Here is a 104,344-nt window from a genome sequence, read left to right on the forward strand (position 1 = left end):
CTTCTGTTCTGCCTCCTTAGAGTTGTGACCATCCTTGATCCTGACAACAACTGAATCCAGATAATTCCGGTTTAACAGGCGACTGGTCATGGTGCTATAAGGTAACCAGACATGTAATGAACTATCACTGCCTAATGCCGATTTTCTTTCAGCTATCACCCCGACAATAGTGGCAGGCATATTACCCATCAGAATGACTTCACCAATCACATTTTTTTGGTGAGGAAATAATTTACGCTGGGTATTTCTATCAATAACCACAACTTGCCCCTGACGGCGTACCATATCCGATGTAAAACTCATTCCCTGAGCAAAGCGCAAAGCATAAACCTGAAAATATTCATCACCAATGCCGGAGACTCTCGCAGCAACATCAATGTTTCCTTTACGAAGGCGCGTCCCTCCCTCAATATTCGGTGAAACCGCCAGAATATAAGATTGTGCTCTGATAGCGTCTACATCCGCGATTTTCAGCGCTTGCTTACTGACCGGATCGTCGCTACCAAAATCTTCTCCCGGATAAACACTAATGGTATTCGTTGCAATCTCTTTAATATCGGATAACACCAATGCCTTGGCGGCATCTCCAATAACCAAAATAGTCACTACAGACGCGATACCAATAATAATCCCTAACATCGTCAACAAAGTCCGCATCTTGTTGACGACCATCGCCCGCCATGCCATCAACAAAGCTTCATTAAATCGGCCAAAAATCTGACGTATTGATGATATTTTTGATGTTATCGGTGGGGCTTCCGTCACGGTTTTACTCAGTTTCGAGCCTGAGTCACTCATAATGCGGCCATCTTTGATCTCAATAATCCGCTGTGCCTGAGCCGCGATTTTCGGATCATGCGTGACAATAATAACGGTATGCCCCTGTTCACACAGCTGTTTGAGGATAGCCATCACCTCTTCACCAGAATGGCTATCCAACGCCCCCGTTGGCTCATCAGCCAAAATAACCTGACCACCATTCATCAACGCCCTGGCGATACTGACCCTCTGCTGCTGTCCACCAGAAAGCTGCCCTGGCCGATAGTTGACTCTCTCGTCAAGCCCCAAACGGTCAAGCAACTCTACTGCTCTCTGTCTGCGTACAGTTTTAGCCGCCCCGGCGTAAATCGCAGGAATTTCTACATTCTGTTCAGCGGTCAAATGGGTCAGCAAATGATAACGCTGAAAAATAAACCCAAAATGCTCCCGTCTCAACGCCGCCAGTTCATCATTATTCAGTTCAGCAACATTCTGTCCCGCGACCCGGTATTCACCACGACTGGGTTTATCAAGACAACCAAGGATATTCATCAGTGTCGATTTACCAGACCCAGAAGCGCCGATAATCGCAACCATCTCTCCGGAGTGAATAGACAAGGTAACATCATCAAGTACTTTTATCTGTTGCTCGCCAGCAGGATAGCTGCGCTCTATGCCTCTCAGCTCAAGTAACGCATTCATTACTCATCCCCTGCTTCACCACGACCGGTAATCACCTGCTCATGTTCTTTCAGGCCGGACAAAATCTGTACATTCACATCATTGCGTACACCGATAGCCACTTCCTGTTTCTCTTCTTTACCCCCTTTTAGGATATCCACCTCATAGCGGGTTGGAGTAATCTGTTTACCCAGGGCAAAAAGCGGGATCATTAACACGCCAGGATGGGAATCGAGCTGGATTTTTACTTGAGCCGTCATTTGTAAACGCAAAAGTTGCTTAGGGTTAGGCACCTCAAAGCGGGCATAAAAGAAAATTGCATCATTAATCTTTTCTGGCGTCGGCAAGATATCTTTCAACACACCAGTGAAATTCTTGTCAGGTGCGCCTAATACGGTAAAAGAAGCTTTCTGACCGGGTTTCAGGTCAATAACATCCGCCTCTGAAACTTCCGCTTTTACCAGCATCGTGCCAAGATCAGCCAATGTCAGAATAGTCGGGGCTTCCTGTGCCGCGATAACCGTTTGCCCTTGAAGTGTTTTGATATTGACAACAATGCCATCCATCGGCGCAGTAATACGGGTGTATTGCAAATTAGCCCTGGCAGTATCAAGGCTAGCCTGATTTTTACTGATTTGCGCCAGCAAAGTTTCTACCCTCGCTCTTTTCACTTCAACATCCGTTTTAACCTGATCTAATTCCTGGCGAGAGACTGCCTGCACTTCTGCCAGATTATTCTGACGTTGTAATGTCAGCTGTGCCAGCTTCAATTGTGCCCTGGCCTCCATCAGATTAGCGCTCAATTCTTTAATCGTCGCTTCAACTTCTTTTACTTGGTTTTGAGCAGGTTTAGGATCGATCAATGCCAATAACTGGCCCTTTGTCACCTTATCACCCACTTCAACATACAAGTTCTGCAACTGACCACTAACCTGCGCCCCTACATCTACTTTTCTGACAGCATCCAACTTCCCTGTAGCCAGGACATTTTTCTCCAAATCGCCTTTAATGACGGGTATAGTCTGATATTTAATCGTTTCTGGTCCACGCAGAAAATAGGCCAGAGCCAACGCAATAACTGCCACAATAGTTAACAACACAATCCATCGACGCTTCGAACTAATAAAATTCATTTAAATATCATCACCTTAAATATGGGAGCAACGGAGTGGGCAAAAAGCAATGTTTCTTGCAATGCCACAAAAACCGGAAGTTTCCACTCATCCTAAATAGATACAACCCTCTTTGAGTCTTATATCTACTGAAAGTTCTTAATAACACACCCACCTTAAGAATAAAAAATTCTTTGAGCAACAACATACTTCACCTTATCCTGGCTATTCTCTTAATGTAAAAAAATTGTTATCTTTAATTTCCGTAGTCTTTCAGTCTAATTTTTAGACTAAACTTGGATAAAAAGACGTTAATCGTTTTAAAGGATATTAATTATGTATTCTGGGCTGCTGATCATTCTTTTGCCGTTAGCACTAGGCTATCTTACCCATTTGAATAACAAAGCACTGCTAAACGCTGTTCATCATCTTCTTAATGCAATGGTCTATGTCATTCTGTTTTTAATGGGAATCAGCCTTGCTTTATTGGAAAATTTAAGCAGCAATCTATTTTATATTTTTCAGTATGCTTCTGTATTTTTCTTGTGTATTTTTGCCTCCAATATGCTGGCATTATTCCTGTTTGAAAAACATAATCCCTGGATTGTTAGCCCGCATAAACAGGAAAAGCCTCCTTCCCGTTTACATATGATTTTTGAATCACTGAAATTATGTGGTGTTCTGATTTTAGGTTTTCTACTTGGGTTAACCGACTGGTCATGGCTGCATTTCGCCAATCGTGCCAGTGAAATTGCGCTGGTTATTTTACTGTTGCTGGTAGGTATTCAATTACGTAACAGCGGCATGAACCTCAAACAGATATTGCTAAACCGCCGTGGTACGGTTATTGCGATTATCGTCGCTGTCAGTGCACTTGCTGGCGGTGCAATTGCTGCACTTATCCTTGGACTGCCGATCAAAACAGGTTTAGCATTTGCTTCCGGTTATGGCTGGTATTCCCTTTCCGGCATCTTGCTTTCTGACGCTTACGGGCCGATCATCGGCAGTGCCGCATTCTTTAATGATCTGGTGCGTGAACTTGCAGCAATTATGCTTATTCCGGTTCTGGTCAATCGGTATCGTTCAAGCGCAATAGGGTTAAGCGGTGCGACTTCTATGGATTTCACTCTGCCGATATTACAACGATGTGGTGGAGTCAGTATTATTCCAGCCGCTATTGTTCACGGTTTTTTGTTGAGCTTACTGGCCCCTTTACTGATCGCATTCTTTACTTAATTAGTATTTCAGCCACAATGATATTCGATGTCATCAATAACAATCTGAGGACTTACTTACTGAGAAATAAGCAATAATTATTCATTTCCGCCGTATAAAAACAGAATAAGCAAGCTTTTGTTAATGAATTATACAAAGCACAGTAGAACAGGTTAATCAGACATATTATTGAAATATCGATTAATAATATTCTATGCATAAAATATTGCATAATTATGCTAATGGGTTTAGCATCGGGATAAATCACTGACTATTCAGAATTAAAGCATGAGTATTCAATTAAAAAGCATTGATTGCTATTACGGTGCCCATCAGGCACTGTTTGATATTAATCTTAAGTGTTGTTCAGGGGAAACGATGGTTTTGCTAGGGCCAAGTGGCGCAGGTAAAAGCACGTTGTTGCGGGTACTAAACCTGCTGGAAATACCGCGATCCGGCCAGTTGGCGGTTGCTAATCATCAATTCGATTTTGAACAAACGCCAGGAATAAAGGAGATTCGTTCTCTACGTCAGAATGTCGGTATGGTTTTTCAGCAATATAACTTGTGGCCACACCTCACTGTCATGGATAACCTGATCGAGGCACCTTGTCGTGTGCTCGGTTTATCCAAACAGCAGGCTAAGGAAAAAGCAGATAAGCTACTTTCCCGTTTGCGCCTGGAGGATTTTGCCGGTCGCTTTCCACAACATTTATCCGGTGGACAACAGCAGCGGGTCGCTATTGCACGGGCATTGATGATGGAACCACAGGTTTTATTATTTGATGAACCAACGGCGGCACTGGACCCGGAAATCACCGCACAAGTAGTGAATATTATCCATGAATTGTCTGCAACAGGTATTACACAGATTATCGTGACCCATGAAGTGGAAATCGCCCGTAAAGCCGCTAGCCGTGTCGTCTATATGGAAAACGGCCGCATTATAGAACAAGGTGATATCAGCCATTTTACTCAACCACAAACCAAAGCCTTTGCTAATTATCTGTCACACTAACTACTACAGGATATAGCGATGAAAAAATTACTCCTTGCCGCCCTCTTGGGTACCGTTACGTTATCTGCAACCGCCACGGAAAAACAGACCCTTCGTTTTGCCACGGAAGCCACTTATCCGCCGTTTGAATTTATTGATGCAAATAATAAAATTCAGGGTTTTGATATCGATCTGGCCAATGCTATCTGTGAGCAAATTAATGTAACATGTACTTTCACTAACCAATCATTTGACAGCCTGATCCCAAGTCTGAAATTCCGTCGCTTCGACGCTTTAGTGGCAGGTATAGATATCACCCCTGAACGTCAGAAACAGGTTGATTTTACTGATACTTATTACGATAACTCAGCGATATTTATCACAGTTAAAAGCAAAATCTCCAGCATCGCAGACCTGAAAAGCAAACAAGTGGGTATCCAGAATGGTACAACTCACCAGAAGTACCTGATGGAACAACGAAAAGAGATTAAAACCGTTCCCTATGACAGCTATCAGAATGCCATTCTGGATCTGAAAAATGGCCGTCTGGACGCCGTCTTCGGTGACACTGCCGTTGTCAACGAATGGCTGAAAAAAAATGAAAACTTAAGTACCGTGGGTAACAAAGTCACTGACAAGAATTACTTTGGTATCGGTTTAGGGATTGCGGTGCGTAAAGGCAACAAAGAGCTACAGGATAAACTGAACAAAGCACTGGCTGATATCAAACGAGATGGCACTTATGACATCATCTATAAAAAATGGTTTGAATAATAACTGAACATCAATGAATGAATTTCAATCTCTAGCAAGCGCCGCCGGCATCACCGTCGGCCTTGCCGTTTCTGCATTAGTGCTTGGTCTTATTTTAGCAATGCTATTTGCTGCCTGGGAATCAGCGCGCTGGAAACCCGTTGCCCTGCTTGGCACCTGCTGGGTCACCCTGTTCCGGGGATTGCCGGAAATTTTAGTCGTACTTTTCGTCTACTTTGGCGCATCACAACTGCTGATGACACTGGCGGATGGCTTTGAGGTTTATCTTATCTTCTGGCATCCCAGAATTCAGATAGATATTCAGGATTTTTATGTCAGCCCATTCCTTTGTGGTGTCATTGCACTTTCCCTGCTCTACTCTGCCTATGCATCCCAGACACTTCGTGGCGCGATAAAAGCCATTCCTGCCGGCCAATGGGAAGCCGGTCAAGCATTAGGTCTCGGCCGCACTGAAATATTTTTCCGCCTGATAATGCCTCAAATGTGGCGACATGCTCTGCCAGGGCTCGGTAACCAATGGCTGGTTTTACTCAAAGACACCGCATTGGTATCGCTTATCAGTGTTAATGATTTAATGCTGCAAACCAAAAGTATTGCGATACGGACTCAGGAACCCTTTACCTGGTATATGATTGTGGCGCTTATCTATCTGGCTATCACCCTGATCAGTCAGTTTATTCTGAAGAAAATTGAGATGCATACCACCCGCTTTGATCGGAGTGCTTCCTGATGCTCGAATATATTCAACAAATTCTGTCAGGGCTGCAAACCAGTCTGAGCCTGACCGCTGCGGCTCTTTTTACCGCTTTCATGATGTCCGTGCTGTTCACTATGGTTCTGACCATCAAATTGCCAGTACTGACACAGCTGGTAAAAACCTACATTACGCTGTTCACCGGTACCCCTTTGCTGGTGCAGTTCTTTCTGGTTTATTACGGGCCTGGGCAGTTTCCATCTTTAAAAGAGTTTCCGTGGCTTTGGCATTTACTGTCTCAACCCTGGCTGTGTGCAATGGTAACACTGGCGCTTAACAGCGCGGCATATTCTACCCTGCTATTCTATGGCGCAGTAAAGGCCATTCCCGTGGGCCAGTGGCAATCCTGCCAGGCGTTGGGAATGTCCAAAGCACAATCCATGCGGATCCTGCTGCCATATGCCTTCAAACGGGCATTATCTTCCTATTCCAACGAAGTTATATTGATTTTCAAGAGTACTTCTCTTGCAAGTACGATAACTTTGCTGGAGGTGATGGGATACAGTCAGCTTCTGTTTGGCCGTCATTATGATGTGATGGCTTTTGTTGCCGCAGGTATAATTTACCTGTGTGTTAACGGTATCCTGACTTTGCTGATGCGGATGATTGAACGACGTGCGCTGGCTTTTGAGCACCGTAATTAAACAGGATGGGCGTTCCCGCCGGAACCCCATCCCAGTCACGCCTATCATTCAGTTTTGATTTAACACCAATAACGTCAAAACTTCGTAATGCTCAGTATGAGGGAACATATCGAACAACTGTGTTTTTTCCACACGGTACTTGACCAACACAGTGATATCCTTCGCCATCGTCGGAGCATTGCAGCTTGAATAAAGAATATAATCGGGCGCCATTCTACCGAGATAATCACACAACTCTTTACCCATTCCGCGACGAGGTGGATTAACCAGAACCAATTGAGGAATGTGATCCTTTGCTACAGCAAAGTGCGTTGAATCCAAAGCCTTGAACTCAATGTTTTCCAAACCCAATGTTTTGGCCGAATCAACGGCACAATCAATCGCTTCAGGGCTGATTTCAATGCCAGTTAAACGGGTATTTTTATCCGCACAATGAAGGCCAAAACCACCAACGCCACAGAACAGATCCCACATACTGCTGATTTTCAGTTCACGAACCCAGCGCCCTGCTGTCGCATACAACTCAGAAGCAATTTCCGGGTTAGTCTGGAAAAAACTGCGTGGACGAATATAAAGAGGAACGCCATTAAATTCTTCTTTTAGTGCTTTTTGTTCAGTAAACAGGATCTCCTTTTCGCCTTCCAGGATCGCCATATGGATTGGCTGAATATTGGCAGAGATAACCGTAAGCTGTGGCAATTGCTCCCGCAACCGGGGTAAAGCACGCTCCAGTTGAGCAATTTTCGTTTCAGAGCGCAGGACAAAACGCAGCATCATTTCACCGTTATGACGACTTTCTGTCAGTAACAGGTATTTCAGCTCACCCCGTTTACGGGCAACGTTATATGGCGTCAAGCCAGCGCAAGCAATGAAAGATTTAACGACATCAAATACACGCTGAAAATGCGCCGGATAGAGAGGACAATTACACAGATCAACGGCAACCCCATCGCGATGCAACATGCCCAGCAATGGACGCTCTACACTGCCACTGACGACCATTTTAGCTTTATTACGAAAGGCGTTTTGTTGACTGGCAATCGGAAGCAACCATTGATTCACGATGGTTTGGCATAATAACTGTTTTAAATTCTGCTGCTTATCTTCTAACTGCTGAAAATAGGGTTTCTCGAGCCACTGACAGGAGTGACAATGCCCCGCGGAATATTGCGTACATTGCATTGTTGAACGACCGTGTTGGAAATATTAGTGCAAAGTAAAAGTCGGTGCTTTAACGGAAGCCTGTGACTCTTCTTCCTCTTCAATATCACCCTCGATTTCGATATCACGGTTAATATATAACAAGTTATTACTGTGAATTTCAAAAATCACACTCCCAATCTGTTCTTCGCCCTGCTGCAAAAAATGAGAAAATTGGGTAAAAGTCAGCCCGGCTGAAACAAGGAAAGATTGACATACCACTAACTTCGGTAAGTTTTCATCCTGAATATCAAGAAAAGCCTTAATCATCAGCGAACTGGAGTTAATCTGGCTTAAATTAGCCATCAGAGGAATAATGGCTGTTGGCTTCACCTCAGCCAAAGCAGAGAACAAAATTACATTGTCCAACAGATCAATTTTAGCATCGAATAAACCATCAATATTCTGCATATGAGGTAGATGCAATGCCTGGCACGAATCGCACTCAAAGTAGGAAATTTTGAGCTGATCCAACCACTCACGCAATACTGATAAGTCAGGAATGACAAGTGAACCCATCTAACAACCCCATACAACGGAAAATGAAAAAGCGCTATAGCTTACGAAATAATTCTTTATCGCGCTATCACCAATAGCTGATAAATTATTTTTCTTTACCGTTATCGCTCGCTTTTGCCTTATTTTTACTCTCTTTTTTATCATCGATTCCCAGAAAAGAGAGGCCGTATACTGCACGCCAGACAATGTTGACCGCAGCAGGAACCAAACAACCAATACCAGCGAAAATCATAACAATATGCGCTTCTGACGTCATTAGCCGATCCGTTAAGATGACAATATCATTAATAGTCAAATATGCCAGTATCAGCCACCCGATGCCAATAATTTCCAGCAAGATAACCTGCTTTGGCATATCTGCCAATGAACTCATACTGTCTTTATGACTCTGCATTTGCAGCCTCACTGATAACATGGTTTGCATTATACTACCGCAAGCCCGCTGCCAAAATCGATATGATTAATTAAAACAAAAGGCAATTCCTGCTTTTTTTTGCCGATCGATACAGGCATAGTAGCGATAAATGAACATGAGCAATATAGCAAACAGTACTATTTTAAGATAACCAAGAGGAGTTTATATGTTTACTGTGATTTTCGGCCGTCCTGGCTGCCCGTACTGTGTCCGCGCAAAAGAGTTGGCTGAACGACTGAAAGAACAACGTGATGACTTTGACTTCCGTTATGTTGATATTCACGCAGAAGGCATCACGAAAGCTGATCTGGAAAAAACGGTTGGCAAGCCTGTAGAAACGGTTCCACAGATTTTCGTTGATGAAAAACATATCGGTGGCTGCACAGATTTCGAAGCGTATGTAAAAGAACACCAACTGTTGCCATAAACAAACCTCACGTTCTACTTTGTTGCTGTAAAAATAGCGGGTGATTATTATAACTGTTGACCAGATTGGTTTGTGCAAAAAATGTTATTTTCATCAAACTGAAAAAAATTTGTATTTTTTTCTTAATCACAAAGAACTTTCTTGCCAAATCGTAGTCTGACTTAATGCCACTGCTTTTCTTTGATATCCCCATATTGAGGAACCCGATAGTTCATCCATTTTGGTTCAAGACTATCGGGTTTTTTTATGGCCTGAAAAAATTGCCTAAAAGATATGACTTTCAACAACACATCACCGATTCTACTGACGCTCAAACTATCAAGCATGGGTACTACTACAAGGCCAAATTAGAGGGTAATATTATATATATCAATAGGTTGTTAATTTTTCATCATTATGACAACCCGATATTTTCTTGATGGAAATATAAACGAAAAATAAATAACACACATAATTAAGACAATTATTCTTTACTCACAAACCAAGCAATTTTACTCTCTTGCGTCCAACTATCGTGATGTACATAAATAAATGACTATATGTGAGGCCCGATTTGTTAGAACAAATGAACCATAATCTGTTTACTTTTTTCAATGCTACGCCTGAATCATCACCTATCATGATTGTAATGGCTATTTTCATTGCGAAATACCTGGTTCTTATTTTCCCTCTGACATTGGCTAGTCTCTGGTTTTGGGGTTCAGAGCGTGCTCTTTCCCGTCATCGGATTATCGTCAGTAAAACCGCTATGGCTTGCTGTTTTGCTATGCTAGCCTCATTCTGTATCGGTTTACTCTGTCCTCACGACCGCCCTTTTGCCGAAGGTTTTGGTTACAATTTTCTTCCCCACGCGCCAACAACCTCATTCCCAAGTGATCACGGGACAATAGTCTTTACTTTCGCTTTATCCTTTCTGTTCTGGTACAGAATGTTACCTGGCTTATGTCTGATGGCAACCGCATTGGCTATCGCATGGTCCAGAGTCTATTTAGGCGTTCATTGGCCAATGGATATGGTTGGGGCCTTTCTCGTCAGCTTGATGGGATGTGCTTTTACACAAATGGTATGGACTCTGTTCGGCGAAAATTTGCAAAAAAGATTACACAACCTGTATCAGCGCTGCTGCTCTTTTCCTATCCGGAAAGGTTGGATAAAAAGCTAGCAACACACTGCCAATAATCCAGACTCACAAAAGTATGGGTATTTATGCCAGCACAGTGTTTTTAACAGACAATATACATGCAACTTAATCATCCCAGATAAGCAAACTCCGTCTTAATCAAGATCTTCTTATTAGAAATTGCTGGCTAATTTCACACGCAAAGATGAACATTAGTTAAACAACAGGATAATATCCCACATCCTATTTAACATTTATTTGCCTTTAAATTCAGCTCAACTCTTTTCATAAATCAAGAAAACCTGTACAAATTACTATGCAAATAGATATATAACGAAAGAGATTATTAAAATTTGATCAAAGAATGGTTAGTACATATTTCATGCATATTATTGATGCTATCAATCTGTTATTCTGGTTTTATATATATCTTTCACAAAGATACAAGCATGGTACAGGATATACATATTTTCATATCTGGTAACAAATTGATATTTATCAATTTATTAACTCTTACTTCTATTTGTCGTTTCCATTCATTAATATGTAAACAAAAGAAAGGAAATAGCGAAAACATAAGAGAATAATGAGAGTTGAGTAATAGAGAAATTAAGGTTATAATTTGACCTTATTAAAATTGGTAATACTCAGGTAACAATTACACTAAATCTCGTAACATGATGACTTTTCGGGATATATTATACATTTGGGATGATGATCACGGTACTATTCACTAAAAATCGCTATCTTGCCGCTATCAAAAGTCTGGCTTTAAAATTTCCAGACTTTCTTTCAAAAGAGAAAGTAAAGCGAAAATTTTGGCTTACTCATTTAAAGTCTGATTTTCGACCAAGGCGATAATAAAAACGTTTAAATAGAAACCAGAGATATTTAAAGAATTTATATTTATAAAGAAAGAGTTAGGCCACATGCATTTGCATGCATGTGGCGTTGTAATTTTATTTTTTAATTTACCGCGTTATTCTCGGAGATACCTATGGATATGACTCAAACAGGTACGATCGCTTCCCCGGCTACCAGCCCAAGCGATTATAAAACCTGGCGTAAATCAGATACAGTATGGATGCTTGGCTTATATGGTACCGCGATTGGTGCTGGTGTGCTGTTTCTACCTATCAACGCAGGTATTGGTGGTCTACTGCCACTGCTGGTAATGACACTGCTGGCTTTCCCAATGACATTCTTTGCTCACCGCGGAATGTGCCGTTTCGTTCTGTCCGGTAAGAATCCAGGTGAAGATATTACCGAAGTGGTAGAAGAGCACTTTGGCAACCTGGCAGGTAAACTGATCACCCTGCTCTACTTCTTCGCTATCTATCCGATTCTGCTAGTTTACAGTGTTGCTATTACCAACACCGTAGACAGCTTTATTGTTCATCAATTGCATCTGCCCTCTCCACCTCGTGCCCTTTTGGCTCTGATCTTGATTGTTGGCATAATGAGCATCGTTCGTTTCGGTGAACAAGCTATCGTTAAGGCAATGAGCGTACTGGTATTCCCATTTGTTGCAGTTTTGATGCTACTGGCGTTTTACCTGATCCCTAACTGGAACACCGCCATCTTCGAAAACATCACCATTTCTGCTGCGGGTGCAAGCCATGGACTGCTGGTTACTCTGTGGCTGGCGATCCCAGTCATGGTGTTCTCCTTTAACCACTCACCAATCATCTCTGCGTTCGCGGTAGCAAAACGTGAAGAGTATGGTGAGAACGCTGAGAAAAAATGCTCACGCATTCTGTCATACGCTCACATCATGATGGTTATAACCGTCATGTTCTTCGTATTCAGTTGTGTATTGAGTTTGTCTTCAGAGAACCTGGCAGAAGCCAAAGCACAAAATATTTCTATTCTGTCTTATCTGGCTAACCACTTTAATACACCAGTGATTGCCTACATTGCTCCGTTTATTGCATTTATCGCAATTACCAAGTCTTTCCTTGGTCATTATCTGGGAGCTCGTGAAGGTTTTAACGGTATGGTTGTTAAGACACTGCGCGACCAGGGCAAAACCATTGAGCCTAAAAAGCTGAATCGTATCACGTCCATTTTCATGTTAGTGACCACATGGATAGTCGCTACCCTGAACCCGAGTATCCTGGAAATGATCGAAAGATTGGGTGGTCCGGTTATCGCAATGTTGCTGTTCATTATGCCAATGTATGCAATCCGTAAAGTCCCTGCCATGCGCAAATATAGTGGCAAACTGAGTAACGTATTTGTCGGCTTCATGGGGCTAATTGCTATCTCCGCCGTCCTTTACTCGCTATTTGCATAATCAACGCCCGGTTGCTGCCTTCTTCTGCGGGCAGCAACCGAATAACGATATCAGCCTGCTGATTCTCAATATCAAAACACCTGAGTCAGTAAGCAGAAAAATTTAAACTATACTGCCCACTTCACCCAATCCTCTTGCTGCTCGTCATATTGCCACAGGTCGTCTTCGTCGAAATGTCCACGCTCCTCTATCGGTACCCCCTGCTGTTCCTCCTCTTCCCATTGTTGCCGCAACTTATCTGTTAAGATATAAGGCGTCTTGGTGGCGACTTCTCCAGTAAAAGGAAATCTATTCCCGGCGTCCTCCAAGCGGATAAACTTGGCATCAGTGGGAATATTCGAGATAACCACGGCCTCAGTCGCTGACGGAAAGAGAATATAACCATTAATCAAAGGGAAATATCGTGGTAAACCCGGTTTATGCGGTGGTGGAATGATGTCAACCGCATTCCATGAAAGAAGATAATCCAACCCCTCATCTTTATTGGGCCCCATTGGATAACCTTGGTAAAAATAACGATTTTGAACTGAATAACTCCCCGTCAATACATAGGCTATATAAAAATAGTAACTAACCAGATCTATTTCTTCTGTTCTGAACGTACCGAATATTGAATGCAAAGGAAACGTTCCCATGCCACCAAGGAGACCAAGAACCTCATACTGTTCATCGTGACCATACTGATCAATATATTTTCCCGTCTTGATTTTCGACACCTGCATATCCGTCAAAATATTATCGTGTCCATTACTTGAGTTGAATCTATATCGACCGTAAAGAAAGTGCAGACTATCCTCATAAATGTAAGTAAATTGCTCTTGATTAAGAGTACGGAGAGGATCGGGTTTATCTGTCCATCGCTTATCAGCGCCTAAATTATTGCGATTTCCGAAACGGATGGAAAGCTCCATCGGATCAAGATATGACATATAACCACCTTTTCATCACAAAATAGTGGGCACATACGCCCATTAAAAAACGATAATTATTTCCTTTTTACGCATATTAATTATTTGATAAATATAAAAATCACCCCGACATCATTTAACCTTAATATTGAAATAGTTAATCATATCTCTATCTTATACGTTAATGATTTTTTTAAAGAATAGACGAACAATTCACAAAGGAAAAGATTTTTTGTAAAAAATATATAAAACACCTCATTTACATTGATATTCATATAAATTTCAAACAAATAAAATAACCATATTTATTTACAATAATTAAAAATATAACCTAGTTTTTTAATTATAAAATCAATCATTTTAAAAAAATACATTACCAATAATATTTTAATTTCACCCAATTATATACACTCTACAAAGTTACAATTATTTTATATTTATCACATTAACAATATACTTTACATTCTTTTAACAAGATAATTCTATATATCAGATGATTACATTATTTTTCAAAAATTATTTGACAACATCTAAATGGCACCTATAGTTATATGTGTTAGACAAAATGTTATATGCCAATTAAAACCATTAACTGCCCTATATTTTTAGTACTAAAAAAATTTCTTATGTAGATTGCTTTTATAGTAGAAGTACCAACCACCTTATATTTCTCAAGAGAATGCTTTTACATTCTTTACCTTGGGAAAATATAAGTTAATTTATTAATTAGATTATATTTTGGAGTTTACATTATGATTAACGACATGCATCCTTCTTTAATGAAAGATAAAGACCTGGTAGACGATGTACTCTTACGTAGCTGTAAAATCATTGGCATGAAGGTTATGCCTGATAAAGCTATGCAAGTTATGGTGACTGTATTACTCCTTGATGGCGTATCTGAAGAAATGCTGTTGAAGTGGAATCTTATGGATAATAGAGGCATGGCTATTTATAAGGTTCTTATGGAAGCTCTTTGCGCCAAGAAAGATGTGAAGATAGGAACAGTAGGAAAAGTCGGACCTCTCGGCTGCGATTATATTAATTGCGTAGAAATCTCTATGTAAAATAATTGCTTGTTGTTAAATGTTTGGGCTAAATAATAATTCCTAATATAAAATCGATCTGATTAAAGCGATTTAATGAATTGCAAAATACAATACTGCTGCAATAGGATATTTGGCACAACATTTTTCAGGTAGAATGATACCGATTTTACAAAGACGCATTCTATCAAACTTAAGGCAGAACGTAATATTAATGTTCTGCCTGCCATTATTATATTTAACACCATCTAATAGAGGAATATAAATTTATAAAAAATAAATTTATCAAAAGATTAAAATCAATTTACCTGACTATATACTCCCCGAAGAAAATATTAGAAATAATGATTACCCAAGCTTAAGTCTACTTTACTCCCCCAACAAAATAATATCCTTTTAAAATAATCTATAAAAGAACACATATCATCAACGCAAGCTTTGAACAAACGCATAACAACATTTACCTTGTTATTCACCATTAACATTTCATAACTAAATATAATTATTTAAATAATATGTTTTCATTGTAATTATTAACACAAAATCATATATGTTAATACTATTAAAACTAAAATATATTTTATCGAATTAATTTCAAAGTTTACAATTATATATTCATATGAAAATTATAGAACACAAATAATCACCTAATATTTAAATAGAATGTCCGTTGAAAAGTACAAACCAGAAAAGATGAGATAAATCATTCATCACACACTATACCTATTCGCCAATTTAAGCTTGCTTTCCATACAAATGATTTATTAATAGTAATACCCAGCATCAATAACGCCTCTGAAAATAGATTATTAATTTCGCCTATTCAAAGAGATAGAGACAAACACTAATATTATTTTTTGATTATCGTTATACCTTTGATTATTATGATTCTAACCCTTTAGAGGAAATATATTATTGGCGGCATTTTAACAACATCAATAATTATATAACACAGATAAACTTTTAATATAGATTACAATTACCAATTACCTTATATTTCTTCGGCGGCAAAATTATTGGCCCGCACATTTGAGTAATAAGAATTTATTTTTAACTACATTAAACTATAGGATTAATACAATGAACTTTACACATCCTTCTGTAACTGGTGAAGTGGCAACAGAGAGTAAAACCGAGCAACCTTCTCCTTCTCAGGCTCCTAATTATTATTTCGCTGTTGGCACCGTAACTTCAGTTCAAGCTGCACCTGATCAAAACCAATTGCAAATTAATGTTACTATGCAATTCCCTAACGGCAAATTTAACTATATCTTATGGTGGAATGCACAAGACTACAGAGGTAACGCACTCTATCATCTTCTTTTGAATGCTTGCGGTAGTAACAAACGTGTGAATATAACCTCTTCATCAGTCGTTTCTCCTGGTGGTTACAATTATATCTACAACGCAACATTACTGGCTTAATATAAAGTTATAAGCCACCAAGTAACTGCGCTGAATACCGCATTGTTACAATAAGATTTGGTACAACATTTCTCTGGTAGAATAAGGTTTATGTTTATACAAAGCTAAAAGAAGCTTGTTACCAGATACTCCGTTCTCCAGGCAGAACCGAAAGTTCAAAGTTCTGCCTGTTTTGGCATTATTTCTTAAAATTTATCTTAATAAATAATAATTTATTTTCAACAATACCAATTTGAATTTCTTAGTTCAACATTCACTTAATTTAAATATTATGTAAAATAAAAACAATAACAGATCACAAACTAATTACAATATATTTACTCACCATATATTTAATAACGGTAACAATCGTATATTAAAGTAATTTCATTAGTTCTATTTTACAACTCAGATGTTTTAATTTATTAATAATTAATTTCACATCTAATACTATCTATAAAATAATAAAAAACAATTTAAAGCTGTTTTCTTGACAAACATCAATAAAACTTACTACTATTTTTAGTGCATGAATATCTATTTTTCTTTTATTTATTACCCTTTATAATAATAGGTGATTACATGTCAAAAGAAAATCAACGCATTAAAAAACCATCCTCAGGTTATGCAACGGATCATTTCTATGATGGAGCATGGCACAGAGCCGTCAAATTCGTTGAGGGCAGTGTTGAATTTTTTGATGTTTACGACGTCATTTTTGAAGGAATTACTCACCAATCCCCACCGATATTAGTTTCTGAGAATATTATTATTATTCCCTTAGAAAAAGATGAAGTCGCATGGAACAGTAAAATAGAAATATATGGCGCTATTGGCACTGGAGAAAGTGAGAAAATTTTTTCTGATGGTGATGCGGTCCGACCTTTTGCTGGTGAACTTGATACTTCAAATCCTCATGAACCACTGGTCATTTTCGAAGGAGGCAATGTTAGTCGTTTTTCCAATTACACAGCCAGTGTCAATGGCGTTGAATATGGCGGCTTGATTATAGATCCACAGAGAAATTCAATATCACTATTGCGCCCTCTGGAAACGGGGAAGCTGCACGTATTTGGTAAAACTGAAACTGGCAAAAATGTCACCGTCTTTGAAAAAGATACTGAAGGTGAAAATAAACCGCTTAATGGATGGGTAGAGCTCCATGATGTAGCGACATGTATTCTATTCAGAAGTGGCGATTTGACTGAATTTGCTGATAGTTATGAACTCAGATATGAAGGAACATCAACCCACGATTATCGCGGTTTATCACCTACGCATATTCGATATCAGAATATTGGTCATCATGTTAAAACTGAAGTCGAATTATGGGCTTACTGGAAAGATAAACCTAATGGCGTTTTATTATTCAAAGGCCGGTATAATGGTTCTTCCGTAAAAAGCAGCGGGGATTGTTCTCTGGAAAAAGATAAATAAATGTAAAACGTGCGCGGCAAAAATGCCGCGCCCTGAGCCAAGAAGGATATATCTGCTGCATGTTGACGATCGAACTTATCTTCCCACATGAATCACATGCTTAAGTTAAATCAACCAAAAATAGCATTAAACCAACCGCTAACTTTCATGACAATCAAATCCCAAATACGACTGAAAAACCCCCCTTTCTCAACAACATCTTTAACAACTAAAGGTCGCTGCTCAATGACTTTATCGCCTAATTGGAAATTAATCACACCGACAACCTGGTTTTTCGTCAAAGGCGCTTCCAATGGTGTTTGATTCAACGTGTAACTGGCTTTCAGATTTTTCAACTGACCGCGTGGAATCGTGATTGCTGCGTCTTTTTCCACACCAAGAGCAACATCTGAGCGAGCACCATACCAAACCTTTTCTGAAACAAACGGTTCACTGGCTTTAATTGGTGTCACCGTTTCATAAAAACGAAATCCCCATAAAAGTAACTTTTCGCTTTCAGCGAAACGAATCCGATCACTTGGTGCGCCCAGCACAACGGAAATAAGCCGCATTGGCCCCTCTGTCGCTGAAGCAACCAAATTATGACCGGCACCGCTGGTATAGCCCGTTTTCACACCATCCACATTCATATTTTTATTCCACAGCAATCGGTTACGATTAGGCTGTCGAATGTTATTAAAGGTGAACTCTTTCTCTTTATGAAGGGCATATTCATCAGGAACATCACGGATCATGGCTTGACTCAATACCGCCATATCACGAGCGGTACTGAATTGACCTTCCGCATCCAATCCATGAACAGTACGAAAATGGGTATTAGTCAACCCAAGTGCTTTTGCATAATTATTCATCAGACTAACAAATGCATCCTGACTACCTGCCACATGATCAGCTAAAGCAATGCTGGCATCATTACCAGACTGAATAACAACACCGCGATTTAGGTTGATCACTTTTACCCTGTCACCGGGTTTAAGAAACATTAGAGAAGAACCTTTCAGTATCGGATTACCCGTCGCCCAGGCATCCTTTCCGACCGTAACCAGATCTTCCGGTGTGATTTTTCCGGCTTTTATCGCCTGACCGACAACATAGCTGGTCATAATTTTTGTCAGACTAGCGGGATCAAGCCGCTCATCAGGATGACCAGAAGCCAGAATTTTACCGCTAGCATAATCCATCAACACATACGCTTTAGCCTCCACTGGAGGAACAACAGGTTCATCCGATGCATAAGCACTGGTATTGACAACTAATATAGCTGACAGCACCGCAGTAACACATTTCATCACCATAGCCAAACTGTTCTTCATCACCCTTCCCCCTTTTATTTACAAGAAAAATGTCAGATTTCTATTAATATAAGATGTTGTATGACAAGAAACCAATGTAAATGTAATAGTGCAAAGATTGTTCTGACCATTGATTTTAATTTAATCTGATAAGACATTCATAGATAGCAATTTAAATGATTGTCTAATTACCCTGATGCAAGGAGAAACCCATGTTGACCATTTGGGGCCGTAAAAACTCTTCCAATGTAAAGAAAGTGCTCTGGTGCCTGAAAGAGCTGAATGTGCCATACAACCAGATAGATGTTGGCGGTAAATTTGGCAAACTGAATGACGCGCAATATCTGAAAATGAACCCCAATGGACAAATTCCCTGTTTGCAAGAAGGTGATTTTATCTTGTGGGAATCTAACGCAATTGTTCGTTATCTTGCCGCGAAATTTGGTGAACATCTGCTTTATCCGCAAGATCTACAAGAAAGAGCAAATGCAGATAAATGGATGGATTGGGTCGGTTCACATTTATTTCCCTGTATCAAACAGCTAGTGTTAGGCTTTGTTCGCACACCTGAAACCGAACGGGATCAAAAACAGATAGAACAAACACTGGCTGAAATTGCAAAACTGATAAAAATAGTAGATAACACCTTGGCAGAACAGGAATTTCTTTCCGGAGACAAATTTGGCATAGCTGATATTGCATTCGGCCCCATGATTTATCCTTGGCTTAACGTTCCCATCCAACGTCCATCTCTGCCAAATATTGAACGCTGGTACCAACTGATGGCAGCAAGACCCGCGTTCAAAGAGATCGTCATGATTGAATTAAGTTGAGAAAAATCAGCTCATTGGCATCCATCTAGGGTCCGGATATTGATACTCAAACCCTAATTGCTTACAAATACGGCTGCCATCAACAATCCTGCTCTCCACCTGAGTGACTTCTCTAGCAAATTCAGGTGGAATTAAATCAAGCTGATTGCTGGCTTTAGGATAAAACTCAGCTTTGGTTGGATGAACAGGCGCACATAAATTATAAATATGCCCCCCTCCAGTCCGCTGAATTAACAGATTAATAGCTGAAATAACATCATCCTGATGAACCAGATTTACCGGCTGATCCCCGCCTTTTAGTTCCTTTTTCCCCGCCAGAAAACGCCCGGCATGACGACCACTCCCCACCAGCCCAGCCAAACGCAAAATATCAACGGTAATATTTGGCAATTTGTGCAACCAATTCTCTAATTCAACCAATGCCTGAGCTGACGGTGTTTCAGGGCAAAAAGGGGCATCTTCATTCAGATTACCGACAATAAAACCATAAACAGAAGTAGAACTGGTGAAAATAATCCTTGGTACAGAATACGATAGGGCAGTATCGACAATTAACTGAACTGCCTTAACATAGTTATGACTGCCACCCGCCGTGTGGCTTGCTGGTAAAGTGATAATCAGCACATCAGCGACCATCAACTGTTCCAAATCATCAAGCGCACAATTAATTTGGGGTTCCAGTTGTAACAAATAACATTCGATACCAGACATACGCGCTGCTTCTACACCATCTGACGTCGTTTTACTGCCAACAACCTGCATACCGCTACGGCTCAATGCTTTAGCTAATGGCATCCCCAACCAACCCAGACCGATAATGGAAACTTTTTTCATCATCACCCCTTCTTATGCCTGATGTTACTTTGATTATGCTGACAATCTGAACATTAAGCCACTGTTATTATTAATCCTGTATTTTTCTTATGAAAAACAATATTTCAAATAAAAACAAGAGATTATTACAATAAAAATTTATCGCTAAAAAAATTGATTGCTTTTAGCCTGCCAAATCGTATAGGTTGAATAGCAAGCAGAAAATTTAATCACTGTGGGTTAGCCAACCAAAGCAACCAGCAGCAAATGGTAAATACTAAAAATAGTCAATGTAAAAAAGAGAAGCCCATTATGATCCGCATTCAATTCAACCATCATCATCACCATCATCCTGATTAGTCTTTCAGGCTGCTGTGTGCTGGAAGACGTTTAGCGGGTCTTCCGGTGGCATGAATGCAATACAAAACCCTCGGAAGAATTCTTCCGGGGGTTTTTTTTATGTCTCCAATTTTAAATAGGGATAAAAATGTTAGATAAATCACGTTTACGTATAGCGATGCAAAAATCAGGTCGATTAAGCGAAGATTCACGCGAGTTACTGGCTCGCTGCGGGATTAAAATCAATCTGCAACAACAACGCCTGATTGCATTCGCGGAGAATATGCCAATTGATATCCTGCGGGTACGTGACGACGATATCCCAGGGCTGGTTATGGATGGCGTCGTTGATCTGGGCATGATTGGTGAAAATGTGCTGGAAGAAGAGTTGCTAAATCGTCGTGCTCAGGGAGAAGATCCTCGTTATTTCACTTTACGCCGTCTTGATTTCGGCACTTGTCGTCTTTCACTGGCAACACCCCTGGATTACAACTATACCGGCGTTGAATGTCTGCAAGATGCCCGTATCGCTACCTCTTATCCTCACCTGCTAAAACGCTATTTTGATCAGAAAAAAATCCACTTTAAATCCTGTCTGCTGAATGGCTCAGTAGAAGTTGCGCCCCGGGCCGGTTTGGCAGATGCCATCTGTGATCTGGTTTCAACCGGTGCAACTCTGGAAGCAAATGGCCTGCGGGAAGTGGAAGTTATCTACCGTTCAAAAGCCTGTCTAATCCAACGTGATGGCGAAATGCCCGCCGAAAAACAGCAATTGATTGACAAGTTAATGACCCGCATTCAGGGGGTAATTCAGGCCCGTGAATCCAAGTACATCATGTTGCACGCACCAAGTGAAAGACTCGAAGAAGTGATTTCTCTGCTACCGGGTGCAGAACGTCCAACTATCTTGCCGCTGGCAGGCGATCAGAGCCGCGTTGCCATGCACATGGTGAGCAGTGAGACTTTGTTTTGGGAAACAATGGAGAAACTTAAATCCCTTGGCGCCAGTTCCATTTTAGTTTTGCCGATTGAAAAAATGATGGAGTAAACAAGATGACTACCCGTTTCGAAACCTTGATTCGTTGGCAGGAATGTAATGCTGAACAGCAAAGCAATTTGCTGACACGCCCTGCTGTTGCGGCTTCAGAAGAAATTTCCCGCACAGTGGAACACATTCTGAATGCAGTCAAAGCGGATGGTGATAACACTCTGCGGGAACTCAGCCAACGTTTCGACAAAACCACTATTAAAAATATCCGTATCTCGCCGGAAGAGATAGAAGCCGCAGAGAACCGCCTGAATAATGAAATTAAACAGGCGATGCTGCAAGCAATGAATAATATCCGCGTTTTCCACGAAGCGCAGAAACCAGTGGAGATTAACGTGGAAACTCAGCCTGGAGTCCATTGCCGACAAATAACACGGCCCATTGATTCTGTCGGGTTGTATATCCCCGGAGGTTCCGCGCCATTACCTTCTACCGTTTTGATGCTCGGAACGCCTGCCAAAATAGCGGGTTGCCGTAAAGTAGTACTCTGTTCTCCGCCACCGATTGCCGATGAAATTCTCTATGCCGCCAAACTGTGCGGAATTACGGAAATATTCCAGATTGGCGGAGCGCAGGCCATTGCCGCTATGGCATTCGGAACAGAATCCATACCCAAAATAGATAAGGTTTTTGGTCCTGGTAACGCTTATGTCACTGAGGCTAAAAGACAAATTAGTCAGCGAATGGATGGTGCCGCTATTGATATGCCTGCCGGACCATCGGAAGTGCTTATTATTGCTGATGAGGGGGCAAATCCTGTATTTGCTGCTGCCGATTTACTCTCACAAGCAGAACATGGCCCGGATTCACAAGTCATATTGGTCACTCCTAATGAGAATCTAGCCAAAAAAGTTATAGCGGAAATCGAAAAACAGCTTATCCAGCTTTCCCGCAAACAGATTGCCGCCAAAGCACTGGAACACAGCCGCATTATTGTGACAAAAAACCTGCAACAGTGTATGGAAATCAGTAACCGCTACGGCCCTGAGCACCTGATTATTCAAACTTGTCAACCAGAACAGCTGGTTGAAAAAATCACCAATGCCGGCTCGGTTTTCCTTGGCGACTGGTCGCCGGAATCTGCGGGAGATTACGCCTCAGGAACCAATCACGTCTTACCAACCTATGGCTACACCTCAACTTATTCCAGCCTTGGTCTGGCTGATTTCCTAAAACGGATGACGATTCAGCAACTCACTCCGCAAGGGCTACTGAACTTATCCAAAACTATTGAAACACTGGCGCAGGCAGAACAACTGACTGCTCACAAAAACGCCGTCACTTTACGCGTGGCTGCACTAAATATTGCAGATAGGGAGTGCACATGAATAACGTTTTTGATGCCAATCTATTGGCACGCGAAAATATCCGCAACTTAATACCTTATATGTCCGCCCGTCGCCTCGGTGGCAATGGCGATGTTTGGTTGAATGCCAATGAATACCCACTGGCACCTGATTTCCAATTCACCGGGCAAACACTGAACCGTTATCCTGACTGCCAGCCTGCATCAGTTATCCGCCGTTATGCTGCCTATGCCGGTTTGCAACCTGAGCAGGTGCTGGCCTGCCGTGGTGCAGATGAATCCATTGAGCTACTGATCCGTGTCTTTTGTGAACCCGGACAAGATGCTGTGCTGTTCTGCCCTCCGACTTATGGTATGTACAGTGTCAGCGCGGAAGCTTTCGGTGTCGAACAAAAGAAAATTGCCGCACTAGAAAATTGGCAACTGGATATCGAAGCGATCGCAAATAACCTCGACCGGGTAAAGCTTATCTATATCTGTAGCCCTAATAACCCAACAGGGAACGCGATTAACCCTGATTCACTGCGTAAAGTTCTCGAACTGGCCGCTAATCGCGCAATTGTCACTATTGATGAAGCCTATATCGAGTTCTGTCCGGAAAATAGTATCGCAAGCTGGCTAAAAAACTATCCGAATTTAGTCATTTTGCGAACCCTCTCGAAAGCTTTTGCTTTAGCGGGCTTACGCTGTGGATTTACTCTCGCTTCTGTGGATATCATCACTCTGTTATTAAAAGTCATTGCGCCTTATCCGCTTTCCACGCCTGTTGCGAATATTGCAGCACAGGCACTGACAGCAGAAGGTATTGCCGTTATGCAAAAACGGGTCGTAGAAATCAGGGAGAACCGCGACTACTTGCAGCAAGCTCTGAATAAATTGGCCATCGTTGAAAACGTATTTCCCAGTGAAACCAACTACATACTGGTGAAATTCTATGACACCGAGACCATTTTCAGGACATTATGGCATCAGGGCATTATCCTGCGCGACCAGCGCAAACAGCCCGGATTGGATGGTTGCCTGCGGATCACCATAGGCACCCGTAAAGAGTGTGAGCAGGTGGTTGCAGCCATCAGCACCCTTTCCACTAAAAATGAACAGCAAAAGGAAACCGCACGCTGATGAACCAGAAACTCCTTTTTATTGACCGGGATGGCACACTGATCACTGAACCATTAACAGATTTTCAGGTTGATCGCCTGGACAAACTGGCATTGGAAGCTGATGTTATTCCTGCTCTGCTTGCCCTGCAAAAATCAGGTTTCAAGCTGATTATGATCACTAATCAGGATGGCCTTGGTACCAATAGCTTTCCATTGGAACAGTTTGAACCGCCACACAACCTGATGATGCAGATTTTTAGTTCTCAAGGGATCCACTTTGACGAAGTGTTAATTTGCCCGCACAAACCAGAAGATAACTGCAATTGCCGTAAGCCCAAAATAAAATTGGTAGAAAAATATCTGACGGAAGGCTTGATGGATACAACTAACAGCTATGTTATTGGTGACCGGGAAACAGATCTGCAACTGGCTGAAAATATAGGGATTCAGGGGTTACGTTACCATCCGAAAAATCTTGGCTGGCGAACCATAAGTGAGCAACTAACCCGTAAAGATCGCCATGCTCACGTTCAGCGAGTGACAAAAGAGACTTCCATCAATATTGACGTTTGGCTCGATCATGAAGGTAACAGTATGATCAATACCGGTGTCGGATTCTTCGACCATATGCTGGATCAGATTGCTACCCACGGTGGTTTCCGTATGCATGTCCAGGTTAACGGCGATCTCTGTATTGATGATCACCACACTGTTGAGGATACCGGTCTGGCTCTCGGCGAAGCGTTAAAGCTGGCTCTGGGAGATAAACGAGGCATCTGCCGCTTCGGTTTTGTGTTACCGATGGATGAATGTCTTGCCCGCTGTGCTCTGGACATCTCCGGTCGCCCTCATCTTGAATATAAAGCGGAATTCAAATACCAGCAGGTGGGTGATCTGAGTACCGAAATGGTTGAGCATTTCTTCCGTTCACTCTCTTATGCAATGGCCTGCACACTGCACCTGGAAACGAAAGGCAGCAATGATCACCACAGAGCGGAAAGCTTGTTCAAAGTCTTTGGCCGGACACTGCGTCAGGCAATTCGGATAGAAGGCGATACACTGCCGAGTTCCAAGGGGGTCCTATGATGAAAGTCGTCATTCTTGATACTGGCTGCGCTAACTTGTCATCAGTAGTTTATGCCATCCAAAAATTAGGCTATAAGCCTGAAATCAGTCTGGACGCAGCAACGATCCTGGCCGCAGATAAATTACTTCTGCCCGGCGTCGGCACAGCGGGTGCAGCAATAGATCAACTGAAACAACGGGAACTTATCCCGTTAATTAAACTACTGAGCCAACCGGTGTTAGGTATTTGCCTTGGTATGCAGTTATTCGCTGCCACCAGCGAAGAAGGCAATCATGTCATAGGTGATAATGTCACCCTGCTTGAGCTTTTTGACTCACCGGTCAAAAAAATGGCTACCAATGGGCTTCCGTTGCCTCATATGGGCTGGAATCAGGTTCTGCCACAAGCCGGGCATCCTCTATTCCATGGTATTGAAGACAATAGCTATTTCTATTTCGTTCATAGTTACGCGATCCCGGTGAATACCTACACAATCGCTCAGACTGAATATGGCAATAGTTTCAGCAGTGCCATTGCTAAAGATAACTTCTTTGGTGTGCAGTTTCACCCTGAACGTTCTGGTGCCACCGGAGCCAGGCTATTAAAGAATTTTCTGGAGATGTAAACGCAATGATTATACCGGCATTAGATTTGATTGATGGTCAGGTCGTAAGGTTACATCAGGGAAATTATGATCAACAGCGGGATTATCAATATGATCCTCTGTCCCATTTTCAGCAATATGCTCAACAGGGAGCAAAACTACTCCATCTGGTCGATCTGACTGGAGCTAAAGATCCATCAGCCCGCCAAACGCCTTTACTGCGAAAGTTACTTTCGGCTGTTTCCGTGCCTGTTCAGGTCGGTGGCGGCATCCGTACAGAAGAAGATGTAAAAACATTGCTTAATGCCGGGGCCAACCGGGTTGTCATTGGCTCCACCGCCATAAAACAACCGGCATTAGTTATGCAATGGTTTGAACGTTATGGTGCAGAAAACATTGTGCTGGCACTGGATATACGCATCAATGACGCAGGTATGAAACAGGTTGCTATCAATGGCTGGCAGGAAAATTCATCTGTCACGCTAGAACAGGTTGTTGAACAATATCTGCCTTTGGGACTGAAATATGTCCTGTGTACCGACATCTCCCGCGATGGCACGCTGAATGGCTCGAACATCGAACTCTATCGAGAAATTTGCCAATGCTATCCGCAAATTGCGTTTCAGGCTTCAGGAGGTATTGGCACGTTAAATGATATCGCCTCTCTGCCTGCCAACGGTGTAGCCGGAGTGATTATTGGTCGTGCATTACTCGATGGGAAATTTACACTAACGGAGGCAATTCAATGCTGGCAAAACGCATAATCCCTTGTCTTGATGTTCGTGATGGGCAAGTGGTTAAAGGTGTTCAGTTTCGTAACCACGAGATCATCGGTGATATTGTTCCACTGGCTCAACGCTATGCAAAAGAAGGTGCCGACGAGCTGGTTTTCTACGATATTACCGCCTCATCTGATGGACGAGTGGTAAATAAAAGTTGGGTAGCCAGAGTGGCAGAAGTGATTGATATCCCTTTCTGCGTCGCCGGTGGCATTAAAACCGTCGAAGATGCAGGGAAAATCCTCTCGTTTGGGGCAGATAAAATCTCTATCAACTCCCCTGCACTTACTGACCCAACTTTAATTACCCGTTTGGCGGATCGTTATGGCATTCAATGCATCGTCGCAGGAATTGATAGCTGGTTTAATGAAAGCACCGGCTGCTATCAGGTTTATCAGTTTACCGGGGATGAAAAACAGACCACAGCGACTCAATGGCAAACCCTCGATTGGGTAAAAGAAGTACAACGCCGTGGTGCCGGCGAAATCGTACTGAATATGATGAACCAGGATGGTGTCTGCAATGGCTACGATCTGACGCAACTAAAACAGATACGCGACGTCTGCCATGTCCCTCTCATTGCCTCCGGTGGTGCGGGGGCACCAGAACACTTCCTCGACGCTTTTAAACAGGCAAATGTCGATGGTGCGCTCGCCGCATCAGTATTTCATAAACATATTATTAATATTGGTGAATTGAAACAGTACCTTGCACAACAAAACGTGGAGATAAGAACTTGCTGACCGAACAACAAATCGAAGAATTGGATTGGGAAAAAGTCACCTACATGATGCCGGTTATCGTACAACATGCGGTATCTGGTGATGTCCTCATGATGGGTTATATGAATAAAGAAGCCCTTAATACCACTATCAACTCGGGTAAAATCACTTTCTTTTCCCGTAGCAAACAGCGTCTGTGGACCAAAGGTGAAAACTCCGGCCATTTTCTTAATTTGGTCAATATCTACCCTGACTGTGACAATGATGCCCTGTTAGCACTCGCTGACCCGATCGGTCCTACCTGTCATTTTGGTACAAACAGCTGCTTTGCTCCGGCACAAACTGAATGGGGATTTCTCTATCAGCTTGAAAAATTACTGGCTGACCGTAAAACCGCAGACCCTGACCACTCATACACCGCAAAGTTATATGCCAGCGGTACTAAACGAATCGCCCAGAAAGTGGGTGAAGAAGGTGTAGAAACCGCTTTGGCCGCGACGGTTAATAACAGAGAAGAGCTAACGAATGAAGCCGCAGACCTGATGTACCACCTGATGGTTCTTCTCCAAGACCAAAATCTGGATCTCAGTTGTGTCATTCGCCGATTACGGGAAAGGTGAGGCAGTTGGCGGTTAATATGTAAAGCTGATACCGCCATTGATTTAAAAGATCTCTACAATGGCGATAAGCTGACCATTTCCCGCCTGGGTCTCTATGGATAAACCAGATCACATAGCCGCTTTGAAGATTGCAACGATTTCTTCATGGGTAGCCTGAACGGGATTAGTCAAACAACAGATATCTTCCAAGGCATTTGTTGCCATCATTGGTAAATCTTCTGGTTTGACATTCAGTTCAGCCAAACCAGCCGGAATGCCAATATCTTTTGACAACTGACGAATTTCAGCAATACATGCCGCCGCCCCTTGCTGATCATTCATCGTTCTTACATCTACCCCCATAGCAGCCGCAATGTCTTTCAAACGACCAGCAGACACTCTGGCGTTGAACTCTTGAACATGCGGCAATAAAACAGCATTACATACACCATGGGGTAAATCATAGGAACCACCCAACTGGTGAGACATGGCATGAACATATCCAAGCAATGCACTATTAAATGCCATACCTGCCAAAAATTGTGCATAAGCCATGTTCTCACGGGCTTCTATGTTACTCCCATCTTCTACTGCGTGACGCAGAGATTGGCTAATCATCGTGATCGCTTTCAACGCACAAGCATCCGTTATTGGATTAGCCCCAAGAGAGACATAGGATTCAACCGCATGAGCCATTGCATCCATTCCGGTCGCTGCGGTTAAACTTTTCGGCATTCCCACCATCAATTCCGGATCATTCACGGACAAAACAGGTGTGATATTTTTATCAGCAATAACCATCTTTACCTGGTGCTCCACATCCGTGATAACACAGAAACGCGTCATTTCTGATGCGGTACCCGCAGTAGTATTGATAGAAATTAATGGCAAATGTGGCTTAGATGAACGATCAGTACCTACGTAATCCCGAATATCTCCACCGTTAGCTGCCACTAACATGACGGCTTTTGCGCAATCATGTGGTGAACCACCACCTAAAGAAATAATGCAATCGCTGTTATGCTGACGCAGAATATCCAAACCTTCAAAAACGTTAACCGTCGTCGGATTCGGATGAGTCCCATCGTAGACCACACTCTCAATACCCACATCTGCCAGCAAAGATTGAACTTTTGCTACTATTCCAATTTCATTTAAAACATGGTCAGTCACAATAAATGCTTGCTTATAACCATAATCTTTCATCGAATTTACCGCTTCAACCAGACAGCCCACCCCTATCATATTTACCAATGGCATAAAAAAATTCGTTGTCATCATTAGCAACTCCTTAATATTAAAATAGTTTTAATATGAAAACATAAACAATTCTCTTGCAACAAATATAAATAATAACTCTATTTAAGTCGTATAACTTAAAAAATATAAATATATACCTCGATAGAATCAGATGATATCCATTCAAATGCCAGCTTTATAACCTTTCTGGTTGGTAATATGTCTTAATATAAATATAATAAATCCAATAATTGAAAAAGATCATATATCAATTCATTACACTATTGCTTAGGAGTTTATTTTGTCCTCTAACGAAATATTTAACCGTCTGACTGTGTTACTGGATGATCATCATGCCCGTTATCGGGTGATGAAACATCCAACCGCAGGGCGCTCTGAAGACGTTGCAAAAATCCGTGGTACACAACTTGGACAAGGAGCTAAAGGATTAGTTTGTCACGTTAAAGGAGAAGGATTCCGTCAATATGTACTTGCTGTACTGCCTGCGGATCAACAAGCTGATCTCTTGTTACTGGCAAAACAGCTCGGTGGCACTCGTGCATCCTTGGCAAGTCCTAAAGAAGTTTCCGAACTAACCCAATGTGTGTTCGGGGCTATTCCTCCTTTCAGTTTCCATCCAGATCTAAAACTGGTTGCAGACCCTTTATTGTTTGAACGTTTTGATGAACTGGCCTTTAATGCCGGCAGCCTTGAATACTCTGTCATTCTCAACACCAAAGATTATCACCGAATTGCACAACCTGAACTGGTGAATTTTCGGCGGACCGAATAAATACAATTACGGAAAATTAAAGTGATAATAGGCCGATTGAAGTTGAAGAAATGTCATGAGTAAATTTCATTGCTAACTTAAGGTAAGCAAATAATTCTCAATTCAATGACGGAAAATTAATTAAATAGCCTATAGAAATAGGCTATTTAAGATAATACTTTAAGCTTTTTCATTTAAAGAAGTAACTATTCCCCCCCGCAAATTCATATCATTAGATAATGATTATCATTATTTTTACATTATATAAACATTTAACAGGCAGATATAATTATCAAATACCATGAATATCTAATTATTCACTATTTAGTCATATACAAAAAGTTATCAATTACATTAGGGGATAATTCTCCACCCAAATAAAGGTATTTCTTGATAGGAATTTTCAATTATTTTAATTTCAGAACCTTTATTTCAACCTTTAGCCACAAAATGACATGTCAATTATATTAACGTTATATTGGCAACAATTTAATATATCTGTTCATTATATTTTATTAAATACAAAAACCCCATACTCATTGTATTCTAAATTTGCTTTCAGAAAGAAAGATTACATTTTTCCAAAATAAGTTTTTTAAGGAGTAAAGAAATATGACTGATAAATTAGTTACAGGTGCAACTTTTTTCGATAGAAAATACTATCGAGGAGAAGAGCATCATTATCCAGAAAACGATAGCATTATTCCACTGCCTTACGATCTCAACGATAGATTTCGTTCAGTACAAATTGGAACGCTATCAAAAGTCTATGCGTGGCGTCATTATAGTAATTGGGAACCAGGCCAACGTTATCGTGAATGGGAATATGATCATCCAGATATTGATAGAGAAATTAAAGGATTATCTAAATTTAAAGTCGCACCAAAGGATACATGCCTGGTTGCATTAAGAATCATTGATGACACCAATTCAGGTATAAGATTTTCCATGTTCACAAATACATATTGCGTAGGCCCAGTTGAAACGACGACTGATGATGATTATGCGCTCGTTGGCATACTCCCATATAATATAGAGTTAGTCACTGCTATTGCAATAAGGAATACCCATACTGGAGTATATATTAATAACGGATCATTCTATTTTCATCGTGATGAAAATGGTGTTGTTACTATTGATGAGAAGGCTAATTTCCCTAAAAATCTGAGAATAGTCAACGCAGGTAATAACCGTTTTGATATTCATATCATCAGTACCGACTTTTCGTTCTAATCCGGGCATGATGTAATAATAATTAATCCTTGTTTTCAGACAGGCTACGTTCTGAAAATTTAAGTACCACCGTTGCGGCATATCATCAACCGCAACGGTGTATTCCATGGTCATCAAAGACTTTGATACCATAAATTATTTTTTTATTTATCAATATGTAATAAATAACTTGTAGTAAATAATGATAAAAAACAGGTCGTAATCTCTTCTGCCGAAACAGTAAATTTTTCAATAATCGATAATTCATTTTTATCTATTCCTCTTTTCAGAAAAATACTCATCTAACGATTATCTTATGAATTATCAAAAAACCCAACCATTCCATTATTATATATCTATTTATAGGTATTTACGTAATATTATTAATGAAAAATATTCATATTAAATGAGAATACTAAAATTACAGTAAAAACCTTACTGTAAATATCAAGCTTTCATATTTATAACAATATATTGCATTTATTATGTAAATCTACCATCTATATATTACTCACATCAACTTTGAAGAGTAGAAAAAATGAAAAAAGAATTAATCACAGGTGTAACGTTTTTCAAAGAAAAAACTATCAAGGTAATATACATAAGAGATGTCAATATCAGAGAATATATTGATAACGGATCACTCTATTTTTCTTATGATGCACATGGCATTGCAATCATTGATAAAGGTCTCAATTTCCCTGAGAATCTGAGACTGGTTCATGCAGGAAATAGCCGTTCTGATTTTCACATTATTAGTACTGCATTAGTACTGCCGCCATTTCGTCATTCGGGATTAATGTGACAATCATCACTCTCAGATAAATCATATTCTGAAAATTAATTTAAGCCACACCGTTGCAGCACACGATAAAAAAACCGCAACGGCGCATCCAGAATTATCGAGGAAGCTAAAACTACATCATACCTAATACAAACGCTTCACTCTTCTGGTCAATCGGTAATAGCAGGATCTACTCCATCCATTCAGTATGGAAAACACCCTCTTTATCAGTACGTTTATAAGTATGAGCCCCGAAGTAGTCACGTTGTGCCTGAATCAGGTTTGCTGGCAATACGGCTGAACGGTAGCTATCGTAGTAAGAAATAGCGGCGGAAAAAGTAGGAGTCGGGATACCATTCTGCACACCATAAGAGACGACATCACGCAACGCCTGCTGATATTCATCAGCAATTTTCTTAAAGTAAGGTGCCAGTAACAGGTTAGCAATATCTGCATTTTCGTTATATGCATCAGTAATTTTTTGCAGGAATTGAGCGCGAATGATGCAACCGGCGCGAAAAATTCCAGCAATCTCACCGTAATTCAGCTTCCATTGGTACTCATCAGATGCCGCTTTCAATTGCTGAAAGCCCTGAGCATATGAAACGATTTTACCCAGATAGAGTGCACGACGCACTTTCTCAACAAATTCAGCTTTATCACCTTTGAACAACTGTGCTTGCGGCCCACTCAAAACTTTAGCGGCGGCAACTCGCTGATCTTTCAGAGAAGAGATATAACGTGCAAATACAGATTCAGTGATCAGCGTCAATGGAATACCCAAATCCAGAGAGCTCTGGCTGGTCCACTTACCAGTCCCTTTATTTGCTGCTTCGTCCACAATCACATCAACCAGATATTGGCCTGCTTCATCTTTCTTACGGAAAATATCAGCCGTGATTTCAATCAAATAGCTGCTCAGTTCACCATTATTCCAATCAGTGAAAATCTCATACAACTCTTCGTTGCTCAGATTCAGGGCATTTTTCAGTAAAGAATAAGCTTCTGCAATGAGCTGCATATCACCGTATTCAATCCCATTGTGGACCATCTTCACATAATGGCCGGCACCATCTGGGCCAATATATGCCACACAAGGTTCACCTTCCGCTTTAGCCGCGATCTCTTGCAAAATTGGCGCAACCAGTTCATACGCCTCTTTCTGACCGCCAGGCATGATCGATGGCCCCTTCAATGCTCCCTCTTCACCACCGGAAACGCCTGTACCGATAAAATTAAAGCCCTGAGCAGAAAGCTCCCGGTTACGGCGGATAGTATCCTGAAAATAGGTATTACCACCATCAATCAAAATGTCACCTTTATCCAGATGCGGAGTCAGTGAAGCGATAGTTTTATCGGTTGCTTCGCCAGCCTTAACCATAAGCAGAATACGGCGCGGTTTTTCCAGTGAATCGACAAATTCTTCAATAGTGTAACTTGGAACTAATTTTTTCCCTGGATTTTCGGCAATCACTTCGTCAGTTTTATCACTTGAACGATTAAATATAGATACGGAATAACCACGGCTTTCAATATTCAGTGCCAGGTTACGCCCCATCACCGCCATACCGACAACACCAATCTGCTGCTTGGACATGAATAACTCCTGTCTGATGATAATACTTGCACATTAATTATCATTAGTATGCAATTTGTTAATGTGATCACATGTTAACTCAGGATTAGGCTCAGTGGATAGTTATTGGTGCTATCAATCCCGCCATAACTTATTTTTTGAAAAAAACTTCCTCAGATGAAAAATCAACTATTGAAATTTGATGAGTCAATGCCCATTATTCATTATTCGGCATAAGCCGTCATATTAAGAAGGTAAAACAAACTGTATGGAATGGATCGCAGATCCGACGATATGGGCTGGACTGGTTACTCTTATCGTTCTAGAAATCGTCCTCGGAATCGACAACCTGGTCTTTATTGCCATTCTGGCAGATAAACTTCCTGAAAAACTAAGAGACAAAGCGCGTATCACAGGGTTGACCTGTGCACTACTGATGCGTGTCGTGTTGCTTTTTAGTCTCTCCTGGCTGATAACGCTAACGAATCCATTAATTACGCTTTGGCAACATCCATTCAGTGCCCGTGACTTGATTATGCTGGTGGGTGGCCTTTTCTTGCTATTCAAAGCGACTATGGAGCTAAACGAACGACTGGAAGGCAAAGATGTACACTCAGGGCAACAACGCAAAACGTCTAAATTTTGGACGGTTGTCGCGCAAATCATTGTCCTTGATGCCGTCTTCTCTCTGGACTCAGTGATTACTGCTGTCGGTATGGTTGATAATATCGGTATCATGATCGCAGCGGTAACCATCGCAATGTTCTTGATGATACTGGCAAGTAAGCCGTTAACAACCTTCGTCAATGCTCATCCCACCATCGTTATTCTCTGTCTGAGCTTCTTGCTGATGATCGGTTTCAGTCTGGTTGCCGAAGGTTTTGGTTATCACATACCAAAAGGCTACTTGTACGCCGCTATCGGCTTCTCAATTATGATTGAATCCCTGAACCAGTTTGCTCAGTTTAACCGCCGCAGATTTCTTACTGCTTCCCGCTCACTGCGTGAAAGAACAGCAGAAGCCGTTTTGCGTATCCTCAGCGGGAAACATGAAAAGGCAGAATTGGATAACCATACATCCAATCTGATTTCTGATAATCAGGAAGTGTTTGATCCACAAGAACGCCAGATGATTGCCAGGGTTCTGGGTATGGCGCAACGTAACGTCAACAGTATCATGACCTCACGCCACGACGTGGAATACCTTGATATCAATGCGCCGGCAGAAAATCTGACACAAGTCCTGAGTAAAAGCCCTCACACACGGATTGTCGTGACAGATGAAAATGTCAGTGACGAACCATTAGGTGTTGTCCATGTCATTGATTTACTGAATCAACAACTCAATCAACAGCCTTTTGATTTGCATTCGTTGATAAAACAACCGCTGATTTTCCCTGAGCAACTTTCCCTGCTGCAAGCGTTGGAGCAGTTTCGCCAGGCACAGACTCACTTCGCGTTTGTCGTCGATGAATTTGGCTCTGTAGAAGGTGTCGTTACACTGACCGATGTCATGGAAACTATCGCGGGTAATCTGCCGGTAGATGGCGAAGAAACGGATGCCCGTCATGATATTCAAACGACTGAAAATGGCTGCTGGATTGCCAATGGTTATATGCCGCTGGATGATTTGATCCTTTATGTTCCTTTGCAACTGGATGAAAAGCGTGAATATCAAACCTTAGCAGGCTTATTGATGGAGCATTCACAACATATTCCACAACAAGGTGAGCAATTGCAGATTGATAATTATCTGTTTGAGCCATTGGAAGTCACTAGTCACCGAATTAATAAGGTAAAAATTACACCATTGGTTTCAGAGGAAGAAGATAAAGAATAACCCGGTGCTATTTCACCAGCATCACCAAGTTCTTATTTTCCTCCGGGAATAAAAGAAAAGCCCGGTCAGTTCTGATGAACTGTACCGGGCGTTGAGTCCCCTGACGGCATTCATTATAACTTCGCAGTTTACCCCAGCAAACTTCAATGGTTCAACAAAGCGCTCCGAATGCTCCAGGGCGTCCTATTGTTCTTTATTACTTATTGCTGTTACGTTCAACCCAATCATTGATAGCCTGCTTTGCTTTGTCCTCCAGCTCATTACGCAGCAATTGCTCAATATCAAGGTTGTATTTCAGATTGCTCCAATTACCATAAACCCGCAGCGGCACTTTCAGTTTGCGCAAACGGCGCACCCATTCATCATCTGCATTCCACCCTTGTGTTACCTGCACTTTTAAGGAGACATCAACATCTTGTTTAAGCAGGTTGGCCTCACCCTGACCGTCAATATTTAGCAGCTCGGATTCAGCACGAAGCTGACTGATTTTTACATCACCCCGATTAAGTACTGCTTTAATATCAAGCCTTTTGGCACGGGTAAAGTTATCCATATCATCAGGGATATTTACTTTATTCGTTGCACGAGCAACGGATTGCTGGATCAATTGGGAGATATTCAATCCATGCATTTTGGCATTAACTAAACTGAAATCAAGATCACCATGCCACATATGCGAAATAGCATAACCATCATATCCTTTACCCGAAAAATCGCCATTCAGATTGAATTTACCACTAAATGTCTGTGGTAAAGAAAAGGCTTTGAGTACCGGTTCCAGTTCTATATCTTGCAGTAAAGGCTTGGTATGTAATTTAAGTTGATTACCTGTTGCATCCAGAGTGGTTGGAATGGAGAAATGGCCACCAAATAATTTCCCACTCAGAACAGAAATTTTGGCAATACCCTCATTACTCGTGGCTTTAAATATCAGGCCGTCGATCTCCATTCCCCGATAAATAAATTTGTTCGCATTAACCGTCACATCGGCATCAAAATCATTCAGAAATGCAGCACCATAATCAGGCTGTGCCGGACTAGAAACTGCAATCACCGGTTTAGCTGAACTATTTTCTATTCGGTAATGGCGTTTAACTTTTGAATTATCCTCAGGAAGCAAATCCCATCCCACCAGATTATCCAAATTCAATTTTTGGGAAGATAAATTTATCTGATAATCAGGGTGAGAACCCAATATTGCCTTTATACTGCCATGCAACTCACTCTCATTAGCAGTGAAATTCAGGGCCTGTAGAGAGATTGTTTGTGGTTCATCTGTCGTTTTTTTCTGATAAACCGCATTCACTTTTCCCAAACCACTAATCCCCCCCGTGGGTATACCTACCCCTTGAAGCTGATAATCGAAAGAACCAATATTACCGGCCACACGATATGGATAACCAGAAATGTCTACATTTGCATTAAGATTAAAAGCCAGTTCTTGCTGATTCTTACTGACCTTACTGCTCAACTCCACACTGATATAGTTTTGATCACCCCGTTTCATTAGCAGATTAATATCGCGGACATTCAACTGAGCGTGATCATCGCTTTGCCAGATAAGCAAACTGTCAGCGACTTTAATTCTGGCAATATCAAGTTTCCAGCGTTGCCCTTTAGCGACAGGATTTGCTGTATTCCCTTTCGGTGCAACAGGGGCATTTTCATTTTTCTGCGGTTTGCTTTCCGGGGTTAATCGTAACACCGCCCCTTTTAACATCACCTCTTTAACTGCAAGATGATGGGAAAGAAGTGACCACAACTCCACATCCAGGCGCATATTTTCTGCCGTCACTGCTGGCTGCGCCGCTCCCGGTGCAGTCAATGATATACGCCCGGTAATAATGCTGAGTTTTGGCCAGACATGCCAGCGCATACTGTCTTGCAGAACAAGCTGATAGCCACTCTTCTTTTGCACCTGTTTAACCATATAAGCACGAAAGTCATTCGGGTTCACTAACATGACTAATGCCGCCAAACCGGTAATAATCACGACCAGCAAAATAACCAGTGTCGTCAGTAATCTTTTCATGACTTCCTCAGCTTTATTAAAGCGGTAAATGCGACTCAGTAACCGATAAAAACATTAATCTTCATCAATACGGCTACCCACCGCACCTTGCTGATTTTTATATTTTGCATCCTGACGACGATTATATGGACGATCAGCCGGGCCAGATAACGGTTCAAAACTCAAAGCGCCGATCACCATACCCGGACGCAGCGCCAGAGGCAATTTACCCGAATTATAGAATTCGAGAACAATCTGACCATGCCAGCCCGGATCGATGCGGTGCGCCGTCACGTGCACCATCAATCCAAGACGGGCAAGAGAAGAACGTCCATCAAGCCAGCCCACCAAATCATCAGGCAACGTGACGGATTCCAACGTGACAGCCAGTGCCAACTCTCCGGGGTGGAGGAAAAAAACCTCACCGTCAGGCAGGATAATTTCATCGCTCATCACGCGATCAAGGGCAGCGCCCACTTCATCTTTTGGGCCACTCAAATCAATATACGCGGCAGTATGACCACGGAAAACACGAAACTGATTTCCAAGGCGCACATCAGCCGTTGCTCCGTTAATTCGCTCAATCGGCGGACGTGGAGAAATGACCAGTTTACCTTCATCAAGCCATTTAATAATGTCACGGTCACAGAGTCGCATTATTTCCCTCTTAAACTCAAATACGATGATGCTTATCAATGCCTGACAAGCAAAGTTTTATTATTCGCAGAACTGACCAATTTTGGCTTTCAGCACATCAATCGCTACGCGGTTTTTACCCCCGCGAGGCACAATAATATCTGCATATTGTTTTGATGGCTCAATAAATTGCAGAAACATTGGACGTACAGTTTTATGATATTGCTCAATCACAGAATCCAGAGAACGCCCTCGTTCATTAACATCCCGTTTAATACGCCGCATAAGGCAAATATCCAACGGTGTATCAATGAAAATAGAGAAGTCCATCTCCTGGCGCAAGCGCTTATCCGTCAATAGCAGAATACCTTCCAGAATAATAACTCTTTTCGGCGCAAAATGAATCGCTTCTGACTTGCGGGTATGCGCGACATAATCATATTGTGGTAATTCAATTGATTTACCGGCTTTCAAATCTTGCAGGTGAGAAAAGAGCAGACTGTGATCCATAGAGCTTGGGTGGTCATAATTGGTCTTATAACGCTCTTCCATTAATAGATCGCTTTGGTCTTTATAGTAACAATCTTCTGGGATAATACCGATGTTATGATCACCAACCTGAGCGCGTAATTCACGGTAAAGTGTATTCGCAATGAGACTTTTACCTGAGGCAGATGCACCGGAGATTCCTACAATTGTGCACTGATGTGCTTCGTCAGCCATAATAGAGATTAACCTGATTCTAGAAAAAATGGGGAACAAAACACTTAAGAGTGCTGAGTCGGGCGAGATTATAGGGAGTTAATGGTATCTGTTCCAGTGTAAACAAGATTAAGTCTCATTTTTTTCGAAGCGTTTCGCATAAAAACCCTGCAACAGAGATGAATCTGAAAAGAATTCTTTCTTCTATACGCAAAAAACGGGTAATGAAAATCATAACCCGTTGCTATTAATCGAATATGGGCATTAAACAGCGCGGAACGAAATCTCCGTCGGTATCTTCTCACCCTGCCAGTACATCTGTGCAGAAATATTCGCGGCAATTTCCCGGTAAATATCCGTGAATTCACTATCAGGATTGCTGATAACAGTAGGCTCTCCACGATCAAGATCTTCACGTAACGAAATATGCAGAGGAATTTGTCCCAACAGTTGGCAATGATATTTAGCGGCCAGTTTTTCCGCCCCGCCGGTACCAAAAATAGGCTCCAGGTGACCACAGTTGCCGCAAATATGCGCACTCATGTTTTCAACGATCCCGAGTACAGGAACTTTCACTTTTTGGAACATGACAATGCCTTTCATCGCATCAATTAAGGCGATATCCTGCGGCGTTGTCACCACCAGCGCCCCCGTGACCGGGATGTTTTGTGACAACGTAAGCTGAATATCACCGGTTCCCGGTGGCATATCAATAACCAGATAATCAAGATCCGGCCATAATGTATCCTGTAGCATCTGCATCAATGCCTTACTGGCCATCGGGCCACGCCATACCATGGCATTGTCATCCGTCACCAGATAACCAATAGAGTTAGTGGCAAGACCATGAGTCATAATTGGCGCCATATGCTGCCCATCCGGGGAAGTTGGGCGTTCTTTGGTGGTTCCCAACATGCTCGGAACCGAAGGACCGTAGATATCCGCATCCAGAATACCGACTTTTGCCCCTTCCTGCGCCAACGCCAACGCCAGGTTTACTGCGGTGCTGGATTTACCCACGCCACCTTTACCTGAGCTGACAGCCAAAATATTACGAACACCATTAATTCCCGGCAAATCGTTAGCGCGGCGTAATGTGCTGATATCATGGTTCAGTTTCCACGCAACAGATTTTGCGCCAGTCACTGACTGCAATTTTTTCGTTGTCGCCTCTTTCAAGGCTTCAAAGCCACGCCGCCAGACAAACGGCATGATCAATTCAATGTGTAGAACATCATCAAGCATCGTACAGTGATGCAGTACTTTCAGAGCTGTCAGATCGCGTTCCAGTGTCAGATGGGTGAAGGTAGCAAGTATTGTTGTTACCTGAGATTTCAGCAGGTCAGGATTGGTCTGCTCAGGGGATTTTGCGTTCATCCCGGCTCCTTTGATTATCATGATTAACTATAAAAGCCATCTTTTCATCATAACAGAACCCAATGCGTTCAGATAAGATCCGCGACAAAAACCCACTTCCAACTCACTGATTCAATTTTTATCCAATAAAACTCGCGAAGATCAAGAGTTACCCTAGCGACAATTTTTTTGATCAGGTAACATCAAACTCCCTTTTCATTTATTGGAAGTCAGATCCCTACTATGTCTCAAGTCGCAAAAAAATTATTGGTGACGTGTGCGTTGCCATATGCTAACGGTCCAATCCATCTCGGTCACATGCTGGAACATATCCAGGCAGATATTTGGGTCCGTTTTCAGCGAATGCGCGGCAAAGAGGTTCACTTTATCTGCGCCGATGACGCTCACGGAACACCAATCATGCTGAAAGCACAGCAAATGGATATTGCTCCCGAAGAGATGATCGCCGCCGTGAACCTAGAGCATCATCAGGATTTTACTGGCTTTTCAATCAGCTATGATAACTATCACTCTACGCACAGCAGAGAGAACCAGGAATTATCAACTGAAATCTATCTGGAACTGAAAAAGAACGGTCATATTAAGAACCGCACTATTTCTCAGTTATACGATCCTGAGAAAGGGATGTTTCTGCCTGATCGCTTTGTAAAAGGCTCCTGCCCGAAATGTAAGGCAGAAGATCAGTATGGCGATAACTGTGAAGTTTGCGGTTCAACTTACAGCCCAACAGAACTGACTAACCCACGTTCTGTTGTCTCCGGCGCAACGCCAAAAATGCGTGAATCCGAGCACTTTTTCTTCGATTTACCTGCATTCAGTGACATGTTACAAGCATGGACCCGTTCCGGCGCATTGCAGGAACAAGTTGCTAACAAGATGCAGGAATGGTTTGAATCCGGCTTACAGCAATGGGATATCACCCGTGATGCACCTTATTTTGGTTTTGAAATTCCTGATGCGCCAGGCAAATATTTCTATGTCTGGCTGGATGCGCCTATTGGCTATATGGGTTCTTTCCAAAATCTGTGTGACAAACGCGGAAATCTGAGCTTTGATGAGTTTTGGGCAAAAGATTCCACCGCCGACCTTTATCACTTTATTGGTAAAGACATTGTCTATTTCCACAGCCTGTTCTGGCCTGCCATGCTGGAAGGCAGCGGTTACCGCAAGCCAACAAATCTGTTTGTTCACGGCTACGTCACCGTCAACGGCACGAAAATGTCCAAATCCCGTGGTACGTTTATCAAAGCCAGTACTTATCTGGATCATCTGGATGCAGACTGCCTGCGTTATTACTATGCGGCCAAACTCTCTTCCCGTATTGATGATATCGACCTGAATCTGGAAGATTTTGTTCAGCGTGTTAACAGCGATATCGTTAACAAAGTGGTGAATCTGGCCTCCCGTAACGCAGGTTTCATTAATAAACGCTTTAGTGGCAAGCTGGCGGATAAACTCGCTGATCCGGCGCTTTACCAGAAGTTTATTGATAGCGCGAAAGTGATTGAAGAAGAGTTCAGCAACCGCGAATTCAGTAAAGCAATCCGTGAAATCATGGCATTGGCTGATTTGGCAAACCGTTATGTGGATGAGCAGGCTCCGTGGGTTGTGGCAAAAGAAGAAGGCCGTGATGCGGATCTTCAAGCTATCTGCTCAATGGGCATCAACCTGTTCCGCGTTCTGATGACTTTCCTGAAACCCGTTTTACCCAGTCTGGCAGAACGCGCAGAAGCTTTCCTGAATACCGAACTGACCTTGAATGGTATTGAACAACCGCTGCTGGATCATCAGGTTTCCACCTTTAAGGCCCTGTTTAACCGCATTGATATGGATAAAGTGGATGCGATGGTTACTGCGTCTAAAGAAAGCATCAGCGCACCACAAAAAGTCAGCGGTCCACTGGCAGAAGAGCCAATTCAGGGTACAATCACCTTTGATGATTTCGCCAAAGTTGATATGCGCGTCGCCCTTATCAAACAGGCTGATTTTGTAGAAGGCTCAGATAAACTGCTGAAACTGACGCTGGATCTTGGTGGTGAAACTCGCCAAGTATTTTCCGGTATCCGCTCCAGTTATCCTGATCCGAAAACACTGGAAGGCCGTTTAACCATAATGGTTGCCAACCTGGCTCCACGTAAAATGCGCTTCGGTATTTCTGAAGGAATGGTGATGGCAGCTGGGCCTGGCGGAAAAGATATCTTCCTGCTCAGTCCTGACAGTGGCGCACAACCGGGTATGCAAGTGAAATAACAATCAATTTATTGCAAATATATCTTATCAGCGGGGATCAGCAATGGTCCCCGCTTTTTTGAATGTGATCTATGGCACATTCCCAGGGTTAATTGTATGATGAATTCCTCACTGGAATTAGGAATTTTGTTATGTCGTTTCGTGAAGTACTGATTATAGGTTGGCAGTACCTGCGAGCATTTGTACTGATTTATCTGTGTTTGTTGGCAGGCAATGCCATCTCTGCCCTGTTACCCATCGTTGTTCCCGGCAGTATTATCGGTATGTTGATATTGTTCGTCTTATTGGCTTTCCAATTGATCCCTGCCCACTGGGCAAAACTAGGTTGCAGTCTGTTATTGAGAAATATGACCCTGCTGTTTCTGCCTATCGGTGTAGGCGTGATGAACTATTACGATCAACTCAGCCAACAGATACTACCGATTGTCCTTTCATGCCTGATCAGCACCGCAGTTGTTATGATTATTGTTGCTTACAGTTCCCATTATGTTCTCCGCGAACGTCCAATTATCGGTTCCGCATCAGAAGTTAAGACTGAACAAGAAAAACAAGAGAAATAAATATGTTAAGTCACATTTGGTGGTCACTGCCATTAACATTGACTGTATTCTACGCCGCAAGAAAACTCTCACTAAGATTCAAAATTCCTATTTTGAATCCCTTATTGGTTTCTATTGCTGTACTTATTCCAATATTGTTAATAACCAATACCCCTTATGAACACTATTTCGCCGGCAGCCGAATTCTTAATGATCTGCTCCAGCCCGCCGTGGTTGCGCTAGCATTTCCTTTATATGAACAGTTGCACCAAATCCGCGCCCAATGGAAATCCATTATCAGTATCTGTTTTATCGGCAGTATTGTCGCTATGGTTACAGGTACTGCTATTGCATTGTGGATGGGCGCAACACCTGAAATGGCCGCCTCGATACTACCTAAATCAGTCACTACACCAATAGCAATGGCAGTAGCAGATGCTATCGGCGGTATTCCGGCAATCAGTGCCGCTTGCGTCATTTTTGTCGGCATTCTTGGGGCAATCTTTGGTCATAACCTGTTCGATATTTTGCAGGTGAAAACTAAAGCATCCCGTGGCTTGGCAATGGGAACGGCATCACATGCTTTGGGCACCGCCCGTTGTGCAGAAGTCAATTTTGTTGAAGGCGCATACAGTTCGTTAGCACTGATGACCTGCGGTATCATTACTTCACTGACCGCCCCTTTTATATTTCCAGTGCTGTTATATCTATTTGGTTAGTTAACAGTTGAAAAATTTGATATAAATCCTTCAATTACCGGATTTAATTACATAGTTTTCATTATTTATGTGACATTAATCACATTATAAATCTGATCAGAGCGCCTAGAATGACCTTAAGTTAATTTGGAGATCATTCTATGCAAGCTCGCTTTCGCTCTATCTGGGCACAGTTGCCATCTAAACTACAGGATGCGCTTTCTCCCTATGCAGGAAACGACGATTTTCCTGCCATGTTCACGGCTGAACAAGCTGAATCTGTCAAGAAAACCTGCAGCTTTGACGATAACACATTGGCTATCGCCCTACTGCCACTCGCAGCGGCATGCTCCCTAGCCCCGATATCACATTTTAATGTCGGCGCAATTGCCCGTGGCGAAAGCGGAAATCTCTACTTCGGCGCCAATATGGAATTTACCAATGTGCCATTACAGCAAACTATTCATGCTGAACAATGTGCTATTACTCACGCCTGGTTACGTGGTGAGAAAAAACTGACCTCTATCACGGTTAATTACTCTCCATGCGGTCACTGTCGCCAGTTTATGAATGAACTTAATAGTGGCACACAATTAGAGATCCACTTGCCAAAACAAGAATCTTTGACATTAGGTGACTATTTGCCAGATTCCTTTGGTCCAAACGATCTGGGTATCACTACCCTGTTGATGGATCCGGTTAATCATGGTTATCAAATAGAAACCACTGATGAATTGGTACTAACCGCACTGGATGCGGCAAACCGAAGCCATGCCCCATACAGCAATTCATACAGTGGTACAGCACTGCTGGGAAAAGATGGAAAAATCTATCCTGGGCGTTATGTAGAAAATGCCGCTTTTAACCCAAGCTTACCCCCATTGCAATCTGCCCTGATCCTGATGAATATTTCTGGTGGTGATTGTCTGTCCATCGAAAAAGCAGTATTAGTTGAGGAAAAAAACAGCAATTTATCCCAACAAAGTGCAACGCAATCCACACTTGCTGCACTAGGATGCAGTAAATTTGAGTACCACACGTTCTAAATTCAGTGAAAAATGCGCTTATCCAGTGGCGGCTTATTTTTCGCTGGCGTGATGGTGCCGCATATGATGTTTATCTAGATCCGCACAAATATTAATGGGGGACACTATGGATACTATTACGGCAGAACCGACTACCGTTGACGAGATGCTTAACGAAGAATTTTTAAAGCCGATGAATATTACTCAGCAGCAATTGGCTGACGCTATGAGCGTATCACGTAAAGTTATCGGCCAAATTGTCAATAATTCTCGTCGCTTAAGTGTCGAAGAAATGACCCTAATGGAGGATTTTCTCCTACAAAAGTGGTTAACGTAACATTTTATTTATTAACTAAATCTGGACGTTATCTCTCATTTTTACTCATAATACCTCTAATTAAGTAACATTTGCTGTACATATTTTTCCTATCTTTTAGGATCTATAACTGACCTTATTATCCATTTAGTTCAAAGAGTAAGATTCATGGAACTGGAACACGAAAGTAAACGTCCATTATATATTCCCTATTCTGGCCCCATCCTGCTGGAATTTCCCTTGCTGAATAAAGGCAGCGCCTTTACCGAAGCAGAACGCGGCAACTTTAACCTTCATGGCTTATTACCGGAAGCGGTTGAAACCATCGAAGAACAAGCTGAACGCGCCTATCGGCAGTATCTTGATTTCAAAAATGATGCAGATAAACACATTTATCTGCGAAATATTCAAGATACTAACGAAACTCTGTTCTACCGCCTGCTGGATGCACATTTGAGCGAAATGATGCCAATCATTTATACCCCAACGGTTGGTGAAGCTTGTGAACATTTTTCTGATATTTACCGCCGCGCCCGTGGCTTGTTCATCTCATATCCAAATAAAACGCATATTGATGACATGCTGCAAAATGCGACTAAACAAAATGTAAAAGTTATCGTTGTCACCGATGGTGAACGTATTCTTGGTCTGGGTGACCAAGGTATCGGCGGTATGGGTATTCCTATTGGTAAACTTTCCCTATATACCGCCTGTGGTGGTATCAGCCCGGCGTATACACTACCGGTAGTTCTGGATGTGGGAACAAACAACCCCCAGCGCCTGAATGACCCGTTATATATGGGCTGGCGCCATCCGCGTATTACCGGCGCAGAATATGATGAATTTGTTGATGAATTTATTCAGGCCGTTAAACGCCGCTGGCCAAATGTGCTGCTACAGTTTGAAGATTTCGCGCAAAAAAATGCCATGCCCCTGCTCGACCGCTATCGCCATGAGATTTGTTGCTTTAATGATGACATTCAGGGAACCGCCGCTGTCACACTGGGTAGCCTGATTGCAGCCAGCCGTGCTGCCGGTCGTCAATTGAAAGATCAAACTGTCACTTTCCTGGGAGCAGGTTCAGCCGGTTGCGGTATCGCAGAGCAGATTGTCGCCCAGATGAAATCTGAGGGTTTAAGTGAAGAACAAGCTCGCGCCCGTATTTTCATGGTTGATCGTTTCGGTTTACTGACAGATAAACTGCCAAATTTATTGGATTTCCAGAACAAGCTGGTACAAAAAAGCGACTCCTTAACTAAATGGGATGTAAACAGCGATTCTATCTCTCTGCTCGACGTTGTTCGTAATGCTAAACCTACGGTATTAATTGGCGTTTCAGGTCAAGCGGGGCTGTTCACAGAGGAGATCATCCGTGAGATGCATAAACACTGTGAACGTCCAATCGTTATGCCATTATCCAACCCAACTTCCCGTGTTGAAGCCCGTCCTGAAGATATTATCAACTGGACAGATGGCGCAGCCTTGGTTGCAACAGGTAGCCCATTCAATCCGGTAAAATACAAAGATCAAGAGTATCCGATCGCTCAATGTAACAACGCCTATATCTTCCCTGGAATTGGCTTAGGTGTTATTGCCTCCGGAGCCAAACTCGTCACTGATGGTATGTTGATGACGGCAAGTCGAATACTGGCTGATTGTTCACCATTGGCGAAAAAGGGTACAGGTCCGTTACTACCACTCATTGATGATATTCAGGAAGTTTCTCGCAAAATTGCAAAACAAGTTGCAAAAGAAGCGCAAATACAAGGTGTTGCGACTGTCACGTCAGACGGTGCGTTGGATGAAGCGATTGAACGTAACTTTTGGAAACCGGAATATCGCATATATAAACGGACTTCATTGTGACTATTATCCGCCCGGATCGGGCAAGGTGCTCCCCACATCAGCGGCTGTTACTCGTCCCTGGCGAGTCAGACACAAGCCCGGAAGGCAGAAACGACGAGCACCGCAGCCTTTAAAACCACTATACCTCTATGCCGCATATTCATTGCGGCATTTTACTATCTGAAAACCCTTCAAGATTTTTGCCTTATATTTCCGCCCACATTGGCCGAAGGTTTATAGCAATTTTCACCAAATTATACTTAACTGATATAGTATTATTGAGTTGCACACTCACAGCCCAAAAAAATATTTTACGAATTTAATATGATAATTCTATTTTCTTCATTTCTCTTATTCACGAAACTAATAATACAAAACCAAATTACCATAAATGTAGCTAAAAAATCATAACAAGCATAAAATAACATTAGTTAATAATCATCCCAAAAATAACAAATAAACAATACCAGTAAAAAAACCCAAAAACAGCATGAAGATAATTTACATTCAGGTATTTTGACATAATTTCCATATTTATAGGATTGGGATCTGACACTCCCAATCCCTAAAAGAAAAAACATTCCCAATATGCTAATTACACCAACAATATCATTAATCCCATAACATTAAATGTTTATTTGGTGATACGCCGATGAAACTTTGCAATGATATTCTGCTTCCCTCAGAAAAGCTACGAATTGCATGGGGTTTCCTGGTATTTATTATTATTAAATCTCCCAATTCTGGCTTAATACAAATAGAGGGAGGAAGAGAACCTCGCCAATCATATTCTGAACTATCTTCAATCAACTCGGTAATAGGAATAGCTGGAACATCCCACAACTCTAATTCCCCTCCACTTACAGGTACTTTTATATATATGTTTACAGAAAATTGCCCTAGCAAATTGACAGATTGTTGTTGAAGACCATCAAAGTGAGGTTGTATTTCAGACATGATAGAGAGTTCTGGTCTTCTCATGACCCTGGCAATCCCTGCATGCATCTTTTTATTTTCAAAATTTGCAATACTGGCCCCCGCAGACCATACTTCATCCAGTTCTAAACGAAATTTATCGAAAGGTGCCAGCATTGGAGCACAGAAATTTCTGACGTTTCTTATTGCGGGTAATGCATTCTCAAAATATCTTTTATAACTATCACTATCTTTGGGTTTGCCAAAAGTTGAGTTATAAGGCACACCAACTCTATCAACTCCATAATCGACTAAAACAATTTCATCTCCTTTTTTTAAATCATGAAGATAATGTTCTAGATTTTCATGAGAGAGGAAGAAATCAGAAAGTTTATCTGAAATATGACTATCCACATACTTTTTCACATGGATAGCCAACACTTCATCATTAAATAACTTATCGAGATCTCTTTCTTGCAAAGAATTAGATAAAATCACTTCATTTTTCATAAAAGTCACCTTGTTATACTTAACATGATTTTGGAAAAATCTCCTACATAAAAATACACCAGAAAATGTTAATTCCAATATTCTATCCAGTAAAAGCACTTTTAATCAACACGATATTAATCACCAAAATAGATATAGATATATATTTAAGTTATTTAACTAATTCTACATTTAACAATAGAGAAAGATCTAATGACAATAATTTTATTTTACAAGCTTTACTATAACTTCAAGAATAATCAATTTAATATTCAATGGTAATGATAAATAGACAACATAATCTCTCATAAATCCCTGGCAGATTAGAATAGGCATATCTATCGCAGAAACAGTTCCGGCAATATATTATTATTTAACATCAATATTGAGTATAAAGTAAAACATGTAAAAATCAAAAATAACATGCCAGAATTCACAAAAAGAATATACATATTCTTAACCTGAATATTGTTATCGAATTTATTTTAATGTCTTAATCTTCCGATATTTTTTCAATCTCAACATTTGACTGTTCCCTTACATTAAGAATCGGATTTTACGGTATATCCGCAGCCACTACAACGCCTTAAAGACAGGAAATGTGAATCAAGGCCACCATCTGACGTCCCTGACGCGATGCCTGCCGACTGCGGCGGGACAAAATAGCAAGAAACAGACAACAAAAAACCACTGTCAGCCTTTTTTCTTATAGAGAAAACTTGCTTCGGAATTTCAGGTAAAGTAGCCTTTAGTCAATATTAGTCATTGATACATATTAAAGGCAAAAGCATGTGGAAGCGCCTGATAATTGGTCTGTTATTCATCGCAGGGACGCTGACGCTCACCGCTATTGCACTTGACCGCTGGATTAGCTGGAAAACGGCCCCTTATATTTTTGATGACCTCAAAAAACTTCCTGAACGTGAAGTAGGTATGGTGCTTGGGACGTCTAAATACTACCATTCTGGTGCCCCCAATCAGTATTATATGTACCGCATTCAAGGTGCAGTTAATGCTTATAACAGCGACAAAATCAAATATCTATTACTGAGTGGCGACAACGCCCAGCAAAGTTATAACGAACCTGTCACCATGCGCAGGGATTTAGTGAAAGCAGGTATTCCTGCCACAAACATTGTGCTGGATTTTGCGGGTTTCAGAACGCTTGATTCGATAGTCAGAACCCGTAAAGTTTTTGACACCAATGATTTTACGATTATCACTCAACGATTTCACTGCGAACGGGCGCTGTTTATCGCTATACATATGGGCATTGACGCTCAGTGCTATGCCGTTTCCACACCTAAAAATATGATTACTGTTCGGTTACGTGAAATAATTGCCCGCCTTGGCGCGTTAACTGATCTTTATATTTTGAAACGCGAACCGCGTTTCCTCGGTCCTTTGATCCCAATTCCTGCCCCGCATAAAGTACCAGAAGGTATAACCGATTATCCAGCGGTCACCCCGGAAGAATTACAGGAAATGGACAAAACCCAGCCTAAAAGGAGCGTGCCAATGCTGCCGTAGTATTTCGCCACTGCTGTTCCAATGGCCCTTGCCGGTGACGGCGTAACCACCAACATGAAAAAAGAATATTCACTGTCCAAATAAATGGAATCAATGCCAGTAACTCCAGGCGATTGAGTTGAGCAAATAATCCAAAGTGATAAAACAATGCAGTACAGATTAAAGTTTGCAGTAAATAATTACTCATCGCCATTCGTCCAACCTGCCTGAGCCAGCGATTAATCCGCCAGCATGAAATTACCGGCCAGAAACCATATATCAGTGCCATATAACTCAGTGCCTGAAATGGCGTTACCAACTCAGAAAGGATATAGCCAACAATACCTGACCAAAAGTAATCCCAGTCATGCGCATATTGGAGCGCCACAGAGAATATCTGGACAGCAACACTGAGTGGTATCAGCAATAGCGCCATATTTCGATAATGGCTCACCGGAAATTCACCTTTCAACCAGCCATTACGCACTAATCCGGCACCACATAACATAATGCCGATCAGTTGCCAGCCATGCTGAACAAACAGCATGACCATCATCAACATGACCTGATTAAAACGTTCTTCTATTGCCAGCCATCCACCACCTGTTTTCCAGAATGTTTCGTATAACATATGGAATTCAGTCGGTCGCCAGGCATCGTTAGATTCACCTCTGGAAGAAAAACCAAGAATAAATAACAGCACTAATCCGATCAGATAAAAAACAGCGCCTTTCATAAATAACCGGCTGCTAGCGCTATTTTGACTAATCAGATGAAAACTAAAAAAACCAGTCAAACTGTAAGAGAGTAAAATATCACCATCCCAGAACAGGATACCATGTATCCCGCCAATCAGGGCAAGTATGATTAATCGTGGGTAATTCCAGACTTTGCCCCTTGGTAATAGTAGCTCCAGTGTTGCACCAAATAAAAAGGCAAAAATACACAAGAATTTTCCCTGAGCAAAGATATTGAGTACAAACCAGATAATCAAATCTGTTGCAGAGGCTGAACCATTATATGCCGGGTTCAAATAAGCCGCGGATGGCAAAGCAAAACCGGAGATATTGAGTAACAATATCCCCAGAATCGCCAGACCACGAATACTGTCCAGTGAATCAATTCTCTGGCGGGTCATTTTTATATCCCGATGTAAAAATTACAAATGGCGTGTCGTGCGTAAAAACTCCTGACGGGTATTTTGACTGGATTTAAACAACCCACCCAAGGATGTCGTTGTCGTGGTACTGGTTGCATCACGGATGCCCCTGGCTTTCACACAGTAATGGACCGCATCAATAGATACGGCAACATTATTGGTACCAAGCAGTGTCTGTAATGCAATCAGGATCTGTTGTGTCAGACGTTCCTGTACCTGTGGGCGTTGCGAAAAAAACTGCACAATGCGGTTAATTTTAGATAACCCAATCACTTTATCTTTCGGGATATAGGAAACAGTCGCCTTACCATCAATAGTCACAAAATGATGTTCACAGGTGCTGGTTAACGTGATATCACGCACCGTCACCATTTCATCCACCTTCATTTTATTTTCTATCAATGTGATTTTCGGGAAATTACTGTAGTCCAACCCTGAAAAAATTTCATCAACATACATTTTCGCAATACGACTGGGGGTTTCCGCCAAACTGTCATCATTTAGATCAAGATTCAACAGCTGCATAATTTCCGTCATATGCTCCTCAATCCGCACTTTGCGCACTTCCGGTGCCAATGCCTGACCACGAAGAGGCGTTTCAAGACCTCGAGCTTCCAGCGCCGAATGCACAAGCTCGGCTTCTTTACTTAGGGATGACATTATTTTCTCCAAAGGGATTACTTTCCATTATCTGGCGGGGAGTAAAATTGAATTATAGATGAAACGCACACCACCGAACGTCCGGGCTAAAAGCTCGGCTTGTTCCGGTGTTAGGTAGAATTGATACTGGTATGCACGTTTCATAGATTAACAAGATACAAAGGACAATGTGAGAATGCAAAAAGAATCAGTGAGTGGGAAAGTCGCAGCCCCTCCTCCCAGCCCTGAAAACCAAGCTTTTCCGAGGGCAATCAGATGGATTTTTTACACACGAATTTCAACAACAGGTTTCTTCCTGTGACAAACCAACAACCCGGCAATCATCAATGTAATAAATGCCACATACAGCGCAGGCTCCAGTTTCCCGGTTATCGCGGTGGAAAGCGCTGACAACGCTGGCCCAACAAGCTGCCCGATAGCATATCCCGTCGTCAGCAACCCCGCCATATAACGGCTATGTTCTGGTGCCAGCTCACGCCCATACTGAAACGTCATTTGCACCGCGCACATAAAACCACCCCCAATCAATAAAGCGCTTAATGCCAAGCCACTTATTCCCGGGACAATCTCAGCGATAAGAATCCCCACCGCCTGGATCCATAAAGTGATTGCCAGCCGGATTTGAGTTGTCAGCATATGACGGGTCAGAACAGCGAAACCGATGCCGATAACTGCGGCACCACCAAATATCGGCCAGACAAACTGAGCAAACAAGCTGCCAGGGAAACGATCACTTGCCATTTGCGAAAGAAAAGTGGCAGGTAAAATATAACCAAATCCCGCTAAACTGTAGCTCCATACCAACCGCTTAATTGCGGGTGTCCAAATCAGCTTCTTCACCTCAATTTGTGAACGGTGCAGTTTACCGCTACGGGGCAGATGCCGACTAATATAGATACTAAAAATCAGCGCCACAATACCATACAACAGCCATGCTTCGGCAGCACTCAGTTGCCATGCCTGAATCCCGACAGCAAGAATACCAGTAACGAATATCCCGACTCCTGGTCCCGCAAATATGGCGACACCCAACGCAGGACGGTTCAAGCTGGCTAACTGCTCATTTACCCATGCCGCCACCAGCACTAATGTCAAACCACTTGCCCAGCCAATAACAAAACGGGCGACACTGTGTAATATCGGTCCATCCAGTAGCGCAGAAAGCAACGTGATAATTACCGTCCCCCATAATCCTGCCCAGAGCCGATATTCAATAAAACGGCGCGCCTGCATCGCATCATAGGAACCCGCCAAATATCCCAGATAGTTAAAAGCTGCGACAATACCCGCACCAGTCAGACTAAGCTGGGATTCTGCGATCATTAAGGGAACTTGAGGAGTGAAGGTAAAACGTCCAATTCCCATAGCAACAACCAGTGCCAAAAAACCACTCATTGCGATATGAAAAGCCTGATAGCGATGGTTCGTCTGGGAAGAAATTGAATTATTCATTGTCATGAAAACATCATTTTTTAATTTGTTTTTCACAAGTTATAACAAAAATCAAATGCAATACACTCTTCTTGTTAATAAAATTTACATAAAAACGTAAATTATTTCTTCCCCTTAATAAAGTATTCAGTAAGCCTTGAGTTACAGTATCCGGAACGACACAGTATTTGAAATCTTGTGCTCCGCTCTATTCATTCACCTTTCCTAAGGTTAAATCAAGCTGTTACCGCGCAACATAAACTGAGCCTGCTCTCAATAATGCCATAATGATACTGTCAAGCCGCTGCCAGAAATGTATGATTTGTCATGTTGTGTGTACCAATATTATTAATAAGGAGCTTTTTATGTATAAAGAATTCCAAGGTAAGACAGCCATTGTTACCGGAGGTGGAACCGGTATAGGACGGGCTATCAGTATCATGCTGGCGAAACAAGGTGCTGCTGTGGCAGTTATCTATTCACAAAGTGAACTTGACGCTCAGGAAACAACCGAATCTATTATCCGGGACGGAGGGCAAGCCATAGCAATAAAAGCCGATGTTACCGACGAATCCGCTGTGCAGGCAATGATCAACACTGTTGCCGAAAAATTTAACGGCATCGACTACCTGATTAATAATGCCGGGACAACAAAGCAACTTCAATTTGATGATCTCGAATCTCTATCCGACAATATTTGGGATACCATTCTTGACGTTAACGTGAAAGGCACATTTCATTGTTGCCGGTATGCAGCACCTTATCTTAGGAAAAGAGCGGGTAGTGCTATTGTGAATGTCGGTAGTATCTCTGGCGAAACCGGCTATGGTTCTTCTATTCCCTATGCGGTTTCCAAATCAGCTATTCACGGGCTCACCAGATCATTGGCCCGTGCGTTGGCTCCATCAATAAGGGTTAACTGCGTGGCACCAGGCGCGGTCGAAACCCGGTGGTGGAAAGGATTGGAGGAGAAAATGCGAACCCTCTGTGCAAATTTGCCTTTAGAACGCATCTCGACACCAGAAGATGTCGCAGAAATAACCTTGATGTTACTAAAAGCAGAAGCAATGACAGGGCAGATCATCAAGATTGACAGCGGTCAAACTTTATAAAATTTATCTGATAGCATAGTAAATATTGATAGCTGGTTGACTTCAGATTCGATCGGACCTACTACAGCAGCCAGCTATTTACTCTAAGTAAACGTTAGATAATTCACATGTTCATCTTTGCCAAAATGAGCTAATTCTCAAAGGATATTGCATGCATATAACCCTTACTGATGTGAATCAGGATAATTATGAAGATGTCTGTGATCTAACCGTAGCCGATCACCAGTACGAATATGTCGCAGACAATACGTGGTCACTGGTTGAATCAAAATTCAATCCCTCATACCAAATACGCACCATTTGCTTAGACGACAAACCTGTCGGATTCTTTATGTGGGTACCTGAGACGGACCGGAGAGTATCAATTTGGCGATTTATGGTGGATCGACACTATCAAAACAAAGGTATTGGACGCAAAGCAATGCTGTTGGCCCTTGATGAAATTAGGCGAACAGATGGATTGGAAGAGATCGAAATCTGTTACAAACCGAATAATCCTATAGCGCGAAATTTTTACGCCAGCTTTGGTTTCGTTGAGGTCGGTATGGATGAAGACGGTGAAGACATGTTAGCAATGATTAAAGTTTAATATAACTAACACATATGATGATCTCTGCCATAATGGTGCTATTACAAAATACTATCTGGGAGCACCATTATGGATCACTGCCACACCTCTGAATTGATCTCTTTGGAACAAGCGCTGGAAAAACTTCTGACGCAAGTTGCACCACTGACTGACACAGAAACCGTCAATCTCACCCAATCATCCGGGCGGATTACCGCGGCAAATATTATTTCTCCTATCAATGTCCCGCCTTTTGCTAACTCAGCCATGGATGGCTATGCCGTTCGCTATGCCGATTTGCATGGAAACATTCCTCTTCCTCTGGCAGGAAAAGCACTGGCTGGCGCGCCTTTTCAGGGAGAATGGCCTGCGACAACCTGCATCCGGATGATGACCGGCGCTCCTGTTCCCGCAGATGCTGATACTGTCATTATGCAAGAGCACACAGAAGTTACTGATGATGGCGTTGTTTTCTCTCAACCCGCCAAACGGGGCCAGAATATCCGTCTGGCAGGCGAAGATATCTCCAAAGGAGCGGTAGCATTGCCGGCAGGCAGTAAATTATCCACCGCTCAATTACCACTGATTGCCTCTCTGGGAATCGCTGAAATCGAAGTGGTTCGCAAATTAAACGTGGCCATTTTCTCCACCGGTGATGAACTGCAAGCCATCGATCAGCCACTTAAAGAAGGCCAGATTTATGATACCAACCGCTTTGCTGTTCGCCTGATGTTGGAAAAACTGGACTGCGACGTTATTGATTTAGGCGTTATCGCAGATAACCCCGAAGCTTTACGCAATGCTTTCGAAGAAGCAGATAAGAAAGCTGATTTAGTCATCAGCAGTGGCGGCGTCTCTGTGGGTGAAGCAGACTACACCAAGCAGATGTTGGATGAGCTGGGAGAAATCAGTTTCTGGAAACTGGCAATTAAACCGGGTAAACCTTTTGCTTTTGGCAAATTGAAAAACGCCTGGTTCTGTGGTTTGCCGGGTAATCCAGTTTCAGCTGTCCTCACCTTCTATCAACTGGTGCAACCTTTAATTGCCCGTTTGTCCGGTTTTACAGCATGGCAACCCCCAATGCGCCTCCATGCTAAAGTGACTACGCCATTGAAAAAAACACCGGGAAGAACAGATTTTCAACGCGGTATTGTCTCTGTGAATGAACAAGGTGAGCTGGAAGTTCGCACTACAGGGCATCAAGGCTCCCATATATTCAGTTCATTCAGCCTGGGTAACTGCTTTATCGTTCTGGAGCGCGAACGTGGTCGGGTAGAAGCTGGCGAAATTGTTAAGATCGAATTGTTCAATCATCTATTGAAAAATGAATAATGACTATTGAACTGACAGACGCAGAAACCCTGCGCTATAACCGTCAGATTGTCCTACACGGGTTTGATTTTGATGGACAGGAAAAACTGAAATCCTCGAAGATCCTGATAGTCGGTGTGGGTGGCTTAGGTTGTGCTGCATCCCAGTATCTGACAGCAGCAGGCGTGGGAACAATAACACTGTTAGATTTTGATACCGTTTCTCTCTCAAACCTACAACGACAGATCTTGCATCGGGATGAACGCATCGGGATGACCAAAGTACACTCAGCCCAGATAACGCTTCAAGCAATAAACCCGTATGCCACCATCAAAACCGTCGATGCATTGCTGGAAGATCAGGTGCTGGATCAGCTTATTAGTGAAAATGATGCTGTATTAGATTGCACTGATAATGTTGCGATCCGCGAACAATTGAACCGTCTGTGCCTGGTAAGGAAAATGCCTCTGGTTTCCGGTGCGGCTATTCGCATGGAAGGGCAATTGACCGTATTTACTTATCAGCCGGATGCCCCCTGCTACCACTGTTTGAGCCGGCTGTTTGGTGAAAATAACCTGACTTGTGTAGAAACGGGCGTCATGGCGCCATTGGTCGGTACCATCGGGACATTACAAGCCATGGAAACCATCAAATTACTCACCGGATATGGCAAGGTAAACAGCGGAAAGGTTTTACTGTTTGATGCCATGACGATGCAATTTCGTGATATTAAATTACTTAAAGATCCCAATTGCGAAGTGTGCAACTGATGAAAACAAGTTGCCCCAGTGATCTAAACTAGGGCAACTTATGCCAAAAAACGCTTACTCAGTAATCCCCTGACTTCTCAGGTATTCATCATAAGTCCCTTTAAAATCAATGACGGTATTAGATTTGATTTCCAGAACACGGCTTGCCAATGAGCTAACAAATTGCCGATCATGGGAAACAAATACCAAAGTCCCTTGATACATTTCAAGCGCCAGGTTTAGAGATTCAATGGATTCCATATCCAGGTGGTTTGTTGGTTCATCCATTATCAGAATATTTGGCTGTTTCATCATCAACTTGCCAAATAGCATCCGGCCTTTTTCACCACCAGATAACACCTTGACTTTCTTCTTAATATCATCCTGACCGAATAATAAACGCCCCAGCACGCTGCGGACAGCTTGCTCATCGTCCCCTTCTCTCTTCCACTGGCTCATCCAATCGAAAACCGTCAGATCGCAATCAAAATCGCTGGCATGATCCTGAGCATAATAACCAATGCTGCTGTTTTCAGACCATTTAACCGTACCACTGTTTGGCTCTGCTTCACCCACCAGTGTTTTCAGGAAAGTCGTTTTACCGATACCGTTAGCACCGATAACCGCCATTTTTTCGCCGACCTCCAGCAACATATTGAGATTTTTAAACAGCGGGCCATTGTCATAACCTTTCGTCAAACCTTCCAGTTCCAGAGCATTACGGAATAATTTCTTATCCTGTTCAAAGCGGATATAAGGGTTCTGACGGCTGGATGCTTTAACTTCATCCAACTGGATTTTATCAATCTGGCGAGCACGAGAAGTCGCCTGTTTTGATTTGGAAGCATTGGCACTAAAACGGCTGACAAAAGACTGTAATTCCGCAATCTGTGCTTTCTTCTTCGCATTATCAGCCATCAGACGTTCACGTGCCTGAGTTGCAGCAACCATATATTCATCATAATTACCGGGGAACAGACGTAATTCACCATAATCAAGATCTGCCATGTGAGTACAGACTGTATTCAGGAAATGGCGATCATGGGAAATAATGATCATGGTGCTGTCCCGATCATTTAACACCTGCTCCAACCAGCGAATGGTATCAATATCCAGGTTGTTGGTTGGCTCATCCAATAACAGAACATCAGGATTAGAAAACAGAGCCTGAGCCAGCAAAACACGCAATTTCCAGCCCGGTGCAACTTCGCTCATCAGGCCATAATGTTGTTCTACCGGAATACCCACCCCCAGCAACAACTCGCCGGCACGCGCTTCGGCACTATAACCATCCATCTCGCCGTAGGACACTTCCAGATCCGCAACACGATAGCCATCTTCTTCGCTCATTTCTGCCATCGCATAAATACGGTCACGCTCCTGTTTCACTTGCCACAGTTCCGTGTGCCCCATAATCACCGTATCCAGTACAGTGAACTCTTCAAAGGCAAACTGATCCTGACGCAGTTTACCAATACGTTCATTGGGATCCGTGCTGACGTTACCGGCAGTGGGTGTCAGATCGCTACCCAGGATTTTCATAAACGTGGATTTACCAGAACCATTAGCGCCAATCAGACCATAACGGTTACCGTTGCCAAACTTGACAGAAATGTTTTCAAACAGGGGCTTACTGCCAAATTGCATGGTGATGTTGTTTGTACTTAACACTGCATTCGCTCTTAAATTTAGAAACAAAAAGGAAATTGGAAAAAATCGATAGTGGCGCATTATGCCACAATAAAACAACAGGATCGCCTATAGTTGCTAATATCAAAATTTTTCATGTCTGGCGATCCATGATTTACATTTCTTGCCCGTATATTGACTTTCCTAAATAAAAGGCGATTTTTAATTTTAGATGAAATATCTTTCATGCCAAATTCTTTTGCTTCTTTCACTTATCCCTATTTAATTGATCTCCTGAAAAACACCACCCTCTCTGCTTCGACAAACCCAAGAGACAAATGAAGAGCCTGTGATTCGCTATTATTTATATCCGTATCTGACGCCATTTCAGTGCATCCATGATCATTGCCCCAGTTCTTAATACAAGTGATAAGTCGAGTTGCTAAACCTTTTCTTCTTAGTTCCGGGGAAATATAAATACCTTCAAGATAAGCAACCGGTGAAGAGCAGCACCCATTGACATATTCAAAGCGAAGTGAAGCCTCGGCAAAACCCCAGAAATTATCTGTATTAGATTGAATTATAAAAGCGATTTTTTTATCAGAATCTAAAATCGAGTCCATTTCTTCGCGGTGTTTTTCTTCTGATGTCGCAGGCCATAATGCACTTCGCAAATGCAACCACTCGTTAAAATGATGTCTGCCGATCACGATAATCCGGTAAAGATCATTTTCAGACTGAATATATGATGATTGCTGATATTTATTGTTCATTTTTGGTTCAGGCATTTCTTTCCTATATAATGATGTTGTGGGGAGAAGCCCTGGGCATCCAGGGCATTTGTCCAGCTCAAAGACTTGCGTGCAAGATCTGGCGGCTAATATCTAACGTAACATCGCTGTTTTCACCCAATTGAGTCATACCATGAGCTTCCAATTGTTTTATCAGACACTCTATGTCATCAACACCAAGATTGTAATCAGACAAGTGGGTCTGGAGCCCCAGATTCTCGAAGAAACTGCGGGTATGTGCAATGGCTTGATCAATACGTTGTTCCTCATTGCCGCTGGTGATGCCCCAAACACGTTCACCGTACTGCAACAATTTACCCCGTTTGCTTTCCCGACGAATTTGCAGATTCGCCGGCAGGATAATCGCGAGTGTTCGTGCATGATCAATACCATAAAGCGCGGTTAATTCATGTCCGATCATGTGTGAGGCCCAGTCCTGCGGCATTCCTGCACCAATCAAGCCGTTGAGAGCCGACGTCGCTGCCCACATCAAATTTGCACGAATATCGTAGTTATCCGGGGAGTTTATCGCCTGAGAACCAATTTCAATCAATGTCTGCAACACCCCTTCAGCAAACCGATCCTGTAGCATACCCTTGGCAGGATAAGTCAGATATTGCTCCATAATATGTGCAAAAGCATCAGCCACCCCGTTAGCCACCTGACGTAACGGAAGCGTATAGGTTTTCGTTGGATCCGTAATAGAAAACCGGGGAAAAACAGATGAGTTTATTAGGTCTCGTTTAGCTTGTTTCGCTTTATTGGTGATAACGGCAACGTTGTTCATCTCTGAACCTGTTGCCGGTAAAGTCAAAACGACACCAAACGGCAGGGCACTTCGAATATTGCGGCCACGCTCTTCCAAAATACACCAGGGATCGCCATCAAAATGCACAGCGGCAGCGACAAATTTAGTACCATCAATCACAGAACCTCCACCGACAGCAAGCAGGAAATCCACCTCATTACTGCGTACCCATTCAACCGCTTTTATCAACGTTTCGTAGGTCGGGTTAGGTTCAATACCGCCAAACTCATGGATAGCCCGATTAGCCAACGCACACCTGACTTCATCCAACGTCCCGTTTTTTTCAGCGCTGCTACCACCGTAGAGAATCAGTAACCGCGCATCCCGTGGTACCAGGTTGTCAAGACGTTTAATCGTATCTTTACCGAAAACGATTTTAGTTGGGTTGTAATACTCAAAATTTTGCATAATTACCTCGCTAGATCAGTAGTTATAACCTTGCAACAGGCCAATAAATGCCTCAGGAGCACTTTCTAAAGGCGGTGCATAACAGCCCTTCTCCTTGCTTAATCTCAGGGATAGGTTGCTGTTCCAGACGAAAATCAGTGGATATCGGGAAACCATGCGGACGTGAAGCCAGTACGATACAGCGATTTATTTGTTGCGTTTGCAACATTTATATTCTCCTTCAACATTCAAGGTCAGTATCATCGGAATACCCAAAAAGTAGACCGGTCGTCTAATCATTAAGTATAAAAAAACACGGATGAATAGTGATTTATAGATCGATTATTAATAATGCGCCATGAACTGCTCTAGTTACCCACTTTTAATAAGATAGAAAGAAGGTTCTTATTCTGTTGACCACGTTGAATTATAACACGATATCGTTATGTGGTTTTATTTAATGCAAAATGCACTTTCAAATTGGACACAAACAGGAAATAAAAAAATCAATAGTGATGTATTACACCACAAATAAACATATTAGGCATTAGATATTAATGACATTGCGGTTACAATAAATTCCCTTTTATTATGATATTCTCATCAATAATGTAATAATACCTATAGTGAATATAATCTTAGATCATTATACAAATATATGTTAATCAATAGGAAAATAAATCAATAAACTTCTGAACAATAATCAAGGTTATTGAATTAGGATAGACGATTACAATTATACTGAACAAATACAACCCATCACCAAATTTCCCCATCCAACATTACAATGCATTAACATCTCATCGACCCAACGATGAATTAACGTTCAATAAATAATGAAGTTACTATTAGTTAATTATAACCCTGACAATCCATTTTTGTTTGTCATTACAATGACTTTACATATCAACCATTAAAAACATAGATATATTTTATCATCTACATCTATGTTTTTGAGTATAAAAATATAATTAATCTCTTATTATTTTATAACAAAACTCAGAGGGTAAAAAAATTGACATTTATCTGAGAGAAAAGGTATCGTTGAAAAACACCGAAATTACAGAAAATTTATTTTAACAAATGATTGGTTGTCAATTTTAACTTGTTAAAAAGATAAAAATCAACACTGACATTTGTAATATTGGGTGAAAAACCAAAATATAAATAAATTAACTTTTAGGAAGCGTTATGAAATGGAATTCTAATGAAAGGTAAAAAAACCAGTCATAAAATATGATTAAAAAGTTCGGTTCCACGCCAAAATATTTAATCTAACCACAGTAGGTTAAATTAAGACCTTGGTAATTAATAATTATTTTTTAAACTTTTTATAAGAGGTAATATTATGTCAGAGATTGAAGCGATTTCGTTAAAAGCACCAATAAGTGTTATTGCAAAAGTAACTAACAAATCAGTATATAAACTTAAACTTATTCAGGATTCTATTCGTTTGGATCAGGGTGAGTGGACAACTCTTCCTCCGCAAGTAATTAATAAAAGCAGTGATAACACCCCTGGAAAAGGCATTTGGAGAAGTGATTCAAACAGTCTACTGGGTGGTGTTGCAGGGCGCTGTACTTATGTATTTGTGGACAGTAAAGGTGAAATTTACAGTATCTATATTACATGGAATAATCCTCTGATCGGAAGCAGCAGTTACTCAATATCAACAGACTATGAAGGTGATGATTTACATTTATCCTACTTAGCTGATAACGGTAATAATCCAATCGTAGAATATACTATTGTAAGCTAATGCTTAATCATTAATATTAACAACCATTCCTGTAGGAAATATTTAAATTAATATTTATCCAACAGGAATGGTTTATCTATTTAAAGAGATATCTTAATCAAAGATTAATTCTCATTACTCTACTCATTTCTTTATAATTTAATACGTTTTTACAGATGGTGCCTGATAAGTATTAAAACGATCAAGCAAGCAGGCAGGATCTTGTTCGATTATTGCCATATGACGATATTTTTCATGCAAGAATTTTTCATCCACCATTTTATTAATCATAGCAATCAACGGCCCGTAAAAATTATTGATATTCAGGATACCGCAAGGCTTAGTATGTAGCCCAATCTGGCTCCAGGTAAATACTTCACTGAACTCTTCTAACGTGCCAAAACCGCCAGGTAAAGCAACAAAACCCTCAGCTAACTCAATCATCTTATTTTTACGCTGATGCATAGTTTCAACAACGTATAATTCGGTCAGATTTTTATGTGATATTTCGCGCTCTTCCAATAATGTGGGAATAACACCAATGACTTTGCCGCCCTCTTCCAGAACAGTATTAGCAACAGTTCCCATAATACCCACACTGGCCCCACCATAAATCAGAGTAATATCACGCCTAACTAACTCTTTTGCGAAAATAATGACATTTTCTTTATAGATTTCAGATAGCCCCAAGCTTGAACCACAATAGACGGCAATACTTTTCATTCTCTAAACTCCTGTTACTACATCTTTACGGTAAAGGATATGATTATACGTTAATATTATAGTCATACAACTCACTTATACAAAAAGATAATTTAAATTACAAAACTGGCACCAAGAAGAATAAAGTCATCCAACAAATGAAAAAGAAAAAAAGAATGCCGATCATGATACTCTATCAGTAATAATCGTAATTTATGCTTAATCATTAAAGCATAATTCAGATTATTATAAACACTTTAACCATCTTAACGCCTAAATTATCATTATTTAAAAATAAAATATAATTTTTTCAGGAGCATACTTCAATAGTAAAATATAATTTTACTATTCATATATAATATAGTCTAATAAATGAAGAATATTTCTCTAAAATTATATTCTCTAAACCTATTGAATTATCTGCATTTCACTGCGAAGATTATCGGCCAGATCACTTGATTTTTATTGAGGTTTTGCCCGGATGTTTTCTTCCAAGCGCCAAAAGAGTGCCCTTCCATTAATACCGGTAATATTGTTACTACTTGCCATGACATCAATTCAAGGCGGTGCTTCTCTTGCCAAAACGCTGTTTCCGGTTATCGGTGCACCTGGCGTTACCGCTTTGCGGCTAGGTCTTGGAACTCTCATTCTGTTCATTATTTTTAAACCCTGGCGCCTGCGCTTTCGCCGAAATTCAACTATGCCACTACTTACCTATGGTATTGCCCTTGGGGCAATGAACTATACGTTTTATATGGCACTGACAACGATTCCTTTAGGTATTGCCGTAGCGCTTGAATTTACCGGCCCACTGGCCGTAGCCATGTTTTCATCGCGCAGGCCAATAGATTTTCTCTGGGTCGCACTGGTTATCGCCGGTCTGGCTTTCCTGTTACCTATTGGCAGTAATATTGATGGCTTGGATCCTGTAGGTATTATATATGCACTCAGTGCGGGTGTTTGCTGGGCACTGTATATTATTTTTGGTCAACGCGCTGGAGCAGGTCATGGCGCGGCAACGGTTTCTATCGGTTCATTGATCGCAGCCCTGATATTTTTCCCTGTGGGGTTGATACAAACAGGGCCAGAATTGTTATTTGATATGTCAATTATGCCCCTGGCACTGGCAATAGCGATTCTGTCCACCGCATTCCCATATACACTGGAAATGATTGCCCTGACCCGTTTACCTGCACAAACATTTGGTACTCTGATGAGCCTTGAGCCAGCCCTTGGCGCTCTATCCGGTATTGTTTTCCTCAATGAACACCTGACCATGATTCAATGGCTGGCACTGTTCTGTATTATTTTTGCCTCTATCGGTTCTACGTCAACGATTAAAGGAAAACCTAAAATCACTGAGGTCGATTAATCTCCTTATCTAATCGAAATAAAACTAAAACCGGAGTAATTAATAAAATAATTCTCCGGTTATTTATAAATATAACCATTATGATTCATCAGAAAATAAATCACACATATTTATTTGAATAATAATTATATTTTTAACATTCTCCGTAAACTTTATAAGAATGAACTATTGATTTAATAGGAATAAGCTATATGACTTAAGACTAATATTGAGTTACATTCATCCCAATAAATGAGAAGCTCATTATTAATACTAGGGGAAAATTATTATGAGTACTGCCAAATTAGTCAAAACAGCACCATCCACACTGCTTTATACTCGTAATGATGTCGATGATAGCGTTAAGCAAGAAACAATTGAAATTTTAAACCATATGGTGATTCAATTTATTGATCTTTCCCTGCTGACCAAACAGGCACATTGGAACATGCGCGGTAAAAATTTCATTTCCATCCATGAAATGCTGGATAACTTTCGTGCCACTATTATTGAACATCTGGATATTTTTGCAGAAAGAGTGGTACAACTTGGTGGAATAGCTCTCGGAACAGTACAAGAAGTTAATAAAGGCACTTTACTGAAAAGCTACCCAACAAATATTCATGACGTGCAAGATCATCTAAAAGCACTGGCTGACCGTTATGCTATTGTCGCTAATGATATCCGCGAAGCCATTGGTGAAGTTGAGGATGAAAATACCGCAGACATGTTCACCGCAGCCTCCCGGGACCTCGACAAATTCTTATGGTTTATTGAAGCAAGCGTTGAGCAATAAAATATAAAGAGCCGTTACATTAAGAGCTCTGCATTACTCACAACCCCCATTAACAACAACGGGGGTTGTTTATTTCGCCCCTTTATCACCCAACTCCGGCACAGAAAAATATCATAAAATACCCTCCATACAGACAAACGTCACCATATCCTTTAAAAACCAGCATTAATTGTCTATAATCCAGGTTTATTTTCATAAATAACTTGAGGAAATAATAAAATGGATGCCGAAGTAAAAGACAGCAATGGTACTGTGCTCAATGATGGCGATTCTGTACAGGTCATCAAGGATCTGAAAGTAAAAGGCACATCAGCGACGTTAAAACGCGGCACTATCATCAAAAATATTCGTCTAAACCATCGCGAAGATGAAATTGAATGTAACGCAGATAAACTCAAAGGCTTGGTATTGAAAACCTGTTTTCTGAAAAAAGTAGGGTAAATAGCCTTCTATATCGATTTTATTTGTAAAGGATAAATAAATTACAGTTTTTAGTGGTAAGTTATTTATCCTTTTTCATTTGTCTAATCTCCGCGTCTGAAAGAATTTCCGGCTGCTCAATAGGGAAAACCGGCAGTGCCTTCAACAACCTCGCACCATATCTTTTGCTCAATAAACGCCGGTCATAAATAACCACATCACCATAACACTCATGACTACGGATAAGTCTTCCTACTTGCTGAATAAGACTGAAAGAAGCACTTGGCAAGCTCTGTACTTCAAAAGGATAGCGTTTGAGTGATTTCAACCACTCGCTTTCAGTGATAATCACCGGATTATTGACTGGGGGGAAAGAGATTTTATGAATATGAACCTGGGACAAATAATCCCCCTTTAAATCCAGCCCCTCAGCAAAAGATTGTAATCCAATCAGTACGCTGCATTGCCCTTCATTTATACGCTGACAATGTGTTTCGACTAACCGATAACGTGGCTGATCACCCTGTACCAGCAACATCAGGCGTAAATCCGTCACATAAGAGAGGAAGATATCCATCGCCCTTTGGCTACTGAACAAAATCAACATGCCTTTATGTTGCTGACTCAGCAATTGTGTCCTGAAATAACGCGCCATTTCCGCCAAATGCGCGGTTTCATTATCAAGTGTCGGCTCCAATGACATTTTGGGAATGACCAGTCTCCCCTGACTCACATGATCAAAAGGTGATGACAGCGTCACAAAACGGTCAGCCATTGTTTCAGTTAACCCGGTTAATTCCTGAATACGGGAAAAACTGTTCAGGGAACGAAGCGTTGCCGATGTCACAACCACATGGGGAACATTACGCCACAGCAGCTGATTGAGCTGCTCACTGACTCTGATACCGGCACAATGGAAGTAGAGGTGTGACTGATTTCTTTCATAACGGCGTCTCAGCCATTTTGACACCGGCGCATTGGATGACTCTTCCAGCGCAGCCAAGCGCCACAGTTTAGTCATATTTTCGAAATATCCCAGTGTGCGGCTGGTATGCAAAATAGACCGATGCAACCGGACAATATCCTGTTTAGCCGTTTGCTCAGTCAGATCATTTAGTATCGCTTCTGCTAATCCTCGTAAACCATCGGTCAGTTTAAACAGTTGCTGGCAGCAAAGTCGCAAGTTATCCGGTAGTTTCCCCATCTCAAACAGGTATTGATCTACTTCATTATTTTCAGGTAAAAGTGCCTGCGCGATAGTGGCAAGCTCTTTAAAGCATTCCCGTAGTTTTTCACTGTGTTCATTGAGACGACTGGCATTAGCCAGACGTGGTGGCTTTGCCGGGTGGAATTGCACTAGATATTGCTCAACATGACGGATAAAAGTATCTAGCTGACCATTTAGCTGAAACAGGGTGATTTCCCCTTCAACTTCCAGAGAATCCCTGGCGACATCCGGTATATGATGTCCTTCATCAAGTACCAATAACAAATTTTTAGCATCAGGGAGTACCGATTCACTCTCTAATGCCGCTATCACTAACGCATGATTAGCGACCACCACATCTGCATTTTCGATCTCACGGCGAGCGATAAAAAACGGGCAGCGATGATAATACTGACAGTTACGGCCCAGGCAATTCGCTTTATCTGTGCTAACTTTCGTCCACAAAGTATCGGATAAAGCCAATTTATGGTGATCACGCAATCCATCCCAGGCAAACGTTGTGTAATCACTGCGCAACCGGCGACAAAGTTCCCTTTCTTCGCTACTGGCAAGTTCTGTTTTGTCCTCAACCAAAAGCATTAAATCTATCTGTTCACCATCGGTTGCACAGATGGCTTCGAGATTACGTGGGCAAACATAACGACCACGCCCAAAAGCACCGGTAAATTTCAGGTCAGGAATGATTTTGCGCAACAGAGGAAGATCTTTACTGTAAATCTGATCCTGTAAAGCGACATTAGCGGTACTGACGACCAGTGGCTTACTTTCCGCCCGGCTGATCGCAATGCCAGGGAGCAGATAAGAAAGGGTTTTACCGATGCCGGTCGGCGCTTCAATAACCAAATGGCGCCCTTCCTGATCAGCGAGCGTTTTTGCAACTTCAGCAATCATCTGCCTCTGTGGAGTGCGGGGAATAAAGCCATTGATATGCTGAGGTAATGCCTTATACCACTGGCTTATCTGATTTTTTATTGAACTGGAAAGTGCCATTGAACTCTGCTGCCATAAAACCGGAGCGCCATTGTCCCACAGAGCAAGAACGAAATCAGCTGTATATCGAGAAACAAAATCAAATTGATAATTTAATCCCAATTTCTGTAAATTATGATGCCAATAAAAACTTAGCGAAAAACTTTATCAGTAATAACAGTAAGCTAATTCCATTTACTTAATCAGTTCAAAGAATTATTCATTACCCGTAAAGTAAATTGGTTATTACCTTGTCAGCTATTCAGAACCCTATATACTGCCTATTTTCTATGGCAGTTGAGAACAAAAATGAAAAAACTACTTATCACTTTCATCGCGCTCTTTGCATTCGGTTCAATCGGTGGCGTATTCTTGGCGGGTCTTAATATGTATACCCGCTCAACCACACCAATAGAATCACCCGCCAGTCAACAGCAAGAGACAACCATAGCGCCGGTACAGCAACAATAACGGGGCGCAACACTATTTATACTTTTGTATCAAGTGAGGGATCCCATGAATAATGCATACTTTGTCAGTCCACAATGGCTACAAGATCATCTTGATGATGAAAACCTCGTCATCCTTGATGCGACGGCACCGCCGCCACCTCAGCAAATTGATTGTCATCAGCTTTGGCTGAATACACATATTCCCGGTGCCCAATTTTTTGATTTGGATAAAATTGCCAATCATCAAAGTGGGCTACCCCATATGCTGCCAGATCCGCAAACTTTCAGTCAGGCTGTTGGTGAAATGGGGATCAGCGAGAATCATTTGGTCGTAATTTATGACCAGGGAAATATGTTCTCCGCTCCCCGCGCATGGTGGACATTCAAGGTATTCGGCAGCCGTAATGTCCGTATTCTTGCTGGCGGTTTACAAGGCTGGCAACAGGCAGGATTTCCGACAGAATCAGGTGAAGTAACATGTAATTCTCAGGTTTTTAATACCAATTTCAATGCCGAAAAAGTTAAATCACTGAAACAAATTCTGGATTCGTTAAATGATCCACAAGCTGAGATTATTGATGCCAGAGCAATGGACCGTTTTCAGGCAAAAGCACCAGAGCCCCGCCCTGGGTTAAGAATGGGCCATATTCCCGGCAGTAAAAACGTTCCATGGACTATGTTAGTAGAGAATGGCCACTTTAAATCAGAAACTGAAATTGCAGATATCTTCCTTAAACAAGGTATTGATTTAAACAAACCGGTTATTGCCAGTTGTGGCTCTGGTATGACAGCCGCTGTTTTAATATTGGGTTTAGATATCATCGGCAAAAAAGAGACTTATTTATATGATGGCTCATGGGCTGAATGGGGCGCAGATGATACCCTGCCACTTGAGCAGTAATTAAATACCCAAGGGCATATTTACCCTATGCCCTTCAATAAATAAATTAATATATTTTTTGGAAACCACAAAAATCTAAAATATAATTTCCTTATCGTTACACCCCACAATTCCGCTTATCCAATTTGCTTTTAATTTATTAATCAACACTCTTTTTTATCAGACAAATTGATATAAAATAATACAACGCATATATTTGACAAATTTAAATATTATTATTAATTTAAAATTCAACTCTGAATTTATCTAAACAGAAAATTAAAAGGGTTGAATATTGATAATTTAATCAGAGTATCATATCAGAATCTATATAATAAAAATGGAGAGTAAAAATGACTATTTCTCTTAGAGACCAAAAAATAAATCTCGCACTCAGCTTTATCAGTGGTGCAGGCAGTATAATAACAGAAAAATCTGAACCAGCTATCGTTTCGGAAAATATTAAAGAATCATTGGAAAAAAGTAAAGTTACCGCCAACAGATTCTCTCTCGTTTGGGGGCCGGCGGTTTTCCGGGTTAATAATGGGAAAAACTCTACAGATAACAAAGACGATCATGTTTTATTTATCGTGCGAAATCGCAGATTCCCTTATGACTATCGAATCGTTATCCGGGGATCATGGTCTGATGTTAACTGGCAGGTTGAAAACTTTGCGGTGCATGAAACAGTAAATTGGTCACTCTGGGATCCTAATATTCCTGAAGAATTCAAAGACGCTAAGATTTCTTATGGAACACACTTAGCATTAGATTATATTGTTAATCAAGCAAAAAGTAACAATACACCCGGCTATGGAGAATCACTCATTGATGCCATTGATAAAATTGCCCTGGAAAAAGGAATACATAATATTACCATCACCGGACACAGTTTGGGAGGTGCATTGGCTTCTACTCTTGGCGTATATTTAAAACGATTATATATTAATAAGGAAAAAAGGAATATTCGTATTAATGTTTGTGCTTTTGCCAGCCCAATTATCAGTAATGGTACTTTTGCATCTTACATTGAATCTGTTTTTAACCGCATATCAACAACGAATTATAAGAGTCACTTTTTAAGGATCCATAACCGTAAGGATATTATTTCCTTAATTTGGCACCTAGACGGATTAGAAAAGATACCAACTATCTATGAACCATTAATTAAAATAGATGAGAAGTTAATTAATAAATTTAATAAGATCGTCCTGATTGTGAAAGATAAAGGTTACACAAAACTCACGCCAGATCTACCGTTTACAGCACCGATTTTAGAATCATCACCAGATTTAAATAATCAGGTCATCTTTCAACATATTAAAGCATATGCATATAAATACGGCATGAATCTGGTTGAAGTGAATGACGGCACTCAACCACCTATTGATGATATTGTCGTTATTAACAGTAATCTATCTCAAGATATTGTCGCCTACTTCTTGCTGATACCACTTCCTTAAGATAACACTAATAATAGTGTATAATTTGGTTATATTAGATCTGTGTTTTACTTAACAACAATGGAGCCTTTATTAAAGGCTCCATTAATTAAAATAATCGTCACTTAAATATATAAATAAAATTGTTATTATTCACATATCATTAAAACACTATTAATTCATTATCATTTATTTCTTTAATAATCTATAATAATATTTACGTATAATTATTCAATATATAACTCTTATAGTTTGTTTTTAATTTCACAATAAATAATTCACATTTCGACCAAACAAAATAATATAAGAAAATTCCATGTACCTATTTGACAGATTTAAAAGTTATTATTAACTTTAAGTTTAATCCTGTTTTTTATCTGAATGGAAAACTAAAAGAATTAAATCTTAAATTTTAAACTGATAGCTCGAATTAACACTTATCATATGAAAAAATAGGGAGTGAAAATGTCTATTTCTCGTGAAGATCAAAAGTTAAATCTCGCACTGAGCTTTATTATTAATTCTGGAGGGATAAAAACACCAAAACCAGAGCCGGGTATCGTTTCAGCAAATATTCAAAAATCATTGGAGAGCAGTCAAGCTACAGCAAATAAATTTTCTATTGTTTGGGGACCAGCAGTGTTTCGTGTTGACAGTGCTGATAAAGAAAAAAGTGCTATAGATAAAAAGGATGATCACGTTTTATTCATTGTACAAAGTCTCCATGATCAAAATGACTATCGCGTTGTCATTCGGGGATCATGGTCTGATATTAACTGGATTAATGAAGACCTAATTGTCTGTAAAACTAAAGACTGGTCAAAATGGGATCCAAAAGCGCCTGAAAATGCTAAGATTGCTTACGGAACAAATTTAGCATTAGATTATATTATCAACCAAATAAAAAGCAACACTCCTCCGGGTTATGGAGAATCGTTAACTGACGCCATCGATAAAATTGCTCTGAAAGAAGGGATACAAAATATTACCATCACAGGACACAGTTTAGGAGGCATACTAGCTTCTACCCTTGGTTTATATCTAAAAAGACAGTACCTTGATAAAGGAAACGATAATATTCGCATTAATGTTTGTGCCTTTGCCGGCCCAACTGCTGGTAATGATATTTTCGCCTCCTATTCCGAATCTGTTTTTAATGCAGCACTATCGACTGGTTATGAAAGTGATTTTATAAGGATTCATAATAGTATAGATGTCGTTCCCTTAGCTTGGCATATCAATGGGTTGGAGAAAGTTAAAGCTATCTATCCGATATTAACAGCAGCAGTTAATGCTCTTATCCTTCTTGTCCAAGATAAAAAATACACCCAAATTTTCCCAGATTTACCTTTTCATTCAGAAATTCCGACGATACCGATAAAGTCCCTAGAAGACTTATTTATTAACATAGGAAATCAACATATTCACGCATATCACAGAGAATATAGAATGAGTTTCATTGTCACTAATGATAGTACTAACCCACCCACTGACTACGATATTGTGGTGATTAACGATAGTTTATCTCAAAGTATTATTGACCTTTTTTCATTTTTAACTAAAGGTAAAATCAACATCAAATAATTTTATCTTATCATGTATATCTTGATAATTTATCCGCAATGGGACCTTATATTATAGGTTCCATTAATTGCAATAAATAACGCCAATTCATTATCACTCACCTTTGTAGACATCCCTATAAACTATTTTATATAGATAATATTACAACCCTGTTTTCCATATTATCCTTCTTAAGGACGAATATAACATTACAAAAACATAACATAATTTTTATCAATTATTTTAAAATTCATAACAGATAATTTATTTTGTTAAATAAAACAACATTAAAAAATCATATACTCCCATCCGACAGATTTAGAGATTATTATTAACCTTAATTCTGTTTTTATTTGAATGAAATACCAAAAGCATTGGTTATTGATGTTTAAGTTGAAACATCAGATCAATATTTATCATATTAAAAATTTGGAAGTAAAAATGACTATTTCTCTTGAAGATCAAAAAATAAATCTTGCGTTAGGATTTATTGTTAACTCAGGCAGTTTAATAACTTACGAACCAGAACCCACTATCGTTTCAGAAAATATTCAAAAATCATTAGCAAGTAGTAAAGCAACAGCAAATAGATTCTCTCTCGTTTGGGGACCTGCTGTTTTTCGTGTAGGCAGTGTTGATAAGAAAACAAGTGTTGCCGATAAGAAAGATGATCACGTTTTATTCATGGTGAAAGATCTCAAAACCCCAAATGACTATCGAATTGTTATTCGCGGATCATGGTCTGATGTCAACTGGTATGATGAAAATTTTAATGTGGGTAAAACTGAAAACTGGTCAATTTGGGACTCAAAAGCCCCTGAAAATGCAAAAATTTCAAAGGGAATACACGTAACGTTAGACTATATTATCAACCAAATAAGAAGTAATAACACGCCTGGTTATGGGGAATCACTGATCGATGCAATTGATAAAATTGCTCTGGAAGAAGGGATACAAAATATTACTCTTACAGGGCACAGTTTAGGCGGTGTAATGGCTTCTACTCTTGGATTGTATTTAAAGAGGCGCTACCTTGATAAAGGAAACAATAATATTCGTATTAACGCTTGCTCCTTTGCTGCCCCAACTGCCGGTAACGATATTTTTGCATCCTATACCGAATCTGTTTTTAATGGAACATCTCTACCGGCCTATGAAAGTAAATTTCTCCGGATCCATAATCGTACAGATATCGTTACCCTAGCCTGGTATACAAAAGGATTAGAACAAATTAAGGCTCTCTACCCAATATTATATCTGCCCGTTAGCGGTTTTCTCTTACTGGTGAAGGATAAAAATTACACCCAACTTTTTCCAGATTTGGCTTTCACTACACCGATGTTAGATCCTACTCCAGGTTTAATTGAACAACTCGTGTTTCAACATATTGAGGCATATGCCAAAGAGTATGGTATGAGTTTCACTAAAGTTAATGATAGCTCTAATCCGCCGACTAATTATGATATTGTTGTGATTGATGATGGCCTCTCCCGCAATATTAATCATCTTTTCTCATCTATGATTCAAGACGGAGCAGTCGATACCAGATAATCTTATCCTAATTTAATCTTTCTTGATTTAGCAAAAATGGAACCTTAATTGGAGGTTCCATTTATTGCAATAAGCGGCTATTAAATCGAGTGAATAAATGAATTTTACTACATCGACTAAAAAAACACTCATTCACATAATCAGCATATTGAGATGTTTATGATAATGTTGTCACACCAAAGAGATCACATTCGCTATATCAGTAGACGTTTTCAGCTTCCTTATCTCCTCAAAGAGTGTTGTCGCTTCTTCATACTCTTTCCGCAAATAACCGAGCCACTGTTTAATGCGGGCAACATGATATTGCCCGGTATCACCTTGCTTTTCCAACCGGACATATTTTTGCAATAATTGAACCACTTCCCGCCAAGCCATTTTGGGTTCATTATATTTCACAACCCGACTCAAATTGGGAACATTAAGCGCACCCCGGCCAATCATGACAGCATCACAGCCTGTCACATTTATACAACCCTGCGCACTTTGCCAATCCCAAATCTCACCATTGGCAATCACCGGAATAGCAAGGCGCTGACGAATTTCACCAATCGCTTGCCAGTTAATGCGTTCCGCTTTATAACCATCCTCTTTGGTTCGCCCATGAATAGTGATTTCTGTTGCGCCCGCCTGTTGTACTGCATCAGCAATTTCGCATTGCCGATCACCACTATCCCAACCCAGGCGAACCTTAACCGTCACAGGCAAATGAGAAGGCACCGCTTCACGCATCGCTTTTGCCCCCTGATAAATCAGTTCAGGATCTTTCAGCAACGTTGCTCCGCCGCCACTGCCATTGACCATTTTTGATGGACAACCACAATTCAAATCAACACCATAAGACCCTAACTCAACGGCTCGTGCTGCATTTTCTGCCAACCATTGCGGATATTGGCCCAAGAGTTGAACCCGTACCAAAGTGCCGGACGGTGTCCGGCTTTGGTTACGTAATTCAGGACAAAGCTTATAAAACGATTTTACCGGCAATAGGCTATCGACAGCCCGCAAGAACTCCGTAATGCACAAATCATATTCATTGATTTCACTCAGAAGCTCTCTGACCAACGAATCCAGCACCCCCTCCATCGGAGCCAGCAAAACCCGCATTAACTAACCTCTGGCATTAGACGCTTTATTTGATGCATCCGCATGATTACGGCTGCGCTGACGCGAAGGTGCTCCAGAACGGCGATGGCTATTTTTCTGCCGATTATCGCCACGCCCCTGCCCCTGACGACCATTCTGAATAGGTTCAGCCTTGATGGTTGGATCGGGTTCATATCCGGGGATCGCCACACGGGGAATTTCCCGTTTCAACAGACGCTCAATATCTTTCAGCAACTTGTGCTCATCAACACAGACCAGAGAAAGTGCCTGCCCTGTCGCATCTGCCCGACCGGTACGACCAATACGGTGGACATAATCCTCAGAGACATTAGGCAATTCAAAATTCACGACATGAGGCAATTGATCAATGTCCAAACCACGGGCAGCAATATCTGTCGCGACCAGCACCCTGATGCAGCCATCTTTGAAATCAGCCAGCGCACGGGTTCTGGCACCCTGACTTTTGTTGCCATGAATGGCCGAGGCGGTTACGCCATCCTTATTCAGCTGTTCTGCCAGACGATTTGCCCCGTGTTTGGTACGGGTAAAGACCAAAACCTGTTGCCAGTTACGGCTGCCGATCAGGAAAGAAAGCAGCTCACCTTTACGCTTTTTATCGACAAAATGGACAAATTGTTCAATCTGTTCAGACGCGGAGTTACGGCGTGCAACCTCGACACTGACAGGCTCATGCAATAATTTATTGGCTAAATTTTTGATATCGTCAGAGAAGGTGGCAGAAAACAGCAAATTTTGCCGTTTCGGGGGCAACTTATTCAGTACGCGGCGGATATCATGAATAAAGCCCATGTCCAGCATACGGTCGGCTTCATCCAATACCAGAATTTCCACCCGCGATAAATCAACCGCATTCTGGTGTTCAAGATCCAGTAAACGGCCCGGTGTCGCGACCAAAATATCAACACCACCACGCAATTTCATCATCTGAGGGTTAATACTGACACCACCAAAAACCACCAGCGAACGAAGTCTGAGGTGTTTGCTGTAGTCACGTACACTTTCACCAACCTGAGCAGCCAATTCACGGGTTGGTGTCAGGACCAACGCTCTGACCAGCCTGCGCCCTTTCATCTGAACAGGGGAGTCATTAAGCCGTTGCAGCATGGGTAAAGTAAAACCTGCGGTTTTACCTGTGCCTGTCTGAGCGCTCGCCAATAAATCTTTACCTGCTAATACAACAGGGATCGCCTGCTGTTGAATTGGCGTTGGCGCTGAATAACCTTGTTCTTCAATGGCACGCAAAATATCAGCACTTAAGCCAAGTGATTCAAAACTCATAAATAAGAAATACTCCAGACTTCACCATTCCTGAAACTACATTCAGGGGCAGTTTTATGGGAAGAAAATCAGACGCGGTAAATACCACAAAAGGAAAAAACACAAACTGCAATGCTCCATATCTTAGCTATTATACCAGATATACTTTCTGATAATGCAACTAAAATGACAGGTATTTGCCCCGTAGTTTTCATGATCCATGACATTTTTATGCAATTTACATTGATTTACTATAAGTATAGAGTTAGCCATTTGATTGATATTTTGTTTAAGTCTTTTGATTATTTCCAATAGGATTCATGTCCATGTCAGTCAACAACATCCAAACCTCTAGAGGCGGGCAAGCCAAACAACAGCTACTCGAAGCCGCTCTTGAAATTTTCGGTGAATCAGGATTAACCGGCGCGACAACCCGAGAAATCGCATTACGCGCTCAACAGAACATTGCTGCCATAGCTTACTATTTTGGCTCTAAGGAGGGGCTTTATCAGGCAGTTGCCCAATATATTACTGATACAATCAAGACTGAATTTACTCATCTTTTTAAAGAAATTGATGATTTTTTTTCATCATCAGTACCTGACTCCCCAGACAATATATTGCGGATGATTCATGAAGGATTTCTCGGCGTTAACCGCCTGATGATTGAAAAAGAGAGCATTAATATCAGCCGGATAATGGCCAGAGAACAACTCGCACCCACTGATGCTTATACCCTCATCCATGAGCAGGCACTGGCACCGCTCCACAACAGATTAAATAAACTGATCGCCTGCTATATCGACGCTGATGAACGTCAACTTTCTACTATGCTCCATACACACGCTTTGATGGGTGAAATTATCTCTTTCCGCATGGCACGGGAAACCTTATTACGTCAGACAGGCTGGAATAATATCGGGCCAGAAGAATATAAATTAATTGATCAGATCCTCATCCAGCATATCGATTTATTACTGAATGGACTGAAAAAACATAACTCAAATAAATAAAAGAACAAGGAATATCATGTACAACAAGAAACTCGCCCTCGCAATATTGGTCGTTGCTGTTATTCTTGGCGCAATTTTGGGAAGTTACTATTATCAAGATAAAAATGATAAAACGCTGACCCTCTACGGCAACGTAGATATACGCACTGTCAATCTTAGCTTCCGGGTTGGCGGTAAACTTGCCAGCCTGCAAGTTGATGAAGGTGATGTTATCAATGCTAATCAGGTGATCGGCCAGCTGGACAATGCGCCATTTATGAACGCGCTCCATAAAGCGAAAGCTACACGCGATAGCGCTAAAGCACGCCTGGCTATGATGGAAGAGGGTTATCGCACAGAAGAAGTTGCCCAAGTACGTTCAGAAGTGACACAACGTGAAGCCGCCTGGCATTTTGCTGACAGTTTCTTCAAACGCCAGCAAGGTTTGTGGCAAAGTAAAATGATTTCGGCCAACGAGCTGGACAATGCCAAAACTAACCGCAATCAAGCGCTGGCTGCTTTACAAGCGGCAAAAGATAAACTGAACCAGTTCGAAACCGGTTACCGAAAAGAAGAAATTGCAGAAGCCAAAGGCCAGCTTGCTCAAGCCGAAGCGGCTGTTGCTCAGTCTGAACTGGACTTACAAGATACTCACCTGACTTCCCCCTCATCCGGGACTATCCTGACCCGCGCCATTGAACCGGGCACCATGCTGGCAGCAGGCAATACCGTGTTTACGCTTTCGCTGACCCATCCCGTTTGGGTAAGAGCCTATATCAGTGAAAGCCATCTTGGACAAGCAACACCAGGACGTGAAATTTTACTCTACACTGACAGCCGTAAAGATCAGCCCTATCACGGTAAAATTGGCTTTATTTCACCAACAGCCGAATTTACACCAAAGAATGTAGAGACACCGGATCTGCGCACCGATTTGGTCTATCGGTTACGCATTATCGTTACTGACCCGGATGATTCCCTGCGTCAAGGTATGCCGGTTACCCTGCATTTTTCTGATTCAGACGCATAAGGGGCTGTGATGAACAGCTCTGCATATACGATAAGGTTAGAAAAAGTAGAGAAGACTTTTCCTAGCCTGAGTAATCCTGCGGTATCCAGCTTGACCGCAGAGATCTACGGTGGCTCTGTTACTGGGCTTGTGGGGCCGGATGGGGCAGGAAAAACCACGCTGATACGCATGTTGGCGGGTTTACTGAAACCAGATAGTGGTTCTATTGAAATAATGGGGCTTGATCCGATTAAACATGGTGTACAAGTCCGCTTTGAACTGGGCTATATGCCCCAGAAATTTGGCCTGTATGAAGATTTGACGGTTTTAGAAAACTTGAATCTGTATGCGGATCTGCGTGGTGTACTGGGTGATGAACGTAAAAAAACCTATGAGCAATTACTCACTTTTACTGACCTGACCCATTTTACCGGACGACTGGCGGGCAAGCTTTCAGGCGGCATGAAGCAAAAACTGGGGCTGGCCTGTACTCTGCTCGGCAAGCCCAAAGTGCTGCTACTGGACGAACCCGGAGTTGGCGTTGACCCGATAGCCCGCCGCGAACTCTGGCGGATGGTTCACGAGCTGGCAGATGATGGCATGCTGATCCTCTGGAGTACTTCCTATCTGGATGAAGCGGAACGGTGCCGCGAGGTCCTGTTACTCAACCAGGGAAAGTTGCTTTATAGCGGGCAACCACAGAAACTGACCCAAACGATGTCCGGACGTTCTTTCCTGCTTGGAGCCAAACAGAATTCCCGCAGAAAAACGCTGCAACGCGCCCTGACTTTGCCACAGGTGACCGATGGCGTGATTCAGGGAAAATATGTTCGGCTTATTCTTAAACCTGATGTCTCGCCGCAAGAGCTGCTTAATCAGCTTGCACTGCCTGATGCTGAAATCATTAAAGCGGCCCCTCGCTTTGAAGATGCTTTTATTGATTTACTCGGCGGTGATCCTGCCCGCCACTCGGAACTGGCAGAAATCATGCCACAGATTGCAGCTAACCCTACAGAAACGGTGATTGAAGCACAGGATTTAACCAAGAAATTTGGTGATTTTGCGGCCACTGATCATGTTGATTTTCAGGTGAAACGCGGAGAAATTTTTGGCCTGCTAGGCCCGAACGGAGCTGGTAAATCCACAACGTTCAAAATGATGTGCGGACTCATGGTGCCGACTGGGGGTAAAGCGCTGGTATTGGGGATGGATTTGAAGACCAGTTCCGGCAAAGCCCGTCAGCATCTGGGTTATATGGCGCAAAAATTTTCACTGTACGGTAACTTGACGGTTGAACAGAACCTGAAATTCTTTTCAGGCATTTATGGCCTGCAAGGGCGCAAACAAAAAGCGAAAATTGACGGGATGGTCGAAGCCTTCAATCTCAAATCTGTTTTACGTCAGACAACCGACGAATTGCCATTGGGATATAAACAACGCCTTGCTCTTTCCTGCTCACTGATGCATGAACCGGATATTCTGTTTCTGGACGAACCGACTTCGGGTGTCGATCCGCAAATACGACGTGAATTCTGGTTGCATATCAATGGTATGGTAGATAAAGGCGTCACCGTTATGGTGACCACCCACTTTATGGATGAAGCAGAATATTGTGACCGGATAGGGCTGGTATTTCGCGGTAAACTGATTGCTGCCGGCACACCGGACGATTTGAAACAGTTGGTCGCTACCGATGAAAACCCTGATCCATCGATGGAACAGGCATTTATTGATTTGGTCGTTAATTACGATGAGGAGCCGCAATGAGCAATCCAAAGCAACATGCTCCACAAAAGGCTGTCCACTTCTCCTGGTGGCGACTGAAAGCACTTTGTATCAAAGAGACAAAACAGATCTTACGTGATCCCACCAGCGGGTTAATTTCTATTGTCATTCCACTGATTCTGCTGTTTATTTTCGGATATGGCATTAATCTCGATTCCAGCACCGTCCGCATTGGTATTCTGGCGGAGCAACAAAGTGAAGATGCCCGCGAGTTAATACAGGCTTTTGCCGGTTCGCCCTATATTGAGCCTAAAATCAGCGATAACCGTCAGCAATTAATTAATATGATGCAATCAGGCGAAATACGTGGGCTGATTGTCATTCCTGTAAATTTCGATGCTCAACTTGCCCGCTCTGATGGTAAAGCGCAAATTCAAGTCATTACTGACGGCAGTGAACCGAATACCGCAAGCTTTGTGCAAAGTTATGCCAAAGGAGTATGGCAGATTTGGTTGCAACAAAGGGGGCAGGATCAGGGAAACTCGGCTAATCCATTAATTGATATGCAAGTCCGTTACTGGTTCAATCCGGCAACCATCAGCCAGCATTTCATCATTCCTGGCGCAATAACCATTATCATCACCGTCGTTGGGGCAATCCTGACATCATTGGTTGTTGCTCGCGAATGGGAGCGCGGTACGATGGAAGCTCTGCTTTCCACCCAAATTACCCGCACCGAATTACTGCTTTCCAAGCTTTTGCCCTATCAAGTGCTTGGATCGCTCGCCATGACGCTCTGTATGCTGGTGGCTGTATTTGTGCTGGATGTCCCCTATCGAGGCTCGCTATGGATATTGTCTGCGATCACCAGTCTCTACCTGGCTACGGCCCTTGGTATCGGGCTTTTAATCTCCACAGTGACACGCAACCAATTTAATGCGGCAATGATAGCGTTGAATGTCGCCTTTCTGCCTGCAATTATGCTTTCCGGCTTTATTTTTGAAATAAACAGTATGCCTGCGTTTATTCAGGCAGTGACCTATTTCATTCCTGCCCGTTATTTTGTCAGTAGTCTACACACGCTCTTTCTGGCTGGAAATATCGGTACGGTATTGATGGTAAACCTGTTACTGCTGATTGCTTCCGCGATTTTGTTTATTGGTCTGACGGCATGGAAAACCCCACGGCGCCTGGATTAAGAAGGAATTACCATGTTTTATCGTCTTTACACACTGATTATTAAAGAATTACAGTCTCTGCTCAGAGATCCACAGACACGGGCCATATTGGTTATGCCGGTTATCTTTCAAATGATCCTATTTCCACTATCAGCAACGCTTGATGTCACTAACGCTACTATTGCTATTTTTGATGAGGACAAAGGCCAAGCTTCTATCGAGCTGACGCAACGGCTGGCAAAATCAAAAGCATTTCCTGACGTGATATTGTTGACCCATTCACAAGAAATACAACCAATAATCGATCACCAAAAAGCCTTACTGCTGGTTCGTTTCCCACAAGATTTCAGTGCTAAAATTGCCAGCCGTGATCCCGTTTCTCTTCAAGTACTGCTGGATGGCCGTAATTCTAACAGTGCTCAAATTGCTGCCGGCTATATCCAGGAAATTGTCCTGAACTATCAACAAGAGCTCATGGGTAATATACCGAAAGCCAATAACAGTGAATTGGTGATCCGCAACTGGTATAACCCCAATCTGGATTATAAATGGTTTGTCGTGCCTTCTCTGGTTGCACTGATCACCACGGTTGGGATATTAACGGTCACTGCATTGTCAATTGCCCGGGAAAGAGAGCAAGGAACGCTGGACCAGTTACTGGTTTCACCCATGACCACCTGGCAGATCTTCATTGGCAAAGCGGTTCCTGCTGTAGTCGTGGCTACTTTTCAGGCAACTTTAGTACTGGCTATTGGTATCTTTTGCTATCAAATCCCATTTTCCGGCTCACTACCGCTGTTCTATTTATCCATGTTGATATACAGCTTATCGCTGGTGGGATTTGGCTTGTTAATCTCTTCTCTTTGTTACACTCAGCAACAGGCGTTTATTGGCGTATTTGTCTTTATTATGCCCGCCATCTTAATCTCCGGTTATATTTCTCCGGTTGAAAATATGCCTGGATGGTTACAAGATCTCACCTGGGTTAATCCTATCTGGCATTTTAATGACATAACCAAGCAGATTTATCTTAAAGATGCCGATTTCGCTGTTATCTGGAGAAGCCTGTGGCCCCTTCTGGCAATCACTGTTACAACCGGTAATCTTGCCTATTGGTTGTTCCGGCGGAAAATTGCCTGATGTGATAATACACATGTATAAACTTATATGAAAAGTCGTTATATCCAGAAAGAAAAAATGTGTATAATATCGGCAATACGACTCTTGATTAGGGTAAGATTATGAAAAAATCACACTCACAAATTGCCATACAAATTAGGGATAAGGAAAATACAACCAAACATATCTCTGATGCTAACCTGGAAGAACGGATTTGTCGTTCTTTGCGCGCATCTTTTTCTCTCGAAGGTAATAAAGTCAGTGATGAATCATGGAAGAAAATGAGCAAAGCAGCTCAATTCCTGACGAAAATCAACTAATCTCACTAACTGCCTTGTTAAATAAGGCGGTTAGATTTCTACTCTTTCCATCAATAGCTCTTCTTACTGCATAATGATAAATACGTTTGTTTTTTACAGAACTATCCAGTATTTCTGAGTTAAAATCAAATCCCTTAGATAAACATAATATTTGTAAATACAATCTAATAGTTCTACCATTCCCATCTTGGAATGGATGTATCCATGCTAATTCTCTATGGATAATAACCAACTTGGCTACAAGTTCACGTTTTGTTAATATTTTATCCATCTCATTACGATTACATGTTCGTAAACAAGCTTTCATTGATTGCGATACATAACAATGCTCCATAGTTGGCCTCTCTCTATCACCGACTACAATAACATCTTTTCTATATTGACCGGCCCAACTGTATATATTGCCAAATAACATCTTATGACAATCTACAAACGCCAATTCACCAATAGGTAACGCTCTATTTACTATATATTCTCGAATAAACTTTCCCACTTTTACTCTAGATAAAATTATTTCAGCCCAATCAAGTTGATACTGATATTTAGCATATATCTTATTTTTAGTCGCCAAATACTCATATCTTTCATTAACTCCATCACTTAAAATATAAATTTTATCTTTTTCATTCTTTATTTTAATGAATTTTCCTTTCCCAAAGGGAAAATCATTATGATGAGGTAAGATATGAAAATAATTTTCATTCTTAACACCCAAATCTACACCGACTACTGAACCAAATAATAGCAATGAAGATTTCTTATTAAACAACACACCAACAGAATCACCTAACTGTATATCTCTATTCCGTATCTGTTCTGTAGGCTCTTTATATCTTAATATATGAGCGACTGAAAACATAAATTCTTTTGTTTTCAATGTTCCTGAGCCGAAAATGACTTCCTTGGTTCTATTATTCCAATAATAATGGTAACTCATTTTTCCACGAATAGTCTTCTTGATATGAGTAATTGGCTCAATCAATAAAGATACGGTTGTGGTCTTTTTATTCTGACCAATAGATACAGGTATAAGTTTCGTCATATAAGAATGAGCATCAGTGTAGCCAAAGTTATTTTAACTACACTGAAAATATCAATTAACGGCGATCGCCAAAAATACGCAGCAGCATCAAGAACATATTAATGAAGTCCAGATACAGGGTCAGTGCGCCGACAATAGAGAATTTACGCAGACTCTCTTTATCATTCACATCCAGATCTTCACCCATCTCTTTCAGTTTCTGAGTGTCGTAAGCGGTCAGACCCGCAAAAACAACCACACCAATGTAGGTTATCGCCCACATCAACGTTTCACTCTTCAACCAATAGTTAACCAGAGAAGCCAGAATGATGCCAATAAGCCCCATAAACAGGAAGCTGCCAAGGCCACTCAGACTACGCTTGGTGGTATAGCCGTAAACGCTCAACGCACCAAACATGCCCGCAGTCACGACAAAAGTGGTGGCAATGGAACCACCGGTATATACGATGAAAATACTGGAAAGCGTCAGCCCGGTCAGGGCTGAATACAGCATAAACAGCCCTGTCGCTAATGAACCGTTCATACGGTTAATCAAACCGGAAAGAACGAAAACCAGCCCCAATTGAGCAATAATCAGCCCATAGAAAACAATTGAGTTTGAGAAAATAAATGTAACAACAACCTGACTTTGTGACGCATACCAAGCCACAAATGCTGTTAACAACAGGCCACAAGTCATCCAACCATAAACTTGGGCCATATAAGTTTGCAGGCCGGTTCCAGCCTGCTGGATTATAGAACCATTTGAGCGTGGATAACGATCCATGGCGCTTACCTTCTATGACAGTGTTTAGAAATTTGGGCTGTTTTAATATCAACAACCCACTCAAGTTTTATACATTATCACAGAATATAATCAAAACAATTAACCATTCAATAATTACTTATACAGCAGTTCATCTATCTGATCAGTTTTCGAAGCGTTTCGCAGAAATAGAAAATGCTTCATAACCAGCGTCTCGCGGCTTCTTGATCGCTCTCGCGGGATTCAACCCAACGTTCACCATTAGACAAGGACTCTTTTTTCCAGAAAGGTGCCTTTGTTTTCAAATAATCCATAATAAATTCAGCAGCTTCAAAAGCCATATGACGATGAGCGCTTGTCACGCCAACAAACACAATTTCATCACCAGGGTAAAGCGTACCAATCCGGTGGATAACGCTAATACGTTGCAATGACCAGCGATCCCGTGCTTTAGCAACAATATTTTGTAACGCTTTTTCCGTCATTCCGGGATAGTGTTCCAGTCTCAGTACACTCACTCGGTCACCCAGATTATGATGACGAACTTTGCCTGTGAAAGTGACGACAGCCCCATCCTCATCACATTGAGAAAGCCATTGGTATTCATCCCCTACACTGAAATTTTCCGGGCCAACAAGAATACGCGTGTTTTCCATTGATCACCCCCCAGTCACCGGTGGGAAAAAAGCCACTTCATCACCATCCTGTAATGGATGCCCGCCATGAACAAAAGTTTGGTTGACTGCTGACAGGAGTTTTCCATCTTCCAGCGCCATAGCCCAACGCTCACCTTGTGATATTAATGCTTTTCTCAAACCATCAACGGTTGGATAATTATTATCCAGCTCCAGTGAATCAGTCCCTACCAGCTCACGTACTTGAGCAAAAAAGAGTACTTTAATCATTATTCCACCTTAAAATGCCCTAATCGCCCGCCCCGTTTCTCCAGCAAACGAACCGGCCCGATGACCATATCCTTCTGTACAGCTTTACACATATCATAAATCGTCAGCGCCGCGACAGATGCCGCTGTCAATGCCTCCATTTCAACGCCAGTTCTTCCTGTCAGACGGCAACAGGATTCAATCCTTACCCGGTTATATTCTGTCTGCGCTGCCAACTGAATTTCGACTTTCGTTAGCTGTAATGGATGACAAAGCGGAATTAATTCCCATGTGCGCTTCGCCGCCTGAATGCCCGCAATCCGGGCTGTTGCAAACACATCCCCCTTGTGATGGCTGCCGTCAATAATCATTGCCAGTGTTTCCGGCGTCATTTCAATAAACGCCTCTGCCCGCGCCTCACGCTCTGTTTCGGCTTTAGCAGAGATATCAACCATATGGGCTTCACCAGTAGAATTAATGTGGGTCAATTGAGACATTCTTTGCTCCTGAAAAAACAACAATACCCGGCAGTAAATTAACCGCCGATGACAGAAAGATTTGGGGTGATTCCACTGTCGCCCTGATGAAGGAAATGAGTTTCCCGTTTATGGCGCAGTCCCCCCTGAATACGCAATTTTAAATCATCGAGTTGCTCTTCACTCGATAACAAATCACGCAGTGGTATCCCCTGTTCACCAAACAGGCATAAGTGAAGATGACCTATTGCGGAAACACGCAAGCGATTACAGCTTCGGCAGAAATCTTTCTCATAAGGCATAATCAGACCGATTTCCCCCTGATAATCAGGATGGCTAAAAACCTGTGCCGGGCCATCACTGCGTGAGCGTTGAAGCTGATACCAGCCATCGTGCAGCAAGCGTTCCCGGATAGTTTCGCCAGAAATGTGGTATTTGCGAAACATTTCGCCGCCATCACCGGTTTCCATCAATTCAATAAATCTCAACTGGATAGGGCGATCTTTTATCCAGTGCAAAAAAGCCGGCAGGCTGATGTCATTGACGTTTTTCATCAGCACCACGTTGACTTTCACTTTACGGAAGCCCGCTTCAAATGCCGCATCAATACCACGCATCACCTGAAAGAATTTGTCTTGTCCGGTAATCGCATGAAACTGACGGGGATCAAGCGAATCCATACTGACATTCACCGCAGTTAAACCCGCCTCTTTCCACCCGGCAACATTCTGTTCCATCCGATAACCATTGGTCGTTACCGCAAGGGTTCTGATTAACTTATTTTCACGGATGACAGAAATGATATCCGTGAAATCACGGCGCATGGTCGGTTCACCCCCCGTTAAACGGATTTTCTCTGTACCCAGATCGGCAAACGCCCGGCCAACAAGACGGATTTCAGGTAATGTCAAAAAGGCGTGATGCCCGCGGGGTTTATAACCATCCGGCAAGCAATACGTACACCGGAAATTACAGACATCGGTAATAGACAGTCTCAAATAATAAAATTTTCGGGCAAAAGCATCTACGAGTTGTTCCACAATAACACCTTTCCAAATATGGGAGACGTAGGCATTTCTACCCTACATCCTGGTGACTCAGTGGCCACGGCCAAAGCATCATATCGCTGTGTAAAACGGTGACTTAGACGCAGAGGCTAGGAGTTAATTTCAATATCTATGGTTTAATGCAAAACGACATTCTCAATGTCAATTCTAGCGCTTAAGCAAGAAAAATGCGAACATCCACTTTCGTTATATAATTTAATATACAATGACTTAGCCAGTACGAGAACAAATAGCAGACAGTTCTATTAGTGTTGATTAATTAAAATATTGCGCCAAATCACGGCACTTTTTCGGTTAATCGTGTTTTATAATAAATTACGCTAAAATTACTCGGTAAATATAAGTTCAGTCAGCAACAGGAATTCTATGCGAAACCGCACATTAGCCGATTTAGATCGAGTAGTTGCCCTCGGTGGAGGTCATGGCCTTGGGCGCGTTATGTCCTCTCTTTCATCATTAGGCTCCCGCCTGACCGGTATTGTCACCACAACAGATAATGGCGGCTCAACCGGCAGGATCCGGCGCTCCGAAGGCGGGATTGCCTGGGGAGATACCCGCAATTGTTTAAATCAGCTCATTACCGAGCCCAGCGTTGCATCAGCAATGTTTGAATACCGTTTCGGTGGTAACGGAGAACTGGCAGGTCATAATCTGGGTAATCTGATGCTTAAGGCGTTGGATCATTTGAGTGTCAGACCACTTGAAGCGATTAATTTAGTCCGCAGCCTGCTGAAAGTGAATTCTCATCTTATTCCCATGTCTGAGCAACCCGTTGACCTGATGGCGGTGGATGATCAAGGCAATACCATCTATGGCGAAGTCAATATTGATCAGTTGCATTGTATTCCACAGGAGTTGATGCTTTACCCTCCCGCTACAGCGACAAAAGAAGCGCTGGAGGCCATCACTCAGGCGGATCTGATTATCATCGGCCCCGGAAGCTTCTTTACCAGTCTGATGCCATTGCTTTTACTTGAAGATTTAACCCAGGCACTACGCCGCAGCAACGCCAGTATGATTTATATCGGTAATCTTGGGAAAGAATTAAGTACCGCCGCCGCTGGGTTAACACTGAAAGATAAACTAGAAATAATGGAAAACAAAATTGGCTGCCGGATGATTAACGCGGTCATTGTTGGCCCCTGCACAGATATCAGCGAACTTAACGACCGGATTATTACTCAACAAATACTGGAAGCACAGGATATTCCCTATCGCCACGACCGTGAATTACTGCATCAGGCGTTAGAAAATACCCTGCAAAACCTTGGTTAATTAAGAATTGGCAATAAATTGCTCACGCAATGCCTGAACCTGATCCCGAACATTCGCCGCCTGCTCGAATTCAAGATCCTGCGCATACTGGTACATTTTCGCTTCCAGCTCGCGGATTTTGTTTTCCAGCTCTTTGGTGGACAGCTTGCTGAATTCTTCCGGCGCAACCACCAGCTTACGTCTGCCCTTCCCTTTGCTACCCGCAGGCTGGCCAATTTGCAGAATATCACTGATCTTCTTATTCAAACCTGTTGGAACAATGCCGTGCTCTTGATTAAATACTTGTTGTTTAGCACGACGGCGTTCCGTCTCCCCAATCGCTTTCGCCATTGAATCGGTGATCTTATCGCCATAAAGAATCGCTTTACCCTGCAAGTTGCGGGCTGCACGCCCAATAGTTTGAATTAATGAACGCTCAGAACGCAGGAAACCTTCTTTATCAGCATCAAGAATTGCCACCAGAGAAACTTCTGGCATGTCCAGCCCTTCCCTCAGCAAGTTAATCCCCACTAAAACATCAAATTCACCTAAACGAAGATCCCGAATAATTTCCACACGTTCGACAGTATCAATATCTGAGTGCAAATAGCGAACCCGCTCACCGTGTTCTTCCAAATATTCCGTTAAATCCTCCGCCATTCGCTTGGTCAGCGTAGTGACCAGCACCCGCTCATTTTTCACCGCCCGAATGCGGATTTCAGACAGTAAGTCATCAACCTGAGTGGTGACTGGGCGAACTTCTATTTCAGGATCAAGCAAACCGGTAGGACGTACCACCTGTTCCACGACATCCCCACCGGATTTTTCCAATTCATATTTACCCGGTGTAGCCGAAACATAAATTGTCTGTGGAGCCAGCGCTTCAAATTCTTCAAATCTCAGCGGACGGTTATCCAATGCGGAAGGCATACGGAAACCATATTCCACCAGTGTCTCTTTACGGGAACGATCCCCTCGGTACATCCCACCGATTTGCGGGATTGTCACGTGTGATTCATCCACCACTAACAGACCATCAGCAGAGAGATAATCAAACAGTGTCGGAGGCGGCTCTCCTTCTGCACGTCCGGAGAGGTAACGGGAGTAGTTTTCAATGCCGGAGCAATAACCCAATTCATTCATCATTTCCAAATCAAACTGAGTACGCTGAGTAATACGCTGTTCTTCCAGCAATTTACCGTTTGCCAGCAGTACCTTGCGCCGCTCCTCAAGCTCAACTTTAATCTCTTCCATTGCCTGAATAATACGCTCACGAGGAGTCACATAGTGAGTTTTCGGATAAACAGTATAGCGTGGAACATGATATTCAATCTGTCCCGTTAGCGGATCAAACAGGGATAACCGTTCCACCTCATCATCAAATAATTCAACACGCAAGGCATACTCATCAGATTCAGCCGGGAAGATATCAATCACTTCACCGCGTACTCTGAATGTCCCCCGCTGAAATGCCTGATCATTACGGGTGTATTGCAATTCAGCTAAACGCCGCAGAATGGAACGTTGATCGATAATCATCCCATTGGTCAGGTGGAGCATCATTTTCAGGTAACTGTCCGGATCACCCAAACCATAAATAGCCGATACAGATGCCACCACGATGACATCCCGCCGCTCCAGCAAAGCCTTCGTAGCAGACAAACGCATTTGTTCAATGTGCTCGTTTACGGAAGCATCTTTTTCGATAAAAGTATCAGAACTGGGAACATAGGCTTCAGGTTGGTAATAATCGTAGTAAGAAACAAAGTACTCCACCGCATTCTCTGGAAAAAACGCCTTCATTTCACTGTAAAGTTGAGCTGCTAGTGTTTTGTTTGGCGCAAGTACCATTGTTGGCCGGTTTAAATTCGCTATCACATTAGCAATAGTGAATGTTTTACCTGACCCCGTTACGCCCAACAGAGTCTGGTGGGCAAGCCCGTCCTCCAGCCCTTCCTGCAATCGGTGAATAGCCTCTGGTTGATCACCACCAGGTTGGAAGTCAGAACGTAATTTGAACACCTTACTCATAGATATCTCACTTTCCTAGCATTAATTCGCCTATAATACTGGATAAAAAACCAGCTTCAAGTCGGTTTTGTAAAAACCGCCTCAATTTGGGCCATTTCCCTATTAATTAAAAATTAGTTGACATCAAAATAAATACCACGTTATCCCCAAAATCACCTTGATTTTTTCATTTTTTATATGATCGACTGAAAGGTGACAACACAAGGCGTCATCACCGGTCAAACAAGGCTTGATTTTAGTTATCTTATTGATATAAAAGAAAATTAAAACAAAGACGAGAATAACATCAACCTTAATGAAAGCCGCGTATTTTCTTGCGTTACGCAACTTTTCTTAGCCTAATACACAAGGTTATCCACAGGAATAGTGGATAACTCTACAAACCCTATTAGCTGTACGAGGTTGCAACATCATTCCACAAAAGAGGTATCCTCTACCAGTAAAAATTTTTACTGTTTTTTTAACCAGCAACAAACCATACCGACTTCGCAGCAGAATTTTCATTCAATAGGAAATAACCGGTAAACAGTTTTCCAGTATCAAACCTGTTTACACCAGAAGAGAGGGTGATAGTTTTTCACCTGAGGAGAAATAAAATGAATATTTTCATTTCGATAATAAGGTTTATACCCGTCATCTTTCAAGTTGCCTCTTTATTGGCTGCACTCGCTCACCCCGGTCACATAGTTTGCTATGCTCCCGGGGATTCACTCCCTTGCCGTCGCGATGCATCTTGAAATCCATAGGGTATATCACTGTTTTTTCTGTTTTCAGCAACAGTAGATTCAATATCATCAATAACATTTTTGGCTATACTAATAAGCATTCGCCAGAAAAATAAAACCACCTTATTGACATGAGTAAAACTCATCTTTTAACCAGGATATACGGTATATCCTTAATAAGTAGATTAATTCACATCAGTATTCCCCTATTTTACAAGATGAACTCCATAGAGAGCTTTAAAAAAAACGATAGATACAAAAATATCAGATCTACACTGCCCTGACAAAATGTCCAATATTCTGCTGGCTATTTTCGATCGAAAGACCTACTTTGTATCTATCATCCACAATTTCAATCTATTGCTGTTCCCAAGCATTTTTATATTACCATTTCCCGGTGATTTAACTGTGTTACCATTTAATCAATTTACTAATTTACGTCCTAATGTTTATTTCACTTCCTTATTTTACAGTGGTTCCCTAGTGCTAAAAGAAATAACCAGTCTTTAAACTCGAAGGTTGAAGTAGCTCTTCCCCGAGGGATCTATAATAGGAATAATATTTTGGTTGACGCTATCTAACGACCAAAAAACACATCAACACAACTTAACATTATTGTAATATAGCCCATAAAGTCAACATAAAAAGAAACATAAAGTTCATTTTTATGTAAACTTTATAATGCATCCAACTTAATACTATGATTTAACTTTTATTTTTAAAATATAAATGTAACTCCATGCGCATTTTCAGACACAAGATGTGCTAATATAAATAGCCATAAAGATAACATATTAAAGTAAAATCAATAAACTATTACAATGAGTGGCTTTCTCATACTGGACAATATCATTGAGTAATATATAGTTATGCAGTCATTTTTACATAAAGGATTTTTATGAAAACGTCTAATGCACAGCGAAAAACAAATATCATTAAGAATATAGAGTATTTGATACGTACCCGTGGCGAAACCAAAAGTTCCTTTTCCAATCGAACAGGATTAACCCGTACGACCATTTATAAAATTCTGGAGGGGCAAGTTAATAACGTTCAACAATCTACCGTCCTCCGGATCTCCGATTTTTTTGGTGTTTCCTGTGAAGAAATAGAAAATTATGACCTTGAGCAACTAGAACGTCTCAATGAAACGCTTTCAACTGAAGGTAATAAAAACCCGTCAGCCATCCCCATCATTCCACAATCTGAATTTTTATCTGTTTCCGGGAAAAAAATAGGCCAGCTTGTTACCGAGTACCCGCTGACCTATTTCTTTGGCGATGAATCAAATATGCTGGCGATTAAAGTCGAATCGGAAATAGGGGATACCTTTATACCCGGTGAGGTGATCATCATAAAACGCCCTCCCGCATTAGTCACTAACACCCCATTACTGTACTACTCTAAAGACATCGGGTTCTTTATCCGACAAGAGAAAGATGATGACAACATAGACAGAAGATACCCTAAATACGCTCAATTTTTAGGGTATATCGTAGGAGAAAGGCTATAAATGACCGCAAACCAGAAATTTAAGTTATTGGGATTTACAAGGTACGGTAAATTATCAGCAAATATCATGGTACTTGCGACGGGCAAAACCATTACTATGGGGCTGAAAGAGCTGGTCGATAGTGATATTTCAGAAGATTTGAGCAGGCATGAACTCAGTACGCTATATCGAAAATTATACAGCCACAGCAACATTGTCACAGCTTATGAACTCGGGGATCGTCATGAGCGTTCATGGCAAGCGTATTTGCTCATCAGTGTCGCACTCAGTGTTATTTATATTTTCTCCACAATATGTGGCGTGAAGCCCATACATATCCCTATTATTAATATCGTCACTCCGCCCGGCGTTTTTATTTACCCAATCACTTTCCTTCTGGTCGATATTCTAAACGAATTCTATGGGTTACGCCTGGCAAGAAGAACGATTATTATCTCCTTTGCAGCGAACTTACTGTTTGTTCTGGGGCTTTGGGCAACTGCACTGATGCCGGGTGTTCCCGGATGGGAGTTTGGTGCAACTTATAGCGGCATAATTAATAGTATCGTCTCGGTATTACTGGCATCATCTCTTGCTTATTTTATCTCTGAGAACATAAATTCGTATCTTCTTTGCAAAATAAAATCTCTCACAAATTCAAAGTATCTTTTCCTCAGAGTGATAACCAGTACTGTCATCGCCTCAGCATTCGACAGTATAATATTCTGTTCAATTGCTTTTTATGGTGTTCTCGGTATCGATATCATAAAGGAAATGATTATTGCCCAATTTATAATTAAAGTCGTTTATTCTATTCTGGGTGTAGGCCCTATATACCTGGTAAGAAAGATATTCAGACGTTATATAAACCAACCCGCAGAGGCTACAGTTAATAAAAAACTTGCCGAAGTATAATATTGAGAATAATGCCCTACACTTTTCTATGCTCTCGTCGTATAAATGAAAAACCCCAGCTTAAGCTGGGGTCAAAATCCAAGGTCTTTGCGAAAGGTCATACACCATATAAGGCAAAGCGATAAAATACATATATATCATAATATTGTAGGATAAGCACTTATGCCGGTTCTGTCGCATTAGCGTAGAGAAGTTAGCCAAAGTGGGGCTGCAGGTTATTTAGGCAGCCAACAGATAAAATTGTTCTGCCGGTGACAATCCGTCGCCAGCAGGATGATGAAGTTGTCCTTTACGTATCATCTGTATAAGCTCAATGCCTGCTAGCAGGGTCTGGGCCCGTCGAAAGGATTTGAATCCCAGCATCGGTCGAATCCGTCGTTTGATGTTCCGATGGTCTTGCTCAATCAAATAGGCGAGGTACCAGCGTACACATTGCGCGATAACATCAATGGGGTAATGCAGGCGTTTGAAGGCTTTTCGGGTCAGTGACATAGTCAGACAACATTATAAAAAAAACAGCATGTTATCCGACCACACCTTAATGCGACAGAACCGGATCAAGTCCCCAGTAAACAAAGTAAAATAATGCAACAGCAGAGATAATAACTTTATAGATTTTTGCTATCTTGAGCACAAAAATATCTCGCATTAACAGTGATAGTTAACGCCTGATTTTATTTCAGACGGGTATCAAACCGGTACGGGATTTTCTTAACGGTTTTCATCAGGTCAAATAGATCCGGGTGAGCCGGATTCAGCAGGTAGTTAAATTCCACCGGAGACAACGCGCTTGGAATACGCAGCGCGATGGACGAACCGCTTTCTGCCCAGTTATCGCCGTAAAGCGCGAGTTCAGCAGGCGCATCCTCACTAGCCCAATCAGGAGGGAGCAGTTTCAGGTTAAAGGTCTGGATCTGTTCATCCGGTACATCAATGCTCAACAGTGTAAAGTCGTCCATCAGCTGCGGCGCATGGATGTGAACCAGCGTTTCAAGCATAGTCAGGGAGGCCGTTTCGGACAGATAGACCATTGCAGTGCCTACGCTGTTCCAGCGGCCTCCCGCCTCTTTTGCACCCAGACCTGACCATGCTGTCATCAGGTAACGAGTCTTGGTCATCCGGTAAAGGATCACGAATATACCCCATGCTCAATGCGCGTAATCAGGCGCATGACTTCGAGCGCACCGGTTTCAGAAGAAACAACTTCTGCCGGGGTTTTCCAGCTCAATCCTCGGTTCGCTTCGTTCATCCATTTGTGTGCAGCTTCTTTGTCACCTTCAAACAGCTCTACAGCACGTTCAATGACTCGGATAATGCGCACCAGACGTTCGCTCTGATCCGCTGTGAAACGGTCTTTAATGCCGCGGTTAAACGTTGTATTCGGGATACCGGACATTTTTCGCAGTTCGGTCGGCGTGATTTTAGCCCATTCAGAAATGTGCTTAGCGACTTTACCATCGAGACCGTGATTGATTTTGTCCATCAACGCAATACCGTCATTATCCAGACCCGCGACCTGCCATAGGCAGTGCTGGTTCATTTTGGTAACGTCTGGAGAAAATACTTTCATCGTCATAACTAGCCCTCCCATTTGGTATTTCAATTATACCATATGAAGAAACAACGGCAAACTTTTCACCACCGGCCAGATAATACGGTTCTGTCGCATTAAGGTGTGGTCGGATAACATGCTGTTTTTTTTATAATGTTGTCTGACTATGTCACTGACCCGAAAAGCCTTCAAACGCCTGCATTACCCCATTGATGTTATCGCGCAATGTGTACGCTGGTACCTCGCCTATTTGATTGAGCAAGACCATCGGAACATCAAACGACGGATTCGACCGATGCTGGGATTCAAATCCTTTCAACGGGCCCAGACCCTGCTAGCAGGCATTGAGCTTATACAGATGATACGTAAAGGACAACTTCATCATCCTGCTGGCGACGGATTGTCACCGGCAGAACAATTTTATTTATTGGCTGCCTAAATAACCTGCAGCCCCACTTTGGCTAACTTCTCTACGCTAATGCGACAGAACCCTTTTTTATGCTCTCCGAATAATTCAATTAACCAGTAAGTTAAGATCTATATATTCACCTGAATAATTAAGATATTCTTGCGTTAAATGAGGAATAATACCCAATAAAGGCGCAGGTAACATGCGTTCTAATGTCGCCAGATACTCTTTCTGACGCTTGCTTGCGGGTTCAACTTCATTCGCTATCCAACCTGCGAAGTCTAATCCTGAACCTCTGATAGCTTCTGCGGTGAGCATCGCGTGATTAATACAGCCCAGTTTCACACCCACGGTTAGAATAACCGGTAATTGTTCTTTAATCACCCAGTCAGCAAAAGTCGCCGATTCCGATAAAGGCGTATACCAACCGCCAGCCCCTTCGACTAAAACCCAGTCGGCTTTCTTTTCCAGATGATGTAATCCCGCAGACATCACGGAAAAATCAATCGGTTGATTTAAATCAGCGCTAACAATATGCGGTGATGTCGCTTCAACAAATACCAGCGGATTCACTTCCTCATATTGTAAAGGTAAAGAACTGTTTGCCAATAATGCCAATGCATCCGCATTACGGACGCCTTCCGGTGTTATTTCACTGCCGGAAGCAACGGGTTTATAACCTGCTGTTTTATATCCTGCTTTAGTCGCAGCCTGTAGCAAAGCACAACTTACAACGGTCTTACCTACTTCGGTATCTGTACCCGTTAAAAACCAGCACTTAGTCACGATAAATCACTCCAAAAACAACCTGATAACTCAGAGGTAAATGTTTATCTTCCCGAGGGTAAGCCTGCTCCAAAGCAGTCAGCCGTCCACGAGTCATCAGTCCCTGCTGACGCCCACAATGAAGATGAGTCGCTCCAATCCCTTTCAGGGAACCTAATAGTGGCAATATATGCGGATATTGTTGGCGATAAACCTGGCTGATAAGACGGTGCCGGAAATCCTGACAGGCATCTTTAATCATCTGCTGTGGCAGAAAGTGATTAATATGCTGATAATTATCAACCTCACTCCAGGCTTGCTGCAATTCATGTAATGAACCTTTAGCCAATGTGGAAAATAGAATCAATCCACCGGGGCGGGTTACCCGATAAAGCTCGGTTAAAACACCAGATAAATTATCGCACCATTGAACAACCAAATTACTGAAACAGATATCAACACTGCTGTCAGCAAGCCCTAAATGTTCAATATCCCCTTGCAGGTAATAATCTGCTGTCTGCCTTCCACGGGCATGAGCCAACATTCCCGATGCCAAATCCAACGCGATAACCTGCCTCCCCAGTTGCCGCCAGCGATGACTAAAAAAACCGGTACCGCAACCGGCATCCAAGACTACTCTGCCAGGATGCCCACTGATTTGTTGCATGAGGAATTCGCCGGTTTGTTGCTGTAATTTTGCTACCACATCATAATTGGCGGCGGCACGCCCAAATGCGCCGGCAATAGCCCGTTTATCAACACATTCAGCGACAGAACTCATATAGCGCCTCCGTCAATATATCAATATCTTGCTGCGTATGGCTGGCAGTCAGAGTAATACGTAACCTGGCACTGCCTGGCGGTACTGTCGGAGGACGAATCGCTTTAACCCAAATTCCTTTTTGTTGCAAATATTGAGATAAAGACACACTCAACGCATTATCACTCACAATCAATGGCTGAATCGCCGTAGTTGAATCTGTCAGGTTGAATGGCAATTTCTGTACCTGCCGGCGGAAGTCATCAATATTTTGCTGTAACCGTTGGCGCAACTCATCACCCAATTGGATCTGCCGGATCGCTTCAGAAATCGCCTGCGCCTGCGCCGGAGGCATAGAAGTGCTGTAAATAAGATGACGGGCATACTGAATCAAATATTCCGCCGTCTGCTCATCGCAAAGTACCGCCGCACCACTCAACCCAAACGCTTTGCCAAAAGTGACAATTAAAATTTCCGGTTTTACTTTCTGTTGCCAACAGCTTCCCCGTCCCTGTTCACCACAAACACCAATACCATGTGCATCATCCACCATTAACCAGCTACCCGAAACGCGGGTTTGCTGATAAATATCAGCCAGCGGCGCGCAATCACCATCCATACTGAACACCCCTTCGGTCACCACCAGTGTTTTCCCAACACAGGGTTTTGCCAGTAAATCCGCAAGTGATGCAGGTTGATTATGGCGAAAACGACATAATTGAGCGGATGAATGCATGGCAGCTTCCATTAATGAAGCATGACTCAAGCGATCGGCAATAATCCGATCCGTTTTCGTCATTAACGCTGCAATTACCCCCTGATTAGCAGAATATCCTGAAATAAAGAGCAATGCTTTTGGATAACCCAGCCAGTCAGCCAATTGTTGTTCCAGTCGCTGATGAGCTTTTGTATAACCCGTCATATGGCCTGAACCCCCACTGCCCACACCATATTGTTCAGCCCCCTGCTGCCATGCGAAAATGACGGCGGGATTTGCGCTTAACCCCAAGTAATCATTACTGGAAAAATTAAGATATTTGCCTTTAGTGGTATACAGGAAACGCCCATCTGATTTCTGATTAACCTGCCGCTGACGCCATAGAGAAGAGTCCCGACGCTCGGACAATTGCCGGGAAAGATACACTGACCAATCCATTACAATGCCGCATTATAAAATTGTTCGTTATCCGCATTGATGATAGCTTCTGCCAGATGCTGTTGCTGCTGATTATCACCAAATGCCGTTTGAGTCTGCTGAGGGTTAATGCCCAATTTCCGGAACAGTTGTAAATCTTTATCTTCACCAGGATTAGGTGTGGTCAGCAACTTACAGCCATAGAAAATAGAATTAGCGCCCGCCATAAAACACATTGCCTGCGTCTGCTCATTCATCTGTTCACGACCGGCGGATAACCGGACATGAGAAGCTGGCATCATGATCCTGGCAACCGCAATGGTGCGGATAAAATCAAAAGCATCCACATCTTCGTTATCAGCCAACGGCGTGCCTTTGACTTTTACCAGCATGTTAATGGGGACACTTTCCGGTGGTTTTGGCAGGTTTGCCAGTTGTACCAGCAACGCAGCCCGATCACGGATCTCTTCACCCAAGCCGACAATACCGCCAGAGCAAACTTTTATTCCCGCATCCCGCACCTTATCGAGCGTATCCAACCGGTCCTGATAGGTCCGGGTTGTAATGATGTTGCCATAAAATTCCGGTGAGGTATCAAGGTTGTGGTTGTAGTAATCTAATCCCGCTTCCGCCAACCGTTGCGCTTGTGAACCCTCAAGCATGCCAAGCGTCATGCAGGTTTCCATCCCTAATGCTTTGACTTCCTTAACCATCTTTTCCAGATAAGGCATATCCCGTTCATGAGGGTTTTTCCACGCGGCACCCATACAAAAACGTGTTGAACCTGCGTTTTTAGCCTTACGGGCAGAATCAATCACTTTCTCCACTTCCATCAACCGCTCTTTTTCAAGGCCTGTTTTATAGCGGGAGCTTTGCGGGCAATATTTGCAATCCTCCGGACAAGCGCCGGTTTTGATGGAAAGTAATGTACTGACCTGTACCTGCTGTGGGTCAAAATACATACGGTGAATCTGTTGTGCTTCAAACAATAATTCGAAAAAAGGTTTATCAAACAGTTCTTGTGCCTGCTTAATTGTCCATTGCTTACGTTCAGTCACAATGACATCTCCAGTGTGAAAAAAGTCTCGTCAGTTTAAATAATGTCGTTATACTGTCAACCAATTTTAAATAAATTAGTTTACATTAAGCCATATGACTTCTTCTGATATTGAATTTGATCTGCGCCATATCTGGCATCCTTATACCTCTATGACCAAGCCCCTTCCGGTTTATCCTGTTATCAGTGCCTCTGGTGTGGAACTGGAACTCTCTGATGGCCGTAAGCTAATAGATGGCATGTCCTCATGGTGGTCTGCCATTCATGGATATAACCATCCGGTACTAAATCAAGCAGCCAAGATCCAGATTGACAAGATGTCTCATGTCATGTTTGGTGGAATTACCCATCCATCCGCAATCGCACTTTGCCGACAATTAGTGGACATTACGCCACCATCGCTTGAGTGCGTCTTTCTGGCTGATTCAGGTTCTGTTGCGGTGGAAGTGGCCCTGAAAATGGCGTTGCAATACTGGCAGGCAAAAGGTGAGAAACGTCAGCGTATTCTGACATTACGTCACGGTTATCATGGTGATACGTTCGGTGCTATGTCTGTCTGTGATCCCGACAATTCGATGCATAATCTCTACAAAGGTTATCTGCCAGCACATCTGTTTGCCGAATCACCTGAATGTGGATTTAATTCTCTGTGGGATGAACGGGATATCATTCCATTGCGTACTTTGCTGGAGCAGCATTCCAGTGATATTGCCGCGGTTATCCTGGAACCTATTGTACAAGGTGCCGGAGGAATGCGGATTTATCATCCTGAATATCTGCGTCAGGTCAGAATGCTCTGCGATCAACATCAGATTCTGTTAATTGCCGATGAAATTGCCACCGGTTTCGGTCGTACAGGAAAATTGTTTGCCTGTGAACACGCTGAAATTGAACCGGATATTTTATGTGTGGGTAAAGCGCTGACTGGAGGCTATATGACGCTATCAGCAACGCTGACAACCCGTAAAGTCGCCGAAACGATCAGTAATGGTGAAGCTGGCTGTTTTATGCACGGTCCAACGTTTATGGGAAATCCGTTAGCTTGTGCCGTAGCAGAGGCCAGTTTGAAATTGTTGTTAGAAAGCCCTTGGCAACAGCGTATTAAATCGATTGAAGCCCAACTAAGCACTGAGTTGATGCCATTAAAATTACATGCAAAAGTGGCTGATGTTCGGGTATTAGGTGCTATCGGGGTGGTGGAGATGAAACAACCGGTGAATATGGCGGTGTTACAACACTATTTTGTGTCTAAAGGTGTCTGGATAAGGCCATTTGGTAAACTGATTTATCTAATGCCACCTTATATTATTCAACCAGAGCAGCTTTCATGTCTGACAAAGGCTGTTTCCAGTGCAATTAATTTGTAACTCACTGTCAATGATTTACTCCCCGCCACCCATTCTACGGATATGGCGGGAGCTTGTTATGGCTCATATTAACGAATACTAATGGGCTTGTTGTTGTAGAAACTGATTTAATTCCGTTACGCCGCAGTCAAAAGTTTTACGGTTATGTTACTGAGTGACTTCTTCAATGATGATTGACATTCACCGTTTCCTTGTCGTGCTGCGCTGCTTTGAAACGGGGTTATCGTTCAAAGATCGCCGGAATTGGTGGAACTAACAGTATTAGCGGCAGCGGGTGATAGTGTGAGAGATAATATTGCTAAATGTTTTTTCCAAAATAGCATGAATAATTGTCCTTTGTAATTGGTTATCTATTTTTCTTCACTGGGTAATTAACAAAGAACTGATATTGATAACCCAGTGAGGAAATAATGAATACGGCTTTTTCTGTTATTGAGCCAGGCAGTTTAAGGGCTGAAATTATGGAAATCGTCTATTGTGGAGAACTGAATAAAATATTATTAATCTCTACGTGGCTTACGTTAAAATGGTCAACGAATTCAAATAGAAACACTCAAAACTATATATCATCAGCTCTAACACACCGGATTAATATCCTGACGCTTTCGGCGTTTCAAATTTCCCCCGAATTAGGCGAAAACATCCGGCGATGTTTATTCATTCCATACCGCAGGGAGTAATTAACAGGCTGTTTTTGTGACGGATGTCACATTTTTGTTATGTTCATAGGATAAATATTGTAATCTTATGGTCATAAAACTCAGAGGCCGAAATTCCCTGTTATTTATTTCCACGCGACTCAGCTGGAAACTGTTTTAGTGTGCTTTCAAACGCCACATATTCAGTGACGGATATTTCCCGCTTTCATTTTTTACTGCGGAACAGGCCGGAACTATTTTTGTATTCAGGGCCATCAAGTTGAAACAGCGGCTCGGTAATATGAAAAAACGCTGCACGGCGCTATTTAAAAGGGCAGAAGCGAATGATGCGTTTAATGGCCTCCGGTGTTATCTGGGTTTCACGATTAAGGTTCAATGATATAAGGTTTCAAATATGGATGGATTAGTTTTCACCTGCCACATTGGCGCACTATCTCAAACAACTTTTCAGGTATCGCACAGAGGACAGGGATTTAATGAGCTGCGCTTTGAGGATGCCAAAGGCAGCGAGGAAGTATTTATTCATGCTCAACGGGATATGAAAACTCAGATCCTCCGGGATAAAACCACGCAGATAGGCAATGACCAGAAAACAGACGTTGCGCATAACCGCACGGCGATAATTAAACACGATGAGGAGAAATAAGTATGGCTATACCCAACAGCGGCAAGATGTGTCCAGCCGTCACCTCAATCACCTGCACCATGGAAATAGGGTTTTTTCCCGCCGATGAAGATCCCTGCTACCTGGCGAAAAAAGCTGAATATGCCCAGCGACTGCCGGCAATGATTATCACTAAACTGGGGGCGATTCGCTTTCTTAAACAGATTGTCATGAGCGGATTAATCAAAGTTGAAGAGTATAAGCACGATTTTCTGTGGCCTTATAAAGCAGAAGTGGTGTTTGCTATCCGAGGGAAGAAGGATGTTCCTCTGCCCATGCTGGCGACCAGCCAAGACTCTAAGCAGCGTTATGGTGATAACTTACCGCAATCCAGTAATCCGTTTGCCCGGCCTCCTGCCGAAGACGCGGAGAAATTTGGGGTGAAACGTATTCGCCGCCCCGATATTATTCTGGTTAAAGATGAGGATCTCCGCTGGCCGGGCAGAAATGCCACCTACTTTGACGGTTCTGTGCACCCTGATAATCTAAAAATGTTGATTGAGGTGAAATTTCCGGGGGATTCCCTCAGTAAAGGGCAAGAAACAGATTATATCCAGATTGCGGCCGAAGACCGCTTTGGGGTGATGCGTGTCATCGATAGCCGCACAGAAGAGCAAAAACAGTATGATGAAGCGTGGCGAAAACATTACCAACCCGGTTCACAACACTATAAAAATCCTATCCCACTGGCCCCGCTACCACCCGGTTCGCCGCCTGACGATAATGCATTACCTCCCCCCACACCTCCCGAAGAAGGCGTACCGGGGACTATTCCGCAACCCCTGACCAAAAAACTCCCACTTATCAGTACCTCCCCCTGGTCTTTTTTACCCAGCTATGAAGACTGGGTTATCCTCGGGCAGGAAGTGACGGGTCTGGCCGAAAACGGATTGAATTATGTCCGCGACAGTACCCGGGAGCTTCTTGCCCAGTTTGGTGTCTGGTTCAGTGAAACTGGCAAGTGGGTGTGTGAAGAAATTATTGACCCGATAAGCCATCAGGCCAGTTACGCGTTTTCCTGGGTCAGTGAACAGACGGGGAAAATTGTGACCTGGACGGAGAGTGAGATAAAAGCCCAATGGCAGACTGTGCAACAGGGTTCGGATATCACCCTGGAAGAGCTCAAAAGTATTAGCTGGATGCAAATATTTAAAGCGGTCGGTGAAGGCATGTTGGAAGTCGTGGTAATTATTGCCGGTGTTGCCGTTGTTATCCTCGTCACCCTTGCCGTCGCTGCGGCGCTGATTGCACTGGTGGAAATTTTAACTGCTGCCGCAGCGGTCAGCGCCGCCGCATTAGCCGCTGTCCTGGCAATATTGGCGAGTGTGACATTCGCCACTGCTTCATAATGAAAGGAGAGAAATATGAAAACTTTGGATTATTTTGCCCAGTTGAGATCACAACTGGCTGCATTTACCTTCCTCAATGGCGATGGGTTGACTGTTTCCCGTCTGGGTATCTCGATAACCCTGTTTTTTAAACAGGGTTACACTCAGGAGAAAAAGCAGCGCATTCTGGCCTGTTATCGCCGCTTTCGCGAAGAATTTGGCGCTCATCTACGTTTTCATACTCATGAACTCAAGGGGTTAAAAAAATACTCACCCGAAAATATTGCTAAAGTAGAAGAAGGCATCCTTAATCAGAAAAAAAACCAGCCCTCTAGTTGGGATGTTAGTGACGCAAAAAATCTCTATGAAGCCCCCCGCTATCTGATGCATTATCTGGATTCCGATGAATCTGATGGTGATGACAGTAGCTCCTACCTGAGTCTGGTGCTGCCCTGGGATTATCTGAAAGCACAAGACGGCATGACCAAATTTATGGCCTGGCTGGATTTTCTGTGTGAACAGCTTGAACCTGACAGTGGAGACTGCGGTTATTGTCTGGTCCTGCCCAGAGATTACCATGATTACTTTCCCCTAGAGTACCAGTTAGCACAGCGCTATCCTTCCCTGCAAGTGAACTCCGCAGTGCACACAGCTAAATTACAGTATGAACATTCCATCCGGGGCATTAACTGGATCACCCTGCTGTCAAAACGCTTTGTCAACCGTCTGGGTGGGGAACATTGGATACGCAAGACGCTGGCACGCTACACGGATGTGGCGATTAGCTCTTACCCCAATGGTCTGATGATCCGGGCAGGTCAATACCCGGACTTAACACCACTACCGGGCAATGTCCCGACGAGTTATTTTGCCATTAACCAGCTGATACGCCCGATACGGGTTATTCCTCGTGAAGGCCATTCTCTGCATTTTTATGGTGAAGGACATTTTAATTCAACTTCCACGCTGGCCTGGTATGCCCGCTATGACCGTGGCCCTCTGCATATAACGCCGATTAGAGGCGGTGAGCCCGCCCTGGTCAGCGGGATCTGGCGAACCGATAGCTTGCCGGGCGAGCAGTACTTTTTTGCTCAGGGGGCTACAGCCTTCGATACTCAGGGCGCAGCATCGGGCACAACCGTATGGCATCTGATACGGGAAGCGGCAAATATGTGGGAATAACGGATTATCCACCGCCTCATCATGAAAGGAGAGAAGATGAAAACTTTGGATTATTTTGCCCAGTTAAGATCACAACTGGCTGCGTTTACTTTCCTCAATGGCGATGGGCTGACTGTTTCCCTTCTGGGTATCTCGATAACCCTGTTTTTTAAACAGGGTTACACCCCGGAGAAAAAGCAGCGCATTCTGGCCTGTTATCGCCGCTTTCGCGAAGAGTTCAGCACTCACCTGCGTTTTCACCGTCATGCACTGAAAGGGCTAAAAAAGTATTCACCCGAAAATATTGCCAAAGTGGAAGAAGGTATTCTTAATCAGAAAAAGAATCAGCCTTCTACTTGGGATATTAGTGACGCAAAAAATATCTATGAAGCCCCCCGCTATCTGATGCATTATCTGGATTCCCGAGAAATTGATGGTGACGATGACAGCTCCTACCTGAGTCTGGTGCTGCCCTGGGATTATCTAAA

Annotated in this window: 98 protein-coding genes, 3 pseudogenes, 1 riboswitch and 1 other annotated feature (1 of these 103 running past the window's edge); of the genes and pseudogenes, 60 read left to right on the forward strand and 41 right to left on the reverse strand. The window is 42.2% G+C overall.

Translation table 11 applies throughout. From position 1 onward, the window contains the following. Together macB and macA are read right to left on the reverse strand one after the other, a co-directional pair. Positions 1-1,461: the 5' portion of a macrolide ABC transporter ATP-binding protein/permease MacB gene (macB, locus tag ACGF7G_RS03165; RefSeq protein WP_387463476.1), read on the reverse strand. It extends 483 nt beyond the left edge of the window; the window shows 1,461 of its 1,944 coding nt (coding positions 1-1,461); its start codon is at positions 1,459-1,461; its stop codon lies off the left edge, out of view. Continuing rightward, positions 1,461-2,573 carry a macrolide transporter subunit MacA gene (macA, locus tag ACGF7G_RS03170; protein WP_387463477.1) on the reverse strand — a complete coding sequence of 371 codons (1,113 nt, stop codon included), beginning with the start codon at positions 2,571-2,573 and terminating at the stop codon, positions 1,461-1,463. The genes macB and macA overlap by 1 nt, the downstream gene beginning before the upstream one ends. Positions 2,574-2,888: 315 nt before the next feature. Here macA and ACGF7G_RS03175 point away from each other — a divergent pair, with 315 nt between their 5' ends. The 5 genes from ACGF7G_RS03175 (at position 2,889) to artM (ending at position 6,935) form a co-directional block, all read left to right on the forward strand. Beyond that, positions 2,889-3,788 carry a lysine exporter LysO family protein gene (locus tag ACGF7G_RS03175; protein ID WP_387463479.1) on the forward strand — a complete coding sequence of 300 codons (900 nt, stop codon included), beginning with the start codon at positions 2,889-2,891 and terminating at the stop codon, positions 3,786-3,788. A 267-nt stretch (positions 3,789-4,055) separates the two neighbouring features. Then, positions 4,056-4,784 carry an arginine ABC transporter ATP-binding protein ArtP gene (gene artP, locus ACGF7G_RS03180; RefSeq protein WP_387463481.1) on the forward strand — a complete coding sequence of 243 codons (729 nt, stop codon included), beginning with the start codon at positions 4,056-4,058 and terminating at the stop codon, positions 4,782-4,784. 18 nt (positions 4,785-4,802) lie between these two features. Continuing rightward, the gene (gene artJ / locus ACGF7G_RS03185; protein ID WP_387463482.1) at positions 4,803-5,537 is read left to right on the forward strand and encodes an arginine ABC transporter substrate-binding protein; all 735 of its coding nucleotides are present in this window, start codon (positions 4,803-4,805) and stop codon (positions 5,535-5,537) included. 13 nt (positions 5,538-5,550) lie between these two features. Further along, entirely contained in the window at positions 5,551-6,267 is a 717-nt protein-coding gene (gene artQ, locus ACGF7G_RS03190; protein ID WP_387463484.1) for an arginine ABC transporter permease ArtQ, read from the forward strand. Further along, positions 6,267-6,935, forward strand: a complete 669-nt coding sequence (gene artM, locus ACGF7G_RS03195) for an arginine ABC transporter permease ArtM (protein ID WP_387463486.1) — start codon at positions 6,267-6,269, stop codon at positions 6,933-6,935. Before artQ ends, artM begins: the two co-directional genes overlap by 1 nt. Before the next feature lie 48 nt (positions 6,936-6,983). Here artM and rlmC read toward each other — a convergent pair whose 3' ends face one another. From rlmC to ACGF7G_RS03210, 3 genes are all read right to left on the reverse strand, one after another. Then, positions 6,984-8,117 carry a 23S rRNA (uracil(747)-C(5))-methyltransferase RlmC gene (gene rlmC / locus ACGF7G_RS03200; RefSeq protein WP_387463487.1) on the reverse strand — a complete coding sequence of 378 codons (1,134 nt, stop codon included), beginning with the start codon at positions 8,115-8,117 and terminating at the stop codon, positions 6,984-6,986. 24 nt (positions 8,118-8,141) lie between these two features. Further along, positions 8,142-8,654, reverse strand: coding sequence for a YbjN domain-containing protein (locus ACGF7G_RS03205; protein ID WP_387463489.1), 513 nt, complete (start codon positions 8,652-8,654; stop codon positions 8,142-8,144). 85 nt (positions 8,655-8,739) lie between these two features. Next, on the reverse strand, positions 8,740-9,078 hold the full coding sequence (locus ACGF7G_RS03210) for a YbjC family protein (RefSeq protein WP_387463490.1): 339 nt from the start codon (positions 9,076-9,078) through the stop codon (positions 8,740-8,742). A 157-nt stretch (positions 9,079-9,235) separates the two neighbouring features. On the opposite strand from ACGF7G_RS03210, the gene ACGF7G_RS03215 reads away from it, so the two are divergent. From ACGF7G_RS03215 to ACGF7G_RS03225, 3 genes are all read left to right on the forward strand, one after another. Then, on the forward strand, positions 9,236-9,496 hold the full coding sequence (locus ACGF7G_RS03215; protein ID WP_133814509.1) for a GrxA family glutaredoxin: 261 nt from the start codon (positions 9,236-9,238) through the stop codon (positions 9,494-9,496). 565 nt (positions 9,497-10,061) lie between these two features. Next, positions 10,062-10,658 (forward strand): undecaprenyl-diphosphate phosphatase, encoded by a 597-nt coding sequence (gene ybjG / locus ACGF7G_RS03220; RefSeq protein ID WP_387463591.1) that lies wholly within the window; start codon positions 10,062-10,064, stop codon positions 10,656-10,658. A 955-nt stretch (positions 10,659-11,613) separates the two neighbouring features. Further along, positions 11,614-12,912 carry an HAAAP family serine/threonine permease gene (locus tag ACGF7G_RS03225; protein ID WP_387463492.1) on the forward strand — a complete coding sequence of 433 codons (1,299 nt, stop codon included), beginning with the start codon at positions 11,614-11,616 and terminating at the stop codon, positions 12,910-12,912. Between the two features lie 107 nt (positions 12,913-13,019). Here the strand turns inward: ACGF7G_RS03225 and ACGF7G_RS03230 are convergent, their stop codons facing one another. Further along, on the reverse strand, positions 13,020-13,841 hold the full coding sequence (locus ACGF7G_RS03230; RefSeq protein ID WP_387463494.1) for a hypothetical protein: 822 nt from the start codon (positions 13,839-13,841) through the stop codon (positions 13,020-13,022). 731 nt (positions 13,842-14,572) lie between these two features. On the opposite strand from ACGF7G_RS03230, the gene ACGF7G_RS03235 reads away from it, so the two are divergent. The 3 genes from ACGF7G_RS03235 to ACGF7G_RS03245 all read left to right on the forward strand — a co-directional run bounded on the left by ACGF7G_RS03235 (position 14,573) and on the right by ACGF7G_RS03245 (position 17,707). Then, the gene (locus ACGF7G_RS03235; RefSeq protein WP_133814506.1) at positions 14,573-14,887 is read left to right on the forward strand and encodes a Cro/Cl family transcriptional regulator; all 315 of its coding nucleotides are present in this window, start codon (positions 14,573-14,575) and stop codon (positions 14,885-14,887) included. A gap of 1,059 nt (positions 14,888-15,946) precedes the next feature. Further along, a complete protein-coding gene (locus ACGF7G_RS03240; RefSeq protein ID WP_133815022.1) occupies positions 15,947-16,291 on the forward strand; it encodes a hypothetical protein in 345 nt (114 codons plus the stop codon). A gap of 561 nt (positions 16,292-16,852) precedes the next feature. Beyond that, positions 16,853-17,707 (forward strand): hypothetical protein, encoded by an 855-nt coding sequence (locus tag ACGF7G_RS03245; RefSeq protein ID WP_387463496.1) that lies wholly within the window; start codon positions 16,853-16,855, stop codon positions 17,705-17,707. Between the two features lie 110 nt (positions 17,708-17,817). On the opposite strand, the gene ACGF7G_RS03250 is transcribed toward ACGF7G_RS03245, so the two are convergent. Continuing rightward, positions 17,818-19,020: a serine hydrolase gene (locus tag ACGF7G_RS03250; protein ID WP_387463498.1), complete on the reverse strand. Its 1,203-nt coding sequence runs from the start codon at positions 19,018-19,020 to the stop codon at positions 17,818-17,820. 191 nt (positions 19,021-19,211) lie between these two features. Here ACGF7G_RS03250 and ACGF7G_RS03255 point away from each other — a divergent pair, with 191 nt between their 5' ends. Continuing rightward, a complete protein-coding gene (locus ACGF7G_RS03255) occupies positions 19,212-19,832 on the forward strand; it encodes a glutathione S-transferase family protein (protein WP_387463500.1) in 621 nt (206 codons plus the stop codon). A 6-nt stretch (positions 19,833-19,838) separates the two neighbouring features. Here ACGF7G_RS03255 and ACGF7G_RS03260 read toward each other — a convergent pair whose 3' ends face one another. After that, complete coding sequence (locus ACGF7G_RS03260) at positions 19,839-20,666, reverse strand: SDR family oxidoreductase (protein WP_133815374.1); 828 nt, start codon at positions 20,664-20,666, stop codon at positions 19,839-19,841. A 291-nt stretch (positions 20,667-20,957) separates the two neighbouring features. On the opposite strand from ACGF7G_RS03260, the gene hisL reads away from it, so the two are divergent. The 9 genes from hisL (at position 20,958) to hisIE (ending at position 28,232) form a co-directional block, all read left to right on the forward strand. Beyond that, entirely contained in the window at positions 20,958-21,005 is a 48-nt protein-coding gene (gene hisL / locus ACGF7G_RS03265) for a his operon leader peptide (protein ID WP_152552705.1), read from the forward strand. Further along, positions 20,981-21,105, forward strand: a sequence feature (His leader region). (Overlaps the previous gene by 25 nt.) Before the next feature lie 27 nt (positions 21,106-21,132). Further along, a complete protein-coding gene (gene hisG / locus ACGF7G_RS03270) occupies positions 21,133-22,032 on the forward strand; it encodes an ATP phosphoribosyltransferase (protein WP_387463501.1) in 900 nt (299 codons plus the stop codon). A gap of 5 nt (positions 22,033-22,037) precedes the next feature. Continuing rightward, the gene (hisD, locus tag ACGF7G_RS03275; RefSeq protein ID WP_387463502.1) at positions 22,038-23,360 is read left to right on the forward strand and encodes a histidinol dehydrogenase; all 1,323 of its coding nucleotides are present in this window, start codon (positions 22,038-22,040) and stop codon (positions 23,358-23,360) included. Next, positions 23,357-24,460: a histidinol-phosphate transaminase gene (hisC, locus tag ACGF7G_RS03280; RefSeq protein ID WP_387463503.1), complete on the forward strand. Its 1,104-nt coding sequence runs from the start codon at positions 23,357-23,359 to the stop codon at positions 24,458-24,460. Before hisD ends, hisC begins: the two co-directional genes overlap by 4 nt. Then, a complete protein-coding gene (gene hisB, locus ACGF7G_RS03285; protein ID WP_387463505.1) occupies positions 24,460-25,527 on the forward strand; it encodes a bifunctional histidinol-phosphatase/imidazoleglycerol-phosphate dehydratase HisB in 1,068 nt (355 codons plus the stop codon). The genes hisC and hisB overlap by 1 nt, the downstream gene beginning before the upstream one ends. Further along, positions 25,527-26,132 carry an imidazole glycerol phosphate synthase subunit HisH gene (gene hisH / locus ACGF7G_RS03290; protein WP_133815376.1) on the forward strand — a complete coding sequence of 202 codons (606 nt, stop codon included), beginning with the start codon at positions 25,527-25,529 and terminating at the stop codon, positions 26,130-26,132. Before hisB ends, hisH begins: the two co-directional genes overlap by 1 nt. 5 nt (positions 26,133-26,137) lie before the next feature. Then, positions 26,138-26,875 (forward strand): 1-(5-phosphoribosyl)-5-[(5-phosphoribosylamino)methylideneamino]imidazole-4-carboxamide isomerase, encoded by a 738-nt coding sequence (hisA, locus tag ACGF7G_RS03295; RefSeq protein WP_387463507.1) that lies wholly within the window; start codon positions 26,138-26,140, stop codon positions 26,873-26,875. Continuing rightward, positions 26,857-27,633: an imidazole glycerol phosphate synthase subunit HisF gene (hisF, locus tag ACGF7G_RS03300; RefSeq protein WP_387463509.1), complete on the forward strand. Its 777-nt coding sequence runs from the start codon at positions 26,857-26,859 to the stop codon at positions 27,631-27,633. Before hisA ends, hisF begins: the two co-directional genes overlap by 19 nt. Beyond that, positions 27,627-28,232 carry a bifunctional phosphoribosyl-AMP cyclohydrolase/phosphoribosyl-ATP diphosphatase HisIE gene (gene hisIE, locus ACGF7G_RS03305; RefSeq protein WP_387463510.1) on the forward strand — a complete coding sequence of 202 codons (606 nt, stop codon included), beginning with the start codon at positions 27,627-27,629 and terminating at the stop codon, positions 28,230-28,232. The genes hisF and hisIE overlap by 7 nt, the downstream gene beginning before the upstream one ends. Positions 28,233-28,340: 108 nt before the next feature. On the opposite strand, the gene yiaY is transcribed toward hisIE, so the two are convergent. Beyond that, positions 28,341-29,492 carry an L-threonine dehydrogenase gene (yiaY, locus tag ACGF7G_RS03310; RefSeq protein ID WP_387463511.1) on the reverse strand — a complete coding sequence of 384 codons (1,152 nt, stop codon included), beginning with the start codon at positions 29,490-29,492 and terminating at the stop codon, positions 28,341-28,343. Between the two features lie 259 nt (positions 29,493-29,751). On the opposite strand from yiaY, the gene ACGF7G_RS03315 reads away from it, so the two are divergent. The 3 genes from ACGF7G_RS03315 (at position 29,752) to ACGF7G_RS03325 (ending at position 32,239) form a co-directional block, all read left to right on the forward strand. Continuing rightward, positions 29,752-30,243, forward strand: a complete 492-nt coding sequence (locus tag ACGF7G_RS03315) for a YbaK/prolyl-tRNA synthetase associated domain-containing protein (protein ID WP_387463513.1) — start codon at positions 29,752-29,754, stop codon at positions 30,241-30,243. Between the two features lie 591 nt (positions 30,244-30,834). Continuing rightward, a complete protein-coding gene (locus ACGF7G_RS03320; RefSeq protein ID WP_387463515.1) occupies positions 30,835-31,455 on the forward strand; it encodes a beta/gamma crystallin domain-containing protein in 621 nt (206 codons plus the stop codon). A 517-nt stretch (positions 31,456-31,972) separates the two neighbouring features. Continuing rightward, on the forward strand, positions 31,973-32,239 hold the full coding sequence (locus ACGF7G_RS03325; RefSeq protein WP_133815035.1) for a hypothetical protein: 267 nt from the start codon (positions 31,973-31,975) through the stop codon (positions 32,237-32,239). Positions 32,240-32,408: 169 nt separating this feature from the next. On the opposite strand, the gene gndA is transcribed toward ACGF7G_RS03325, so the two are convergent. Further along, positions 32,409-33,815: an NADP-dependent phosphogluconate dehydrogenase gene (gene gndA, locus ACGF7G_RS03330; RefSeq protein ID WP_133815036.1), complete on the reverse strand. Its 1,407-nt coding sequence runs from the start codon at positions 33,813-33,815 to the stop codon at positions 32,409-32,411. 247 nt (positions 33,816-34,062) lie between these two features. On the opposite strand from gndA, the gene ACGF7G_RS03335 reads away from it, so the two are divergent. Beyond that, complete coding sequence (locus ACGF7G_RS03335) at positions 34,063-35,634, forward strand: TerC family protein (RefSeq protein ID WP_387463517.1); 1,572 nt, start codon at positions 34,063-34,065, stop codon at positions 35,632-35,634. 196 nt (positions 35,635-35,830) lie between these two features. Here the strand turns inward: ACGF7G_RS03335 and asmA are convergent, their stop codons facing one another. The 4 genes from asmA to apbC form a co-directional block, all read right to left on the reverse strand. Further along, entirely contained in the window at positions 35,831-37,666 is a 1,836-nt protein-coding gene (gene asmA / locus ACGF7G_RS03340; protein WP_387463519.1) for an outer membrane assembly protein AsmA, read from the reverse strand. Between the two features lie 54 nt (positions 37,667-37,720). After that, a complete protein-coding gene (gene dcd, locus ACGF7G_RS03345; RefSeq protein ID WP_387463521.1) occupies positions 37,721-38,302 on the reverse strand; it encodes a dCTP deaminase in 582 nt (193 codons plus the stop codon). 60 nt (positions 38,303-38,362) lie between these two features. Beyond that, positions 38,363-39,004: a uridine kinase gene (gene udk / locus ACGF7G_RS03350; protein WP_133815040.1), complete on the reverse strand. Its 642-nt coding sequence runs from the start codon at positions 39,002-39,004 to the stop codon at positions 38,363-38,365. 243 nt (positions 39,005-39,247) lie between these two features. Then, positions 39,248-40,360 carry an iron-sulfur cluster carrier protein ApbC gene (gene apbC / locus ACGF7G_RS03355; RefSeq protein ID WP_133815041.1) on the reverse strand — a complete coding sequence of 371 codons (1,113 nt, stop codon included), beginning with the start codon at positions 40,358-40,360 and terminating at the stop codon, positions 39,248-39,250. A gap of 222 nt (positions 40,361-40,582) precedes the next feature. Here apbC and metG point away from each other — a divergent pair, with 222 nt between their 5' ends. The 6 genes from metG (at position 40,583) to ACGF7G_RS03385 (ending at position 47,054) form a co-directional block, all read left to right on the forward strand. Next, positions 40,583-42,610, forward strand: coding sequence for a methionine--tRNA ligase (gene metG, locus ACGF7G_RS03360; RefSeq protein WP_387463523.1), 2,028 nt, complete (start codon positions 40,583-40,585; stop codon positions 42,608-42,610). A 131-nt stretch (positions 42,611-42,741) separates the two neighbouring features. Further along, positions 42,742-43,170: a CidA/LrgA family protein gene (locus tag ACGF7G_RS03365; RefSeq protein ID WP_387463525.1), complete on the forward strand. Its 429-nt coding sequence runs from the start codon at positions 42,742-42,744 to the stop codon at positions 43,168-43,170. Between the two features lie 2 nt (positions 43,171-43,172). After that, positions 43,173-43,868, forward strand: coding sequence for a CidB/LrgB family autolysis modulator (locus tag ACGF7G_RS03370; protein WP_133815044.1), 696 nt, complete (start codon positions 43,173-43,175; stop codon positions 43,866-43,868). Between the two features lie 140 nt (positions 43,869-44,008). Continuing rightward, positions 44,009-44,893: a cytidine deaminase gene (gene cdd, locus ACGF7G_RS03375; RefSeq protein ID WP_387463528.1), complete on the forward strand. Its 885-nt coding sequence runs from the start codon at positions 44,009-44,011 to the stop codon at positions 44,891-44,893. A gap of 106 nt (positions 44,894-44,999) precedes the next feature. After that, the gene (locus ACGF7G_RS03380; protein WP_387463529.1) at positions 45,000-45,209 is read left to right on the forward strand and encodes a HigA family addiction module antitoxin; all 210 of its coding nucleotides are present in this window, start codon (positions 45,000-45,002) and stop codon (positions 45,207-45,209) included. A 147-nt stretch (positions 45,210-45,356) separates the two neighbouring features. Next, entirely contained in the window at positions 45,357-47,054 is a 1,698-nt protein-coding gene (locus ACGF7G_RS03385) for an NAD-dependent malic enzyme (RefSeq protein WP_387463530.1), read from the forward strand. A 591-nt stretch (positions 47,055-47,645) separates the two neighbouring features. Here ACGF7G_RS03385 and ACGF7G_RS03390 read toward each other — a convergent pair. Then, the gene (locus ACGF7G_RS03390; protein ID WP_387463532.1) at positions 47,646-48,458 is read right to left on the reverse strand and encodes a 2OG-Fe(II) oxygenase; all 813 of its coding nucleotides are present in this window, start codon (positions 48,456-48,458) and stop codon (positions 47,646-47,648) included. Positions 48,459-49,226: 768 nt separating this feature from the next. On the opposite strand from ACGF7G_RS03390, the gene sanA reads away from it, so the two are divergent. Further along, the gene (gene sanA / locus ACGF7G_RS03395; RefSeq protein WP_387463534.1) at positions 49,227-49,967 is read left to right on the forward strand and encodes an outer membrane permeability protein SanA; all 741 of its coding nucleotides are present in this window, start codon (positions 49,227-49,229) and stop codon (positions 49,965-49,967) included. Here the strand turns inward: sanA and yeiB are convergent. The 4 genes and pseudogenes from yeiB to ACGF7G_RS03415 all read right to left on the reverse strand — a co-directional run bounded on the left by yeiB (position 49,939) and on the right by ACGF7G_RS03415 (position 53,217). Further along, positions 49,939-51,084 carry a DUF418 domain-containing protein YeiB gene (gene yeiB, locus ACGF7G_RS03400; protein ID WP_387463536.1) on the reverse strand — a complete coding sequence of 382 codons (1,146 nt, stop codon included), beginning with the start codon at positions 51,082-51,084 and terminating at the stop codon, positions 49,939-49,941. The genes sanA and yeiB overlap by 29 nt on opposite strands. Positions 51,085-51,105: 21 nt before the next feature. Continuing rightward, positions 51,106-51,765 carry a GTP cyclohydrolase I FolE gene (gene folE / locus ACGF7G_RS03405; RefSeq protein WP_133815051.1) on the reverse strand — a complete coding sequence of 220 codons (660 nt, stop codon included), beginning with the start codon at positions 51,763-51,765 and terminating at the stop codon, positions 51,106-51,108. A 42-nt stretch (positions 51,766-51,807) separates the two neighbouring features. Beyond that, a pseudogene (locus ACGF7G_RS03410) lies at positions 51,808-51,909 on the reverse strand (helix-turn-helix domain-containing protein); the annotation flags it as partial. Positions 51,910-52,029: 120 nt separating this feature from the next. Further along, on the reverse strand, positions 52,030-53,217 hold the full coding sequence (locus tag ACGF7G_RS03415; RefSeq protein WP_133815378.1) for a YbfB/YjiJ family MFS transporter: 1,188 nt from the start codon (positions 53,215-53,217) through the stop codon (positions 52,030-52,032). Between the two features lie 344 nt (positions 53,218-53,561). Here ACGF7G_RS03415 and ACGF7G_RS03420 point away from each other — a divergent pair, with 344 nt between their 5' ends. The 4 genes from ACGF7G_RS03420 to moeB all read left to right on the forward strand — a co-directional run bounded on the left by ACGF7G_RS03420 (position 53,562) and on the right by moeB (position 56,957). Next, positions 53,562-54,308 (forward strand): SDR family NAD(P)-dependent oxidoreductase, encoded by a 747-nt coding sequence (locus ACGF7G_RS03420; RefSeq protein ID WP_133815052.1) that lies wholly within the window; start codon positions 53,562-53,564, stop codon positions 54,306-54,308. A 151-nt stretch (positions 54,309-54,459) separates the two neighbouring features. Next, positions 54,460-54,897 (forward strand): GNAT family N-acetyltransferase, encoded by a 438-nt coding sequence (locus ACGF7G_RS03425; protein ID WP_387463538.1) that lies wholly within the window; start codon positions 54,460-54,462, stop codon positions 54,895-54,897. A gap of 69 nt (positions 54,898-54,966) precedes the next feature. Beyond that, positions 54,967-56,208 (forward strand): molybdopterin molybdotransferase MoeA, encoded by a 1,242-nt coding sequence (gene moeA / locus ACGF7G_RS03430; RefSeq protein WP_387463540.1) that lies wholly within the window; start codon positions 54,967-54,969, stop codon positions 56,206-56,208. Further along, on the forward strand, positions 56,208-56,957 hold the full coding sequence (gene moeB / locus ACGF7G_RS03435) for a molybdopterin-synthase adenylyltransferase MoeB (protein WP_133815054.1): 750 nt from the start codon (positions 56,208-56,210) through the stop codon (positions 56,955-56,957). Before moeA ends, moeB begins: the two co-directional genes overlap by 1 nt. 54 nt (positions 56,958-57,011) lie before the next feature. Here the strand turns inward: moeB and ACGF7G_RS03440 are convergent, their stop codons facing one another. The 4 genes from ACGF7G_RS03440 to ACGF7G_RS03455 all read right to left on the reverse strand — a co-directional run bounded on the left by ACGF7G_RS03440 (position 57,012) and on the right by ACGF7G_RS03455 (position 60,780). Then, a complete protein-coding gene (locus tag ACGF7G_RS03440; protein WP_387463542.1) occupies positions 57,012-58,607 on the reverse strand; it encodes an ABC-F family ATPase in 1,596 nt (531 codons plus the stop codon). Positions 58,608-58,843: 236 nt separating this feature from the next. Continuing rightward, complete coding sequence (gene aac(6') / locus ACGF7G_RS03445; RefSeq protein ID WP_387463593.1) at positions 58,844-59,338, reverse strand: aminoglycoside 6'-N-acetyltransferase; 495 nt, start codon at positions 59,336-59,338, stop codon at positions 58,844-58,846. A gap of 76 nt (positions 59,339-59,414) precedes the next feature. Beyond that, entirely contained in the window at positions 59,415-60,572 is a 1,158-nt protein-coding gene (locus tag ACGF7G_RS03450) for an iron-containing alcohol dehydrogenase (protein ID WP_387463543.1), read from the reverse strand. 52 nt (positions 60,573-60,624) lie between these two features. Beyond that, positions 60,625-60,780 (reverse strand): hypothetical protein, encoded by a 156-nt coding sequence (locus ACGF7G_RS03455; RefSeq protein WP_387463544.1) that lies wholly within the window; start codon positions 60,778-60,780, stop codon positions 60,625-60,627. A gap of 1,119 nt (positions 60,781-61,899) precedes the next feature. Here ACGF7G_RS03455 and ACGF7G_RS03460 point away from each other — a divergent pair. After that, a complete protein-coding gene (locus tag ACGF7G_RS03460; protein WP_387463546.1) occupies positions 61,900-62,310 on the forward strand; it encodes a toxin in 411 nt (136 codons plus the stop codon). Positions 62,311-62,448: 138 nt separating this feature from the next. Here the strand turns inward: ACGF7G_RS03460 and ACGF7G_RS03465 are convergent, their stop codons facing one another. Then, positions 62,449-63,012 carry a TIGR00730 family Rossman fold protein gene (locus tag ACGF7G_RS03465; protein WP_387463548.1) on the reverse strand — a complete coding sequence of 188 codons (564 nt, stop codon included), beginning with the start codon at positions 63,010-63,012 and terminating at the stop codon, positions 62,449-62,451. Positions 63,013-63,472: 460 nt separating this feature from the next. On the opposite strand from ACGF7G_RS03465, the gene rhtA reads away from it, so the two are divergent. From rhtA to ACGF7G_RS03480, 3 genes are all read left to right on the forward strand, one after another. Beyond that, the gene (gene rhtA / locus ACGF7G_RS03470; protein WP_387463550.1) at positions 63,473-64,363 is read left to right on the forward strand and encodes a threonine/homoserine exporter RhtA; all 891 of its coding nucleotides are present in this window, start codon (positions 63,473-63,475) and stop codon (positions 64,361-64,363) included. A 268-nt stretch (positions 64,364-64,631) separates the two neighbouring features. Beyond that, positions 64,632-65,138, forward strand: a complete 507-nt coding sequence (gene dps / locus ACGF7G_RS03475; RefSeq protein ID WP_133815060.1) for a DNA starvation/stationary phase protection protein Dps — start codon at positions 64,632-64,634, stop codon at positions 65,136-65,138. A 219-nt stretch (positions 65,139-65,357) separates the two neighbouring features. Continuing rightward, positions 65,358-65,579: an alkylphosphonate utilization protein gene (locus tag ACGF7G_RS03480; RefSeq protein WP_021325754.1), complete on the forward strand. Its 222-nt coding sequence runs from the start codon at positions 65,358-65,360 to the stop codon at positions 65,577-65,579. Between the two features lie 61 nt (positions 65,580-65,640). Here ACGF7G_RS03480 and dinG read toward each other — a convergent pair whose 3' ends face one another. After that, a complete protein-coding gene (dinG, locus tag ACGF7G_RS03485) occupies positions 65,641-67,776 on the reverse strand; it encodes an ATP-dependent DNA helicase DinG (protein WP_387463551.1) in 2,136 nt (711 codons plus the stop codon). 288 nt (positions 67,777-68,064) lie between these two features. Between dinG and ACGF7G_RS03490 the strand changes: the two genes are divergently transcribed. The 5 genes from ACGF7G_RS03490 (at position 68,065) to ACGF7G_RS03510 (ending at position 73,643) form a co-directional block, all read left to right on the forward strand. Further along, positions 68,065-68,226 carry a hypothetical protein gene (locus ACGF7G_RS03490; protein WP_165577108.1) on the forward strand — a complete coding sequence of 54 codons (162 nt, stop codon included), beginning with the start codon at positions 68,065-68,067 and terminating at the stop codon, positions 68,224-68,226. 45 nt (positions 68,227-68,271) lie between these two features. Then, positions 68,272-69,108: a 3-mercaptopyruvate sulfurtransferase gene (sseA, locus tag ACGF7G_RS03495; RefSeq protein ID WP_133815062.1), complete on the forward strand. Its 837-nt coding sequence runs from the start codon at positions 68,272-68,274 to the stop codon at positions 69,106-69,108. Between the two features lie 332 nt (positions 69,109-69,440). Beyond that, on the forward strand, positions 69,441-70,550 hold the full coding sequence (locus tag ACGF7G_RS03500) for a lipase family protein (protein ID WP_387463553.1): 1,110 nt from the start codon (positions 69,441-69,443) through the stop codon (positions 70,548-70,550). 444 nt (positions 70,551-70,994) lie between these two features. After that, entirely contained in the window at positions 70,995-72,113 is a 1,119-nt protein-coding gene (locus ACGF7G_RS03505; protein WP_387463555.1) for a lipase family protein, read from the forward strand. A gap of 420 nt (positions 72,114-72,533) precedes the next feature. Next, positions 72,534-73,643 carry a lipase family protein gene (locus ACGF7G_RS03510; protein WP_387463557.1) on the forward strand — a complete coding sequence of 370 codons (1,110 nt, stop codon included), beginning with the start codon at positions 72,534-72,536 and terminating at the stop codon, positions 73,641-73,643. 171 nt (positions 73,644-73,814) lie between these two features. Here ACGF7G_RS03510 and dusC read toward each other — a convergent pair whose 3' ends face one another. Then, the gene (gene dusC / locus ACGF7G_RS03515; protein ID WP_387463559.1) at positions 73,815-74,747 is read right to left on the reverse strand and encodes a tRNA dihydrouridine(16) synthase DusC; all 933 of its coding nucleotides are present in this window, start codon (positions 74,745-74,747) and stop codon (positions 73,815-73,817) included. A 3-nt stretch (positions 74,748-74,750) separates the two neighbouring features. Next, a complete protein-coding gene (rhlE, locus tag ACGF7G_RS03520) occupies positions 74,751-76,046 on the reverse strand; it encodes an ATP-dependent RNA helicase RhlE (RefSeq protein ID WP_387463560.1) in 1,296 nt (431 codons plus the stop codon). Between the two features lie 305 nt (positions 76,047-76,351). Between rhlE and cecR the strand changes: the two genes are divergently transcribed. The 6 genes from cecR to ACGF7G_RS03550 all read left to right on the forward strand — a co-directional run bounded on the left by cecR (position 76,352) and on the right by ACGF7G_RS03550 (position 82,368). Further along, on the forward strand, positions 76,352-77,038 hold the full coding sequence (gene cecR / locus ACGF7G_RS03525; protein WP_387463561.1) for a transcriptional regulator CecR: 687 nt from the start codon (positions 76,352-76,354) through the stop codon (positions 77,036-77,038). A gap of 16 nt (positions 77,039-77,054) precedes the next feature. Continuing rightward, positions 77,055-78,047 carry a secretion protein HlyD gene (gene hlyD, locus ACGF7G_RS03530; protein WP_387463563.1) on the forward strand — a complete coding sequence of 331 codons (993 nt, stop codon included), beginning with the start codon at positions 77,055-77,057 and terminating at the stop codon, positions 78,045-78,047. A 9-nt stretch (positions 78,048-78,056) separates the two neighbouring features. Then, on the forward strand, positions 78,057-79,793 hold the full coding sequence (locus ACGF7G_RS03535; RefSeq protein WP_387463564.1) for an ATP-binding cassette domain-containing protein: 1,737 nt from the start codon (positions 78,057-78,059) through the stop codon (positions 79,791-79,793). Next, positions 79,790-80,950, forward strand: a complete 1,161-nt coding sequence (locus tag ACGF7G_RS03540) for an ABC transporter permease (protein ID WP_133815071.1) — start codon at positions 79,790-79,792, stop codon at positions 80,948-80,950. The genes ACGF7G_RS03535 and ACGF7G_RS03540 overlap by 4 nt, the downstream gene beginning before the upstream one ends. A gap of 12 nt (positions 80,951-80,962) precedes the next feature. After that, complete coding sequence (locus ACGF7G_RS03545; RefSeq protein ID WP_133815072.1) at positions 80,963-82,069, forward strand: ABC transporter permease; 1,107 nt, start codon at positions 80,963-80,965, stop codon at positions 82,067-82,069. 101 nt (positions 82,070-82,170) lie between these two features. Further along, positions 82,171-82,368 (forward strand): hypothetical protein, encoded by a 198-nt coding sequence (locus ACGF7G_RS03550; protein WP_133815073.1) that lies wholly within the window; start codon positions 82,171-82,173, stop codon positions 82,366-82,368. On the opposite strand, the gene ACGF7G_RS03555 is transcribed toward ACGF7G_RS03550, so the two are convergent. The 6 genes from ACGF7G_RS03555 to moaA form a co-directional block, all read right to left on the reverse strand. Continuing rightward, entirely contained in the window at positions 82,361-83,410 is a 1,050-nt protein-coding gene (locus ACGF7G_RS03555) for a Fic family protein (RefSeq protein ID WP_133815074.1), read from the reverse strand. The genes ACGF7G_RS03550 and ACGF7G_RS03555 overlap by 8 nt on opposite strands. Positions 83,411-83,465: 55 nt before the next feature. Then, positions 83,466-84,176, reverse strand: coding sequence for a Bax inhibitor-1/YccA family protein (locus ACGF7G_RS03560; RefSeq protein WP_133815075.1), 711 nt, complete (start codon positions 84,174-84,176; stop codon positions 83,466-83,468). A gap of 179 nt (positions 84,177-84,355) precedes the next feature. Beyond that, positions 84,356-84,811, reverse strand: coding sequence for a molybdopterin synthase catalytic subunit MoaE (gene moaE, locus ACGF7G_RS03565; RefSeq protein WP_133815076.1), 456 nt, complete (start codon positions 84,809-84,811; stop codon positions 84,356-84,358). A gap of 3 nt (positions 84,812-84,814) precedes the next feature. Continuing rightward, positions 84,815-85,060: a molybdopterin synthase sulfur carrier subunit gene (moaD, locus tag ACGF7G_RS03570; protein WP_133815077.1), complete on the reverse strand. Its 246-nt coding sequence runs from the start codon at positions 85,058-85,060 to the stop codon at positions 84,815-84,817. Beyond that, positions 85,060-85,536 (reverse strand): cyclic pyranopterin monophosphate synthase MoaC, encoded by a 477-nt coding sequence (gene moaC / locus ACGF7G_RS03575; protein ID WP_133815078.1) that lies wholly within the window; start codon positions 85,534-85,536, stop codon positions 85,060-85,062. The genes moaD and moaC overlap by 1 nt, the downstream gene beginning before the upstream one ends. A gap of 38 nt (positions 85,537-85,574) precedes the next feature. Next, on the reverse strand, positions 85,575-86,558 hold the full coding sequence (gene moaA, locus ACGF7G_RS03580; RefSeq protein WP_208862189.1) for a GTP 3',8-cyclase MoaA: 984 nt from the start codon (positions 86,556-86,558) through the stop codon (positions 85,575-85,577). Next, positions 86,545-86,690, reverse strand: a riboswitch (molybdenum cofactor riboswitch). Its footprint overlaps the gene before it by 14 nt. 258 nt (positions 86,691-86,948) lie before the next feature. Between moaA and yvcK the strand changes: the two genes are divergently transcribed. After that, the gene (gene yvcK / locus ACGF7G_RS03585; RefSeq protein WP_387463569.1) at positions 86,949-87,857 is read left to right on the forward strand and encodes a uridine diphosphate-N-acetylglucosamine-binding protein YvcK; all 909 of its coding nucleotides are present in this window, start codon (positions 86,949-86,951) and stop codon (positions 87,855-87,857) included. Here the strand turns inward: yvcK and uvrB are convergent, their stop codons facing one another. Continuing rightward, positions 87,858-89,867, reverse strand: a complete 2,010-nt coding sequence (gene uvrB, locus ACGF7G_RS03590; RefSeq protein WP_387463570.1) for an excinuclease ABC subunit UvrB — start codon at positions 89,865-89,867, stop codon at positions 87,858-87,860. Positions 89,868-91,490: 1,623 nt separating this feature from the next. Between uvrB and ACGF7G_RS03595 the strand changes: the two genes are divergently transcribed. Further along, positions 91,491-92,105, forward strand: a complete 615-nt coding sequence (locus ACGF7G_RS03595) for a helix-turn-helix transcriptional regulator (protein ID WP_133815083.1) — start codon at positions 91,491-91,493, stop codon at positions 92,103-92,105. Further along, on the forward strand, positions 92,106-92,999 hold the full coding sequence (locus ACGF7G_RS03600) for a queuosine precursor transporter (protein WP_133815084.1): 894 nt from the start codon (positions 92,106-92,108) through the stop codon (positions 92,997-92,999). A gap of 219 nt (positions 93,000-93,218) precedes the next feature. Here ACGF7G_RS03600 and ACGF7G_RS03605 read toward each other — a convergent pair. From ACGF7G_RS03605 to ACGF7G_RS03615, 3 genes and pseudogenes are all read right to left on the reverse strand, one after another. Next, a pseudogene (locus ACGF7G_RS03605) lies at positions 93,219-93,419 on the reverse strand (DDE-type integrase/transposase/recombinase); the annotation flags it as partial. Between the two features lie 254 nt (positions 93,420-93,673). Then, positions 93,674-94,132, reverse strand: a complete 459-nt coding sequence (locus ACGF7G_RS03610; protein ID WP_387463572.1) for an RES family NAD+ phosphorylase — start codon at positions 94,130-94,132, stop codon at positions 93,674-93,676. Then, positions 94,129-94,569, reverse strand: a complete 441-nt coding sequence (locus ACGF7G_RS03615) for an antitoxin Xre/MbcA/ParS toxin-binding domain-containing protein (protein WP_387463595.1) — start codon at positions 94,567-94,569, stop codon at positions 94,129-94,131. The genes ACGF7G_RS03610 and ACGF7G_RS03615 overlap by 4 nt, the downstream gene beginning before the upstream one ends. Positions 94,570-94,789: 220 nt before the next feature. On the opposite strand from ACGF7G_RS03615, the pseudogene ACGF7G_RS03620 reads away from it, so the two are divergent. Beyond that, positions 94,790-94,990: pseudogene (locus ACGF7G_RS03620) on the forward strand (DDE-type integrase/transposase/recombinase); the annotation flags it as partial. A gap of 75 nt (positions 94,991-95,065) precedes the next feature. Here ACGF7G_RS03620 and bioD read toward each other — a convergent pair. The 4 genes from bioD to bioB are packed head-to-tail and all read right to left on the reverse strand — an operon-like array spanning position 95,066 to position 98,678. Then, positions 95,066-95,746 carry a dethiobiotin synthase gene (gene bioD / locus ACGF7G_RS03625; protein ID WP_387463573.1) on the reverse strand — a complete coding sequence of 227 codons (681 nt, stop codon included), beginning with the start codon at positions 95,744-95,746 and terminating at the stop codon, positions 95,066-95,068. Beyond that, entirely contained in the window at positions 95,739-96,506 is a 768-nt protein-coding gene (bioC, locus tag ACGF7G_RS03630) for a malonyl-ACP O-methyltransferase BioC (protein WP_387463574.1), read from the reverse strand. Before bioC ends, bioD begins: the two co-directional genes overlap by 8 nt. Further along, entirely contained in the window at positions 96,490-97,641 is a 1,152-nt protein-coding gene (gene bioF / locus ACGF7G_RS03635) for an 8-amino-7-oxononanoate synthase (RefSeq protein ID WP_387463576.1), read from the reverse strand. The genes bioC and bioF overlap by 17 nt, the downstream gene beginning before the upstream one ends. Continuing rightward, complete coding sequence (gene bioB / locus ACGF7G_RS03640) at positions 97,641-98,678, reverse strand: biotin synthase BioB (RefSeq protein WP_387463578.1); 1,038 nt, start codon at positions 98,676-98,678, stop codon at positions 97,641-97,643. The genes bioF and bioB overlap by 1 nt, the downstream gene beginning before the upstream one ends. A 94-nt stretch (positions 98,679-98,772) precedes the next feature. On the opposite strand from bioB, the gene bioA reads away from it, so the two are divergent. From bioA to ACGF7G_RS03665, 5 genes are all read left to right on the forward strand, one after another. Then, the gene (gene bioA, locus ACGF7G_RS03645; protein WP_133815091.1) at positions 98,773-100,044 is read left to right on the forward strand and encodes an adenosylmethionine--8-amino-7-oxononanoate transaminase; all 1,272 of its coding nucleotides are present in this window, start codon (positions 98,773-98,775) and stop codon (positions 100,042-100,044) included. A 1,053-nt stretch (positions 100,045-101,097) separates the two neighbouring features. Further along, the gene (locus ACGF7G_RS03650; RefSeq protein WP_387463581.1) at positions 101,098-101,349 is read left to right on the forward strand and encodes a hypothetical protein; all 252 of its coding nucleotides are present in this window, start codon (positions 101,098-101,100) and stop codon (positions 101,347-101,349) included. A gap of 2 nt (positions 101,350-101,351) precedes the next feature. Beyond that, on the forward strand, positions 101,352-102,716 hold the full coding sequence (locus tag ACGF7G_RS03655; protein WP_387463582.1) for a VRR-NUC domain-containing protein: 1,365 nt from the start codon (positions 101,352-101,354) through the stop codon (positions 102,714-102,716). Positions 102,717-102,731: 15 nt separating this feature from the next. Continuing rightward, entirely contained in the window at positions 102,732-103,877 is a 1,146-nt protein-coding gene (locus ACGF7G_RS03660) for a DUF3396 domain-containing protein (RefSeq protein ID WP_387463584.1), read from the forward strand. 36 nt (positions 103,878-103,913) lie between these two features. After that, a partial coding sequence (locus tag ACGF7G_RS03665) for a type VI immunity family protein (protein ID WP_387463586.1) occupies positions 103,914-104,344 on the forward strand: 431 nt, incomplete at its 3' end.

It is taken from the genome of Photorhabdus sp. RM323S (assembly GCF_042879375.1).
Lineage (GTDB): Bacteria > Pseudomonadota > Gammaproteobacteria > Enterobacterales > Enterobacteriaceae > Photorhabdus > Photorhabdus tasmaniensis.

What these genes read in the sequence shown, in the direction of transcription:
- ACGF7G_RS03460 (WP_387463546.1), top strand. Translation starts at nt 61,900, where the DNA reads ATGTCAGAGATTGAAGCGATTTCGTTAAAAGCACCAATAAGTGTTATT.
- macA (WP_387463477.1), bottom strand. Translation starts at nt 2,573, where the DNA reads ATGAATTTTATTAGTTCGAAGCGTCGATGGATTGTGTTGTTAACTATT.
- ACGF7G_RS03450 (WP_387463543.1), bottom strand. Translation starts at nt 60,572, where the DNA reads ATGCAAAATTTTGAGTATTACAACCCAACTAAAATCGTTTTCGGTAAA.
- ACGF7G_RS03255 (WP_387463500.1), top strand. Translation starts at nt 19,212, where the DNA reads ATGTTGACCATTTGGGGCCGTAAAAACTCTTCCAATGTAAAGAAAGTG.
- ACGF7G_RS03415 (WP_133815378.1), bottom strand. Translation starts at nt 53,217, where the DNA reads ATGAATAATTCAATTTCTTCCCAGACGAACCATCGCTATCAGGCTTTT.
- ACGF7G_RS03260 (WP_133815374.1), bottom strand. Translation starts at nt 20,666, where the DNA reads ATGAAAAAAGTTTCCATTATCGGTCTGGGTTGGTTGGGGATGCCATTA.
- ACGF7G_RS03480 (WP_021325754.1), top strand. Translation starts at nt 65,358, where the DNA reads ATGGATGCCGAAGTAAAAGACAGCAATGGTACTGTGCTCAATGATGGC.
- ACGF7G_RS03365 (WP_387463525.1), top strand. Translation starts at nt 42,742, where the DNA reads ATGTCGTTTCGTGAAGTACTGATTATAGGTTGGCAGTACCTGCGAGCA.
- hisA (WP_387463507.1), top strand. Translation starts at nt 26,138, where the DNA reads ATGATTATACCGGCATTAGATTTGATTGATGGTCAGGTCGTAAGGTTA.
- hisH (WP_133815376.1), top strand. Translation starts at nt 25,527, where the DNA reads ATGAAAGTCGTCATTCTTGATACTGGCTGCGCTAACTTGTCATCAGTA.
- folE (WP_133815051.1), bottom strand. Translation starts at nt 51,765, where the DNA reads ATGTCATCCCTAAGTAAAGAAGCCGAGCTTGTGCATTCGGCGCTGGAA.
- hisG (WP_387463501.1), top strand. Translation starts at nt 21,133, where the DNA reads ATGTTAGATAAATCACGTTTACGTATAGCGATGCAAAAATCAGGTCGA.
- ACGF7G_RS03505 (WP_387463555.1), top strand. Translation starts at nt 70,995, where the DNA reads ATGTCTATTTCTCGTGAAGATCAAAAGTTAAATCTCGCACTGAGCTTT.
- ACGF7G_RS03490 (WP_165577108.1), top strand. Translation starts at nt 68,065, where the DNA reads ATGAAAAAACTACTTATCACTTTCATCGCGCTCTTTGCATTCGGTTCA.
- ACGF7G_RS03425 (WP_387463538.1), top strand. Translation starts at nt 54,460, where the DNA reads ATGCATATAACCCTTACTGATGTGAATCAGGATAATTATGAAGATGTC.
- ACGF7G_RS03650 (WP_387463581.1), top strand. Translation starts at nt 101,098, where the DNA reads ATGGATGGATTAGTTTTCACCTGCCACATTGGCGCACTATCTCAAACA.
- ACGF7G_RS03240 (WP_133815022.1), top strand. Translation starts at nt 15,947, where the DNA reads ATGAACTTTACACATCCTTCTGTAACTGGTGAAGTGGCAACAGAGAGT.
- rhlE (WP_387463560.1), bottom strand. Translation starts at nt 76,046, where the DNA reads ATGAGTTTTGAATCACTTGGCTTAAGTGCTGATATTTTGCGTGCCATT.
- moeA (WP_387463540.1), top strand. Translation starts at nt 54,967, where the DNA reads ATGGATCACTGCCACACCTCTGAATTGATCTCTTTGGAACAAGCGCTG.
- ACGF7G_RS03455 (WP_387463544.1), bottom strand. Translation starts at nt 60,780, where the DNA reads ATGTTGCAAACGCAACAAATAAATCGCTGTATCGTACTGGCTTCACGT.
- ACGF7G_RS03535 (WP_387463564.1), top strand. Translation starts at nt 78,057, where the DNA reads ATGAACAGCTCTGCATATACGATAAGGTTAGAAAAAGTAGAGAAGACT.
- hisC (WP_387463503.1), top strand. Translation starts at nt 23,357, where the DNA reads ATGAATAACGTTTTTGATGCCAATCTATTGGCACGCGAAAATATCCGC.
- ACGF7G_RS03370 (WP_133815044.1), top strand. Translation starts at nt 43,173, where the DNA reads ATGTTAAGTCACATTTGGTGGTCACTGCCATTAACATTGACTGTATTC.
- bioC (WP_387463574.1), bottom strand. Translation starts at nt 96,506, where the DNA reads ATGAGTTCTGTCGCTGAATGTGTTGATAAACGGGCTATTGCCGGCGCA.
- ACGF7G_RS03595 (WP_133815083.1), top strand. Translation starts at nt 91,491, where the DNA reads ATGAAAACGTCTAATGCACAGCGAAAAACAAATATCATTAAGAATATA.
- yeiB (WP_387463536.1), bottom strand. Translation starts at nt 51,084, where the DNA reads ATGACCCGCCAGAGAATTGATTCACTGGACAGTATTCGTGGTCTGGCG.
- ACGF7G_RS03560 (WP_133815075.1), bottom strand. Translation starts at nt 84,176, where the DNA reads ATGGATCGTTATCCACGCTCAAATGGTTCTATAATCCAGCAGGCTGGA.
- hisF (WP_387463509.1), top strand. Translation starts at nt 26,857, where the DNA reads ATGCTGGCAAAACGCATAATCCCTTGTCTTGATGTTCGTGATGGGCAA.
- sseA (WP_133815062.1), top strand. Translation starts at nt 68,272, where the DNA reads ATGAATAATGCATACTTTGTCAGTCCACAATGGCTACAAGATCATCTT.
- ACGF7G_RS03225 (WP_387463492.1), top strand. Translation starts at nt 11,614, where the DNA reads ATGGATATGACTCAAACAGGTACGATCGCTTCCCCGGCTACCAGCCCA.
- ACGF7G_RS03420 (WP_133815052.1), top strand. Translation starts at nt 53,562, where the DNA reads ATGTATAAAGAATTCCAAGGTAAGACAGCCATTGTTACCGGAGGTGGA.
- dps (WP_133815060.1), top strand. Translation starts at nt 64,632, where the DNA reads ATGAGTACTGCCAAATTAGTCAAAACAGCACCATCCACACTGCTTTAT.
- ACGF7G_RS03540 (WP_133815071.1), top strand. Translation starts at nt 79,790, where the DNA reads ATGAGCAATCCAAAGCAACATGCTCCACAAAAGGCTGTCCACTTCTCC.
- ACGF7G_RS03660 (WP_387463584.1), top strand. Translation starts at nt 102,732, where the DNA reads ATGAAAACTTTGGATTATTTTGCCCAGTTGAGATCACAACTGGCTGCA.
- cecR (WP_387463561.1), top strand. Translation starts at nt 76,352, where the DNA reads ATGTCAGTCAACAACATCCAAACCTCTAGAGGCGGGCAAGCCAAACAA.
- ybjG (WP_387463591.1), top strand. Translation starts at nt 10,062, where the DNA reads ATGAACCATAATCTGTTTACTTTTTTCAATGCTACGCCTGAATCATCA.
- moaC (WP_133815078.1), bottom strand. Translation starts at nt 85,536, where the DNA reads ATGTCTCAATTGACCCACATTAATTCTACTGGTGAAGCCCATATGGTT.
- ACGF7G_RS03655 (WP_387463582.1), top strand. Translation starts at nt 101,352, where the DNA reads ATGGCTATACCCAACAGCGGCAAGATGTGTCCAGCCGTCACCTCAATC.
- dusC (WP_387463559.1), bottom strand. Translation starts at nt 74,747, where the DNA reads ATGCGGGTTTTGCTGGCTCCGATGGAGGGGGTGCTGGATTCGTTGGTC.
- gndA (WP_133815036.1), bottom strand. Translation starts at nt 33,815, where the DNA reads ATGTCCAAGCAGCAGATTGGTGTTGTCGGTATGGCGGTGATGGGGCGT.
- udk (WP_133815040.1), bottom strand. Translation starts at nt 39,004, where the DNA reads ATGGCTGACGAAGCACATCAGTGCACAATTGTAGGAATCTCCGGTGCA.
- yvcK (WP_387463569.1), top strand. Translation starts at nt 86,949, where the DNA reads ATGCGAAACCGCACATTAGCCGATTTAGATCGAGTAGTTGCCCTCGGT.
- ACGF7G_RS03245 (WP_387463496.1), top strand. Translation starts at nt 16,853, where the DNA reads ATGTCAAAAGAAAATCAACGCATTAAAAAACCATCCTCAGGTTATGCA.
- ACGF7G_RS03390 (WP_387463532.1), bottom strand. Translation starts at nt 48,458, where the DNA reads ATGAAAAATGAAGTGATTTTATCTAATTCTTTGCAAGAAAGAGATCTC.
- ACGF7G_RS03215 (WP_133814509.1), top strand. Translation starts at nt 9,236, where the DNA reads ATGTTTACTGTGATTTTCGGCCGTCCTGGCTGCCCGTACTGTGTCCGC.
- bioA (WP_133815091.1), top strand. Translation starts at nt 98,773, where the DNA reads ATGACTTCTTCTGATATTGAATTTGATCTGCGCCATATCTGGCATCCT.
- ACGF7G_RS03555 (WP_133815074.1), bottom strand. Translation starts at nt 83,410, where the DNA reads ATGACGAAACTTATACCTGTATCTATTGGTCAGAATAAAAAGACCACA.
- hisB (WP_387463505.1), top strand. Translation starts at nt 24,460, where the DNA reads ATGAACCAGAAACTCCTTTTTATTGACCGGGATGGCACACTGATCACT.
- ACGF7G_RS03600 (WP_133815084.1), top strand. Translation starts at nt 92,106, where the DNA reads ATGACCGCAAACCAGAAATTTAAGTTATTGGGATTTACAAGGTACGGT.
- ACGF7G_RS03615 (WP_387463595.1), bottom strand. Translation starts at nt 94,569, where the DNA reads ATGAAAGTATTTTCTCCAGACGTTACCAAAATGAACCAGCACTGCCTA.
- apbC (WP_133815041.1), bottom strand. Translation starts at nt 40,360, where the DNA reads ATGAACGCAAAATCCCCTGAGCAGACCAATCCTGACCTGCTGAAATCT.
- hlyD (WP_387463563.1), top strand. Translation starts at nt 77,055, where the DNA reads ATGTACAACAAGAAACTCGCCCTCGCAATATTGGTCGTTGCTGTTATT.
- ACGF7G_RS03210 (WP_387463490.1), bottom strand. Translation starts at nt 9,078, where the DNA reads ATGCAAACCATGTTATCAGTGAGGCTGCAAATGCAGAGTCATAAAGAC.
- ACGF7G_RS03320 (WP_387463515.1), top strand. Translation starts at nt 30,835, where the DNA reads ATGACTGATAAATTAGTTACAGGTGCAACTTTTTTCGATAGAAAATAC.
- ACGF7G_RS03325 (WP_133815035.1), top strand. Translation starts at nt 31,973, where the DNA reads ATGAAAAAAGAATTAATCACAGGTGTAACGTTTTTCAAAGAAAAAACT.
- uvrB (WP_387463570.1), bottom strand. Translation starts at nt 89,867, where the DNA reads ATGAGTAAGGTGTTCAAATTACGTTCTGACTTCCAACCTGGTGGTGAT.
- artP (WP_387463481.1), top strand. Translation starts at nt 4,056, where the DNA reads ATGAGTATTCAATTAAAAAGCATTGATTGCTATTACGGTGCCCATCAG.
- metG (WP_387463523.1), top strand. Translation starts at nt 40,583, where the DNA reads ATGTCTCAAGTCGCAAAAAAATTATTGGTGACGTGTGCGTTGCCATAT.
- ACGF7G_RS03230 (WP_387463494.1), bottom strand. Translation starts at nt 13,841, where the DNA reads ATGTCATATCTTGATCCGATGGAGCTTTCCATCCGTTTCGGAAATCGC.
- yiaY (WP_387463511.1), bottom strand. Translation starts at nt 29,492, where the DNA reads ATGATGACAACGAATTTTTTTATGCCATTGGTAAATATGATAGGGGTG.
- asmA (WP_387463519.1), bottom strand. Translation starts at nt 37,666, where the DNA reads ATGAAAAGATTACTGACGACACTGGTTATTTTGCTGGTCGTGATTATT.
- ACGF7G_RS03205 (WP_387463489.1), bottom strand. Translation starts at nt 8,654, where the DNA reads ATGGGTTCACTTGTCATTCCTGACTTATCAGTATTGCGTGAGTGGTTG.
- cdd (WP_387463528.1), top strand. Translation starts at nt 44,009, where the DNA reads ATGCAAGCTCGCTTTCGCTCTATCTGGGCACAGTTGCCATCTAAACTA.
- sanA (WP_387463534.1), top strand. Translation starts at nt 49,227, where the DNA reads ATGTGGAAGCGCCTGATAATTGGTCTGTTATTCATCGCAGGGACGCTG.
- artQ (WP_387463484.1), top strand. Translation starts at nt 5,551, where the DNA reads ATGAATGAATTTCAATCTCTAGCAAGCGCCGCCGGCATCACCGTCGGC.
- ACGF7G_RS03335 (WP_387463517.1), top strand. Translation starts at nt 34,063, where the DNA reads ATGGAATGGATCGCAGATCCGACGATATGGGCTGGACTGGTTACTCTT.
- moaD (WP_133815077.1), bottom strand. Translation starts at nt 85,060, where the DNA reads ATGATTAAAGTACTCTTTTTTGCTCAAGTACGTGAGCTGGTAGGGACT.
- ACGF7G_RS03465 (WP_387463548.1), bottom strand. Translation starts at nt 63,012, where the DNA reads ATGAAAAGTATTGCCGTCTATTGTGGTTCAAGCTTGGGGCTATCTGAA.
- moaE (WP_133815076.1), bottom strand. Translation starts at nt 84,811, where the DNA reads ATGGAAAACACGCGTATTCTTGTTGGCCCGGAAAATTTCAGTGTAGGG.
- dinG (WP_387463551.1), bottom strand. Translation starts at nt 67,776, where the DNA reads ATGGCACTTTCCAGTTCAATAAAAAATCAGATAAGCCAGTGGTATAAG.
- rhtA (WP_387463550.1), top strand. Translation starts at nt 63,473, where the DNA reads ATGTTTTCTTCCAAGCGCCAAAAGAGTGCCCTTCCATTAATACCGGTA.
- ACGF7G_RS03385 (WP_387463530.1), top strand. Translation starts at nt 45,357, where the DNA reads ATGGAACTGGAACACGAAAGTAAACGTCCATTATATATTCCCTATTCT.
- ACGF7G_RS03380 (WP_387463529.1), top strand. Translation starts at nt 45,000, where the DNA reads ATGGATACTATTACGGCAGAACCGACTACCGTTGACGAGATGCTTAAC.
- ACGF7G_RS03235 (WP_133814506.1), top strand. Translation starts at nt 14,573, where the DNA reads ATGATTAACGACATGCATCCTTCTTTAATGAAAGATAAAGACCTGGTA.
- ACGF7G_RS03550 (WP_133815073.1), top strand. Translation starts at nt 82,171, where the DNA reads ATGAAAAAATCACACTCACAAATTGCCATACAAATTAGGGATAAGGAA.
- ACGF7G_RS03175 (WP_387463479.1), top strand. Translation starts at nt 2,889, where the DNA reads ATGTATTCTGGGCTGCTGATCATTCTTTTGCCGTTAGCACTAGGCTAT.
- ACGF7G_RS03510 (WP_387463557.1), top strand. Translation starts at nt 72,534, where the DNA reads ATGACTATTTCTCTTGAAGATCAAAAAATAAATCTTGCGTTAGGATTT.
- rlmC (WP_387463487.1), bottom strand. Translation starts at nt 8,117, where the DNA reads ATGCAATGTACGCAATATTCCGCGGGGCATTGTCACTCCTGTCAGTGG.
- artJ (WP_387463482.1), top strand. Translation starts at nt 4,803, where the DNA reads ATGAAAAAATTACTCCTTGCCGCCCTCTTGGGTACCGTTACGTTATCT.
- ACGF7G_RS03250 (WP_387463498.1), bottom strand. Translation starts at nt 19,020, where the DNA reads ATGAAGAACAGTTTGGCTATGGTGATGAAATGTGTTACTGCGGTGCTG.
- bioF (WP_387463576.1), bottom strand. Translation starts at nt 97,641, where the DNA reads ATGGATTGGTCAGTGTATCTTTCCCGGCAATTGTCCGAGCGTCGGGAC.
- ACGF7G_RS03500 (WP_387463553.1), top strand. Translation starts at nt 69,441, where the DNA reads ATGACTATTTCTCTTAGAGACCAAAAAATAAATCTCGCACTCAGCTTT.
- dcd (WP_387463521.1), bottom strand. Translation starts at nt 38,302, where the DNA reads ATGCGACTCTGTGACCGTGACATTATTAAATGGCTTGATGAAGGTAAA.
- artM (WP_387463486.1), top strand. Translation starts at nt 6,267, where the DNA reads ATGCTCGAATATATTCAACAAATTCTGTCAGGGCTGCAAACCAGTCTG.
- ACGF7G_RS03545 (WP_133815072.1), top strand. Translation starts at nt 80,963, where the DNA reads ATGTTTTATCGTCTTTACACACTGATTATTAAAGAATTACAGTCTCTG.
- hisD (WP_387463502.1), top strand. Translation starts at nt 22,038, where the DNA reads ATGACTACCCGTTTCGAAACCTTGATTCGTTGGCAGGAATGTAATGCT.
- moeB (WP_133815054.1), top strand. Translation starts at nt 56,208, where the DNA reads ATGACTATTGAACTGACAGACGCAGAAACCCTGCGCTATAACCGTCAG.